Consider the following 111,398-nt stretch of genomic DNA (forward strand, 5'->3'; position numbering starts at 1 on the left):
TCGATGACGAAGGGTTCGAGGTCGCCGTCCGGCCCGACCACGTGGCGATCCCCGACGATCGCCGCGAGACGCTCGATGAAGGCGGCTGCATCGCTCATGGCGACCCTCCCCGCGGCCGGTTTGAGGCGCCGGCCGCAAACTTGTTGTAAAGTTGTTAAGCGGGATACAGCCGATTCGGTCGCGGGGTCAAGCGCCGATTCGTGTCGTCGGCACGCCGGACCGGCCGTCCGTGCAAGCCGCTACAGGGAGAGGTCGAGGAGTCGTCCTTCGAAGAGGCGGTCGCGCGAGGAGCGGATATGCTCGGCCATGCGGGCGCGGGCCGTTTCGGGCTCGCGATCCCGGATCGCGGCGAAGATACCGCTGTGCTCCTCCAGTACCCCGCGCAGACCGGAATTCGGGCCGAGCAGGGCGAGGCCGTGGATCTTCATGCCCACGGCGATGTGAGATTGCAGCGCCCGCATCGAGGCGGCGTAGTAGTGGTTGTTGGCCGCCTCCGCGATCGCGTGGTGGAAGGCGAAGTCGGCGTCGTCACGGTGCTGCTCCTGGCGTGTGGCGACGTTCAGGAGTTCGAGGGCGGCACCGATCCGGCCGAGCGCCACCTCGTCGCGCCGGACGGCCGCGTGGAAGGCTGCCTCGGGCTCGATGGTCAGTCGGAACTCGTAGCAGCGCTGGATGTCGGCGATGCTCTCGACCGGAGCGAAGCCCAGGGCCGGGGCCGCCTCGCGCGGCTTCACGAAGCTGCCCGCACCCTGACGGGAGACGACGGCGCCCTCGCGCCGCAAGCGATCGAGGGCGGAGCGGACGACGGGCCGGGACACCTTGAACCGAACCGCGAGGTCGTTCTCGCTCGGCAGCTTGGCGTTGCCCGCGTAGGTACCGTTGGCGATGCCGGTGAGGATCGCGTGGTAGACGCCGTCGGCGAGCCCCGCCGGCCGGACGGGCGCCTGCGCCTCCGCATGGGCTGGCACGGCTGACGACATCGACGGCTCCTCGAGCTTCCGGTGCGACTCGGCGGGCGGCTACCCGACTTGTCAACGATATGCCAGCCGGGACGCGCTCTTGGCATGACTTGGCGCAAGTTGTAATCCGAAATGAGCCGAACAGGAAAGTCGGCGACAGGGCGGGGTGCGGGCCACGCAGGTGTCGATCAAGCGAAGCGCGCTGGAGCGCGCCCCGGCGGACTGATTATGGCGCCCCTGTTTCTCGGAGTGCTGCTCCCCACACGGTCTTCCCCGAGACGGCGACCTTCTTCGGCGCCCTGTGTCAATGGCGCGCTGTCGGCACGTAGGTGAGATACTGTGGGCGAATTGGTTGTCAGCGGGGGCATGGAGATGTTCGATGAGCCTGCGTCTGAGCCGATTGGCCCGATCCCCACCGAGAACCCCGCGATCTGGCGGCATTGGCCGGCGAGCGGCGAGTCCGTCCGGCTGCCGCAGGACGAGAAGATCGGCTTTGCCGGACCAAGTGCGCTTTCGGCGGTCCCGACCTCTCGACCCTGTACGTGACGACCTGTCTGCGCGGGCGAGATCCGACACTCGATCCGATGGCCGGCCATCTTTGTCAGGTCGAAACGGACTGGCATCCCGATAGATCTTTGGGACGTGTCGCGGACCTGAGATGTACGACTGTTGCTTTCGTTGTGTGCGGCTTCGCACCGCACTACCGTCTGCTGCGACGCAAAGATGAAATCGCGGTTAAGCGGTAAGAATCGGCGGAACTTATCCCCGCTTTTCAAGTTCTTCACATACGGTTGAGCTTTGCTCGTAGGCCGCATGCCTTCGATGAGGGCGGGAGCGGGTCATGCCAGTCTTCGACGGGAAGAATCTGACGACGCAGGACGACGGCGAGGCGCGCCTCGCCATGATCCTTCATCCCGGCCTGGAGGCACAGGAGGAGGCGCGCGAGCGCGGCCGGTTGCGCCTGGAGCGGGCGACCATGCTCGCCGAACTGGCGCTCGCGCTACCGGGAACGACGCTCACGCCGCTCGACGGCCTTTCGGTCGGCTGAGCCCGGTGCTCACCACGGCTGAGGCGTGATCACGCCCTGACGGGTGACGACGATCCATTGCCGGCCCCGGCGCTCGATCGCGTCGACGCGCCCGACACCCGGCACAGCATCCCCCCGAGCGACCTCGACGAGCCGGCGACGGCGGTCTTCGAGGATCGCGACGCCGTCGTAGACGTCGCGCAACGCCCAGCCCTCCAGCGTCTCGGTCTTCGGTTTGTCCGGGAGACTTCCGGTCTGCGTCGGTTCCGGCATCCGCGCCTCCGGTTTCGCTTCGGGCTTTGCCGGTGTCACCGCCGCCGTGGATGGCGGCGACTTCTTTTCCAACTGGGCGATCATGCCGGCGAGGCGCTCGCCCTGCTCGCGCTCGTTCCGCACCACCGTCTCGGACAGGGCCATGAGGCGACGGTCGAGCGCCTGCTCGGAACGGCCGATCCGTTCGGTCAGGCTGCTCCCGAGCGCCTTGGTCTCATGGCGGGCGGCCTCGCTCGCCTCGCGCAGCCCCGTCGTCGTGCGAGCGAGCCGCTCGATCTCCTGCGCCAGCCGAGCGGATTCCGACCGCCCCGCCGCCAGCTCCGTCCGGAGCTGCGCCAGCGCCTCGCCGGCGCGCTCCTGCGGCGCGGCCATCAGACCGATGGAGAGGCCACAGGCCAGTGCGGCCACGCTCGCCGCGGCGAGACGGCCGTTGGCGCCGGGGCGGAAGGGCTTTCGCGCCGGTTCGGCCGAAAGCGACGCGGCGGTCGCCGGGTCGGCCTTCGGGGTGCCGGCGACGGCCTGTTTCAGCATTTCCTCGGGTGAGACCGCCGCGACCGGTTTCTTCGCCGCAGGCTTGTCCGCTTCGACCGTCCCCGACATGGCACAGGCTTCCCGCTGACGAGGTTCGCGAACCTCGAACTGTCATCGATGCGAGGTCCGGTTCGGAAAGCGGCCCGATCTCCCGACATCGCGGCCCGGCCGAAGACGGCTCGGCCGAATGACGCCGCACGACCGCAGTCGAAGTGAGGCAGTCGCTCGGGAAAAGCTTCGGCGGGCATCCGGGATTTCTGTTAACGATGTTTGTTTACCGAAAGGTTACCGCCGCCGCGGCGGTCCGGCAGATCGCTCTACACGGTTCCTCGGCGTGCCATCGCCCGGATGCGGACGGCCAGGATCGTCAGCGAGGGATTGACGCCGCCGACCGTCGGGAAGACCGGGCCGTCGCAGACCCAGAGGTTCGGGATGTCCCAGAGAGCGGCCATCGGCATTCACCACGCTGGTGCGTGGATCATCGCCCATCCGTGCCGTGCCGTCGAGGTGGCAGGTATCGTCGCCCTGGTTCCAGATTTCGCACCCGCCCGCGGCCGACAGGGCTTGGCGCATGTCGTCGAGGGCGTGGCGGTTCAGGGCCTTGTTGTCGCAGCAAGGCGAGACAGGGCGCCACCAAACGCCCACTCCTCATCGGACACATCGGACGGGTAGGCGCGAAGATCGGCCGGCATGAACCACAACGCCAAACCGGTCCGTCAGCTCATAACACGCTCTAGGGGAAGCGGATCTTTGCGCCTCTCAGCACTTGAACTTTGCGCCGGAAACGCTCCGTCCTATAGGGGAGACGAAGCGGATCTTCGAGCCGCAGATCACCATCGTGTTTTCCTTATAGAGGACTGTTCTCATGCTTACACTCACCCGCGCCAGCTTCCTGGCCGGTCTCGTCGCCATCACTCTTGCAAGGACAATCCCTGCGCCGGCAGCGGAAGCACCGACCGTCTTCGCCGCCGCGAGCCTGAAGAATGCCCTCGACGACATCGCCGGAAGCTACGCCAAGGAGGGTAAGCCGGCGCCGAAGATCTCGTACGCCGCTTCGAACACGCTCGCCAAACAGATCGAACAGGGCGCGCCGGCCGACCTGTTCTTCTCGGCCGATCTCGACTGGATGGACTATCTCGCCAAGAAGGATCTCATCCAGCCCGACACGCGGGTGAGCCTTCTGGCCAACAGCATCGTCCTGATCGCCCCGAAGGACGCGAAGGTCGAGGTGAAGATGGGGCCGGGCCTCGATCTCACGACGGCGCTCGGCTCCGGCAGGCTCGCCATGGGCAACGTCGAGGCGGTGCCGGCCGGCAAGTACGGCAAGGCGGCGCTGGAGAAGCTCGGCGGCTGGGCCGGGGTGAAGGACAGGATCGCGCAGGCCGAGAGCGTGCGGGCCGCGCTGCTCCTCGTCTCGCGGGGCGAGGCGCCGCTCGGCATCGTCTACGCCACCGACGCGGCGGCGGACTCCAACGTCAAGATCGTTGCCACCTTCCCCGCCGACAGCCACCCGGCGATCGTCTACCCGGTCGCGATCACCAAGGACTCGCGCAATCCGGACGCGTCCGCCCTGCTGGCCTATCTGCGCGGGCCTACCGCCAAGGCCGCCTTCGAGAAGCAGGGCTTCACCGTGCTGAACCGCTCGGCCACCGCTGCGCAGTGACGGGCTGGCTCACGCCCGAGGAGTGGGCTGCGTTGCGTCTCAGCCTGCTCGTCGCGACCACCGGGACGCTGGCGAGCCTGCTGCCGGGCATCGGGATTGCCTACCTGCTCGCCAGGGGACGATTCTGGGGCAAGGCCGTGCTCGACATGGCCGGCCCGCCGGTCTCTCGGTCAGCCGAGGATGTGCGCTGATGGGCCTGCCGCGCTCGGCCTTCTACGACGAACCGGCGACCGGGGTGCTTCGAGGCCGAGCTTTCGCTCGGCACCTCAGCATGAAGAATGACGAGTTTGTTGAAGTAACACGGTCAAACAGGCTTTCAGATGTCGAGTTCCGAGCCGTCGGCGAAAGCGGCGCGCTCGGTGATGAAGGCGAACCGGGCCTCCGGCTTGTTGCCCATCAGCCGCTCCACCGTGTCGCCGGTCGACTCCCGCGCCTCGTCGAGGACCGCGACGCGCAGCAGCGTGCGCTTCCTCGGGTCCATCGTCGTCTCCTTCAACTGCGCCGGCATCATCTCGCCCAGCCCCTTGAAGCGGCCGATCTCGACTTTTCCGTTCTTGAACAAGGTCTTGACGATCCGCTCCTTGTCCGCGTCGTCGCGGGCGTAAGCCGACTTCGCCCCCTGGCTGATCCGGTAGAGCGGCGGGATCGCCAGATACAGGTGCCCCTTGTCGATCAGCTTCGGCATCTGCCGGTAGAAGAAGGTGATCAGCAGCGAGGCGATGTGGGCGCCGTCCACGTCTGCGTCGGTCATGATGATGACCTTGTCGTAGCGAAGGTCGCCCTCGCGGAAATGGGCGCCGGTGCCGCAGCCGAGCGCCAGGGTCAGGTCCGAGATGAGCTGGTTGGCGCCGAGCTTGTCGCGGCTGGCGGACGCCACGTTGAGGATCTTTCCGCGCAAGGGGAGCACGGCTTGGGTGGCGCGATCCCGCGCCTGCTTGGCGGAGCCCCCGGCCGAGTCGCCCTCGACGATGAAGATCTCCGAGCCCGCGGTGCCGGCAGCCGAGCAATCGGCGAGCTTGCCGGGGAGCCGCAGCTTGCGCGTGGCGGACTTGCGGGCGACCTCCTTCTCCTGGCGGCGGCGCAGGCGCTCTTCCGCCCGGTCGATCACCCAGTCGAGCAGCTTGTTGGCTTGGGCGGGCGAGGCCGCGAGCCAGTGGTCGAACGCGTCGCGCACCGCCGTCTCGACGATGCGGGAAGCCTCGACCGTCGCGAGCTTGTCCTTGGTCTGGCCCTGGAACTCGGGCTCGCGGATGAACACCGAGAGCATCGAGGCGCAGGTCGCCATCACGTCGTCGGTGGTCACCGCCGTCATGCGCTTGGCCTGGTTCACGCGCTCGGCGTGCTCGCGCAGGGCCCGGAGCAGCGCGACGCGCAGGCCCGACTCGTGGGTACCGCCCTCCGGCGTCGGGATCGTGTTGCAGTAGGAATGCGAGACGCCGTCGTCGGCGACCGTCCACGCCACCGCCCATTCGAGCGAGCCGTGGCTCCCCGGCCTCGTCACCTTCCCCGAGAAGATCGCGTCGAGGACCAACTCCTTCCCCTCGATGTCGCGGGCGAGATAGTCGGACAGGCCGCCGGGGAAGCGGTGCACGGCCTCCGCCGGCACGTCCTCCAGGCCTTCGAGCAGGGCCGGCGCGCAGCGCCAGCGGATCTCGACGCCGCCGAACAGGTAGGCCTTGGAGCGGGCCATCTTGAACAGGCGGCGCGGATCGAACTTCAGCGAACCGAAGATCTGCGCGTCGGGATGGAAGCGCACGCGGGTGCCGCGCCGGTTCTGCACCCGGCCGACCGTCTCCAGGCCCCCCTGCGCGTGGCCGCGGGAAAACGTCTGGCGGTAGAGGGTCTGGTTGCGGGCGACCTCGACCTCGAGCACGTCGGACAGCGCGTTGACGACCGAGATGCCGACGCCGTGCAAGCCTCCGCTCGTCTCGTAGACCTTCGAGTCGAACTTGCCGCCCGCGTGCAGCGTGGTCATGATGACTTCGAGCGCCGACTTGCCCGGGAATTTCGGGTGCGGATCGACCGGGATGCCGCGACCGTTGTCGGTCACCACGAGGGCGCCCGATTCCTCCAGTTCCACCTCGATGAAGCTCGCATGGCCCGCGACCGCCTCGTCCATGGAGTTGTCGATCACCTCGGCGAAGAGGTGGTGCAGCGCCCGTTCGTCGGTGCCGCCGATATACATGCCCGGCCGGCGCCGCACCGGCTCCAGCCCCTCCAGCACCTCGATCGCCGACGCGTCGTAGCCGGCCTCCGCCGTCTCCGGCGTGGGCGCGGCGCTCGCCACCGGCGTGAGGCGGCGGCGCCGCTCGGCCTCCGGGGCGGCCGGCTTGGCGCTTGGTCCGAACAGGTCGCGTGCCGAATCGCTCACGCGACGGCTCCTCGAATCGGGCCGGAGACGGGCTGCATGGCTCTTCATACCCTCAATCTAATGGAACAAACAGGAAACAAAAAGCCTCCCATCCGCTTCCGCCGGTCGCAGCATCGCACGCGGCCGGCCGCCATCGTAACCCGGCCGCGCGCACGGACCCGGCGCGGCCCGCGCTCAGTGATGCGGCGGGATGGTTAAAGAGTGGCTTCGCGGGAACTGGGGATGCTCCGCGCACGTTGACTCGGCAAGGTCAGCTTGACCTTAAGGGAGCCATGCCGATGTCCCCCGCTGCCGCCCAAGCGCGTCACCTCTCCCTCATGCGCCTGGAGCAGGCTGCCGGACAGGCCTTCGGCTACGCGGAGGAGCAGGAGCCGACGGTGTCCCGCTCCGCGATGATTCTCTCCTCCTCGGGCTTTGCCATCGCCACCGTCGCGACGGCGCTCGCCGCCACCATCACCTATCTCGTCTGAGGCGCGTCCGGGCGTCGATCACGCCGCCGCCGGCAGGGCGCAGAGGCGGATGTCGCGCGCCAGGGCGTCGACGCGCGCGGGGTCCGAATCCCAGGCGAACATGAAGCGCGCGGCCCCGCCGATGAAGCCGTAGAACTGCCAGCCGCGGGCGCGCAGCCGCTCCTGCGCCGCGGGGGCGATGGTCAGGAACACGCCGTTCGCCTCCACGGGGGCCGCAAGCGAGACCTCCGGCACATCCGCAATGCCCCGGACCAAGCGGAGGGCGCAGTCGTTGGCGTGGCGGGCGTTGTCGAGCCACGCCCCGCTTTCCAGCATCCCGACCCAGGGGGCCGCGAGGAAGCGCATCTTCGAGGCGAGCTGGCCCGCCTGCTTGCAGCGATAGTCGAAATCCTCCGCGAGCCGGCGGTCGAAGAAGATCACCGCCTCGCCCACGGCCATACCGTTCTTGGTGCCGCCGAAACAGAGCACGTCGACGCCGGCCTTCCATGTCAGCGCGGCCGGCGAGGCTTCGAGCGAGGCGCAGGCATTGGCGAAGCGCGCGCCGTCCATGTGCAGGCGCAGGCCCGAAGCCCGGCAGACCTCCGACACGGCGGCGATCTCGTCGGGCGTGTAGACCCGTCCGGTCTCGGTCGATTGCGTCAGCGTCACCGCCCGCGGCTTGGGGAAGTGGATGTCGGCCCGCTTGCCCGCGATGTCGCGCACGAGTTCCGGGGTGAGCTTCCCGTCCGCGGTCGCGGCGGTGAGCAGCTTCGAGCCGTTGGAGAAGAATTCGGGCGCGCCGCACTCGTCGGTCTCGATATGCGCGGAATCGGCGCAGATCACGCTGTGGTAGGACTGGCAGAGCGAGGCCAGCGCCAGCGAGTTGGCGGCGGTGCCGTTGAAGACGAAGAACACCTCGCAATCGGTCTCGAACAGGCGCCGGAAGCCGTCCGCGGCGGCCTGGGTCCAGGAATCGGCGCCGTAGGCCGGCGCGTGGCCCGTATTGGCCGCCTGCATCGCGGCGAGGGCCTCCGGGCAGATCCCGGCATAGTTGTCGCTGGCGAATTGCTGTTCGGCCACGGCGCGCTCCCGTTTCCTGGTGGAAGAAGAAAGGCCGGGCGGTCAGGGATCCGCCCGGCCTCACGACAGGAATGTCGATCGGCAAATCGTTTTCGGCACCCCTGCCACCCGATGATCGGCGCACACGACGCCCCGGGCGATGTCAGGCCGCAGCCAGCGCCATCGACATCGATTCCTTCTTCATCAACTCGCGGTAGAAGCCGTCGAGGTGGGTCAGCTTCTCCGGCGAGCCGTCCTGCACGATGCGCCCGCCTTCCAGCACGACGATCCGGTCGAAGTCCTTCAGCGTCGAGAGCCGGTGGGCGATGGCGATCACCGTGCGGCCCTTCATCAGGTTGGCGAGCGCGGCGCGGATCGCCTCTTCCGATTCGGCGTCGAGGGCCGAGGTCGCCTCGTCGAGGAGCAGGATCGGCGAGTCCTTCAGGATCGCCCGCGCGATGGCGATGCGCTGGCGCTGGCCGCCCGAGAGCTTCACGCCGCGGTTGCCGACGATGGTGTCGAAGCCTTCCGGCAGGGCCTGGATGAAGTCGGTGCAGTGGGCGGCCTCGGCCGCCTTCCAGACCTCCTCGTCCGTCGCCTCGGGCCGACCGTAGCGGATGTTCTCCCGCAAGGAGCGATGGAACATCGACACGTCCTGCGGCACCACCGTGATCGCCTCGCGGAGAGATTCCTGCGTGACCCTGTTGATGTCCTGGCCGTTGATCAGGATGCGCCCGCCCTGCACCTCGTAGAAGCGCTGGATCAGCGAGAACAGGGTCGACTTGCCGCCGCCCGACTTGCCCACCAGCCCCACCGTCTGGCCGGCGGGGATCAGCAGGTCGAAGTCGGAGAACACCGTGCGCCCGTCGGGATAGCCGAAGGCGACGTGATCGAAGTGCATCTCCGCGCCGGTCTGGCCGACGAGCGTTTCCGCCTCCGGATGATCGACGAGTTCGTGCGGCTGGAGCAGGGTGTGCAGCGCCTCGGAGAGGCGGGCGGTGTGCTGGGTCGCGTCCACCAGCGCCACGGCGAGGTCGCGGGTCGCGGCCAGGATGCGGATGCCGAGGGTGCAGACCAGCACGACCTGGCCGGTGGTGGCCTGACCCGCCTCCCACATCCTGATCGACCAGTAGAGCAGGCCGAGGATCGAGACGACGGTGAGGATGGCGTGGGTGATGCGCAGCTTCTCAAGATAGAGGAGCGAGGAGCGGCGCGCCCGCATCTCGGTGCCGATGGTGCCGTCGAAGCGCACGAACTCGCGGTTGAAGGCGGAGAAGGCGCGCACCAGCGGCATGTTGCCGACGAGGTCGACCATCTCGCCGTCGACGCTCGCGGCCTTGGCGGCGAAGTCGTGGTGCAGCGGCTTGCCGGCGGACGCCATCTTGAACATCAGCAGCACGACCGCGGCGAAGATGCCGGCGAGCACGAGCGCCATCGTGATGTTCACGGTGCCGATGTAGACGATCGACAGCGTGGCCGCCACGCAGGGCGGCATCACGTTGAACGTGAACATGTTCTCGACGGTGAAGATCGCGTTCGAGGTCGCCGTGATGCGCGAGGCGAGCGTGCCGGGCTGCCGGTCGGCGAAGAACGAGGGTGCGTGCCCCGTCATGTGGCGGAACAGGTCGCGGCGGATGTCGCCGGTCACGCCGACGAAGGTGAAGGCACCCACCAGCGCGGCGACGCGCCAGAGCATGTTGTCGGCGGCGATGAAGGCGATCAGCACCGCCAGCGCCGACCAGACCTGCCCCGCGCTCGGCCCCTTGCCGAGGGCGTCGACCACGCCCTTCAGCGCGTAGTCGGTCGAGACCGAGAAGGTCACGGCGCCAAGCACGGAGAACAGGATCACGAGATGGGGGATGCTCCGGCGCTTGAGATAGCGCCCGACGAAGGCCCCCGGTCTGTTGGCGTATTGGCAGAGATCTTCCATCGCGATCGTCAGTCCCGATTCGATCAGACCCGCTGGGCGCCGATTGCGGCTGGAGGGCGCACGAGACGCTCGTTAACCGCAACGCGAAGCGTCGCCTTATGTTTCAAAGCGCGCTCAGCTTTCCGCCCCGTAGCGCGGCGAAGATGAACCCTGCTTGAGCGGGTGTGCGGCGCAAACCGACTCCAACCGCGTCGCACGACGCAGGTCAAGCCGGCTCCCGTGCCGCGTCCCCGTCCGCGCGCCGCGTCTCGGGCATGATCAGCAGGACGAGAACGAGGCCGGCGGCGCCGACGACGGCGAGCCCGAGGAACGCCGTCTGGCTGCCGAGCTCGTCCGCCATGAAGCCGGCGAGCGCCGTCGAGAGCGCCGCGCCGATGCCCATGCCGGTCCCGACCGCTCCGAGCGCGGTGTTGAACCGGCCGCTGCCGTGGGTCACGTCGGAGACGATCAGGGGGACCATCACGCCGAGGACGGAGGCCGAGATGCCGTCGAAGACCTGGATCGCCACCATCCAGTAGGGATCGTGCACGAAGGCGAAGAGCAGGCCGCGGATCGGCAGCGCCGCGAAGCCGATCACCAGGAGCGGCTTGCGCCCCCAGCTCTGGGCGAGGCGCCCGACGAAGGGAGCGGTCACCGCCAGCACCGCCTGCGGGACCATGATGCAGGCGGCCACCAGCGCGGTGGCGGTCTCGCTGGCGCGCAGGGTCATGACGCTGCCGACCAGGGGCAGCATCGCGGCGTTGGCGAGGAAGAACAGCACCATGCAGGCGGCGAAGCACAGCAGTGTCCGGTTCCGGACGAGCGCCAGCATGCCGCCGGTCTCGCCCGATCGCGCCTCCCTCGGTCCCGCCTCGCGGGCGAGCGTCCCCCGAGGCTTGCCGGCTTCCGCGTGGCGGCCGGACGGGATGAAGGAGAGCGCGACCAGGGCCGGGATCACCAGAAGGCCGGCGAGGTAGAACACCGCGTCGTTCGAAAGGTAGTAGCCGATCGCGCCCATGCCGGCGGCGCCGAGCGCGTTGCCGATCGCCGAGAAGCTGGCGTTGCGTCCCAGCCGCTCGCCGGCCCGGGCGTGGCCGACGAGGCCGATGGAGATCGCGGCGATGGCCGGGGTCAGCACGCAGCTCGCCGCCGAGTGAATCGCCATGGCGAGCATCACGACGAGGTAGGTCGGCAGCGCGGCCAGCATCACCGCGCTCGCCCCGACCCAGAAGGCCGAGAAGCCGGCGGCGAAGCGCTTCGAGCGCGAGGCGTCGACGAAGGCGCCCCCGGGCATCTGCCCGAGCAGGCTGACGAGGCTGCCGACGGTGAGCGCCAAGCCGATATCCGCCTGCGTCCACTTCTGCTGGGTGAAGTAGACGGCGACGAAGGGCCCGAAGCTTGTCTGCAGGTTGGCGATGAAGAAGGTGAAGGCGTCGAGCCCGTGCGTCGCCCGGCGCGACGGCGGCACTGGCGCGGGTTCGCTCGGGCGGCCGGGCCGGCGACCGGGCCGAGGACCGGCGCGTTCGCGCGGATCGCCCCGCGGGATGTCGCGTTCGCGCGGCAGGATCGCCCGCCTTTCCGTCACCGGGATTGCCGTCATTTGTCCGGCGTCTTCTCCTGCGGCCGGTCGGGGGCCTTGTCAGCGGGGGGCTTGTCGGCATCGGGTTTGTCCGATGGGGCGGCGGTCTTCTCGGCTGCGCCGGCGGACGCCTCTCCTTCCGCCGGCTGGGCGGAGCCGGGGCTGGTGGCGCCGAGCACGACGATGGGCTCGCCGGACTTGTACTCGGGCGAGACGCGGACCTGATTGCGATTGAGCTGGAGCGTGAGGCGCCCGACCTTGCCCTCGGTGGTGAACTTCAGCACGCGCCAATCCACGGCGATCTTGCGGGAGCCGACGCCGAGGAACCCGCCGAAATCGATCACGGCGGCACGGGGGCGCCCCTCGCGATCGATGATCACGTCGATGATCCGGCCGAGGTCGTCGCCGTTCATGGCGCGCACGCTCTTGCCGAGCAGGCTCTCGTAATCCTGCGTGTCGAGCACCACCGCCGGGGTGCCGCCGCCCTGGGACGATTGGACAGGGGGCGCAGGCGGCGGCGCCGGAGCCGGCACCGCGGCCGGAGGCGCGGTCGCCGCGGGCGGGGACGCGGCGTCGCTGCCGGGTGTTCCGTCTGCGGCCATGGCCGCCGTTGCGAGGAGGACGATCGCCGATGTCGCGAGCGGCCGGATCAGTCTGAGCACCCCTATACCTCTCGACAGTCTGGAAGATCCGCGCGCCGGCCCGATGAGCCGGGTGCACCTGGACGGTATGGGGCGGGCGGACGCATCGTCCATGCCCGGCATCCATGCCCGCCAACCGCGGCGAAGTTGTGGATGAAGCCGGCAAGGCCGTTCCGGCCTCGTTCGAACGCATCCGGAGGGCTTGCTTCCGGGCCGCGACATCCCTCGATCGGCACCGGCCCTCGCCCTTGGAACGGGCGGGGTGAACACGGGCAGCCACCGTCTGGTTTTCGCCAAAACCCTGCCTTAGACGGGTGCGGGAAATCTTGAGGTGACCGCTCCCGACAGGGCGGCCGGCACGAGGACGAGACAACCATGCCCCACCCGTCGAGACTGTGCGCCGCGGCGCTCCTTGCGGCGAGCCTCGGCGGCTGCCAGGCGCTGGGCGGCGGGGGCGGCGTGATGCCGGAGACCGATCTCGGCCCTCCGCCCTCCGCTCGCGGCACGCTGCCGGGCCGCCCCCTGCGCAGCGCCGAGACCGACGAGGACGGCGTCGCCCTCGCGACCCGGCCGACGCGCACTCTCGAACTGCCGAAGACCATCCGCGGCGAGACCCACACCGCCGATACCGGCACCCGCCGCATCCGCCGCGAGGAGATCGACGGCGAAACGACGTCCCAGGCCAGCTCCGGCGGCCTCTCGCCCCAGATGTCGTCGGGCGGCAGCGTCGGCCTCGGCGGCAAATTCTAAGAGTGCCTCACAAAACTTCCGGTCACCGGTCGTTTCCCCTTCGGGCGCGTCGGCATAGCGGGCGTTTTGTGAGAGAGCACGAACATCGTCCGGCCGCCACCTCAGGCGGTCGGCGCCTTGCGGCCTCCGTAGTGGTCGTCGAGGCGCCCGCCGAAGCCGGGATCGGCGAAGGGGTCCTCGCCCGGTCCCTGCGTCGGGGCGCCTTCGAGGTCGGCCGGGTCGATATCGACGACGTAGCCGCCGAGTTCGACCGAGTAGGTCAGCGCCTTCCAGGGGAGCGGGTGATAGGCCTCGCCGAAGCCGAGGAACCCGCCGAAGGACAGCACCGCGTAGGCGACCTGCCCCGAGACCTTGTCCACCATGAAGTTGTGGACGCTGCCGAGGTGGCGTCCGGTGCCGTCGTAGACCGGCGTGCCCTCGACCTTGTCCGAGGCGATCAGCCGGGGCGTCTCGCCGGTCGCCACGCCCTCGCCGGAAGTGGGGTCGAGCTCGAGGCTCCCGGGTTTCCGATAGGCCCGTTCCTCGGGCAGATCCGTCGGCATTCACGTCTCCCGCATGTCCCATGCTTGAATGCCCCGAGCCGGAGACGGTTCCCGCGCCGACGCGTCGTCTCCGGGGGGCACGCCTCGCCCCTGCGCGCGGGGCTCCGCTTGCCCTCAGGTGGCGTCTTTCGGTGGATCGGACTGCGGAAAGGTCCGCTGATCTGTGGATGGCGCCGTGCGTGAGGGGGTTCTCCACTTGGAACGGCCGCGGCACCGCTTAGTTGTTGCACTTCAGTGCCCCGAAGCCCCCGGGCTCGTGTCACATGTCTGCCGGACCGCAGGACGGAGGGAATCCATGGCTACCAAGACGACGGAGAAGAAGGCGGCTGCGCCCAAGAGCGCTCCGAAGAAGGAGACCGCCACGAAGGCGGCCTCCGGCACCAAGCCCAATGCCCTTCAGCAGCCCCTGAAGCCGTCTCCCGAACTCGCCGCCATCGTCGGCGACAAGCCCTTGCCGCGCGGCGAGGTCGTCAGCAAGGTGTGGGAGCACATCAAGAAGCACAATCTCCAGAACCCGGAGAACAAGCGCGAGATCGTCGCCGACGACAAGCTCAAGAAGATCTTCGGCAAGGACAAGTGCTCGATGTTCGAGATGAACAAGCACCTCGCCGCGCACCTGAAGTCCTGATCCAGGCCTGAGCCGTTCGCGGACCGGGTTCCGAGGTGTGGCGCCGGTGAGACCGGTCTGCGCCTCGGATGGTCTTGCGCCTGTGCCGATCAGGCGATGTTGCGCAGCACGCCGCCATCGACCCGCAGGGCCGCCCCCGTGGTTGCGCTCGCGGCCGGCGTGCACAGATAGGCCACCATGTTGGCGACTTCCTCCGGCTGCGCCAGACGCCGCAGGAGCGAGGTCGGCCTGTTCTCGGCAATGAAGGCGCGGCCCTTGGCCTCCAAGTCGCCTCCGCTCCCGCCCATCGACTCCAGAAAGTCGGCCACGCCCTCGGTCAGGGTCGGGCCGGGCAGGACGCTGTTGACGGTGACGCCGCTGCCGCCGACCGTCTCGGCGAGGCCGCGGGCCACGGCGAGCTGCGCCGTCTTCGTCATGCCGTAATGGACCATCTCCGGCGGGATGTTGATCGCCGACTCGCTGGCGATGAAGACGACCCGCCCCCAGCCGCGCTGGACCATGCCGGGTCCGTAGGCCCGCGCGAGGCGGATGCCGCTCATCACGTTCATCTCGAAGAAGCGCCGCCACTCGGCATCCGCGATCTCGAAGAACGGTTCGGGCTCGAAGATTCCGGCATTGTTGATCAGGATGTCGACCCGCGGCAGGGCGGCCACGAGGTCGGCTGCGCCCTCCTCCGTGCCGACATCGCCGATGCCGGCGATGAACTCACCCTCCGGCACCTCGCCGCGCAGGCGCGCGATCGCCGCATCGACCCGCTCGGCGGTGCGGCCGTTGACGGCGACGTAGGCGCCGAGCCGGCCGAGTTCCCGGGCGACGGCGTAGCCGATCCCGCCGGTCGCGCCGGTGACGAGGGCGCTGCGCCCCTTCAGATCGATGTCCATCATCCACCCCGTTCGCGCACGGTCACCCCTCGCCGTGACAACGCGCGAGCCGGAATTTGGTGCTCGCTGGGGCGAGCGCTTACGGATCGGTCCGGCGCAGGCCGCTCGCCACGGCTCCGGTGAGCGCCAGGGCGACGGCGCACCACAGCGTCGGGGCGACGGCGCCCGCCGGGCCGCCGGGCACGAGCCCGAACAGGACGGCGACGAGGGCCGCGCCGAGCGACTGGCCGACCAGCCGGGCGCTCGACTGCATGCCGCTGGCGCCGCCGCTGCGCTCGCGCGGGGCGCTGGTGATGATGACCTTGTTGTTGGGCGACTGGAACAGGCCGAAGCCGAGGCCGGAGAGCGTCAGCCGCCAGACCACGTCGAGGGTGGAGGGGGCGTCCGGCAGCAGGGCGAGCGCGCTCAGGCCCGATGCGAGCAAAACGAGACCGAGACTGCCGAGCAGGCCCGGCGGGTAGCGGTCGGCGAGCCGGCCCGAGAGCGGCGCCACGGCGGCGATGGCGAGCGGCCACGGCGTCATCAGGAAGCCGGTGCGCGTCTCCGAAAGCCCGAGCCCGAGCTGGAAATAGAACGGCAGGGCGACGTAGGCGGTCATCTGCGCCGCGAACGAGCAGACCGAGGCCGCCATCGACAGGGCGAAGGCGGGAATCCGCAGGAGGTCGAGCGGCAGCAGGGGCACCGCCAGCCGGACCTGCGAGCGCACGAACGCGAACCCCACCGCGAAGGCGGCGGCGATCTCCGCGAGCGCCAGGGCACGATTGTCCGGATCGGCGAGGCCGTCGACGCCGACGATCAGGAGGCCGATGGTGAGCGCGTTCAGGGCCGCGCTCCCGAGGTCGAAGCGGCGGGCCGAGCGCGGCGTGTGGGGCAAGGTGCGGGCCCCGACCGCCAGCGCCACCAGCCCGACCGGCAGATTGACGAGGAACAGCCAGGGCCAGGTCGCGACCGAGAGGATGGCGGCGGCGAGCGTCGGCCCGGCGGCGGAGGCCACCGCCACGATCAGCGCGACGTTGCCGACCCCGCGCCCGATCAGCCGGTGCGGATAGATGAAGCGCACGAGCGCGATGTTGACGCTCATGATCCCGGCCGCGCCGAGCCCCTGGGCGACCCGTGCGGCCGTGAGACTCGGGAGGTTCGGCGCGACCGCGCAGGCGAACGAGGCCGCGGTGAACACGGCGAGCCCGCCGAGATAGACCCTGCGATAGCCGAGGATCTCGCCCAGCGTGGCGAGCGGCAGCAGGGCGGCCGTGACCGCGATCTGATAGGCGCTGACGACGAAGATCGCCTCCGAGGCCGGCACCGCGAGGTCGCGGGCGATCACCGGCAGCGCGACGTTGACGATCGCCCCGTCGAGCACCGCCATGGTCATCGCGAGCGCGATCGCGGTGAGCGCCAGGAGCCGCTCCCGCGGCGGCAACCCGTCGGCCCCCGCTCCCCCCGTCGTCGCCTGCGCCGTCACACCGTCTTCCTTCCAGAGCTTGCAGGCGGCCCATCCGCCCTATCTGTCGGTCACCGGGCCGGACCGGGCCGCCGAACAGACCGAGACGGAGTTTCACATGCGCGTCCCCCCGATCCTCGCGCTGTGCCTCGCACCCCTGCTCCTGCTGCCGGCCGCTCCGGGCCGCACCGAGGAACAGCCGACGCCGCTCGGTATCGGCCTCGAAGGGTTCGCCTATCCCTTCCCGGTGCGCTTCCTCCCGCTCGGCCGCGACGGCGAGGCTCAGCGCCTCGCCTACATGGACGTGCCGCCCGCCGACAACGCCAACGGCCGCACGGTGCTGCTGCTGCACGGGCGCAACTTCCCTTCGAGCTACTGGGAGCCGGTGATCCGCGCCCTCTCGAACGCGGGCTACCGGGTGGTGGTCCCCGATCAGCTCGGCTTCGGCAAGTCCTCGAAACCGGTCGGCGCCTTCACCTTCGACCGGATGGCCGCCGACACCCTGGCGCTCGCCGACGGCCTGAAGATCCAGCGCTTCGACGTGGTGGCCCATTCCATGGGCGGCATGCTCGCGGTGCGCCTCGCCCGCAACGCCCCGCAGCGGGTCAACAGCCTCGTGCTGGAGGCGCCGATCGGGCTCGAGGATTACCGCTTCACCGTGCCGCCGGTCTCCGACGAGACGCTGATGACGCGCGAGGCGGACCTCGGCGCAGAGGCCTATCGCAAGCAGCTCGTGACGAGCTACGCGCTCTCGATTCCCGCTGCGGCGATCGAGCCGTTCGTGTCGATCCGGGAGCGGGTGAAGGGGTCGGGCGAGTATCCGCGCTGGCTCAGGTCCTTCGTGAATTCCTACCAGATGATCTGGGGCCAGCCGGTGGTCCACGAGATCCCGCTCGTCAGGGCGCCGACCCTGTTCGTCATGGGCGCCAACGACCACAACGCGCCGGGCAAGGGCTTCGCGCCGGCCGAGCTGCGCTCCGGCATGGGCGACAACACCGGCCATGCCCGGGCGCTGGCCGGCCGGATGCCGAACGGACGCGCCGAGGTGATCAACAATGTCGGCCACCTCGTCCACATGGAGGCGACCGAGATGTTCAACACCCTGACGCTGGAATTCCTCAACACGCATTGAGCGGGCGTCGCACCGTTCGGGATCGGGAGGCGGACATGGATGTCGGTTTCATCGGGCTCGGCCGCATGGGCCGGGCGATGGCGGCGCGGCTCGTCGCGGCGGGCCACCGGGTGCGGGTCTGGAACCGCTCGGCCGAAGCGGCGAAGGCGGTCGAGGGCGCCGAGCCCGTGGGCAGCGCGGCCGAGGCCTTTTCCGGGGATGCCGTGATCACCATGCTCGCCGACGATGCGGCCCTGCGCGCCGTCACCGTCGAGGGCGGCCTGCTCGATTCCGGGCAGCGCCCCGGCGTCCATGTCGGCATGTCGACGATCTCGGTGGCGCTCGCCAAGGAACTGGCGGCAATCCACGGGCGGGCCGGCGTGCCATACGTCTCCGCTCCGGTCTTCGGCCGGCCGGACGCCGCGGAAAAGGGGGCGCTCAACATCATCGCCGCGGGCGACGACGGCGCCGTGGCGAAGGTGCAGCCGCTGTTCGACGCCATGGGCAGCAAGACCTGGCGTTTCGGCGCCGAGCCCGAGCGGGCGAACGCCGTCAAGCTCGCGGGCAACTTCATGCTCGTCTCGGCCATCGAGGCCATGGGCGAGGCGGCGGCCTTCGCCGAAGGCCACGGCATTCCCGGGGCCGAGGTGCTGGAGATGCTCACCGGCACCCTGTTCGCCTCGCCGGTCTACAGGAACTACGGCGCGATGATCATGGAGGGGCGCTACGAGCCGCCGGGCTTCACCATGCGGCTCGGCCTGAAGGACGTTCGTCTCGCGCTGGCCGCCAGCGAGGCCGTCAACGTGCCGATGCCGTTCGCCAGCGTCCTGCGCGACAACCTCCTCGACGCCATCGCCCACGGCGACGGCGACAAGGACTTTGCGGGACTCGCCACGGTGGCCGCCCGGCGCAGCGGGCGCTGAGCTTAGGCCCTACCGCCTGGTGTTCGCCGCGGTCTGGCCGAACATCACCTTCTTCGCGTCCTCGCTCATCGGCTGGCCGTGGGTCGGGTTGACCTCGGCGGCGTGGGCATAAGCCGCCTTGGTGGCGGGGCGCGCGGCGATCGCCTCGAACCAGCGCTTCAGGTTCGGATGCTCGTCGAGGCGCTGGCCCTGCTTCTCCCACGGCACGATCCAGGGATAGGCCGCCATGTCGGCGATGGTGTAGTCGGCGCCGGCGACGAAGGCCCGGTCCGCGAGCCGCCGGTCGAGCACGCCGTAGAGGCGGTTCGTCTCCTTGACGTAGCGCTCGATGGCGTAGGGGATCCTCTCCGGCGCGTATTGCGAGAAATGGTGGTTCTGGCCGAGCATCGGCCCGAGCCCGCCCATCTGCCAGAACAGCCATTGCAGGGTCTCGGCCCGGCCGCGCAGGTCGGCGGGCAGGAAACGCCCGGTCTTCTCCGCGAGGTAGAGCAGGATCGCCCCCGACTCGAACAGCGAGACCGGCGCGCCGCCGTCGGCGGGCTCGTGGTCGACGATGGCCGGCATGCGGTTGTTCGGCGCGATCTTCAGGAAGGCGGGGGCGAACTGCGCGCCCTTGCCGATATCCACCGGATGGACCGTGTAGGGCAGGCCTGCCTCTTCCAGAAACAGCGTCACCTTGTGGCCGTTCGGGGTCGGCCAGTAGTGCAGATCGATCATCGCTACGCCTCATCTCCGGGCCCGCGGGGGCCGCAACCGGACAGCGGCGAGGTGGGATGGGCGGCCGGCCCGGTCAAGCCGAGCCGTTCGGTCGATTTGCGCGAGCGATCTGAACCAAGCCTTCACCCCTTCCGTGCAGAGCTGACCGTACGCGGACAGGGAGCGATCGATGGTCTCGGCAATTTCCACGGGTTCGGCGGGCTTGAGCGCCGCCCTCCAGCGCTTCGACGGAGCGGCCGCCCGCGTCGCCTCGCCCGGATCGGCCGCCGAGCCGGTCGCGGCGGTCACGGAGACCGCTTCCGCGAGTTTCGGCGTGGCCGTGAACACGGCCGTGCTGAAATCCTCGATCGAATCCGAGAAGCGCGTCCTCGACATCCTCGTTTGACGGGCGGCGCCCGGTCGGGGCTCCGAATCCGGGTTGACGGCTTTTGACCCGCGCTCGCGGCCCTGGGCGCCCGATCGTATCCCTTGCCGGCCGTGAACTGAGACGGTATCTCCCTCACAGCGTCGGGGTGTAGCGCAGTCTGGTAGCGCATCTGCTTTGGGAGCAGAGGGTCGTAGGTTCGAATCCTATCGCCCCGACCATCTCTTCCCCGGAGACGTCAGCCGTCCGATGTCGAGCGCCCGCATCTACCGTCCCGCCAAGGATCCCTCGCAGTCCGGGCTCGCCCGCACCAAGCAGTGGGTTCTGGAGTTCGACCAGACCGCCCCGCGCGAGACCGACCCGCTGATGGGCTGGACCGGCTCCTCCGACATGCTGCAGCAGGTGCGGCTCGAATTCGACACCGCCGAGGAGGCGGTCGCCTACGCCCGATCCGCCGGCATCGCCTATCGCGTCGAGGAAACACCTCCCCCGATCGCGCGCAAGGGCCTGTCCTACTCCGACAATTTCAAGTTCAACCGCACGGCGCCCTGGACGCATTGAAGGGGCTCGCCGCTGGGACGCCGACCGGATCCGGGCGGCTTCGGGTAAGCCATATCCGAACACCGAGGCCATCGGCGGCGTCGGCCGGGCGCCCCTCGATCGCCGTGCCGGTCCGACCGCCGACGATGCCCGGCGTCACCCCTTCCCCAGGCTCACCACCGGCGTCGCCTCCCGGTCGCCGACGATCATGATCAGCATGTTCTGCGCCATGCTGGCGCGGCCCTGGTCGTCGAAGGCGATGCCGGGATGGCCGTCCTCGGGCCGTTCCAGCCGGGCGATGGTGTCGCGCACGATCGCCACCGCGCCCTCCACGATCTGGCGGCGGGCGGCGATGATGGCGCCGGCCTGCTGGCGCTTGAGCATCGCGCCCGCGATCTCCGGCGCGTAGGCGAGATGGGTGAGCCGCACGTCCTCCACCACCACGCCGGACACCGCGGCCCGCGCGCCCAGTTCGGCGATCAGGTCGCCGTGGATCGCGTCGCGGTCGGCCCGGAGCGAGGCGACGCGGGCGGCCTTCTCGGCCAGCCGTCGCTTGGCGTCGCCCGCCTCCTGGCCGAGATTCTCGGCCTCCTCGTGGTCGTAGGGCCGGGTCGAGGCGATGTTGCGCAGGGCCGCCTCCGCCTGGAGCGCGACGAAGTCGCGGTAGCTGCCGACGTCGAAGGTGGCGCGCGCCGCGTCCTGCACCCGCCAGATCGCGGCCGCCGCGATGGTGATCGGGTTGCCCATCAGGTCGTTGACGGTGATGATCTTGGTCTCCTGCGCTTCCGTGGCGAGGGAAACCTTGGCGACGGCGGTGAGCGGGTTGCGCCACCAGAATCCGTCCCGGGCGATGGTGCCGTGATAGCGCCCGAACAGGGTCAGCACGGCGGCCTGCCGCGGTTTCAGGGTGATCAGCCCGGCGAGCAGCACGATGCCGGCGACGAGCGCCACCGCCGCCGCCAGCAGGAAGGCGGGGCCGACGCTGCCGCGGCCGAGCATCAGCACGCCGCCGCCGAGGAAGGCCAGGGCACCCAGGCCGAGACAGGGGATGGCGAGGCCGAGCGCCAGCCAGCCGTTGAGCGCGCGATAGGGCACGTCCTGCGTCGCCCGCGCTTCGGTTGCCGGTCCCGCCATGCCTGTCCCCGTTCAAGCCGCGCTGTCGCGAGCCTTGTGCGGGCTCGGTGGCCTGTCTTGCAAGCCCGAGGCGCGCGGGATCGACCGCCGTCCCGGTTGTGCCGGGGGAGACGGACGCGGCATATCGGAGCTTCGAGCGCTTGCATCCCGTGGAGGCCGTCGTGAGCGAACCCGCGAAAAAACTCCATCTGGGCGCCTTCATGCGCCCGGTCGGCATCCACACCGCGTGGTGGCGCTATCCCGGCGGCTTCCCGGACGCGAACTTCAACCTCGACCACCTCGTGCGCTTCATTCGGACGCTGGAGGCGGCCAAGTTCGACGCCTTCTTCATGGCCGACCATCTCGCGGTGATGAACATGCCGATGGAAGCGCTGAAGCGCTCGGCCACCGTCACCTCGTTCGACCCGCTGACGCTGCTGCCGGCGCTCGCCATGGTGACCGAGCGGATCGGACTGATCGCCACCGCCTCCACCACCTACAACGAGCCCTACCACGTCGCCCGCAAGTTCGCCTCGCTCGACCACATCTCGAAGGGCCGCGCCGGCTGGAACCTCGTGACCTCCGGCAATCCCGACGAGGCGCTGAACTTCGGCCGCGACGCCCATCTCGACCACGCCACCCGCTACGCACGGGCGCGCGAGTTCTTCGAGGTCGTGACGGGCCTGTGGGATTCCTGGGCCGACGACGCGTTCCTGCGCGATGTCGAAGCCGGGCTGTTCTTCGATCCGGACAGGCTCCGCACCCTGAACCACAAGGGCGAATTCCTGAAGGTGAAGGGGCCGCTCAACGTGGCGCGACCGGTCCAGGGCTGGCCGGCGATCGTGCAGGCGGGCGCCTCCGAGGCCGGCCGCCAGATCGCGGCCGAGACCGCCGAGATGGTGTTCGGCTCGGCCTCCTCGCTGGAGGCCGGCCAAAGGTTCTACGCCGACGTGAAGGGCCGGATGGAGACGGCCGGCCGCCCTCGCGATGCCCTCAAGATCCTGCCCGGGGCCTTCGTCGTGGTCGGCGGCACGGAAGAGGAGGCCAGGACGAAGAAGGCGCGGCTCGACGCGCTGGTGCCGGTGGAGAGCGGGCTCGCCAACCTCTCGGTCCGGCTCGGCACCGACGCTTCCGGCTTCGACCTCGATGCGCCCTTGCCCGAGATCCCGGAATCGAATGCCAGCAAGAGCGGGCAGGCCCAGATCGTCGATTATGCCCGCCGCACCGGCGCCACCGTGCGCGAACTCGCCCGCCGCGTCGGCGGCTATGGCGGGCTCACCTTCGTCGGGACGCCCGAGCAGATCGCCGACCGGATGCAGGAATGGCGGCAGGGCGAGGCGTGCGACGGCTTCAACGTCATGTTCCCCTTCGTGCCCGAGGGGCTGGACGATTTCTGCGGCGGCGTCGTCCCGGAACTGCAGCGCCGCGGCCTGTTCCGCACGGAGTACGAGGGCATCACCCTGCGCGAGCATCTCGGGCTCGCACGGCCGGACAACCGGTTCTTCGCGTGATCCGGAGCACGGTTCATCGCCCGTTCGTCAGCCCGTAGAGCCGTGAAGCCGGCGAGCGCGGCGAGCCCGGATCAGGCGGCCTCCGCTTCGCAGGCGTCGATCCGTACCGTGCCGTCGGCGGTCAGCGAACAGATCACTTCGGTGCCGTCGTCGAGGGCGAAGGCATGAAACAGGCGCCGCTCCAGTTCTTCGAGGCCCTCGCCCGGTAATTCCGCGATTTCGTCCCGCGCCCGCTCTTCGAGAACGGGAAGAGCGCCGCTTCTCTCTGCGATTTCCTGCGCGGATTGCGTGAGAATGATATCGAAAGACATTGCCGCCTCCTCGCAACGACGTGGTTACGACCTCGTCCGATCCGTCGAAGACAGGCCTCCCTTGCGACTTTTTTTGGGCAGCCTGTTCGCGGCGGCGAATTCAGAAGGCCGATCATGGGTTTGGCAGGGCCCGCAGCCTCGTTCCACCTCCCGACTTTCAGGCGGAACGGCCGGAGACGGGTGGGGGGCCGCGAGGCAGGCGGCCGATCGCATCGACCGAGACGCCGGATTCAGCGCCCTCCCCCACCGCCCCGGCTTGCGGGCGCCTGCGCTGCCCCGGCCGGACGGGGCCGAGCCGAACGGGCTGCCGTGACGCATCGGCTCAGGCGAGGCTTTCGGGAGTTTTCCGGTTCCGGCCCGCGACGGTCCCGGTCTACGCTCCTGCGCCGCATCGGCCTGCCGGAGTGTCCGAACGCTCCGCCGTTCGAGGAGTCGGTGACGGCGCAGGGAGCTTGAAAACCCCATGAATCCGATCCTCGTCGTCGCTCTGGTCTGCGCCTCCACCGTGCAGATGCCCGACTGCTCGCGGGAGACCGCTCTCGACGTCATCGTCGGTCCGGCGCACACGTTGCAGGAATGCCTGATCCAGGGGCCGGTGCTGGCCGCGAGCGCGGGCCGCGGCGCGGACGCCGACACCTACGTGAAGACCCGCTGCGAGCAGCGCAAGGAACGATAGGCGACGGCGGAGGGGGATGCGGGCCCGGTCGATCCGGCGCGCGCCGTCGAAATACGGTTGCGCGCCCGGCTCGCGGTGGTCGAGCGCCCGGCGTGGTTCGGGGTCGTGCAGGCGATGCGGGATCGGCCCGAGGCGACGCGAGGCCATGTCGAGTCCGAGCGGGCGCGCTGCCGCGAGGGTTTCGGCGGCGGCTGGGCCAAGGATTCTGGGCCAAGGATCTGACGCCGGCCGAGCGCGCGCTTCCCGGCGCGGAGGTCGATTCCGGTCTCGCCCGACTCGTCGAGGATGCCCGCGCCGAGATCGGCGGCGACGCCTGAGCGGGGGCTTCCCCCGCGCCATCCTTTCGCCTTGCGGTCATGGCGGGAAGGGTTCAGTGTCCCCGCCAAACCGGAGCCGGCCGGAGGAAATCCCGTCCGCCGGTCCCGCGAAGGAGCCGTGACTGGTGCCCATGTTCGGATACGCCGCCCGCCGGAGCGCCACCGCGCTCGCCCTGCTGCTGCTCGCTTCGACCGGCCTCGGTACGCTGCCGGCTGCGGCCGCGCAGCCGCGGGAATCCTCGCCGCTCTCCGAGTACGAGCCGGCGGAATCGCTCGAAGGCAACTTCCTCTCGGCCTACATCGCGGGCGCCTCGAAGGACACGGCCGCCGCCGCGAGCTTCTACCGCGAGGCGGTGAAGGGCGATCCGCGCAACGCCGAACTCCTGGAGCGCGCCTTCGTCTCGCTGCTCGCCGACGGCGCCATGACCGACGCCTTCCGTGCCGCCGAGCGGCTGGCCACCCGCGAAAGCTCGAACGGCCTCGCCCAGCTCGCCCTCGGCGTGCGCCAGCTCAAGGCCGGCCAGTACGGCCCCGCCCGCCAGAGCTTCAGCCGCAGCGGCCGGGGCGCCGCCGCCGACCTCACCGGGACGCTGCTGACCGCCTGGGCCTATGCCGGCGCCGGCGACGGCAAGCGCGCCTACGAGACGCTGAACCGCCTGCGCGGCGAGCGCTACTTCAACGTCTTCCGCGACTACCACGCCGGCCTGATCGCCTCCGTCATCGGCGACCGCGGCGAAGCGGAGCGCAAGCTGAAGGCGGCCTACGACGCCGACCACAACACCCTGCGCATCGTCGACGGCTACGCCCGGTTCGAGGCCGGCATCGGCCGCACCGACCTCGCCATCGACGCCTACAGCGAGTTCGAGAAGGTGATGCCGCGCCATCCCCTGGTGGTGGACGCCCTCGACAAGCTGAAGGCCGGCAAGCCGCTCTCGCCGCTGGTTTCTTCTGCCCAGGAAGGCGCGGCGGAGGTGCTCTACGGGCTCGGCTCGGCGGGCTCGACGCAGGGCGACGAACTGCCGGCGGTCGTCTACCTGCGGCTCGCGCTCTACCTCGCCCCCGAACACGCCGTCGCCCGGCTGACGCTGGCCGACACCCTCGACCGGATGAAGCAGGCCGAGCGCTCGAACGAGGCCTACGCCCAGATCCCGGCCTCCTCCCCGCTCAAGCTCAACGCCGACATCCAGATCGGCCTGAACCTCGAACAGATGGGCCGGGGCGAGGAGGCGCTGCAGCACCTCGACGCGGTGCTCAAGGCGCATCCCGACGACATCGACGTGATCTCGGCGCTCGGCAACGTGCAGCGCTCGCGGAAAAAATTCGCCGAGGCCACCGAGACCTACAGCCGCGCGATCAAGCTGATCGAGTCGGGCAAGGAAGCCAGCAACTGGACGCTGTTCTACTTCCGCGGCACCGCCTACGAGCGGGCCGGCGAGTGGCAGAAGGCCGAGGCCGACCTGAAGAAGGCGCTCACCCTGGTGCCGCCGACCCAGCCGAACGCCAAGGCGCAGGTGCTGAACTACCTCGCCTATTCCTGGGTCGACCGGAACATGAACATCGACGAGAGCTTCACCATGCTGAAGCAGGCCGTCGATCTCTCGCCTCGCGACGGCATGATCATCGACAGCCTCGGCTGGGCCTATTTCCGCCTCGGCCGCTGGGACGATGCGGTGCGCGAACTGGAGAAGGCGGTCGAGCTGAAGCCGGGCGATCCCACCATCAACGACCATCTGGGCGATGCCTACTGGCGCACCGGCCGGCGGCTCGAGGGCAAGTTCCAGTGGCAGCACGCCAAGGACCTGAACCCCGAGCCCGACGATCTCGCCAAGATCAACGCCAAGCTCAAGGACGGCCTGCCCGAGCCGGACAAGCCGACGGCGACCGCCGAGAACCCGCCCGCCCCGGCCGAGGCCGTGCCGGCCCCCGTGGCGGCGCCGCACAATCCGGACAACCCCGAACTGCCGAAGGGCGCGCCCGCCCCGAGCGAGCCGCCGGGGGCTGCGGACAAGAAGCCGAGGAACTAGGCAGGCACGGCGCGGCGTCGCCGCGCGACGGGCCGGTCGCCGGGTGTCGATTGCCGCCTGGATCAGGCAGCGCACTGGATTGCTCGGTTCCGCAACACGGCTGACGAACGGTGTCGTTCCGACCGAATGCTTTCTCCGGTGTCGTCGCGATCCCGGATTGCTTCGCCTGACGGCTCGCAATGACGGAAAAAGGAGACCTACACCGTCATTGCGAGGCGAGGCCGAAGCAATCCGGGATCGCGACGGTCGCCTGCTTCGCACGACCCTTCCGTGATCGCCGGCCGGCGCGGCGAAGCCTCCGGCGCGTCAGCCTTCGATGCGCGAGAAATCCGCCACCTCGCGGGTGGCCGCGCGCAAGGCGTTGAGGAGCAGGAGCCGGTTCTGCCGCAGGGCCGGATCGTCGGCGTTGACGGTCACCTTCTCGAAGAAGGCATCGACCGGCGCCCGCAGCCGCGAGAGCGCCCGCATCGCCCCGGCGAAATCCTCGGCGGCGACGGCGGCGGAGGCTTCCGCCCGCGCGGCGGCCAGCGCTTCGGCGAGCGCCCGCTCCTCCGGCTGGCCGGCGGCCGCGAGCGCGGCATCGGGGGCGGCGTCGTAGGCGCGCCCGTCCTTCTTCTCCTCGATGCGCAGGATGTTGGCCGCGCGCTTGTAGCCGGCGAGCAGGTTCTTGCCGTCATCCGTGCCCAGGAACTCGCCCAGCGCCTCGACGCGGCGGACGACGAGCAGGAGGTCGTCCTGGCTGGGCACTTGGCCGGGCAGGGCGAAGACGGCATCGATCAGGTCGTGGCGGGCGCCCTGGTCGCGGAGATAGCCTTTCAGGCGGTCGGCGAAAAACGAAAGGAGCTCGCGCGCAAGAGCTTCCAGAACCTCGGGCTTCACGGATCGGCGCTTGTGCGCCGAATCATGCTGGATCTCATCGTATAGCCCCAGCGTATCGGCAAGATAGTTCAGTCTTTCGGCGGCAGACCTTATGAGACCCAACAAACGGATGGGACGCTCCCGCTCCGACAAAATGCGGATCACGCCCAATGCCGCCCGCCGCAGCGCATACGGGTCCTTGCTCCCCGTCGGCTTCTCGTCGATCGCCCAGAAACCCACCAGCGTGTCGAGCTTGTCGGCCAGCGCCACGGCGATGGAGACCGGGTCGGTCGGCACGCGGTCGCTCGGGCCGACCGGCTTGTAGTGCTCCTCGATCGCCGCGGCGACGCTCTCGGGCTCGCCCTGGAGCGCGGCATACTTGCGGCCCATCAGGCCCTGGAGCTCGGGGAACTCGCCGACCATCTCGGTGACGAGGTCGGCCTTGGCGAGCCGCGCCGCGCGCTCGGCCAAAGCCGGATCGGCGCCGACCAGCGGCGCGATTTCTTTTGCGAGTGCTGCGATGCGGGCGACGCGCTCGCCCTGCGTCCCGAGCCTTTCGTGGAAGACGATCGTATCGAGTTTCGGGAGCCGGTCCTCCAACTTCGTGGCCTTGTCGGTCTCCCAGAAGAATTTCGCGTCGGAGAGGCGGGCGCGGACCACGCGCTCGTTGCCGGCGGTGATCGCCGTGCCGCCGTCCGAGGCGACGAGGTTCGAGACCAAGAGGAAGGCCGGCGCCAGTTCCTCCGAGCCGCCCTTGCGCAGCACGAAGCACTTCTGGTTGGCACGGATGGTGGCGCGGATCGCCTCCGCCGGAATTTCGAGAAACCGTTCCTCGAACGAGCCCATCAGCACCACGGGCCGCTCCACCAGCCCGGCCACCTCTTCCAGCAGGCTTTCGTCCTCCACGAGGTCGAGGCCGCGGGCGAAGGCGAGGTCCCGCGCGTCGTGCAGGATGATGTCCTTGCGCCGGTCGGCGTCGAGGATCACGTCGGCGCGTTCCAGCGCCTGCACGTAATCGTCGAAGCGGCGCACCTCGAACGTGTCCGGGCTGAGGAAGCGGTGGCCGCGGGTGGTGGTGCCGGCCGCGATCCCGTCGACCGCGAACGGCACCGTCTCCGGCGTCTCGGTCTCGGGGCCGAAGGTGGCCACGATCGATTGCAGCGGGCGCACCCAGCGCAGCGTGTTCTTACCCGGCGCGCCACCCAATGTGTCGCGGTCGAGGATGCCTTCGCCCAGAACCAGCGCCTTGCCGGCAGGTCTGTAATCGCCCCAATGCATCGATTTGGGCCAGGGAAAATTCCTGATGATGTGCGGAATGATCTCGGCCAGCACGTCCAGCGTCTCGCGGCCGGGCCGCTCGATCACCGCGAGGTAGAACGCGCCCTTCTTCGGGTCGGTCACGGTGGTGGCCTGATCGAGGCTGTCGAGTCCCGCGCCCCTCAAAAAACCCTGCACGGCGGCCTCGGGCGCGCCGACCCGGGGCCCGCGCCGCTCCTCGCGCAAAGCCTCGCCGCGGGCCGGCAGCCCGGCCACGTGCAGCGCCAGTCGCCGCGGCGTGGCGAAGGCCTTGGCGCCCTCGTAGAGGAAACCGCGCTCGACCAGCGCGTCGGTGACGAGCCGCTTCAGATCCTCGGCCGCACGCCGCTGCATGCGCGCGGGGATCTCTTCGGAGAGGAGTTCGAGCAGGAGGTCAGGCATTGCGGCCGGGTGTCTGGTTGATGATGTCGCGGATGCCGCGGGCGATGAAGTACTTCGGGTTCGCGGTGCCGACGATCGCTTCGAGAATGCCGACGCGCGCGAGCGCGTCCACGTTGAGCTGCGCGGAGCGGTACTGCACGTCCAGATGCTCCGCGACCTGGGGGATGGTGACGACCTGCCGCCGGAACAGCAGGTCGAGGAGGGCGACGAGATTGGCCGAGCGCCCCGCCTCGCGCAGGCGGGCGTGGTAGTCCGCCTGGAGCGCGAGCAGCGCGTCCGCCGTCTCGATGGTCGCTTCGCAGGCTTCGCACACGACATCAAGGAAGAATGCGATCCAGGCCCCCCACGCGCCGTCGCGCGACACGTCGTACTGCGGTCGATGTACGCGTCCTTACGCCTCTCGAAGGCCGGGCTGAGATAAGGCAGCGGCTCGCGGATCACGCCGCGCATGGAGAGGTGGAGCGTGATGAGCATGTGCCCGACGTGCCCGTTGCCGTCGGAGAAGGGGTGGATCGTCTCGAACTGGTCGTGGATCAGGGCCGCATCCACGATATCGGGGATGGGCCCGCGGTCCTCGCGCTGGATGAGGTCAGGGCCTCCCGCACCTTGAAGCGGACGAATCAGCAGGTAGGGATCGGGCAGCGTCCGGCCGATCCCGTTCAGTTCGCCGAGCCGTTGCGAGGCCCGCGCCATCGGCACGGCCAGGACCGCGAGATCGAAGTCGGGCGGGAAGCCGTGGGGCACGAAGGCCCACTGCCCCCGGTCGGTGGCGACGAGGCGACCGCTGGGGGATGTCTCGAAGTCGGCCCGTTTCATGAAGTGCAATCGGTGCGGTCCGGATGATCACAAACACCCTGTTTGTGATCATCAACGCGGCGTGGATTGTCGGCCATGACAATCCGAGGGCTGCAACCTGTCAGAGCCTGTTTGACTGCGGTGATCCCATCTCGCCCCTCATCCTGAGGTGCCGCGTGAGCGGCCTCGAAGGGTGCTCCAGATCCCGCGCGATTCCTGGAACACCCTTCGAGGCCTCCGCTGCGCTCCGGCACCTCAGGATGAGGGTTCAGGATGGGAGCAGGGCTTTCCTCTCGCCTTGCCGTTGCCTGACGAAGACACGTTGGTCGGTCAAACAGGCTCTCATACGCCATCCGGTCGGTGACCTCGGCCTCTCCACCGTCCTTGCGAGGCGAAGCCGTGGCGATCCAGGGCGCGCCCTTTCCGGACCTGTGGCGCCCTGGATTGCTTCGCGACCGCTCGCGATGACGGCGTGGGGGGAAACCCGAAGCGATCAATCGGAAACGGTATCACCCGATCCGTCCACCCCCTTTCCGCGTCACCGCCACCACGGACGGCCGGGGCGGCAGGTCGGGCGAGAAATCCGGCCAGCGGGTCGAGGGGTTTTCGTAGGAGCCCAGCGCCCCTTCCTCGTCGGGCTCGCCGGGATGCTGGACGGCAACGAAGAAGGTCTCGTCGTTCGGCGTGAAGCAGGGGCCGCACATCTCGGCGCCCACCGGCACCCGCAGGAAGTGGCGCGCGGTGCCCCGGCGCGGCCCTTCCGTCTCCACCGCCCAGATGCCGTCGGCGCGGCCGGTGGCGCGGCGGTTGTTGCCGTCGGTGGCGATCCAGAGGCGGCCGCGCCCGTCGACGGTGCAGTTGTCGGGCATGCCGAACCAGCCGTTCGCGGTGGTGAGCGCGGAAAAGCTCGCCCGCACCTCGGGCTTGGCCGGATCGCCGCAGCGCACCAGCACCTCCCAGCGGAAGGTCTCGGCGCCGTGGTCGGTGCCGTCGGGGGCGATCTCGATGACGTGGCCGAAGGCGTTGGGCCCGCGCGGGTTGGCCGGGTCGGTCTGGTCGGCCGCGCGCTTCACGTTGTTGGTCAGCATCACGTAGACGCGGCCGGTGCGCGGGTTGGCCTCGATGTCCTCGGGCCGGTCCATCGGCGTGGCGCCGAGCCGCTTGGCGGCGCGGCGGGTCTCGATCAGCACGTCGGCCTGGGAAGCGAAGCCGTCGCCCGCGTCGAGCCCGCCGCGGCCGTGGACCAGCGGCAGCCAGAGGCCGGTGCCGTCGGGCTCGAAGCGGGCGACGCTGAGCGTGCCGGCATCGAGCAGGCCGGCGTTCGCCCCGCGCTCGGGCTGCACCCTGTCTCGGCTCACGAAGCGGTAGACGTGCTGGAAGCGCTCGTCGTCGCCGAGATAGACGGCGTAGCGGCCGTCGCGCGTCCGCGTGCCCGCCGCGCCCTCGTGCTTGAACCGGCCGAGCGCCGTGCGCTTCTTCGGGGTCGAGGCGGGATCGAACGGATCGATCTCGACCACCCAGCCGAAGCGGTTCGGCTCGTTCGGCGTCTGCGCGAGATCGAAGCGCGGGTGGAAGCGGCTCCAGACGTATTGCTGGCTGCCCATGCCCATCGCCCTGGCGTTGCCGGCCTCGCCATGCCCTTCGGGAAGAACCCCGGAAAAATAGTAGTTGATGTTCTCCTCGCCCGAGAGCCACGTGCCCCAGGGCGTGACGCCGCCCGAGCAGTTGTTGATCATGCCGAGCACGCGCCGGCCGCTCGGATCGGCCTCCGTCACGAGGCGCGGATGGCCGGCGGCGGGGCCGGTGAGGTCGATGGGCGTCTGCGCCGTGATGCGCCGCGTGTAGGGCGAGCCGATCACCGGGCGCCAGCCCTCGGCCTCCCGCACGATCTCGACCACCGAGCCGCCATGGGCCGCCATCTCCACCGCGACCTGATCGGGGCTCAGCGAGAGGACCACGCTCCTGCGGTCGGCGCCGGAGAGGCCCGGAAACATCAGTTCCGGGTTGGTGTACTCGTGGTTGACCACGAGCAGGCCGCGCCGGCCGGCATCGTCGAGCGGGATGAAGCCGACGAAGTCGTTGTTGTAGCCGAACTGGCGCTCCTGGGCGCGCGCGGACTGCCGGCGAGGGTCGAAGGCGGGCGCGTCGGGAAACAGCGGGTCACCCCAGCGCAGCAGGGGCTGCGCCGCGTAGCCCTCGGCCACGTGCAGGTGCTCGTCGACGCCGGCCGACAGTTCGGGGAAGTCGAAGGCCGGTGTCTCCGCGGCCGAGGCGGGGGACGGGACGAGCTGCGGTCCGACCCCGGTGGCCAAAGCCGCGGCGAGCGAGCCGCGCATCAGGTCGCGCCGGGAGAAGCGGCGCTCGATCACCGCGTCGAGGCTCGGCGCGTGGGGGGTGTCGGACATGCTGCGCGTCTCCCGTCTTGCAATCGGGACGGGCGCTACGCCGGGCAGATGTCGCTTCGATGACGGCCGGAGCCGTGGATCGGGAGCGTCGCTCAGGCTGTCGCGGCGTGTCCGCCGGCTTCCGTCCTCAGCCACGCCGCGCCGCAGGCCTTGGCCAGTTCGCGCACGCGCAGGATGTAGCTCTGCCGCTCGGTGACCGAGATCACGCCGCGGGCGTCGAGCAGGTTGAAGACGTGGCTCGCCTTGATGCACTGGTCGTAGGCCGGCTGCACGATGCGATGGCGCGCGCCCTCCGACTGGGGCGCGCCGGCCTCCAGGTAGGTGCGGCAGGCCTTCTCCGCGTCGGCGAAGTGGCGAAACAGCATCGCCGTGTCCGCGGCCTCGAAGTTGTGGCGCGAATATTCCTGCTCGGCCTGGAGGAACACGTCGCCGTAGGTGACCTTGTCGTCACCCTCGCCGCCGTTGAAGTTGAGGTCGTAGACGTTCTCGACGCCCTGGACGTACATCGCGAGGCGCTCCAGCCCGTAGGTCAGCTCGCCCGCCACCGGCGCGCACTCGAAGCCCGCGACCTGCTGGAAGTAGGTGAACTGGCTCACCTCCATCCCGTCGCACCAGCATTCCCAGCCCAGGCCCCAGGCGCCGAGCGTCGGGCTCTCCCAATCGTCCTCGACGAAGCGGATGTCGTGCAGCTTCAGATCGACGCCGATCGCCTCCAACGAGGCGAGGTAGAGTTCCTGGAGGTTCGGCGGGTTCGGCTTCAGGATGACCTGGAACTGGTAGTAGTGCTGCAGCCGGTTCGGGTTCTCGCCGTAGCGCCCGTCCTTCGGCCGCCGCGAGGGCTGCACGTAGGCCGCCTTCCAGGGCTTGGGCCCGAGCGCCCGCAGGGTGGTGGCCGGGTGGAAGGTGCCGGCGCCCACTTCCATGTCGTAGGGCTGGAGGATGACGCAGCCCCGCGCCGCCCAGAAGCGTTGCAGGGTCAGGATCAGGCCCTGGAACGAGCGTGTGGGCGAGAGGTCGGCGTCGCTCGACATGGATGGTCCGACGAGGAGGAAAGGAAGCCGGACCGTTTAAGAGCGGGCGGCGGGGTGTCAAGCGAACCCGCCGCCCCGTCCAGGGCCATCGCTTCAAGCGATGGCCCTGGTTTTTTCTTGGCCAGCCTCAGTCGCCGGCGCCCGCCTCCGCGGACATCTCGGCCCCTTGGGCTTTCGCTCCGCTCGAAGCTTCTCAGGACCATGGTCCTGAGAAGCCCGCTCCGCGCGGCGCTCTTCGCGCCGCGAAGCCGCTCAGGCGGCTTCGAGCGATGGCCCCGTCCGCCTACGTCCTGGGACCGGACCGGGCGAAGTTGCGCCGGTTCTTGAGATCCTTCTGCGTGACCTGCGTCTCGGGCCTGCCGGCCAGGAGACGCTTCACGCGCTCGTTGAAGTCCGAGGATGAGACGGGGCGTGCGCCCCCTTTGTCCGGAGCATGCGCCATGCTGGCCTCCGCGTGATCGCCCAAGGCACGGGATTGCGCTGAGGGTGCTCGGTATATGGGGCGTCATCCGTCGATTGCGAACCCGGCCGGGTTCCCGGTCGAATGCGGCGGCGCCCCTGCTCCCGTGCGCGGCGGCACATCTTTTTGCCGATCAAGCCTTCAGCGCGGGAACGGCAAAGGTTTCTCCCAAGTTAACGCGGCAAAGGAACAGCCACGCTTCGCCGGTCCGGCGGGCGGAAACAACGGTTTCGAAGATCATGCGCAAGGGATTGACTGTCTTCGCCGCCCTCGTCGCGGCCTCGCTCGCCACCACGACCCTCGTCGTCGGTGCCTCGAACGCGCTCGCCACGCCGGATGGCGCCCAAACCGTCGAGAAGACCGTCGCGGTGACGCCGGTCGAGGTCGCGCCCGTTGCGGCGATGCCGGCCGCCGAGACCTGCGCCCGCAAGGTGCGCGTGGTCTATAGCGGCTACGCCGCCCCTGCCGGCTGCACCCGCTGAACGAGGGCATCAGGAGCGGAGGCAGCGCTCCCGCAGCCCCGACACGATCCGCTCGAACACTTCCGGCCGGTCGAGGGCGCGGGCCAGCACCAGCGCCCCCTGAATGCCGCCGACGGTTTCGTCCGCGAGCGTGCCGGCGATTCCCGGCGGATGACCGGCGCGGGTGAGGGCGTCGGCCAGAGCGTCCACCCAGCGGATGAAATAACCTCGGAGCGCGCCCGCGAACCGGTCGCGGGCGTCGCTCAGGCTGAGGGCGCCGACGAGGCAGACGCGGCGGCCCGATCGGAAGTAATCGCTCACCGTCGTGAACATCGCGGCCACGGCCCGGTCCGGATCGTCCGCTTCGCGCAAGGCGCGGAAGACGTTGGCCTCGAACCAGCCGTCGATCTCGGCGAGCACGGCCTGCGCCATCTCCGCCTTCCCGCCGGGAAAGAAGTGGTAGAGGCTGCCCTTGCCGAGCCCCGTCGCCCGGGCGATCAGCGACAGGCTCGCCCCCTCGTAGCCGTGCTCGCGAAACACCTCCGCGAGCCGCGGCAGCACGTCCGACCGCTCGGCGACGGTGCGCGCCACGCGCTACAGCCCCAGGTCGGTCAGGGACGGATGGTCGTCCGGGCGGCGGCCGAGCGGCCAGCGATACGTCCGGTCCGCTTCCGCGATCGGCAGGTCGTTGATGGAGGCGATCCGGCGGCGCATCAGGCCGGCCTCGTCGAACTCCCAGTTCTCGTTGCCGTATGAGCGGAACCACTGCCCGCTGTCGTCGCGCCACTCGTAGGCGAAGCGCACGGCGATGCGGTTGTCCTGATGGGCCCAGACCTCCTTGATCAGCCGGTACTCCAACTCCCGCGCCCATTTCCGTCGCAGGAACGCGGCGATCTCCTCGCGGCCGCGGATGAACTCGGCGCGGTTCCGCCAGACGCTGTCGGGCGTGTAGGCCTGCGTCACCCGCTCCGGATCGCGGCTGTTCCAGGCATCCTCGGCCATGCGCGCCTTCCGGGCGGCGGTCTCGGCGGTGAAGGGCGGCAGCGGCGGACGTGACATCGCGGACCTCTCTGGACTGTTCGGTCAAGTACGGACCGATCGGTACAGAGTTTTCCGTGCACCGGCAAGCGAGGGCATGCCGCCCGCACAGGCCGGCATGACCGAGACAGGCGAGGCGGCCGACCGGATGGCCGCGATGGCCGATACGCCGGAGCGGCGCGCCGCCACCGAAGCGATCCGTGCGGACATCGACCGCTTCTTCGCGACCCTCGATCGGGTCGACGAGCTCGGGATGAACCAGCAGCCGCGACGAAGCCTTCCGGCTCAAGCTCGACGAGTGGATGCGGAACCGGGCGACGCGGCTACAGGCCGAGCCGCGCCCAGGCGGCGCGCTCCTCGATCGCCGCGATCAGCGCGTCGGGGAGCCCGGCGGTCTGGCCCGGGCCGGCCCGGCGCAACAGGCGAGCGAGCCAGGAGCCGCGGGTCTCGGCGACGAGGCGCAGGTCCACGTCGTCGCCGTAGCGGGCGCGCAGCGTCCCGCGCAGATCGCCCAGTGCGTCGACGAGGCCGAGATCGAACGCCTGCCGCCCGGTCCAGACCGCGCCGGTGAAGAGGTCTCGGCCGGCCTCCAGCTTCGGCCGGCGCTCGCGCACGAGCGCGGTGAACAGGGCCTGCACGTCGGCCTGGATCTCCTTCAGTCGGGCGACGTCCTGCGGGTTCTCGGGGCGGAAGGGATCGAGCATCGCCTTCGCCTCCCCTTGCGTGTGGACGCGCCGCTCGACGCCGATGCGCTCGATCAGCCGGTCGAAGCCGAACCCGGCCGAGACCACCCCGATCGAGCCGACGAGCGAGGCGGGGTCGGCCACGATCTCGTCGGCGGCGCAGGCGATCATGTAGCCGCCCGAGGCCGCGGCATCCTCGACGAAGGCGAAGACCGGCACCTTCTTCTCCGTGGCCAGAGCCCGGATGCGCCGGAAGATCAGGTGCGACTGCACCGGCGAGCCGCCGGGCGAGTTGATGACGAGCGCCACCGCCGCCACGTCCGGCACCGAGAAGGCGCGCTCCAGGCTCGGCGCCACGGTCGCGATGGAGAGGCCCGGCCGGATCGGCGAGACCGCGCCGATCGCCCCGCTCAGCCGCACCACCGCCACCCGCGGGGCGGATTTCCGGAAGCGGCGAGGCAGGAGGAAGCGCATCCAGGTCGGGACGGTCAGCGGCATGGGGGCGTCTTCGCGGGACGCGCAGCGAACGAGCGCGGCGTCGTTGCAGGGAGTATCCTCCGTTAGCAGGAGGCCGCCCTCCGATCCATCGCGGCCAGGCTTCGGGCCGTACTCACGACGCCGCAATCGCAGAACCGAACCAGGGCCATCGCTTGAAGCGATGGCCCTGAGAACTGAACGTGGCCGTATTGCGTTTCCCTCGGACATGTCCGGCGACTTCGCCCGGACATGGAGGGGCGGTGGACCGTCCGCACGGCCCGGAGACGAGCCGGACGGAACGGAAGGAAGCCAGCCCGATGCGTATCCTGCGTCTGCTCATCCTGGCGTTCGGAATGCTCGGCGGTCTCGCCGGCCTGAACGCCACCGCGAATGCCGCCCCGATCCCCGTTGCCCCCGCCGCCGGCCACGCCGCCGAGTCGCCGCTGCTCGATCAGGTCCATTGGTACGGCCGTCGCTACTATCGGTGCGTCTACTGGCGCCCACGTCCCTATTACCGCCGGGTCTATTGGCGCCCGCGGCCGTACTATCGGCGCGCCTACTGGCGTCCGCGTCCCTACTATCGGCGGGCCTACTGGGGCCCGCGTTCCTATCATCGCCGTCACTACTGGCGGACGCACTACTATCACCGTCCGCGCTTCTACCGCCCCTGGTACTGAGGCGCTGGGCGGAGAGCCATCGAGGGGTGCCTGCGGGCACCCCTTTTTCACTCCGGCGGCCAGGGATCGCCCCGGTGCAGCGCCTCGGCCTCCGGCGTGAAGCGACCGGCCGCGTCCTGAAGCACCAGCGGCGGCAGCAGGCGCAGCGGCGCGCGGCTGCCCTTCACGCCGACGATCAGAACGCGGATCGCCGGCCGCTCGGCCCGCGCATGGACGGGGCGGAGGCTGGCGTCGCCGAAGCGTCCGCGCAGGGCGCCGAGGCAGGCCGGCAGGGCATCGGCCCGGTGGATCAGGCCGAGCCGGCCGCCGGGACGCAGCAGATCGGCGCAGACGCGCAGCCAGCCGTCGAGCCCGCCCGCCGCGAAGGCGTGGGCCGAGGCCTTTTCCGGGGCGGGAGAGGGGCGGTGGCCCGCGCCCTCGAAGAAGGGTGGGTTGGTCAGCACCGCGTCGGCGCTGCCGGAAAGAAGCCCCGCCGCCCGACGTTGCGCGCCCGGCGCCAGGAGGTCTGCCTCGATCACGGAGACGCGGCCGTCGAGGCCGTTCTCCCGGATGTTGTCCCGGGCCATCGCCGCGAGCGCCGGTTCGCGCTCGACCAGCACGACGCGCGACCCGTCCGCCCCCCTCGCCACCGCGAGTCCCACCGCGCCGGTGGCGGCACCGAGATCGTAGACCGTGGTCCCCGGCGCGAACGCCATCAGGCGGGCGAGCAGCACCGCGTCGGTGCCGGCGCGGTGGGCGCCGCGGGGCGGCTGGCGCAGGCTGAGGCGCCCGCCGAGGAAGCGATCCGGCTCACCGCTCATCGCGCAGTTCGGCGGCGAGGCCCGCATCGGTGAGGATGCGGCGGGCCTGACGGGCGTCGTCGTCGGGGACCAGCAGGCGCCGGCCGAAGGCGCCGATCGAGCCCTCCAGCGCGCTCATATGCTCGTCGGCGACGAAGTGCGGCACGCCCGCATCTTCCAGGAGCGAGCGGGCGAAGCCGATCAGGACGACGTCGTTGCTGCGGATCAGTTCCTTCACGGGCTCACGCCTCTCCCGGCCGACAGGGCGGCCCGGCCGCTCCCTAGCACCGTCCATCCCTTCGCGCAGCCGTGCGGCACGGCCGCGTGTTGCAGTGCGACCGGCCCCGTGCGACAGGGGCAGCCGCGGGGCAGGGGTTCCGGCAGGGCGCCGGTCGAGAGTTTTCCGGAGGCATCGCGCTTGGGCGTCGTCGTTACCCTCGATGAAGGCCGCTCCGATCCGGAGGCCAGCCTCACCGATCTCGTCGGCCTCGTCGCGGCCGGAATGGAGGGGGTGAACGCGACGATCCTGTCGCGCACGGGTTCCGACGTGGCGATGATCCCCGAGGTCGCCAACCATCTGATCGCGTCCGGCGGCAAGCGCCTGCGCCCGATCCTGACCCTCGCCTGCGCCGATCTGTGCGGCTATGCGGGCGGCGACGGCGCGGTGAAGCTCGCCGCCGCGGTCGAGTTCATGCACACCGCGACCCTCCTCCACGACGACGTGGTGGACGAGAGCGACATGCGCCGCGGCCGGGTCGCCGCCCGGATCAAGTGGGGCAACGAGGCGAGCGTGCTCGTCGGCGACTTCCTGCTCGGCCAAGCCTTCCGCATGATGGTCGAGGTGGGCTCCCTGCGCGCCCTCGACATCCTCTCGGCCGCCGCCACGGTGATCGCCGAGGGCGAGGTGATGCAGCTCACCGCCGCCAAGAACACCGAGACCAGCGAGGACGAGTATCTCGCCGTGATCCGCGGCAAGACCGCCGAGCTGTTCGCGGCGGCCTGCGAGGTCGGCCCGGTCCTGGCCGAGCGGCCGGAGCCCGAGCAGGCGGCCTGCCGCGCCTACGGGATGAACCTCGGCATCGCCTTCCAGCTCATCGACGACGTGCTCGATTACGGCGGCACCAGCGCGGCTTTGGGCAAGAACGTCGGCGACGATTTTCGCGAGGGCAAGATCACCCTGCCGATCGTGCTGGCCCTGCGCCGCGCGACGGACGGCGAGCGCGGCTTCTGGCGCCGCACCCTGGAGCGCGAGGAGTTGGCGGAGGGCGACCTCGAACAGGCGCTCGCGATCCTGCGCCGCCACCACGCCCTCGAGGATACGATCGCGCGCGCCCGCCACTACGGCACGATGGCCCGCGAGGCGCTCGGCGCCTTCCCGAACGGGCCGATGAGGGCCGCGCTGCTTCAGGTCGTGGATTTCTGCATCGCCCGGGCGCACTAAATAGAAACTCGCCATCTGAGCGAGCACAGGGTCACGCATATGCCCGCCGTGGTTTCATTCGCCAGGGTCCGCGCAGCCGGTGGCAACTGATACGGTTTCCGGTTGATCGGCTCGGTTCCTCACCCGTCATCGCGAGCGAATGCGAAGCGATCCAGGCCGCCGCTCTATCCGGAAGTGTCGCGCCCTGGATCGCCACGGCTTCGCCTCGCGATGACGGAGCATGGCAAAGACCGAAGCGATCAACCGGATACCGTATGAGGCGCCCGCTTTGCGCCGATCACGCGAGCCGCGTCGGCTCGACCCACCAGCCCGGCTGCGCCGCGCGGATCGCGCCCGCAGCGGCCTCCGCCGCCCCATCGTCCGAGAAGATCGCGAACACGGTCGCGCCCGAGCCCGACATCCGCGCGAGCCGGCATCCCCCTTGCGCCCGCAGCAGCGCCAACGCCGCGCCGATGACGGGGGCGACGGTGAGTGCCGGCGCCTCCAGATCGTTGCGGGCGGGCGTGATGGCGCCGAGCACGGCGTTCGCGTCGAGGCCGGCGGCGATCGTCGGATGCCCGGCCCCGTCGAGCCGCTGTCCGACGGCGAGGCCGAGCGCCTCGAACACCGGCGCCGTCGCGACCGGCACGCCCGGATTGACCAGCACCGCCGACAGTGGCGCGAGGCCCAGCACCGGGCCGATCTCCTCGCCCGCACCGCGCATCATCCGCGCCCTCGGATCGAGGCAGACCGGCACGTCGGCGCCGGTGGCGCGCGCCGCCGCGACCACGGCCGGATGGTCGAGGGCGAGCCCGTTCCCTTCGGCGAGCAGCCGCAGGGCGGCGGCGGCATCCGAGGAGCCGCCGCCGATCCCGGCCGCGACGGGCAGGTGCTTGTGCAGGCGAAACGCGCCGAGCGTCAGGCCGTCGACGCCCGCGGCGAGGTGGCGGGCAGCGCGCAGGACGAGGTTGTCGTCGAGCGGCCCCGCCGGACCGGCGGTCGGGCCGGCGACGGCCAGGGTCAGGTCGGGACCCGGCACCAGTTCGAGCGTGTCGGCCACTTCGGCGAAGGCCACGAGGCTCTCCAGCGCGTGGTAGCCGTCCCCGGGCCGGCGGCCGAGAACGTGGAGGGTCAGGTTGATCTTGGCCGGAGCGCGGGTGGTGAGGCGGGACACGAAGGCTCTCGGCCGGAGGGTCGGGGAACGCGCCCTGCCATAGGGGGGCAGCCGGGAACGGGCAAGGCGGGAAGGACGCCGCATGGGGCGTTGCGAGGACGCGACGGCTTGATCCGGCTGTCGTCGCGATGGCTTCGAATGACGGCGCGGGCCGACTTTCCCGTCCTTGAGCCGTCAGGCGAAGCAATCCAGAACCGCGACGGTGCCGGAAAGGGCATCCGAGCGGTCCGGCACCGTTCGCCGGCAGGATCGCTTCCGCAGATCTGCAACGATTCGGTCCGAAGTGGCGGAATTGCCCGCAGAACACCTTCATGGAGACTGATTGTTGCTAATTTAGCACAGTCGTCAAGGTCGAAACGTGCTTCAAATCTCGGCGCGTCTCGTCCCGTGCCGGCCGATGTCAGGTTTCGATCCCCTTGCCCTGATCGACACGTGTTACGCTGCGGCCCTCGATCCCGCGGCATGGTCCGAGGCGCTCGACGGCATCGCCGATGCGGTCGGCGCGCGCGGCGCGGTGATCGTCTCGCATGATCCCAAGCGCACGGCGCAGACGCTGGCGTCCGAGCGCATCGCCGACGTGAACCTCGATTACGGCGTCGGCGGCTGGTGGCAGCACGACACGCGCATCCGTCTCGGCCGGGAGCGCGGCATCATGCGGCCGGGCACGGTCACGGTCGACGAGATGTACATCGCGGCCGAGGAGAAGCGCTCCGATCCGTTCTTCCAGCACTTCGTCGACCGGCATCGCCTCGGCAACCTCTGCGCCTATGTCGGCGCCGACCCAATGGACCGGCACACGATGTCGTTCAGCGCCCCGCGCGACCTGCGCAAGGGGCCGTTCGAGGGGTTCGAGGTCGAGCGGCTGGGGCTGATCGGCCCGCACGTCGTCCGCGCCTTCAGGCTGACGACGCTCGTCACCGAGATGCGGCGGGAGGCGCAGGGGCTCGCCTCCGCCCTGGAGCGGATGCGAGCGGGGATCGTCATCCTCGACCGCCGCGGCCGGGTTCGGCTCGTCAGCCCGGCGGCGGAGAGGCTGGCGACCGGCTATCTGTCCCTGCGGACCGGTGCCGAGCCGAACGCGGCCGAGCCCGGCGACGGCGCGCGGTTCGACCGTTTCCTGGCGCACGTTCTGCCGGAGCGATCCTGGCCGCGGCAGGAAACGATCCTCCTGCGCCGCCGGGGCGGCGGGCGTCCGCTCGCCGTCGAGGCGCTTCCGTTGCGTGGTGCGGACCCGTTTCCGGCGGCCGGCGCGGGCCTGGACGGCGGGGTGGTCCTGCTCCTGCGCGACCTGCTCGCGCCGGCGACGCGTCCGATCGAGCCCCTGCTGGAAGAGCTCGGCCTGACCCGGGCGGAGGCGCGGGTCGCGGCCCTGGTCGGCCGGGGATCGGCGCCGCGGGAGGTGGCCGATCGGTTCGCCGTCGGCGAGAGCACGGTGCGCAGCCAGCTCAAGGCGGTGTACGCCAAGCTCGCGATCCGCCGCCAGAGCGAGCTGGCGGTGCTGATCACGCGCCTCGACAGCTTGTAGCTCACTCCGGCTCGTCGCGGCGCTGGCGCAGTTCGGGCACCGATTGCCCCGGTTGCGGCGACGGGAGCACGTCGCTCTCGGACCGGCTCGAATCCACGAACAGCCGCACCTCGCCCTCGCGTACGCCGAGACTGCGCAGGGCATAGGTCATCATGCCGAGCGCCAGTTCCCGTTCGGCCATCAGGACGAGACCGACGCCGTCCTCCTCCAGCCGGCGGCGCTCGGCCTCGCTGTGGGTGCGCACCACGCTGTCGATTTCGGGGTTCACGGCGCGCGCCTTGGCGAGCAGCCGCCGGGCCTGATGCGGGTCGGGGGTGGCCACCACGAACAGCCGCGCCGAGGCGATGTCGGCGGCGTCGAGGATGCCCGGCGCGGTGGCGTCGCCGAACACCGCCGGCACGCCCTGGGCCCGCAACTCCTCGACCCGACGGCGGTCGCGCTCCACCACCACGAAGGGCAGCTTCCAGTCGTGCAGCGCCTTGCCGATGGCGCTGCCGACCCGGCCGTAGCCGACGATGACGGCATGGCCCCGCATCGCCGGCCCGGCGGTGTGCACGGTGAGCGGGGCGGCGGCGCGGCGCTCCAGGCGGCGACGCAGTTCCGGCCGCTCGCCGAGCCAGCGCGACACCCGGTGCGCCAGGATGAAGAACAGCGGATTGAGGGTGATCGAAAGGAGCGCGCCGGCCAGGATCAGGTCGCGCCCCTCCTCCGGCAGCAGCTTCAGCGCGATGCCGAGACCCGCCAGGATGAAGGAGAACTCGCCGATCTGGGCGAGGCTCGCGGCGATGGTGAGCGCGGTGCCGATCGGATGGCCGAAGGCGAGCACGATGGCGATCGCCGCCAGCGACTTGCCGAGCACGATGACGCCGACGACGCCGAGCACCGAGAGCGGCGCGCTCAGGACCACCCCCGGATCGAACAGCATGCCGACGGAGACGAAGAACAGGACCGCGAAGGCGTCCTGCAGCGGCAGCGAATCGGCTGCCGCCTGATGGCTGAGGTCGGATTCGGCGAGCACCATGCCGGCGAAGAAGGCACCCAGCGCGAACGACACGCCGAACAGCTCGGAGGAGGCGTAGGCGATGCCGACCGCGCTCGCCAGCACCGCCAGGGTGAACAGTTCCCGCGAGCCGGTGCGCGCCGCGAGCGCCAGCAGGTAGGGCACGATCCGCCGCCCGCCGACGAGCATCACGGCGACGAACACGCCGACCTTGGCCAGCGTCAGCCCGAACGTGACCCACAGGCCGTGATCCGGCGCGACGTGATGGCCCACCACCCCGGCCGCCTCGCCGCCGAGCGAGGGGGCGAGCGCCGGCAGCAGCACCAGGGCCACCACCATGGCGAGATCCTCGACGATCAGCCAGCCGACGGCGATGCGGCCCTTGTCCGTGTCGAGCAGGCCGCGCCCTTCGAGCGCCCGCAGCAGCACGACGGTGCTCGCCACCGACAGCGCCAGCCCGAACACCAGCCCCGCCCCCGCGCCCCAGCCGAAGGCCCAGGCAAGCCCCGCCCCCATGGCGGTCGCGACCGCGATCTGGACGACGGCACCCGGCAGGGCGATGGCGCGCACGGCCAGGAGGTCGCCGATCGAGAAATGCAGGCCGACGCCGAACATCAGCAGGATCACGCCGAGTTCGGCGAGCTGGCTCGCCAGGGCCGGATCGCCGACGAAGCCGGGGGTGAAGGGCCCGATGGCGATGCCGGCGACGAGGTAGCCGACGAGCGGCGGCAGCCGCACCCGCTGGGCCAGCATGCCGCCGACGAAGGCGCAGACGAGGCCGAGCGCGATGATCGAAATGAGTCCGGTGGTGTGCTGCAACGCGATTCAGCCCTCGCGAGGCGCGAGGACCGCCCCGGGGTTCAGATAAGGCAAATCACGGTCCCGTGTCCGCATCGCGGCTGCAGCGGGGGGCGGTCTTCCCGGTGTTTCGTCAGGATTTCATGCGGACATAGGTGCCCGGCGCCGGTCCGAGCGAGGGCAGGGCGCCCTCGCCGGGGATGCGGGCGGGCACGCGTTCCGGCGCCTGCTCTTCCAGCCACCGGAACCAGTAGGGCCACCACGAGCCCGGGTGCTCGGTCGCCCGCTCGATCCAGTCCGCGAACCGGCCCTTGGCGGGTCCGCCGGTGCGGTAGCCGTACTTGGCCTTTCCGCCGGGCGGGTTGACCACGCCCGCGATGTGGCCCGAGCCCGCCAGCACGTAATCGACCTTGCCGCCGAACTTGCCCGAGCCCTCGAACACCGAGAGCGCCGGGGCGATGTGGTCCTCGCGGGTGGCGAGGTTGAACACCGGCACCTTCACCTTCTTCAGGTCGAGGCGCACGTTGCCGATCACCATCTGTCCCTTGGACAGCGTGTTGTCGAGATAGCAGTTGCGCAGGTAGAACGAGTGGTTGGCCGCCGGCATCCGCGTGGCGTCGGCGTTCCAGTAGAGCAGGTCGAAGGCCGCCGGCGCCTTGCCGCGCACGTAGTTGTTGACGACGTAGGACCAGATCAGGTCGTTGGGCCTGAGCATGTTGAAGGCGTTGGCCATGCGCGCGCCCTCCAGATAGCCGCGCGCGGCCATCCGCTCCTCGATCGCCTTGATCTGCCCCTCGTCGGCGAAGACCTTGAGGTCGCCCGCATGGGTGAAATCGACCTGGGTGGTGAGGAAGGTCGCGCTCCTGATGCGCCGGTTGCCGGTGGCCGCCTGGTAGGCCAGCGTCACGGCGAGCAGGGTGCCGCCGACGCAGTAGCCCGCCGCCGAAACCTCGGTCTCGCCGGTGGCGACGCCGATCATGTCGATGGCGGTCTCGATGCCCTCGCGCATGTAGGATTCGAAATCCTTGTCGCGGTGACGCTCGTCCGGGTTGATCCAGGAGATCACGAACACCGTGATCCCCTGGCCGACCATCCAGCCGATGAGGCTCTTCTGCGGGTTGAGGTCGAGGATGTAGTACTTGTTGATCCAGGGCGGCACGATCAGCAGCGGGCGCTTCAGCACCGTCTCGGTCTTGGGCGCGTACTGGATCAGTTCCATCAGGTCGTTGCGGAAGATGACCTCGCCGGGGGTCACCGCCACGTCCTCGCCGAAGGTGAAGGCGTTGAGGTCGGTCTGGCGCACCCGGAGCTGGCCGCCGCCGGCCTCCAGATCCTCCTGCAGCATCTTCATGCCGCGCATCAGGTTGGCACCGCCCTCCTCCAGCGTCTGGCGCAGGAGTTCGGGGTTGGTCATCACGAAGTTCGAGGGCGAGTAGGCCGAGAGCAACTGGCGCAGGTAGAATTCCGCCTTGTGGCGGGTGTGCTCGTCGATTCCCTCCGCCGTCTCCACCAGTTCCTCCGCCCAGCGGCCGAGGATCAGGTAGCTCTGCTTGATCAGGTCGAAGACCGGGTTCGCGGTCCAGTCGGCGTGGGCGAAGCGCTTGTCCTTCGCCTCGGGCTGGGCGACCGGTGCCGCCGCCGCACCCTGCATCCGGCCGAGCGCCGACATCCAGAGCGAGGCGAACGACTGGTTGAGCCTGGCCTGGGCCTGGAGCGTCCTCTCCGGATCCTTCAGCCAGGTCTCCGCGACCCGGGTGAGGGTGCGGGTCATCTCGTCGATCTCGTCGGCGCCCTGGAGCTTGGCGTCCTGCACCCCCGTCGCCTGGGCGGCCTGCTCGAACGGTTTCAGCGAGGCCGCCGCCGATTGCCGGAACGCTTCGGCGAGCTGGTTCGCGTTCCGCGCGATCATCTCGAAATCCGGCGCTGCCGGGACCGTCCGCTCCGTGGCCACGCGCAATGCCCTCCCAGGATCGACCCGCATTCCGCCCGGCCGGGGCGTACCGAGCCTCGTTTCCGACAAATTAACGCTCCAACTCGCAGATGTCGCCCGCCCCCGGCTCCATTTCCAGACCGTTGTCATGCTCGTGAGGACCGTCCGCGCCGTCGTCCTGGTCCTGCCGGCCCTCGCCGCCGCGGCATCGGTCGGCGGCTGCTCGGGCGACGTCAATCCGCTGAAGGCGGCCATGGTCGGCACAGGGTCCGGCATCAAGCCGGTGGAGGCCCCCGACTTCGTGGCGCAATCCCGCAAGGGCGGCGCGGACTACATGCCGGTGGGCGAGTCGGCGCCGCGGCGTGCCGTCCGCGCCCGCAGCGCCGCGGGCCTGAACACGCTTCAGTCCGAGCTGGAGGGGGCGCGCAGCCGCAACGAGGCGAAGGGGCGCGCGGCGGAAGGGGCGGCCAAGGACGCCGCCAAGGGGCTCACGCCCAACCCGGTCGAGTAGGGTCCGTCGCCTCGCCCTTCGAGCGAAGCGCACGGATCGAAACGCACAGATTTCGAGTCGGCGCGCGGGCGCGTCGATGGTAGACAGACCGCTTCCTCGCCGCCGACGCTTCCATGCGGGAGGATGAGTTCCGCGACACCGGACAGAACGACGCCATGACCGACTTCCACCGCATCAAGCGCTTGCCTCCCTACGTCTTCGAGCAGGTGAACCGGATCAAGGCCGCAGCCCGGGCCCGGGGTGCCGACATCATCGATCTCGGCATGGGCAATCCGGATCTCGACGCGCCGCGCCACGTCATCGAGAAGCTGGTCGAGACCGTCGGCAAGCCGCGCACCGACCGCTACTCCGCCTCCAAGGGCATCGCCGGCCTGCGCCGGGCCCAGGCCGGCTACTACCAGCGCCGCTTCGGCGTCACCCTCAACCCCGAGACCCAGGTCGTGGCGACGTTGGGCTCGAAGGAGGGCTTCGCCAACATGGCCCAGGCGATCACGGCGCCCGGCGACGTGGTGCTGGTGCCCAATCCGAGCTACCCGATCCACGCCTTCGGCTTCCTGATGGCGGGCGGCGTGATCCGCTCGGTGCCGGCCGAGCCGACCCCGGCGATGTTTCCGGCGCTGGAGAAGGCCGTCGTCCACTCGATTCCGAAGCCGGTGGCGCTCGTGGTCTGCTATCCCTCGAACCCGACCGCCTACGTCGCGAGTCTCGACTTCTACCGCGACCTCGTCGCCTTCGCGAAGAAGCACGAGCTGATCCTGCTCTCGGACCTGGCCTACGCCGAGGTCTATTTCGACGACGGCAACCCGCCGCCCTCCGTGCTGCAGGTGCCCGGCGCCGTCGACTGCACCGTGGAGTTCACCTCGCTGTCCAAGACCTTCTCGATGGCCGGCTGGCGCATGGGCTTCGCGGTCGGCAACGAGCGGCTGCTGGCGGCCCTGACCCGGGTGAAGTCGTATCTCGATTACGGCGCCTTCACGCCGATCCAGGTCGCGGCCACCGCCGCGCTCAACGGTCCGGACGACTGCATCAAGGAGATGCGCGCGACCTACAGGAAGCGCCGCGACGCCCTGATCGAGTCCTTCGGCAAGGCCGGCTGGAAGCTGCCGGCGCCCGAGGCCTCGATGTTCGCCTGGGTGCCGATCCCGGAGAAGTTCCGGGAACTCGGCAGCCTGGAATTCTCCAAGCTGCTTCTGGAGAAGTCGGACGTGGCGGTGGCGCCGGGCATCGGCTTCGGCGAGCACGGCGACGATTTCGTGCGCATCGCCCTGGTCGAGAACGAGCAGCGCATCCGGCAGGCGGCGCGCAATGTCCGCCGTTTCTTCGACACCGCCGACCGCACGCTTCACAATTTGATGCCGATGCAGAAGGCCGTCTGATACGGTTTCCGCTTGATCGCTTCGGGTTTGGCCCCCCTCCATCATCGCGAGCGGCCGCGAAGCGATCCAGGGCGCGACGGGTCCGGAAAGGGCGCGCCCTGGATCGCCACGGCTTCGCCTCGCAAGGACGCAGGACAGGCCGAACGCATCGACCGGATGTCGTATGACCACGGTCGGAGCGCCCCGCCCAAGAAGTTGTTGCGGCGGGGCGACAGGGCCGGGCAATCGGCCCTGCCCCACGGGGCATCGGGCGGGGGAAGCTTGTCAGCGCAGCGTTCCGTCCGCAGGGTCGCCTCCCGTTTCGCCGCCGGGCCGTCCCGGCGGATGGACGCGTTTCGAGGAACCGCATGCGCCGCCTGAAGCTCTTCGCCGCCCTGGCGCTCGCCGGCGCCGCCGCCGGAGCCTGCGCGCCCCACCCGATCGTGGCCCGCGACCCCGTGCCCGCCCCCTCCCCCGAGGACGCCTATTCCTGCAGCTCGACCCCGCTCGTGCTGAACGCCTACAAGTCGGACTGCGCGCCGACGGTGCGGGAGCCGCGCCCGGTGCTGCGTTCCAGGGGCTGAATCCGGAAGGTCGGGGGCCGTTCCGCCAACGGTGGGATCGCCGGCCTTCCCGCCCGTCAACCTTTCCTTGTCACGTCCCGGAGCTTGATCGCGGCTTACGAGACGACCGCCAACGACGGAGCAAGCCCTTGGCCCGCGCCCGCCTCCTCCTTCTCACCGCCTGCTTCGGGCTCGCCGCCGTGCAGGGGGCGTCCGCCCAGAACCTTCAGGATCGCCCCTACGGCGCCGCGCGCGGACCGACGGTGCACGAGGTCGATCCCGAGAGCGGCCGCTTCCGGGGCCCGCCGATCGGCACCGACGGCCAGGATCTGCGCGCCATCGGCGCCGTGCCGGTGCCGACCGTGATGAACGGGGGCGGTTTCGGCCCCACCGGGAACGACTATTTCGGCGAGATGCTGATCGCGACGCCGCAAGGGCCGCGCCGTGCCTCGGACGGCTACGCCCTGGCCCCGGCCTATCGGGGGCCGCCCCTGCGCTGAGACGCCGGCCTGCCGCGGATGAGCGCCTTCGGCGGCACGGTTGCGCGTCCCTCCTGATCCCGCATGTTCGGCGGAACGCCGACCGGCATGCGCGAAATCTCCGTAAGCATACAGGCCGGCTGCCGCCAGCCGGAGCGCACATCCGCGGCTTGAGCGGTCGATGCGAGTCCGCTATCTGCCGCTCGGGATCGTCACGGGCGGTGCCGATACCTTCGCGGCGAGGGCGGAAGAGCCCTCGGCTTCAACCAGGCAGGTCATGAACCTCGCACCAGAGCGTCGTTCCGAAAGGTGGTTGCCGGCTTTCGGAAGAAGGCGATGCAAATTCGAAAACCGTGCGAGTTTGTCCGCCCGGACGAAGCGAGGCACGACCCTCGGCCGCCCGGCGTGGTTCGAAGGCTTCGAGGGCGGCCACGGCGAGGTCGGCCATGTATACGCTGCGTGACGATCTGAACGGCTTGCGCCTGGCCGCTCCGGACAGCGCCGACGTCTGGCTCGTCTTCGGGGGCCGGCGGCACCGGGTGGCGAGCCCGGCGGTGTATCAGGCTCTCTTCACCGGCCCCGACGAACTCGTCTTCAGCGAGGATATTCCGTCGATCACGATGGGCCCGGAGCTGAACGACGGCACCTGTCTCGTCCGACCGGGCGGCGCCCACACGATCTTCCTCGTCACCGGGCGTGCCCCGGCGATCCGGAAATACTACATCCCGAGCTACGAGAACTTCACCGACTTCGGCTTCAACCAGGCGGCCGTGATCGAAGTCCCGGCCCTGATGCTGGAGGCCGTCGAGTTCGGTGGTGAACTGACGAGCACTTTCGACCGGACGCGCCGGACGCAAACCCCGGCGGAAGGGGGCTAGGATTGGGCGACCGCAGCGTCACCATCGCCATTCCCGTCCACAACGGTGCGAACTATCTCGGCGAGGCGATCGAGAGCGCCCTCCGGCAACGGCATCCGGAGACCGAGATCGTCGTCGTCGACGACGGCTCGGACGATGACGGGCAAACCTTCGCCGTCGCCCAGGCGTTCGGAGACCGGATTCGCATCCTGCGCCAACCCCAGAGCGGGGTGGCGGCGGCCCTGAACACGGCGCTCGCATGCGCATCCGGCCGATTGTTCTCCTGGCTGTCGCACGACGACCTGTTCGAGCCGGAGAAGACGGCCCTCCAAGTGCGGTTCCTGGAGACCCTGAACCGGGACGACGTCTGCCTGTTCTCCGATCTGTCGTGGATCGACGCGGCCGGTCGCATCACGGGCACGCAGCGGCTCGATCATGCCGGTCTGGCGTGCAACCCGCGCCTCGCCTTCTACGACGGGCTGATCAACGGCTGCACGATCCTCACCTCTCGCGACCTGCTGAGGCGGATCGGCGGTTTCGACGCGCGCTATCCCCATACCCAGGACTACCGGATGTGGTGGACGCTCGCGCGCGAGGCCGGCCTCGTCCACGTTCCCCACTGCCTCGTCCGCTCCCGGCTCCATCCGGAGCAGGGCTCGCATCGCCCCGACGCCCTGGCCGAGAACGGCGCCTTCTGGGACGAGGTGCTCGACCGGACGAGCGATCTGGAGGCGACGCTGGTGCATGGGAGCCGCGAGCGCTTCCTGCGCCGGACCGGCGACTTCCTGCGCTATCGCAGTCCGAATCGGCGGGTCGCCGAGCGTGCCGACCGGATGGCGCGGGCGAGCGCCGCGGCGGCGTCCGTTTCGGCGGTCATCGATGTCGGCCACGATCCGGAGGCCGCGCGCCGAACGCTCGCCAGCGTCGAGGCCCAGACCCGGCCTCCGGACGAGGTCGTTCTGGTCGGCGCTGCGGCGGTCCTCGATGCGATCGGGCGAAGTGAGTCCGGGCGTCGCGACAGGGTGCTGCGCCCGACGGCGGAGGAACGGCCCTCGGCCCGGCTCCGCACCGGCCTCGCCGCGACCCGCGGCACCTACGTCGCGTTGCTGATGAGCCCGGACCGGTTCGCACCGGACAAGATCGCCACCCAGGTCGCGCCTATGTCGGCCACGGGCTGTCTCTTCTCTCACAGCTCCTATCGCATCGGCGACGAGACGGTGGCGACGGGCGGTTTCGGCGGGCGCGTCTATCCCGAGATCGTCGGAGACTGTCACGTGGAGGTTTCCACGGTCGCGGTGCATCGGGCCCTGTTCCTGTCCGGCCTCCTGTTCATGGACGACGACGCACCCCTTTCCGCGAGCTGGATCGAGGTGGCGTCGCGTCACGAACTGCTCGGACTGGAACAGCCGCTGTCCCACGTGGAGGTTGCCCGCGCCGGGACGGAGGCGGCTGCGCTGCTGTCGTGGCTGCGCGCGTCGGCGGCCTATCGCGGCTGTGAGAAGCAGCTTCGCCGCCTCGAGAACCGGCTGGACGAACCGGCGCCGTCGCAGGGCCGCCGGGCGGATGCGCCCGAGGCGTCGAGCGCACGGCACCGGACGACGGGACGGTCCGATGCCACTGCGTGATCTGATCCGGCACGCCCGCGCCCTGCTCGTCGCGAAAACCCGATCCGACGCCGGGACGGATGCCGTCGTGCCGGCTGCCGTGCACGACGCCGCGCGGGCGGCGCTGGTCGAGGTGCAGCGGAAGCTCGCGGTGGCCGAGCACCGACTCGCCGTACTGGAAGGCAGCAACCGGACTGCCGCCCGCGCCCTCCGCCGGTTCCTGCAGGAGCGTGGGCGATTCGCACGGGAGCGCGAGCACCTCGTCGCCGCGCGGGAAGCCGCCGAGGTCGGCCTGTCGGCGGCCGTCAGCGACCGTCAGCGGACGATCGTGCTCAACGACCGCCTCTTGGCGGAACTGCGCGGCAGCGAGGAGGCCCGGCAGCGACTCGAAGCCGACAACCGGCACCTGCATCGGCGGATATCCGGCACGGACGCGGCCGATCCGCTCCCTGCCTTCGAGCCCGATCGCCCTGCGGGCCGCGGCGAACCCTGACAGGCCGGAACATCGATCCGTTTCGTCGCGTCTCTTGCACCGCATCTATTGCATTGCAGCAATCGAGTTCTTGTCAGTATCCTGCATCCGGGCCGTTTCGAAAGGTTCTCAACGGACAGAGCCGTTTGCGCTGGACGCCGAAGTTTGGCAATTAAGTTCCGCCTCTCCGGGGAGGGCACCTGAAAACCGAGCGACCGTCACGATAAACGTCCGATGGCCATCCCGGCCGAGCTCGGCCCATCACGTTCAAAATTCAAGGACGCACGCATGACCGCACTTTTGCTGATCATCGTGGGCGGGCTCTGTGCCGTTGCCTACGGTGTCGTGACCATCCGTGACGTGATGCGACGCGACGCGGGCACCCAGCGCATGCAGGAGATCGCAGGCGCCATCGCGGAAGGGGCGCAGGCCTATCTCCGGCGCCAATACGCCACCATCGGCATCGTCGGCCTCGTGCTGTTCGTCCTTCTGGCATGGTTCCTCGGCATCAAGGTCGCCATCGGCTTCCTGATCGGCGCGGTGCTCTCGGGCGCGGCCGGGTTCATCGGCATGAACGTCTCGGTGCGCGCCAACGTGCGCACGGCGCAGGCCGCCACGACCTCGCTCGGCGGCGGGCTGGAGGTCGCCTTCAAGTCCGGTGCGGTCACCGGCATGCTGGTGGCGGGCCTCGCGCTGCTCGGCGTCGCCCTCTACTATCTGTTCCTCACCCGTGGCGCCGGGCTGGCCCCGGGCAGCCGCGAGGTGATCGACGCGCTCGTGGCCCTCGGCTTCGGTGCCTCGCTGATCTCGATCTTCGCGCGCCTCGGCGGCGGCATCTTCACCAAGGGGGCCGATGTCGGCGGCGATCTCGTCGGCAAGGTCGAGGCCGGCATTCCCGAGGACGATCCGCGCAACCCCGCCACCATCGCCGACAACGTCGGCGACAATGTCGGCGACTGCGCCGGCATGGCCGCGGACCTGTTCGAGACCTACGCGGTGACGGTGGTCGCCACCATGGTGCTCGCCGCGATCTTCTTCGCGGGCAACGCCCCCGTGCTCGAAGCGATGATGCTCTACCCGCTCGCCATCGGTGCGGCCTGCATCGTCACCTCGATCGCCGGCACCTACGCGGTCAAGCTCGGCGCCAACCAATCGATCATGGGCGCGCTCTACAAGGGGCTGATCGCGGCGGGCGTGCTCTCGATCGTGGCGATCGGACTCGTGAACGTCGCCCTGTTCGGCGGCTTCTCGACCCCCTTCACGACGAATACCGGCCTCACCTTCTCTTCGGGCGCCCTGTTCGGGTGCGCGGTGCTCGGCCTCGTCATCACCGCGCTGATCGTCGTCATCACCGAGTACTATACCGGCACGAACTTCCGGCCGGTGAAATCGATCGCCACCGCTTCCGTCACCGGCCACGGCACCAACGTGATCCAGGGGCTGGCGATCTCGCTCGAATCGACGGCGCTCCCGGCCATCGTCATCGTGGCGGGCATCATCGCCACCTACGCGCTGGCCGGCCTGTTCGGCATCGCCATCGCGGTCACCGCCATGCTGGCGCTCGCGGGCTTCATCGTGGCCCTCGACGCCTTCGGCCCGGTCACCGACAACGCCGGCGGCATCGCCGAGATGTCGGGCCTGCCCTCCGACGTGCGCAAGGCGACCGATGCGCTCGATGCGGTCGGCAACACCACCAAGGCCGTCACCAAGGGCTACGCCATCGGCTCGGCGGGCTTGGGCGCGCTGGTGCTGTTTGCCGCCTACACCTCGGACCTGAACTACTTCATCGCCCATGCCAGCCCGACGCAGTACCGCTTCTTCCAGGGCGTCAGCGTCGATTTCTCGCTCTCCAACCCCTACGTCGTGGTCGGCCTGCTGCTCGGCGGCCTGATCCCGTTCCTGTTCGCGGGCATCGCCATGACGGCGGTGGGGCGCGCCGCCGGCGCGGTGGTCGAGGAGGTGCGCCGCCAGTTCCGGGCCAAGCCCGGCATCATGCAGGGCACCGACCGGCCGGACTACGGCCGCGCCGTCGACATGCTGACCCGGGCCGCGATCAAGGAGATGATCGTCCCCTCGCTGCTGCCGGTGCTCACGCCGATCGTGCTGTTCTTCGTGATCCAGGCGATCGCCGGCAAGAGCCAAGCCTTCGCCACGGTGGGCGCCTCGCTGCTCGGCGTGATCCTGACCGGCCTCTACGTCGCGATCTCGATGACGTCCGGCGGCGGCGCCTGGGACAACGCCAAGAAGTACATCGAGGACGGCCACCACGGCGGCAAGGGCTCCGACGCCCACAAGGCGGCGGTGACCGGCGACACCGTCGGCGACCCCTACAAGGACACGGCCGGGCCTGCCGTGAACCCGGCGATCAAGATCACCAACATCATCGCGCTGTTGCTGCTGGCCGTGCTTGCCCACGCCTGAGCGAAGAACGGCGCGCGCAAGAGAAGGACCCGCCGCGGGCGACCGCGGCGGGTCCTTCTCTTTCGGATGCGAAGTCCCGAAGCGATCAGTCGCAGCTTTCCTTCGTGACCGTCTCGCGGTCGCCCATGTCGTTCTCCTTCGTCACGGTCTGGCTGGAGCAGCCGTCCGAATGCTCGCGCCGCTCGACGGTGGTCGAGGAACTGCTCGGCGCCCGGTCCACCGCGACCCGGTCCGGCGCGTCGCGCTCGATCACGGTGGTCTGGGCGGCGGCACCCGAGACGCCCGCGAGCGTCAGGACGACGGCAGCGGCGAGAAGGGACTTGCGCATGATCTCCTCCGATGAGGTCAAAACTGCGCGAGTAACGGTGAGCGAACCTGAACCGTTCCAGGAAACGTCAGGTGAAAAAACGGCGACATTCGCTCTCTGCCGAGAGGGTATTGGCGCTGTCCTGACCGCTGCGCGGGGTGCGCTCAGGCCTGAAACCGGGCCGTGCTCCGCGCCCGAACTTTCGACTGACTCGAAGGTTCGCTCTCTCAGACCTGTCGAGATGCGAGACTTTCCATGACCGCTGCCCCGATCCGCTACCATGACGGCATCGAGACCCCCGCACCCGACGAGAACGAGACGATCGACAAGATCATCGCCTCGATGACGCGCGAGAGCGAGATCACCGCCGAGCGCGACCGGCACGCGGTGCGCGCCTCCCACGCCAAGGTCAGCGGTGTCGCCGTGGGCGAGTTGGAGATTCTGCCGAACCTGCCGCCCGAACTGGCGCAGGGCCTGTTCGCCGAGCCCGGCACGCATCCCGTCGTCGTGCGCTTCGCGCAAGGGCCCGGCGAACTGCTGAAGGACCGGGTCTCGACCCACCGCGGCATGGCGATCAAGGTGCTCGGCGTCGAGGGCGACAAGCTGCCCGGCCACGATGCGCCGACCCAGGACTTCGTGTTCGCCACCGGCCCGGTCTTTCCCGACCCCGATGCCAAGAGTTTCTTGGGCAGCATGAAGCCGTTGGAGGCGGGCACCTCCGCGCCGGAGGGCGTGAAGGCCGCGGTCTCGCAGAGCGCGCGGGCGCTCGACGGCGTGGTGAAATCGGTGAAGGGCGAGAGTTCGCCCCTGCTCGACTTCTTCGGTCACGTGCCGCACCATCCGCTGGCCGAGCCCTATTACTCGCAGGCCGCGTTGCGCTACGGCGACCACATCGCCAAGCTCGCCGCCTTCCCGGCTTCCGCCGCCCAGGAGGCGCTCGCCGACGAGCGGCTCGACACCGGCGACGCGGACGGGAACGTGTTCCGTCGGGCGGTGCTGAGCTATCTCGAAGGCCGCGAGGCGGTGTTCGAGATCCGGGTGCAGCTCTGCCTGAACCTCGACGACATGCCGGTCGAGGACGCCTCGAAGCGCTGGGACGAGGCGCAGAGCCCCTACCGCACCGTCGCCCGCCTCGTGCTGCCGGCCCAGGACGCCTTCAGCGAGGCCCGGCGGCAATACGCCGACGACGTGCTCTCCTTCCGCCCGGCCCACAGCCTCGCGGCGCACCGCCCGCTCGGCTCGCTGATGCGGGCACGGCTGAAGACCTATCAGGCGCTCTCCCGCTTCCGCCACGAGCACAATCGCGTGCCGGAGGCGGAGCCGACCTCGATCGAGCAGGTGCCGGCCTGACGGCACGGTTCAACGGTTCGGTGCCGACGGTTCCGTGAAGGACCCCGGCCGCTCGGGCCGGGGTTGCGCCGCCGGTGCCCGCGCACCGATCAGCCGCGCCCGCAGCGGCTGTGCCCGCCCCGTCAGCGTCAGTTCCTGAAGGTCGCCCGCCGGGAACCCGGCGGCTTCGTAGACCGCCTCCGACACGATCGCGACCTGCCGCATCGGACCGGTGAGGCTCTCCAGCCGGGCGGCGACGTTCACCGTGTCGCCGAGCACGGTGAAGCGGGCCTCCGCCTCGTCGCCCATCTCGCCGACGATGGCGGTGCCCGCGTGCAGGCCGATGCCGTAGCGCAGGCGTTCGCCGAGATCGGCCGCGAGCATCCGGTTGAGCTGATCCACCTCCCCGGCGATGCGGTCCACCGCCGCCAGCGCCGCGCGAGCCGCGTGTTTCGGGTCGCTGTCGAGGCCGAAGATCGCCATCAGCCCGTCGCCGAGATGCTGGTTGACCGAGCCGCCCGCCTCGCGGACAGCCCGGCCGACCGCGCCGAGGAAGCGGCCGATCACGAAGACGGTGTCGTAGGGCAGCCGTTCCTCCGCCAGCCGGGTCGATCCGCGCAGGTCGGCGAACAGCACCACGACGAAGCGCTCCTCGCCGGTCGCGGCACGCTCCCCGTCGCGCACGGAGGCGGCCCGGGCCTGCGGCGTGAACAGCGGTGCGACAGTCAGGTCGCGGTCGGGCCGAAGCTGGCAGGCGAGCCGGATGCCGGGGCTGGCGCCGATGCGGTCGAGCACGAGGCGCTCCGCCCGCTCCGGCTCCGGCAGGTGGCGGCCCCGCTCGATATCGACCACACGGATGCGGCAGGTCGAGCAGCGCCCGCGCCCGCCGCAGACGCTGGCATGCGGGATGCGGCCCCGGCGGCTCGCCTCCAGCACGCTGGCGCCGCGCGGGACCCGGACGATCCGCCCGTCGGGATAGGTGATGCGGACGAAGCCGCCGCGGGTCTCGGCGAAGGTGCGCAGGCCGCGTGCCAGCACCACGAGGCCGAGCGCCGCGGCGTAGGCCGCCATCAGATCCCGGCGCAGCCCCGTGAGCCGCTCGTTCTGCGCCGGCAGGCCGAGATGGCCGGCGCCAAGTTCCGCAGCATGCCACGCCGGGTCGGCGGCGAGGCGTGCGACGCTGCGGCCGCCCTGGACGATGCCGAGCAGCGCCAGGACCGGCACCAGCACGGCGCCCACCAGCAGCCAGGGCGCGGACCGCCGAAAGCCGCGCTTGAGCCGGAGCCAGAAGTACAGCCCGAGGCAGCCGTGCAGCCACGCCGCGACGAGGCCCGCCGCCTGCATTCCGCCGTGGCCCGGCGCCGCCACCCAGGTGGCGTAGAGAACCTGCGGATAGCCGCGGTCGAGCCCTTCCAGGCTCCAGGCGAGGCGGGTGCCGACCACGTGATTCAGGAGCAGCGCGGGCACCGCGAGGCCGAGCAGGAACTGCGCCGCCTCCGCCGGGCGCAGCCGGAAGAAGCGCCGCTCGTAGAAGGCGTGCAGTCCGAGGGCGAGGTGGAGGATCAGCGCCCCGTAGAGCAGCACCAGCGCGGACGGCGTGCGCCACAGCGCGGCCTTGACGGCCAGCCCCGCCTCCATCGCGTCGAGCGAGACGTTGCCGAGCGCGTGGCAGAGGAGATGCGTGAGCACGTAGGCGAACAGCACGAGTCCGCTGCCGAGGCGGAGCTGTCGTATGCGGAGGCCGGCGAGTCGCGGCAGGCGGAAGGAGCGGCCATGGCCCGGACGCGCCGCCTGCTCCAACACCCCCACTCCTTCTCTGACTCTGAAGTCCGTCTCATTCCCTCATAACAGCGGAGTGGGCCCGTGACGAAGCCGCCTGCCCATCGGGATAAGATTTCGCGCCGCATGTCACGGTGGGGGAAGTCGTCTCGTCAGGCATGCGAGGCGTCGGGGTGCGCCGGCTCCGGCCCTTCCACGCCCTGCGACGGAGACCAAGGATGATCGGATCACGTCTGGGCGCGGCCGCGCTCGCGACCGTGCTGGCAGGCGACGCGTCCGGCCATGACGTCAGGAACGAACGGCCCGATCGGATACCAGAGTCATGCACCGTCCTCGTCGAGCCGGACGCGCACCTTGTTGCCGGTTTCGAACCGCCCGATCAGACCGTCGGTGAGCCGGCGCCGACTGACGACGCCCGCTCTCCAGCCCTCATCGCCCACCAGGAACTTCCGCTCGATCTCGCACGGCAAAAGACATGGGCGGTAGACATGGCGGTGGGATCGTTCCCACGCCCTTCGGCCGCCGCCTTACGGCAGGGCCCGGCCGCGTCGTAACGCGTTCCGCGCAGGCACGGCCTGCCCATCGCGGGACGATCGCGGCGGGCTCAGCGCCAGAACGGCTTGGTGTCGACCAGATCCTCGTGCGCCCCGGCCGCCGCCTCCAGAAGCTTGCGGCTGCGCGCCTCGATGTCGGCCGCGGTCATGCCGGCGGCGAACAGGGTTGCGGCGCCGGCGGGGGCATCGGCCAGATCGCGTACGATCTCGTGGCCGGTGGCGATGTCGTTGAGCGCGCCGAGCTCGTCCTGGAGGTTGGAGAGGGCCTTGCCGAAGGCGCTGTGGCGCTTGCCCGCCTTCTTGCCGGGATAGAGCGCGGCGAAGAACTCGGCGCCGTAGCGTAGCTTCTTGGCGGCGATGCGGACCCGGTGGCGCTCCTCCGGGTCGAGGTCGTCGAGGTGGCGGCCGCGCTTCTTCACCTGCCGCCGCCGCCGGTCGAGTTCGCGGGCGGCGAAGACGCGGGCCGGCTCGTCCCGCAGCGACGCCCGGCCGGGACCATCGTCCCGCAGCCAGGGGCCGGCGTTGATCCAGCCGACGAGGTCGAGCAGCAGCATCCGCCACGCATCCGAGCCGATCAGCGCCGAGACGTCGCGATAGGCGCTCAGCCGCTCCTCTTCGAGCTGCCGTTCCAGGCCGAGCAGGCCGGTCTCGTCGGGGTGGCGCGCGCGCTCGGCCGGCAGGACGGTGGCGAGGAAGACGTCGAGGTTGCGTGCGCGGCCCAGCGGCTCGGTCACCTCCTTCAACTCCTGCCGGATCCGCGCGCCGAGCGGATCGTCCACGAGGTCGCCGAACAGGGAGAAGGCCGAGCGCAGGCGGCGGATCGCGACGCGCATCTGGTGCAGGGCATCGGCGTCGCGGCCCCGGAGCAGGATGTCCTCGTTCAGCCGCATGTGGCGCAGGCAGGCATGGGCGACGGCGCGGAAGGAGTCCGCCGCGCTCATGTCCTCGCGCAGGGGCACCGCTTCCGCCTTGCGCACCCGGTCGGTTTCGCCCGCCGCCAGCGCGTAGCCGCGCTCGGCCTTGCTGCGCACCCCGAGCCGCACCGGCACGAGGGCGGCGACGGCATGGGCCAGCGCGAACAGATCGCTCGCCGTGCCCTGCTTCAGTTCGAGCTCGACCTCGCAGATCGGCAGGCTTCGGTCGCCGTCGGCAGGCGCCTCGATCCGGCCGGTATCGAGGGCGACCTCGATGCGCGAACTGCCCTGCTCGATCAGATAGGTCCTGCGGGTGATACGGGTGGTGAACAGCGGCTCCAGCGCCGCGTCCGCATCGATGCGGCGGGCGAAGGGCGTGTCGGCGAGCACCGCCCGGTCGGGCTCCGGCCCCTCGACCGGCCTCTCCCATTCCGGCCGGTCGAACAGGCCGTCGCCGTCGGCCTTCAGGGTCTGGACGAAACGTCCGCCGCTCTCGCGCACCCGCAGACCGAGCCGCGCTTCGAGCAACTGCCGGTCCGGCGTGTCGAAATAGACCGAGGCGAGCTGCGCCTCGCCCTGCACGGCGGCCGCCCGCAGGAGCGGGTGATCCTGCAGGGCGGCGAGGTCGGACGGCTCGCATTCCAGCTTCAGCTCGATCTCGCGCGGGTCGCTCATTCCTTCGGTCCTACTCCTCGTGAGGGCTGCGGTGGAGCCCGAGCCGGCCTCCGACCGCATCGTCCGGGACAGGCACAACGCGGCCGGACGGCCATGGATCACGCAAGCGCGTGACGAACCGGCGACATCTTGGGGGATAACGGCGCGGATGGCGACGGGGACAGGGCCTCCGCCACCTCCGCCATCGCCCGCACATCCGGTTGCCGGCAGGCCCGTTCCAGATCGCGCAGCGCGGCGGGCACGGCCGTCGCGCGGTCGAGCAGCTCCCCGAGCAGGATGCCCCAGGCCCGCGTCTCGATCCGGCCCCATCCCGCGCCGGCCGCGCCCGGCGGCAGCCGGCCGGCGGCGCCGAAATCGCCGAGCACCGCCGCGCCCGCGGCTCCATCCCACAGCGTGTTGTGAGCGTAGAGGTCGCCGTGGAGCAGGCCGCGCCCGTGCAGATGCGCCGCCGCCCGCGCCACGCCGGTCGCGATGCGCAGGGCCGCGTCGAGCGTCAGGCTGAGATCCGGTGCACCATGCGCTCTCTGCGGGTTTCAGGCTCTGTTGTCACTTGATCCAGTCGATTGAGGCAGCGAGGCAGAGAACACCGGCGAAGCTGACAGCGGTCTTCTCGTAGCGAGTCGCGACGGCGCGCCATTCTTTGAGGCGCGCCCACAGCCGCTCAACGATGTTGCGGTTGTCGTGGACCCAGCTTGAGCAAGCCACCGTCGCCTCGTTGCGCTTGGTCGGGATCGCTGGCCGTGCACCGGCGGCCCAGATGTGGTCGCGGAAGCTATGGCTGGAATAGCCGCGGTTGCCGACTACCCACAGCGGCACGCCTGGGAGTTGATCGAGCAAGGGGACGGCGTGGGGCAGTTCGTGAGCTTGGCCTGGCACGATGCGGAAGGCGACGGCACGGCCGCGCCCGTCGGCAATCACGCAGGCCTTGGTGCCATAGCCGCCACGTGAGCGGCCAAGCGCTTCACGAGCGTCTCGCTTGGTCGCAGATCCCCCCTTTTGCGGCGCCCGCCGCCTTCTGGTGAGCCCGCACGTTGCTGCCGTCGAGGAAGACCATGCCCAACGCGACGCCGCGCTCCTGTACGCGGTCGAGTCGCTCCCACACTCCGGCGCGCGCTCAGCGGATAAAGATCTGGGCGGTCTGCCACCAGGGACCCAGTTCCTCGGGGATGGCGCGCCACTTGGCCCCGTTCTGATGCCGCCAGAGGATCGCCGAGATCGTGCGTCGAAGCTCCTGGGCCGGCGTCTTGGCCTTCGGCCAGCACTCCTCGATCAACGGCTCCAACTCACTCCACTGTGCGTCCGACAGCATCACGTCTCCTCGTCCTCGCGCGAAAACCAGAAAACGCCAGAAAACCCAATCTGTTCAGGAAACGGCAGACCCTAGGATGGAATCTTGCCGCCTTTGGTTACAGTTTGACATGCAGCGCAGCCGATGACAGATTCCGTCACAGGTTGATTTTTCCATGGCAGTGTTTGAAGCGCAGGCCGCTGCCACACTCGCATCTTGAATTTCTGCTGGGTTTCACAGGTACAATAGGCTGTTGAGCGTTTGGCCAAGCTGAAATCAATGGTGGCATAAGCCCGATTGCCATGCCGTTTTCATTTAGAGCGACGGCTGTATCGAACCCTCTAAATGAAGTTTTATACGCTGAAAAAATGTTCCCATGCGGCGAAACAATTTCTAAATATCCCCCCTCTTTGCAGTAAATTCTATAAAATTTATGAACCATTTCCATTCGTTCTATCACGATCCTTTTTGGAGGTTCGCTTCTTAGGACGAGATCAATTTTTCTAGGAGCATTTCTTATCGTTATAACTGGTCCCTCAATATTAACATCCCAGTTGCTGGTCTCGCTTCGCCATTCATTGTTGATAATTTTCAGTACGATTTCGCCCCTTGCGCCTCTTAATTCAGCATTGATCCGAAAGGGCAGGCCCTTGCCGAGTGGGGGAGCAATGGAAAAAATCTCATCTCCATCAATAGATATAAGACAGCGAACATCAGTGCACGTCATCTCACCCATGACTATTTCGGGATGCATCGTCCCAATATCAAATGCACCGAATGAAAAACCAGTTCTTTTACAGTACGGGTTTTTCAGATGGGATGTAATGGTTTCTTTCGATATTAAGCCACGACTTTTGAGGCCATGGTGCTCAATGCAGAGTAATATTATCCTATCTACCTCGTGCGACTGAGTATCGGCAAAATCTGGATCGAAATGTTCATAGTCATAAACTGCTTTCCCGCAGATGACACAGCCGAACCCATCCCTTTGTCGTACCGATCTTTTAACGGCTTCCCGTATAGTTCTGGGAAGTTTATATTTATTGACCGTGCGAGCCATGTGGCGACATTGCATCCGTATTGCACGGATCAGCTTATGTCACTTCGCAATCCGTTGTAAAATCATAACATATGTTGCAAGCCCGTTGGAACATGTTTTGGCATCTGTGGACGCCCCGGCAAACGCAAGAGGGATTTTGGGATGGCATTGCGGCGCGTAGTCGGGTGCTGACATCTGTCCGGCCTCTGATGCGACCGTTCAAACGTCGCGGGCCCGTATGGGAGTTCGCGGACCGGAGCCAAAACACAGATGCGCGCTCGAGGCGCTCGCCCAATAACTGGCTGTCCGATCCCGTCTCGTCGACCGTTGCGCCATACCTTCCTTCGACCGTCCTACGTTCTCGACGACCTCCTGCCGCGGACGGCTACGCCGCCACGACCGGAGCCTTGTAGTGACCGCCTCTCGCCATGAGGGCCCAGACGATGCGGGCCATCTTGTTGGCGAGAGCCACGGTCACGAGCATGCGCGGCTTGCGGGCCAGCATGCCCCCGAGCCACGAACCTTCCGGAGCCCCGCGTCGCGCGGCATGGCGCACAACGGCGCTGGCGCCGATGATCAGGAGGCGGCGCAAGGTTCGCTCGCCCATCTTCGATGTCGCGCCGAGCCTCTGCTTTCCTCCAGTCGATCGCTGAAGCGGTGTCAGGCCGAGCCAAGCGGCGAAGTCCCGCCCCTTCGCGAACGCCCCGGCATTCGGCGCCAGAGCGACCAGAGCCGTCGCCGTGATCGGTCCGACGCCGGGGATCGTCCGCAGCCGGCGCACATCCGCGTCCTCGCGAGCTCGACGCGCGATCTCCGCGTCCAGCTGCGCGATCCTGTCCTCGAGCAGGCGCAAGGTGTCGACCAGGATGGCAAGGGTCATTCGAGCGGCCTCGGGCAGGTCGCTTGCGGGATCCTCGATGCGATCGATCAGCTTTGCGACGTGCGAGGGGCCCTGGGCGACGACATACCCATACTCGGCCAGGTGGCCGCGCAGCGCGTTGATCGTCTGGGTCCGCTGGCGAACCAGAAGATCGCGCGCGCGGAACACCACGGCGCTCGCCTGCTGCTCCGCGCCCTTCACGGCCACGAACCGCATCGTCGGCCGCTGCGCCGCCTCGCAGATCGCCTCGGCGTCGGCCGCGTCGTTCTTCTGGCGCTTCACGAACGGCTTCACATAAGCGGCCGGGATCAGGCGAACCGTATGACCGACCCGGGCGATCTCGCGTGCCCAATGATGGGCACCGCCGCAGGCTTCCATCGCAACCGTGCAGGGCGGCAACCCGGCAAAGAACGAAAGCACCTTGTCGCGCCGCAGCTGCCGACGGAACACAACGGCGCCGGACGCATCCGCCCCATGCACCTGATAGACGTTCTTGGCCAAATCCAGACCGATCGTGCTAACTTCCATCGTGGACGCTCCTCTCGTGGTGGCTGTCAAACACCACCATCCTGGCACACCGATGCCGTCGAGGGGCGTCCACCCCATCACAGATAAAGCCCGCCGAGCTGCTGACTAGCTGAGCGAAATTTGTGGTGAGCGCGCTGGGACTCGAACCCAGGACCTACAGATTAAAAGTCCGTTGCTCTACCAACTGAGCTACGCGCTCGCATCCGGTTCGCGCATAGCACCGCGGGGCGGGCCGGTTGCGCTCGGAGCGTGGGGCCCGCAATAGGGGCTCGGGCCGGGAGGGTCAACACGGCGCGGCAGGCCGTGAACCGCGGAGTCGACACGAAGTCCGATGATCAGAGCGAACCCGGCGGGCTCGCCGCCGGAATGGCGGCGCTTCGCCCTGCTGTTCCTGGGCGTGGCGATCCTCGCGGGGGTGGCCGGCATCGGTTTCGTCGCCGCCCTCGACCCCTACGGCCTGCGGGCCGGGCCGGGCCGGGGGCAGGCGCCGCTGATGGATGGCAACCAGCGCTTCATGTACCCGCAGGTCGCCCGCAGCGGGGCCTACGACGCAGCGGCCTTCGGCACCTCGACCGCGCGCCTGCTCGACCCGGCCGATCTCGCCCGCGCCTTCGGCGGACGCTTCGCCAACCTGTCGATGAATGCGGCCACGCCCTACGAGCAGAGCGAACTGGCGCGGCTGTATCTGCGCCACAACCGGCCGAAGGTGCTGCTGTTCGGCCTCGATCCGACGTGGTGCGAGCCCGATGCGGACGAGCGCCGCCTCACCTTCCGCGCCTTCCCCGCGTGGCTCTACGCGCCGGGCATGCCGTGGGGGGTGCTGCGGCAGGTGAACTGGCGTAGTCTCGGCACCGCCTTCGAGGGACTCATGGCCCGGCTCGGCCTGACGCCGGCGCGGCTTGCGGCGAACGGCTACGCCGTGTTCACCCCGCCCGAGGCGCGATACGATGCGGCGCGCGCCGCCGCGCATATCCGCGATGCCCACGCGCTGCAGGTCGCGGCCGAGGCCGACCCGGGCTACCGCCCGACGCCGCCCGACGCGCCGATGCCGGCGCTCGGCTGGCTCGACGGGCTGCTGGCGCAGGCTCCGCCCGAGACGCGCAAGCTCGTGCTCTTCACCCCCGTCCACGTCTCGCAGCAGGGCGCGCCCGGCACCCCGGCGGGGGAGCGCGAGGCCGCGTGCAAGGGGCGGGTGGCGCGGATCGGCGCGGCGCGCGGGGCGACCGTGGTCGATTTCCGCATCCCCTCCCCCATCACGACGCAGGACGCGAATTACTGGGACCCTCTGCACTACCGCCTGCCGGTCGCGGGGCGGATCGTGGCCGGGCTGAAGGCGGCGCAGGCGAGCGGGCAGGACGATCCCGGCGGCGTCTTTCGGGTGCTGGTGCACGCCCCGTGAGGCCGTTTCCGATCGATCGCTTCGGGTTTCGCCCCCCTCCGTCATCGCGAGCGGCCGCGAAGCGATCCAGGGCGCGACAGGTCCGGCAAAGGGCGCGCCCTGGTTTGCCACGGCTTCGCCTCGCAAGGACGCAGGAGAAGCCGAAGTCATCGACCGGATGTCGTATGAGAGTCCGTTCGGCCGGAAATGTCCCACCCTCCCCCTCAGGATGAGGGGGAGGGTGGGACAGTCGTTGTCAGGAGGCGCGAGGCCGGCTTCGGCTCCGACGCGCAAACCCGGGAAAACGTTCGGCAATCGGGCGTTTTATGAGGCGGTTTAATGGCTTGGCCCGCCACGCCCCGGCCGCACTCTCGCCCGATCGGCAGGCTCTACACCGCCGCGGTCCGGCGAGTCCGGGCCTTCGGGCTCCCGTCCCCGTGCGACCGACCGGCGTCGCGGCGGACCGGGAGCGTGGTATCGAAGTCGGGTCAAAGTGTCATGATCGCACGCACAGCCCTCGCCCTGATGATCACCACGAGCGCGGCGCTCGCCGGCCCGGCGGCTGTGCCGGCGGACCGCGATGCCCTGCGGCAGCACTGCACCGGTGATTACCTCAGCTATTGCGGCGAGTTCGCCCCCGACAGCGCCGAGGTGCGTGCCTGCTTCAAGCAGAACCGGGCCAAGCTCTCGCCGGGCTGTCAGGCGGCCATCACCAGCTACAACAAGGCGCAGAAGCGCGCCGATCTCCGCTGAGGTCGACGGGCCGTCAGGCCCGCTCGCCGGTCTCCGCCCGCGCCCAGCCCTCCTTGGTCTCGGCCACGAAGTCGGCGAGCCGCCCGGCCCCGATCGCCGCGCGCATGCCGGCCATCAGGGACTGGTAGTAGGCGAGGTTGTTCCAGGTCAGCAGCATCATCCCCAGGATCTCGTCCGAGCGGACGAGATGGTGGAGATAGGCGCGGGCATAGTCCCGCGCCGCCGGGCAGTCCGAGGCCGCGTCGAGGGGGCGCGTGTCCTCGGCGTGGCGGGCGTTGCGCAGGTTGATCCGGCCGTGCCGCGTATAGGCCAGCCCGTGGCGGCCGGCGCGCGTCGGCATCACGCAATCGAACATGTCGACGCCGCGCATCACCGACTGCATCAGGTCGTCGGGGGTGCCGACGCCCATGAGGTAGCGCGGCCTGGCCCGCGGCAGGTGCGGCTCGACGGTCTCGATCATCGCGAGCATCACCGCCTGCGGCTCGCCGACCGCGAGCCCGCCGATGGCGTAGCCCTTCAGGTCGAGATCGGTCAGCGCCCGTGCGCTCTCGACGCGCAGGTCCGGCACGTCGCCGCCCTGGACGATGCCGAACATCGCCTTGCCCGGCTGGTCGCCGAAGGCGACGCGGCAGCGCTCGGCCCAGCGCAGCGACAGGTGCATCGCCTTCTCGATCGTGGCGCGGTCGGCCGGCAGGCGCACGCACTCGTCGAGCTGCATCTGGATGTCGGAGCCGAGCAGGCCCTGGATCTCGATGGAGCGTTCCGGGCTCATCCGGTGGGCGGTGCCGTCGATATGCGAGCGGAAGGTGACGCCTTCCTCGTCGATCTTCCTGAGCGCGGAGAGCGACATCACCTGGAAGCCGCCGGAATCGGTGAGGATCGGCCCGTCCCAGCGCATGAAGCGGTGGAGGCCGCCGAGCCGGGCCATCCGCTCGGGGCCGGGGCGCAGCATCAGGTGGTAGGTGTTGCCGAGCACCACGTCGGCGCCGAGCGCCCGCACCTGCTCGGGATACATCGCCTTCACCGTCGCCGCCGTCCCCACCGGCATGAAGGCCGGCGTGCGGATTCTTCCACGCGGTGTCGCGATGTGACCGGTGCGGGCAGAACCGTCGGTCGCGGAGACCGTGAAGCGGAAGTCGGCGGGAGGTTCGAGCGGTTCGGTCATCGGTCCGGAGATGTGGGAGGCTCCGGGCCGGTCTGATAGCCCGGAGCGGCGTCGATCAGGAAACGCATCGCGTCGAGGCCGGCCCGCATCGTCGCCTGCGGCACCGGCTCCACGTCGCCGAAGCGGGCCGCGAGCGCGTCCTCCACCGCCGCGTGGTGCGCCTGCGGCAGCAGGGCCGTCGCGCGGCGTCCGCCCTCGGTCTTCGAGACGATCCGGCCCGTGGCGAGGGTGCAGAGGATGCGGGCGATCCCCAGCACGCCCCGTTCGAGGGCCGCCGCGTCGCAGCGCTCGTCCGGAGCCTTGCGGGCGAGCGCCGCCTCGCATCGCGCGATCCAGGGGCGCCAGACCTCTTCGAGGTCGGCGAGGCCGTAGGCGCGCAGCCGCGCGTCGTCGTCGGCGATGTTCAGTGCAGCCGGCGTGGCGCCGAGGATCGGGCGGCTGGAGCGGGCGAGGCAGCGCCACACCGCCGGGTTCGCCTCGCGGCAGGGCTCGCCGATGCGCAACTGCCCATCCACGCTGAAGGGTAGGTTCGCCCCGGGCTCCGGCGGCTGCCGGAGGGCATCGATCGGGAGATACAGGCCGTCGAAATGCGGCCCGCCGGCCCGGGCCAGGGCGGCGTGGACGCGGGCGAGGGTTTGCGTCGCCTCCTCGCTCGGCGCCGCGTCGAGCAGGGCGACGAAGTCGATGTCGCTGCGGCCCGGCCGGAAGTCGCCGAGCGCCACCGAGCCGACGAGGTAGAGCCCGCGCAGCGCCGGCGCCCCCTCGCTGCGCATCAGGCCGAGGAAGCGGTCGACGGTGCGGGCCACGTCGACCCTGAGCGGCGGGCGCCGGCTCACGCGGGGCGCTCCGGAAACAGCAGGCTCGCATCGCCGTAGGAGTAGAAGCGGTAGCCCGAGGCGATCGCGTGGGCGTAGGCCGCGCGCATGGTGTCGAGGCCGGAAAAGGCCGAGACCAGCATGAACAGGGTCGAGCGCGGCAGGTGGAAGTTCGTCACCAGGGCATCCACCGCGCGGAAGCGGTAGCCCGGGGTGATGAAGATGTCGGTGGCCCCCGAGAACGGCCGGATCGTGCCGTCGGGCGCCGCCGCGCTCTCCAGGAGGCGCAGGGCCGTGGTGCCGACCGCGACGATCCGGTTTCCCCGCGCCCGCACCGCGGCGAGCCGCACGGCGGTCGCCGCGTCGAGGAGGCCGATCTCCGCATGCATCCGGTGCGCATCCGTGTCCTCCGCCTTCACCGGCAGGAAGGTGCCGGCGCCGACATGCAGGGTGAGGTGGACCCGCTCGATCCCCGCCGCGTCGATTCCCGCGAGCAGCGCGTCCGAGAAGTGCAGCCCGGCGGTCGGCGCGGCCACCGCGCCGGGCTCGCGGGCGTAGACGGTCTGGTAGTCGCTCGCGTCCCGCGCGTCGGTGGCGCGCTTTCCCGCGATGTAGGGGGGCAGCGGCAGCGCGCCGAGGCCGGCGATGGCCTCGTCGAGCGCGGGCCCCGAGAGGTCGAAGCGGAGCAGGATCTCGCCCGCCTCCCCCTTCTCCTCCACCGTGGCGTCGAGCCCGGCCATGGCGCAGATCTCGCCGGCCCTTTGGCTCCCACCCTCGCCGAAGCGGATGCGGTCGCCGGGGGCGAGGCGCTTGGCCGGGCGGGCGAAGGCGCGCCAGCGATCGGGCGCCTCGCGCAGGTGCAGCATCGCTTCGCAGCGCAGGCCGGTGCCGCCGGGGCGATGGCGGAGGCCGGAGAGGCGCGCCGGGATCACCCGGGTGTCGTTGAAGACGAGGGCGTCGCCGGGCGCGAGCAATGCCGGCAGGTCGCGCACGCCGCGATCCGCCGGTGACTCGCCGGGGCGCACCACGAGCAGGCGGCTCGCGTCGCGGGGGCTCGCCGGCCGCAGCGCGATCGCGGCCTCCGGCAACTCGAAATCGAACAGGTCCACGCGCATGCCGCGCCATCAGCACGGATGGGCGCGCGACGCAAATGGCGGATTGATCCTGGAGGCGGCCCTGCGCAACCTGACGCCGGGAGGCGGCGATGGAAAAGGTGCCGATCGTCGGTGCCGGGCCGCTCGGCCTGCCTCGCGGAGCCCGGCCACCTGCACCTCGCGCGGCCCGACGGCTATCGCGGCTTCGCGGGCGGAGCCTGCGACCGGGACGCGGCGGACACCTCCCTCGCCGCCTTCAGAGCCGTGCAGCCGAGGCCCCCTCTCGCGCGTTGTCCCCACGTTTCGACGGAGGAACACGCCCGCGATGAAATGGTACGCCCTGAGCCCGCGCGACCCCGCCGATCCGCGCTGGCCCCTGCCCGAGACGCCGCGGATCACCCTCAAGGCCGAGGATGCGGACGACGCCCGCCGCCGATTCGAGGAGGCCTATCCGAGCGAACCCTTCGGCACGCCGGGCCATCCGACCGGCGATGTCGGGCCCGGCAGCTTCCGGGGCGATGCGGGCGCGCTGCTGGTCGAGGAGACCGACGCGCCCCCCGCGAAGGCGTGATACCGTTTCCGATTGACCGCTTCGGGTTTCGCCCCCCTCCGTCCTCGCGAGCGGCCGCGAAGCGATCCAGGGCGCGACAGGTCCGGAAAGGGCGCGCCCTGGATCGCCACGGCTTCGCCTCGCGATGACGCAGGAGAGGCCGAAGTCATCAACCGGATATCGTATGACTCGTCGACCGCTGGCCTCAAGGATCCCGTCGCGATGATCGAAACCGGCCGACGACCGCCGCACGAGACGCTCGACGCGCAGCTCGTGCGCTATTGGGAGCGCGAGGCCGCCCGCTTCGACGGCCTCGCGGCTCGCGCGATGTTCGGCTGGGTCGCGCGCGGCTATGCCCGCCGGGCGCAGCGCGCCCGCGCCCAGGCCGAGCGGGCGCGGGCCAGGGAAGTGGCCCGCGGGCGCCTTCCCGCGACCGCCCCGGCCGCCGCCGAACCGGAGGGCGATAGCCCGGGCTAAAACCTTTGCCGTGGCCTTCCGGGGTGGGGGTCCGTAAGGGCGGGGGCCCCTCCCGCGCCGCGATGCCGCATGACTGGTACCGAGAAAGCCGCCCTCGCGAGCGCCGCCGTGGGCGCGTTCGTGACCGCGCTCAAGTTCGCCGCCTACTGGCTCACCGGCAGCCTCGCGCTCTACTCCGATGCGCTGGAGAGCATCATCAACGTGGTGGCCGCGGCCTGCGCCTTCCTGGCCGTGCGGGTCGCCGCGCAGCCGGCCGACGAGGACCACCCCTACGGCCACCACAAGGCCGAGTACTTCTCCGCGGTGATCGAGGGGGCGCTGGTCATCGTGGCCGCCCTGCTGATCCTGCGCGAGGCCTATTTCGGCATCCTCGACCCGAGGCCGCTCGACGCGCCGCTGAGCGGCCTCGCGATCAACGGGCTCGCCACGGTGATCAACGCGGGCTGGGCGACGATGCTGTTCCGGCGCGGCAGGAAACTGCGTTCCCCCGCGCTGCTGGCCGATGCCCGCCACATCTTGGCCGACGTGGTGACCTCGGTCGGCGTGCTCGTCGGGGTCGGGCTCGTACTCGCCACCGGCTCGCTGGTGCTCGATCCGATCGTGGCCGGCCTCGTCGCCCTCAACATCCTGTGGTCGGGCTGGACGATGGTGCGCGATTCCGTCAACGGCCTGATGGATCAGGCCGCCTCGCCCGACATGATCGCCCGCATCCGCGCGCTGATCTCAAGTCACGGCGAGGGGGCGCTGGAGGCGCACGACGTGCGCACCCGCCACGCCGGCAGCGCCACCTTCATCGATTTCCACCTCGTCGTGCCGGGCGAGATGACCGTCGCCGAGTCCCACGCGATCTGCGACCGGCTGGAGGAAGCGATCGAGTCGCAGATCGACGGCGCGGTGGTGGTGATCCACGTCGAGCCGGGCGATCAGGCCAAGGGGCGCGGCGTGCCGGTGATCTGAAGCCCGTCGGTCCATCCGTAGGTCATCGCGAGGGGGGCGAAGCGAACGGGCGCGACCTCACCGGAGAAAGCGGCGCCCTGGATTGCTTCGGCTCCGCCTCGCAATGACGGAAGAAGCAGCCTCACACCGTCATTGCGAGCCGTCAGGCGAAGCAATCCAGCAGCGCGACGGTGCCGGCAGGATCGACGCCGCTGCGCCATGACGGTGGCCCGCGAGGCGGCTATAGGGGCTCCATGAAGCGGGTCTTCCTCACCACCACGCCGAGCCACCGCAACGCCTATGACCTGTTCGAGGGGCGCTGGGCGAGCGACCTCAGCGAACTCGTCCCCGACCTTCCGGTCGGCGGCGGCCTGCCGGGCTTCCGCGCCGATCCGCGCCCGCGTCAGGCGGCGGAAGTCCTCGGTCGCGGTGGACGTTTCGACGGCTACGACATTCTCGAACTCGGGCCGCTCGAAGGCGCCCATACCTGCCAGTTGGAGGCTCTCGGCGCCAACAGCGTCACGGCGGTCGAGTCGAACTCGGAGGCCTTCCTCAAGTCGCTGATCGTCAAGAACATCGCCGGGCTCGCCCGCTCGACCTTCCTGCTCGGCGACGTCAGCCGGCACCTCGCCGTGCCGGGGCCGCGCTACGACCTGATCTTCGCCTGCGGCATCCTCTACCACATGTTCGACCCGCTCGAACTGATCCGGCTCGCTGCCGCCCGCTCCGATCGGCTGTTCCTCTGGACGCATTACTACGCCCCGCAAGAACGCCTGCGCCGGCACGTGCCGCGCCCGGTCGAGCACGAGGGCCTGCGCCTCACCCTGCACGAACTGACCTATCGCGACCGCGGGCTCGCCACCTTCTGGGGCGGCAACCAGGGACAGACCCGCTGGATGGAGCTGCCGGACCTGATCCGGGTGCTCGCCCATCACGGGCTGACCGAGACGACGATCATCGCCGACGCCCCGGACTTCGTGAACGGGCCCGCCGTGACGCTGGCCGCGCAACGCCCCGGAGGCGCTCCATCCGCTTGACCCGTCCCGCACCCGCTCCCTACACACCTCGAAAGGCGCCGATCCGGCGGTGCCGGCACCGAAGTCGAAGAGCATGACCGAGCGCGTCGATCCGAAGAAGCTCATCAAGGGCGGCCTGCACGACTGGGAGGTCGTGATCGGCATGGAGATCCACGCCCAGGTCACCAGCCGCTCCAAGCTGTTCTCCGGCGCCTCGACCGCCTTCGGCGGCGAGCCCAACGACCACGTCTCGCTGGTCGATGCGGCCATGCCCGGCATGCTGCCCGTCATCAACGAGGAATGCGTCGCCCAGGCGGTGCGCACCGGCCTCGGGCTGAAGGCGAGGATCAACCATCGCTCGGTGTTCGACCGGAAGAACTATTTCTACCCGGACCTGCCGCAGGGCTACCAGATCTCGCAATACAAGGATCCGATCGTCGGTGAGGGCGAGGTGCTGGTCGATCTGCCCGAGGGCGAGTCGATCACCGTCGGCATCGAGCGCCTGCATCTCGAACAGGATGCCGGCAAGTCGCTGCACGATCAGGATCCGACCAGGAGCTTCGTCGATCTCAACCGCTCGGGCGTGGCGCTGATGGAGATCGTCTCGCGGCCCGACCTGCGCTCGTCGGAGGAAGCCAAGGCCTACGTGACGAAGCTGCGCACGATCCTGCGCTATCTCGGCACCTGCGACGGCGACATGGAGAAGGGGAATCTCCGCGCCGACGTGAACGTGTCCGTCCGCAGGCCCGGCGAGCCCTTCGGCACCCGCTGCGAGATCAAGAACGTCAACTCGATCCGCTTCATCGGGCAGGCGATCGAGGTCGAGGCGCGCCGCCAGATCGCGATCCTGGAGGACGGCGGCAGGATCGATCAGGAGACCCGCCTGTTCGATCCGGGCAAGGGCGAGACCCGCTCGATGCGCTCGAAGGAGGAGGCGCACGACTACCGCTACTTCCCCGATCCCGACCTGCTGCCGCTCGAGTTCGACCAGGCCTTCGTGGATGCGCTCGCCGCCGGCCTGCCCGAGCTGCCGGACGCCAAGAAGGCGCGCTTCATCAAGGATTTCGGTCTCAGCGCTTACGATGCCGGCGTGCTCGTGGCCGAGCGGTCGTCGGCCGACTACTTCGAGGCGGTCGCGCGCGGGCGCGACGGCAAGGCCGCGGCGAACTGGGTCATCAACGAGCTGTTCGGGCGGCTCAACAAGGAAGGCCGGACCATCGAGGACACGCCGGTCTCCGCCGAGCGGCTCGGCAAGATCATCGACCTGATCGGCGAGGGCGTGATCTCCGGCAAGATCGCCAAGGACCTGTTCGAGATCGTCTGGGCGGAGGGCGGCGATCCGCGCGAGATCGTCGAGGCGCGCGGCATGAAGCAGGTCACCGATACCGGCGCCATCGAGGCGGCGGTGGACGCGATCATCGCCGCCAACCCGGACAAGGTCGAGCAGGCCAAGGCCAAGCCGACGCTGCTCGGCTGGTTCGTCGGCCAGACCATGAAGGCGACCGGCGGCAAGGCCAATCCGGCCGCCGTCAACGCCCTCCTGAAGGACAAGCTCGGCATCGCGTGATACGGCTCCGGTCGATGCGTTCGGCCTGTCCTGCGTCCTTGCGAGGCGAAGCCGTGGCCATCCGGGGCGCGCCCTTTCCGGACCTGTCGCGCCCTGGATCGCCTCGCGGCCGCGCGCGATGACGGCGTGGGGCGAAACCCGAAGCGATCAAGCGGAATAAGCGGAAACGGTATGAGGGGGCGTCCCGCCGGTCGTTCCCGCATCCCCGGCGCGCCGCGTGCCGGCTTCTTCCGTGGGCGTGGTGGTTGGCGGTGTCACCGAAAGTCGGTCGGGGCGAGGCCGTAGCGGGCGATCTTGTCGTAGAGGGTCTTGCGCGGCACGCTCAAGGATTCGGCGGCGAGCCGCACGTCGCCGCCGGCCATGATCAGCTCCTCGCGGATCAGGCCGCGCTCGAACCGCTCGACCTGCTCGGACAGGCTGAGCGCCGCCGTCGGCGCCGCCTCCGGTACGGCCTGGCCGGCGAGGCCCAGCGCGCAGCGCTCGGCGAAATGGTCGAGTTCGCGCACGTTGCCCGGCCAGGAATGGCGCAGGAGATGGTCGCGCACCGCCCCCGTCACCGGGGGCGCCGCGCGCCCGAACCGGGCGGCGGCCCGGGCGAGGAAGTGCTGGAACAGCAGCAAAATGTCCTCGCGCCGCTCCCGCAAGGGCGGGATCGCGACGGTGACGACGTTGAGCCGGTGGTAGAGGTCGTCGCGAAACGTGCCGGCGGCAGCCTCCTGGCCGAGATCGACCTTGGTGGCCGAGACCACCCGCATGTCGACCGGGCGCCGCTCGTTGGTGCCGAGCGGCTCCACCACCCGCTCCTGCAGCACCCGCAGCAGCTTCACCTGCAGCGCCAGCGGCATGCTCTCGATCTCGTCGAGGAACAGCGTGCCCCCTTGCGCGTGCTCGATGCGCCCGACCCGGCGCTTGAGCGCCCCGGTGAAGGCGCCGGCCTCGTGGCCGAACAGCTCGCTCTCGACCACGCTGTCGGGCAGCGCGCCGCAATTCATCGCGACGAAGTTCTTCGCGGCACGCCGGCTCCAGCGGTGAAGGGCGTTGGCCACCACCTCCTTGCCGGAGCCGGTCTCGCCGAGAACCAGCACGTCGACGTCCGCCGAGGCCACGTCGCGCACGAGGCGGCGCAGGCGCACGATCTGCGGCGAGATGCCGAGAAAGGCCGGATCTTCCTCGACCGCCGCATCGAGCCGGGCGTTGAGGCGGCGGTTCTCGACCACGAGGCGGCGATGGTCGAGGGCTCGGCGCACCGAGCCCATCAGCGCGTCGGCCGGATAGGGCTTGGCGAGGAAGTCGTAGGCGCCCGACCGCATCGCCGCGACCGCCATCGAGATGTCGCCGTGCCCGGTGATCAGGATCACCGGCAGGTCCGGGTCGGCGGCGCGGATGCGCTCGAACAGGGCGCGACCGTCGAGGCCGGGCAGGCGCACGTCGGTGACGACCACGCCCGGCGGCTCGGCCCGGATCGCCGCCAGCGCGGTTTCCGCCGCCTCGAAGGTCTCGACCCGGAAACCGTCGAGTTCGAGGCTCTGGCGGTTGGCCCGCCGCACGTCCTCCTCGTCGTCGATGAAGACGACCCGCTCGTCCGCCGGGCAGGGAACGGGGCAAGAAACGGGGCTCGGCTCGCTGCTCATGTCGCCTCCAAATGTCCCTCGCGTCCTTCCCGCACGTCCGCCCGCACCAGCTCGACCCGGAAGCTGGTGCCGTCCGGGCCGGAGCGCAGGTTCAGCGTCCCGCCGCATTCCTCGACGATGCCGCGGGAGATCGCCAGACCGAGCCCGAGGCCCTCGGATTTCGTGGTGAAGAACGGGTCGAACACCTGCGCCCGCACCGCCTCCGGAATGCCCGGTCCGTTGTCGGCGACCTCGACCGCGATCCGTTCGCCGGCCTCCTCGACCCGCAGGGCGACGGATGGGGCGGGCCGGCCGGAGACGGCGTCGAGGGCGTTCTGGAGCAGGTTGACGACGACCTGTTCGAGCCGCGCCCCGTCGCCGAGCACCGCGAGGTCGGCCGGGAGATCCGGCGTCTCCAGGGCGATGCCGGACTGCGCGGCGCGGGCGCCGACCACCTCCAGGCTGCCGCGAACGATGTCGGCGAGCCGCACCGGTTCGCGCCGGCCCGAGGCCCGGCGGGCGAAGCCCTTGAGCTGGCGCGTCAGCGTGCCGATGCGCTCGGTCAGCCGGCCGATGGCCGAGACGTTCTCCGCCGCGTCCTCGATCCGCCCGCGGCGCACGAGGATGGCGGTGTTGTCGGCATAAGACCGGATCGCGGCGAGCGGCTGGTTGATCTCGTGGGCCATGCTGGCGGCGAACTGCCCGAGCGCGGCCAGCCGCCCGGCCTGGGCCAGCTCGCGGCCGAGGCGCTCGCGCTCGGCCTCGGCACGGCGGCGCTCCTCGATCTCGGCGAGGAGCTTCCGGTTGGCCTCGCTCAGCGCGCTCGTGCGCTCGGCCACCCGCGCCTCCAATTCCTCGCGCCGCGCCGCGGCTTCGGCGAGGCGGGACCGCATCCGGCGGCGCCGGCCGATCAGCGTGGCGAGGCCGCCCCAGGCGAGCCCCGTCGCCAACAGGGCGATGACCCGCCCCTGCGCCCGCTCGCGCTGCACGGCGGCGGCGACCGGCGTGAGGGTGTGCAGCCGCCAGTCCGTGCCGGGAATCGGCGCATCCAGCATCAGCGCGAGCCAAGCGGGCTTGGCGCGACCGCCGACCCGCACGAGGTCGGCCTCGTCATCCGCGGAATGGATCGGCAGCAGCGAGAGCGGCGCCTCGCCGAATTCGAGCGCCTCGCGGATGCGCCGCCGCTCGGCCTCGTCGATGCCGCGCAGGGCCTTGAAGCGCCAGCCCGGCTCGCTCGCCACCAGGACGATGCCCCGGGAATCCGTGACGAACACGCTCTCGCGGCCCGCGCGCCATGCCGCCTCGATCGCGTCGAACTCGATCTTCACGACGACCACGCCGGCCGCGCGGGGCAGTTGGCGGGCGAGGTAGAAGCCCGGCCGGCCGCTCACCGTGCCGAGGGCGAATTGCGAGCCGGACCCCGCGGCCATCGCCTGCCTGAAATAGGGCCGGAAGCCGTAGTCGCGGCCGACGAAGCTCTTCTCCGTCCCGGCATTGCTCGCGGCGACCGTCACCCCGTCGGCGCCGATGACGTAGATCACCGCCGCGCCCGTCGCCTCGGCGATCTGGGCGAGCCGTCCGTTCACGCCTTCGACCAAGCCGGGCTCCGGCGCGGGTTCCACGACGCGGGCGATCTCGGGATCGGCGGCGAGCGCCAGCGGCAGCGAACTCTGCGTCTGCATCTCCGCACGCAGGGCCGCGACCTGGAGCCCGCGTGCGGACGTCGCCGTGCGCCGCAGGTCGACGAGCGCCCAGCGCTCCGCCACCCGCCCACCGAGCCAGCCGGACAGCACCAGCGCGGCGAGCCCCGCGAGCACGACGAAGGCGCGCCGGTAACGCTTGGAGGACAGGGCGGGCGTCACGATCACCCTCGGCCGCCCGGTGCGGAATTCCGGAACGGATCGGGGCCGTGCGTGCAGATCATCGCAACGGTCCCCGGAGGCCGCTCGCGAAAGAATGGTGAAATATCATTCATTTCAGGGATTTAACAAAAAGTTTCACGCCTGTTCCGGCTGGCATGCCGGTTGCCATTCTCATGGCGAAACGCAGCCATGATCCAACCGCAGAGCTGTGTGCCGCAAGGCCAAAAGCAAGAGCGGACGTCGCCCGGCCCTCCCCAGGGGCGGACGGAAGATCCGACCGATCCTTCACGCTCCGACAGGGAGAGACGCCCATGGCCGCCGTGCCGTCCCCGCTGACCGCGCCCCACGCGCCGCCCGCACCCAAGCCCTTCTATCGCACGCTCTACTTCCAGGTGCTGGTCGCCGTCGCCATCGGCATCACCCTCGGGCACTTCTACCCGAAGCTCGGCGCCGACATGAAGCCGCTCGGGGACGCCTTCATCAAGCTCGTCAAGATGATCATCGCCCCGGTGATCTTCCTCACCGTCGTCTCCGGCATCGCCGGCATGACGAACCTGGAGAAGGTCGGCCGCGTCGGCGGCAAGGCGCTCGCCTACTTCCTCACCTTCTCGACGCTGGCGCTGGTCGTCGGCCTCATCGTCGCCAACGTGCTCCAGCCCGGTCACGGCCTGCACATCGACCCGAACTCGCTCGATCCGAAGGCGGTCGCGACCTATGCCGGCAAGGCCAAGGAGCAGAACGTCGCCGACTTCCTGATGAACATCATCCCGACGACGGCCGTCGGCGCCTTCGCGGGCGGTGAGATCCTTCAGGTTCTGTTCTTCTCGGTGCTGTTCGGCTTCGGCCTCGCCTTCCTCGGCGAGCGCGGCAAGCCGGTGCTCGACATCATCAAGGTGATGTCCGAGGCGATCTTCGGCGTCGTCAACATCATCATGAAGGTCGCTCCCCTCGGCGCCTTCGGCGCGATGGCCTTCACCATCGGCAAGTACGGCATCTCCTCGCTCGCCAACCTCGCCTATCTCGTCGGCGCCTTCTACCTGACCTCGGCGATCTTCGTGCTCGGCGTGCTCGGTGCGGTCGCCCGCTACAACGGCTTCTCGATCGTCCGGCTCATCCGCTACATCAAGGAAGAGCTGATGCTCGTGCTCGGCACCTCGTCCTCCGAGTCGGCCCTGCCCTCGCTCATCGAGAAGATGGAGAAGGCCGGCTGCTCGCGCCCCGTGGTCGGCCTCGTCGTCCCCACCGGCTATTCGTTCAACCTCGACGGCACCAACATCTACATGACGATGGCGGCGCTCTTCATCGCGCAGGCCACCGACACCCCGATCACCTTCGGCGAGCAGGTTCTGCTGCTGCTGGTCGCCATGCTCTCCTCGAAGGGGGCGGCGGGCGTCACGGGTTCGGGCTTCATCACCCTGGCGGCGACGCTGGCGGTGGTTCCCTCGGTGCCGGTCGTCGGCATGGCGCTGATCCTCGGCATCGACCGCTTCATGTCGGAGTGCCGCGCGCTCACCAACTTCATCGGCAACGCCGTGGCCTGCATCGTGGTGGCCCGCTGGGAAGGCGAGGTCGACGAGGCCAAGCTCCACGCGACGCTCGGCGGCAAGACGACGGTCGCCGAGACGCCCGCCCCCGTCCTCCAGGCGGCGGAGTGAGGCAGCCCGCGGCAATGCCCGCTCGGGCGTTTTCCGCGGGACACAGCGATCCGGCCGGGGGCGCACCGTCCTGCGACCCCGGCCGGTATGGGAGCCGCGGCAGTCGAGCTCGGCTGCCGCGGTTTCTCGCTTTGCGGGGCGCGACGCGGCGCTTAACCTCGCCGCCTCGCGAGACCGATTCTGACGGGGGAAGCCGATGCTCAAGGGGCGCTGCCATTGCGGGGCGATCCGCTACGAGATGCCGTCGGAGGTGGCCCACAGCGCGATCTGCCACTGCTCGGATTGCCGCCGCCATGCCGGCGCGCCGATGGTCGGCTGGGCGATGGTGCCGGCCGAGCGCGTGACGATCTCCGGCGAGGCCGCGGTCTACGCCTCGTCCGAGCACGGCCGGCGCCACTTCTGCGCCCGCTGCGGCACCGGCCTGTTCTACGTCAACGAGCAGACCCTGCCGGGGATGATCGACGTGCAGACGGCCACCCTCGACACGCCGGAGGCGCTGCCGCCGCAGGCGCATATCCAGGTCGCCGAGCGCATCGCCTGGGTGGAGGAGGCGCACCGCCTGCCGAGCTTCGAGCGGTTCCCGCCGGTCTGATACGGTTTCCGCTTGATGAAAGCGGCAACCGTATCGGCAAGCCCGCGCGGCGCTTGAGCGAAGCCGACATCCGCCATCCCGAAGGGATCCATCGGATGTCGTATGACGCCGCTCAGAACGCCGACAGCCTTCGGCGCAGGCGTGCCAGGAAGCGCTCGCGCGTCCGGTCGGTTGCGCTGTCCATGCCGGTGAGCGCGATCCATTCGAGCCGGCAGCGCGGGCCGCAGAGCGGGCGGATGCCGAAGCGGAACAGGCGCCAGTCGGGCCAGCCGACGAGCCAGAGCAGCCAGCGCGGCGAACCGTAGGTCGTCACCACCGCGATCCTGCGGATGTTCGCGAGGCGCGGTTGCAGCACCTTCGCGCCACCGAGCGCGAAGGCGACGCCCGGCAGCCAGACCCGGTCGAACCAGCCCTTCAGCATCGCCGGCGGCCCGAACCACCATGTCGGGTAGACGAAGACCAGCGCCTCGGCCCGCCGCAGGGCGGCGATGTGGCCGGCGAGATCGGGCCGGTCCGCCGCCTCGTCGTAATAGGCGCCGCGCTCCCGCGCGCTCAGCCGCGGGTCGAAATCCTGGCCGTAGAGGTCGAGGATCTCGACTCCGTGGCCTGCTGCCTCCAGCGCCGAGACCGCCGCCGCGCGCAGGGCCGCGCTGAAGCTGTCGGGGCGCGGATGGCAATGGACCAGCAGGACGCGCATCGGGCGCTACCGGCCCGGCTCGGCCGCCCGCACCCGGTCGAGCAGCGCGGCTGCGGCGTAGCCGTCGGGCACGAGGCCGGTCGCCGCCTGGAAGGCGCGGATCGCGGTGCGGGTTTTGGGCCCGATCTTGCCGTCCGCGCCGCCGACCGCGTAGCCGAGGGCGGACAGCCGCGACTGGAGGTCGGTGCGCTCCTCGGTCGTGAGCATGCGGTCCCCCCGCGGCCAGTCCCGGGCGAAGCCGGGCGCGCCGCGCAGCCGGTCGGAGAGATGCGCCACGGTGAGCGCGTAGGCGAGCGCCGTGTTGTAGCGCAGGATCACCCGGAAGTTCGGCTCCAGCAGGAAGGCCGGCCCCTTGGCGCCGGCCGGCAGCAGCAGCGCGGCACGCCGCTCCGCGCCCTCGGGAAAGGCGCCGGCCGCCGGCTCGAGCCCGAGCCTGCGCCACTCCGAGAACGGCCGCTCGGTGGTCTCGTCGGCGAGACGGAGGTCGAAGCCTTCGGGCAGGAGCACTTCCACGCCCCAGCCCTCGTTCGCTCGCCAGCCGGAATCTTTCAGAAAATTCGCGGTCGAGGCGAGGGCGTCGGGCACCGAACGCCAGATGTCGCGCTTGCCGTCGCCGTCGAAATCGACGGCGTGGCGCAGGTAGGCGCTCGGCATGAACTGGGTGTGGCCCATGGCGCCGGCCCAGGAGCCGGTCATGCGCGCCCCATCGGCATCGCCGGCGCCGAGGATCGTCAGGGCCGCGACGAGCTCGTCGCGCCACAGGCCCGGACGGCCGCTGTCGCCGCAGGCCAGCGTCGCCAGCGCCGGGACCACAGGGCGGATGCCGGGACCGTCGAGGGCGGCGCCGTAATTCGATTCGACGCCCCAGAAGCCGACCAGCACGTGCCGGTCGACGCCGTAGGCCGCCTCGATCCGCCCCAGCACCTCGGACCATTCGGCGAGCTTGGCCTGGCCTGCCGCGATCCGCTCGGGCGTCACGCTCGCCTCGATGTACTGCCAGACCGGCTTGACGAACTCGGCCTGGGACCGGGTCGCCGGCACCACCGACGGGTCGGGCGCGATCCCCGACAGGGCCGCCTCGGCCACAGGCCGGGGCACGCCGCGCTCCTGCGCCAGGGCCTTCAGCTCGCCGAGGCAGCGCTCGAAGTCCGGCGGCGGCGGATCGGCCCGAGCCGGGCTGCCAAGAGCGAAGAGGACGAGAAGAAACGATTGGGCTGACGGCCGCATGGTGTGAGCCTTATCATCTCTCCGGCCGATCGCGAGGCCGGAAGCCCGGCTCAGCCGCCGAAGGCGCTCGCCCGCGCGAAGGCCGCCGCGAAGCCGGAGAGCGGGACGGTGATGACCGTGGGCTCCTTGGCGTCCGGCTTGGTCGCCGAGATCGTCAGGCTGGTCGCGGTCTTCATCGTATCGGTGGCGAGCGTCGGCAGGCTGATCGGCACGAGGCAGCCGTCGCTCACGCAGAACGAGAACGGCGCCCCCTTGCCGAGTTGCCGGTCGTCGAGCCTGAAGCTCACGCCCGGCTCGATCTGAAGGCCGAACGGCATCAGGATCAAGCCCTCGCTCTTCCCGTCCCGGGGCGGGCGCAACTCGACGCTGAACAGGCGCTTGCCGGTGCGCCGGTCCCCCTGCGACTGGGTGATGACGCAATCGGTGCGCGCCTCGGCGCGGTTGCAGTTCATGGTCCAGTCGCCGTAGCTCTCGCTGACGGAGGTGGCGCCGGCCGGCCACTGCGCCGGCCCGGAGGCGGCGGCCGCGGGTTCGAGCACCGGTCCGCCCGTGGCGGGGCTGGCCGTCTCCTTGGCCTCGTCCTTTTTCGCTTCCTCCTTCTTGGGCGCCGGCTTGCGCGGGCGCGGCTTCGGCTTGGCGGCCGGTTCCGCGGGGGCCGCCTCGGGCGCGGCCTCCTGTCCCGCGTCCTGTGCGAAGGCGGCGCCCGGCCATGCCAGGGCCATCGATCCGGCAAGCAGAAGCGCCGCGGCGGGCGCGATCCTGCGGGACAGAGGCGGCATGGTCGGGCTCCTGCGAGGTGTCGTCGGGGGCGCCTAGCCCCGCTCGCCGATGGATGCAATCGCGCGAAAGCCGCACTACACCGCAACGGCCGGGTTTCCGGTCAAGCCTGGAATCGTTCCACCACTCTCCGGGTTCACTGCCCGTGTATATGCGGGATTTCTAGGCAATCGGGGGCACCGGGACCGAGCATGAGCGACATCTACGATCACGCCCCGCGCGACGCGCGCGGCGCACCGCATCCGCTGTCGCAGTATCGCGGCAAGGTGCTTCTCGTGGTCAACACCGCCTCCAAATGCGGGTTCACGCCGCAATACCAGGGCTTGGAGACGCTGTGGCGGCGCCATCGCGGACAGGGCCTCGCGGTGCTCGGGCTGCCCTGCAACCAGTTCGGTGCCCAGGAGCCGGGCGATGCCGATGCGATCGAGCGGTTCTGCTCGCTGACCTACGACGTGACCTTCCCGGTCCTCGCCAAGGTCGAGGTCAACGGCCCGGGCGCCGACCCGCTCTACGTCGATCTGAAGCGGGCGAAGCCCGGCCTGCTCGGCACGCAGGGGATCAAGTGGAACTTCACCAAGTTCCTGATCGGCCGGGACGGAAGGGTGATCGCCCGGTTCTCGCCCTCGACCAAGCCCGCGGCGCTGGAAGGCGCGATCGAGCGGGCGCTGGCGGCGCCGGGCGGGTAGGACCAGCCGGCGCTGATCCCGACGCAACGCCGGTCGCCCGCGGGACGCAGGGAAGCCGACCATCGGTCGGCTTCCCTGCAGCTTGGCATAACTCTACCGCCCCGCCCGCGCCGCCGGCCCCGGATCGATCGCCGGCAACTCCCCGGGGGGCAGGCCCGGAGCCGCCGCGGAGGCCTGCGGCGCGTCGAGGCCGCGGGCACGGTTGGCGAGCGCCACGGTCAGCTTCTCGGCCGGCTCCGAGCCCATCAGCGCCAGCACCTCGGCCATCTTGCGCGGGTTCATCGCCATCACGATCGGCACCAGCGTGTCGAGGCTGAGCCGGTCGAACACCCGGGCCGCGTCCTTCGGCTTCATCGTCTCGTACATGGTGACGATGGTCTTCAGGCCGGCCCGCTCGGCCTCGATCCGCCGGGCGCTGCCGAGATCGGCCTTGTCCTCGGCGTCCTTCAGGCCGGCCACGCCGGATTCGAGCTTGCGCTCGGCGTCCTTGAGCATTTGCTCGCGCAGGTCGAGTTCCTCGCCGCGCTGCTTGAGGGTATCGCGGCGGGCGGCGAGCTTTTCCAGGATCGCCCGCTCGCTCTCCGAGACCGGTTCCGGCACCGGCGGCTGGTACACCGGCGGCGGGGCGGGCTCGGCCTTCTTGGGGGGCGCCGAGACGGAGCCGGTCGTGGTCGGGTCGGTCGGCTCGTAGTTGGTGCGGGCTTTCGCCAGGACGCGGGCGAAGTCGGGCAACGGAGCGCCGGGGGCGACCGGCGCCTCCCCTCCCATCAGCGCGGTAAGCTTGAGCACGAGAAGCCCGATCGCCGCCAGGGTCACGGCGTCGATCAGGCGCAGCCGGAAGGGGCGCGCCGGAAGGCTCGCGAGGCGTGCGAGTCGGCGCGTCGGCAGGCTCATGCGGCCCTGGCCCGGAGACGGTCGAGGGCGCGTTCGGACAGGGCCTGCGCGGCGGCGAGCGCCGCGCCGACGCGCTCGCCGTTGCCGCCGGTGGGAGGAAGCACCTCGACGACGCCCGGGCGAGCGGCCGGCGCGGCGGCAGGAGCCTGCGCGGGGGCGGGCGCCGTGGCGGCGGCCCGCGCTTGGCCGACGATGGAGGCGATCCGGCTCAGCACGCTCTCGCCCGCCTGGACGTGGGCCGCGAGGTCGGCGGCATAGCGCTCGGCGGTGCCGAGGCGCTCGGCCAGCGTCCGGTCGCACTCGTCGAGGGTGGCGCGAAGCCCGGCGATGGCGCGCTCGGCGGTGGCGCTCGCCACCACGAGGTCGCCGATGGTCGAGCGCAGGGCCGCCTCGTCCGCCTTGAGCCGGCTGATGCGCCGCGACAGCTTCACCGAGGAGGCGATGGTGGCGACCAGGAGCACGGCGACGAGAACGTCGGCGGCCATCGAGACGAAGAAGGTCATCGCGTTCACCCTAGGGCGCTCTTACGCCGAAATGGCCACCGGTCCGGCGTCGAAGAGCGCGTTGAAGCAGGAGCCTCGACCCGCTCACCCGTCGTTGCGGTTCTGCATCGAGATTTCGTAGGCCTGCAGCGTTGTGCGGGACTGCCGCAGCGGCCGGGCGACCTGCACCGCGATGGCGTCGTCGATCCGGCCGATGCGCCCCTGCGTCAGCGCCCAGTCGCCGCAGCGGACCGTGATGAGGTCGTTCGGTTTGCGGTCGAACATCAGCGTGTCGCCGACCTTGAGATTGAGCACGCGCTTCAAGGGCAGCGTCACCTCGTGCAGCACCGCCTCCATCTCGACGTCGGCCTGCCAGATCTCGGTGGCGAGGTGGCTCTCCCAGACCTGATCGCGCCCGAGCCGCTCGCCCATGAAGCTCTGCATCAGCAGGTCGCGGATCGGCTCGATCGTGGCGTAGGGGAACAGGATCTGCATCCCGCCGCCGCGCCCGTCCATGTCGAGCTTCAGCGTGATCAGGATGGCGGCGTTGCCGGGCCGGGTGATCGTGGCGAAGCGCGGGTTGGTCTCGATGCGGTCGATGCCGAAGCGCACCGGCGAGAGCGGTTGGAACGACAGTTCGAGGTCGGTGAGGATGATCTCGACGAGGCGGCGCACGAGGCTCATCTCGATCGTCGTGAACGGACGCCCGTCGAGGCGGCTCGACGAGCCGCCGCGCTTGCCCCCGAGCAGGAGGTCCATGGTCGAGTAGGCCAGCGTCTGCTCGACGGTGACGAGGCCGGAGCCCTCCCAGGAATCCGCCTTGAACACGCCGAGCAGCGTCGGCAGGGGGATCGCGTTGAGGTAGTCGCCGAACCGGACCGAGGTGATGTTGTCGAGGGTCACCTCGACGTTGTCCTGGAAGAAGTTGCGCAAGCTGGTCGACAGCAGCCGGATCATCCGGTCGAAGACGATCTCCAGCATCGGCAGGCGTTCGTACTGGACGACGCCCGAATCGACGATGGCGCGCACGCCCCCCGCCCCGGAGGCGGAGAGTTCGCGCAGCGAGAAGCCGAGGACGCCGTCGATCTCGTCCTGGTTCAGGATGCGGTCGTTGCCGGCGAGTTCGGGGAGGTTCTCGGTCTCCCCGTCCTCGATCATCGTCGCCCACTCGGCGGCGACGTCGCCCGCGCTCTTGGTCGTGCCCTGCTCGGCGAGCGCCGCGCCCCACTCCTCGGCGAGCGAGGCGTCGCCGCCGCCCTCGCCGCCCTGCTCGGCGAAGGCGGCCGCCCAATCGTCCTCCAGTTCGTCCTCGGGTCCGGTCATTCGTGTCGCGCCGCTCGCGATGTCAGGGATGGAAGGATGATTCGGAAAAAGGGGGTCGTGCCGCTCACTGGATGAGGACGTCCTTGAACAGCACGGCCTCGGCCTTGGCCGGGTGGATCGCGATGTTGACCCGCCGCAGCAGTTCCTCGCGCAGGCGGTACAGGCCGGCGGACCCGGCGAGGTCGCTGGCGCGCAATTCGCGCATGTAGGTCTGGAAGGCGTCCTCCACCCGCGGCATCAGCGGCTTCACCGTGGCCTCGACCTTGGCGTCCTTCAGTTCGAGCGCGATGCGCAGCTTGAGGATGTTGGCCTTGGTCGCACCCGGATCGGGGCTGAGGTTCACCATCATGTCGCGCACGTCGAGGAACACGGCTTGCGCCTTCGGATCGGCCTTCTCCGCGCCGTGCTCGCCCTGGGCGTCGGCATGCGCCGCCCGGCTCTTCATGAAGAAGAAGCCGCCGCCCCCGCCGAGCAGCAGGATCGCGGCGGCCGCGATGACGATGAGCTTCTTCCTGGACTTCGGCGCCTCCGTCGCGCCCTCCTCGCCCTCGGCCTCGGATACCTTCTTCGGCTTCTTGGCCATGGTCTGCTCGTCGAAGGATCGGTTCGGGCCGGGGCGGGCACGCGCGGGAGCGGGAATCCCCTCCGCTGACGTTCTCGGCCGACGTGGTTAACCCTCGGTTAAGCCGGCAGAACTTGCCGGGTCGGACTTGCCGCCGACCCCGGACGGGCCGAGTTCGCCGCCCCGGTGGATTTGGGTCAAGTCACTGGATATCAAAGTAAAAGTTCAAAACAGAGGATTGGCACGGGCCCTGCGGTGTCTGGCGCGAAACCGTCGCCATCCGAGGCACCCCATGCAGAACGCGCTCTTCGTCGGAGTTTCCGCCCAGGCCGCCCTGACGCGCGAACTCGACGTCATCGCCAACAACATGGCCAACGTCTCGACCACCGGCTTCAAGGCGCGCTCGGCCCGCTTCCAGGAATACCTGATGCCGGTGGCCTCCGCCGACAGCTTCCAGCGGACCGACCGGCGCGTCTCCTACGTCATCGACAACGGCACCCCGCTCGACCTCACGCAGGGGCCGGTGGAGCCCGACGGCAACCCGATGCACGTGGCGCTGCGCGGCGACGCCTTCCTCGCCGTCCAGACGCCGCAGGGGGTGCGCTACACCCGCAACGGCGCCTTCGAACTCAACGCACAGGGCAACCTCGTCACCTCGGACGGCTACGCGGTGCAGGGCGACGGCGGCCCGATCGCCATCGGCCAGCAGGAGACGGGCCTCGCCATCGCCCCCGACGGCACGGTCTCGACCAATCTCGGCATCCGCGGACGGCTGCGGCTCGTCACCTTCGCGGCTCCCCAGGCGCTGAAGTCCGAGGGCGCCAACCTGTTCTCGTCCGAGGCGCCCGCCCGGCCCGCCGGCCCCGGCGCGCATCTGGAGCCCAACGCGTTGGAGCGCTCCAACGTGAAGCCGGTGGTCGAGATGACCCGGCTGATGGACGTGAACCGCACCTACACGATGGTCTCGAGCGTGATCTCGCGCCTCGACGACCTGCGCGGCACGGCGATCCGCCGTCTCGCCGACGTCGCCTGATCGCCTGGGAGGTCGAATCCGATGCGCGCCCTCTACGCCGCCGCCACCGGCATGGCGGCCCAGGAACTCAACGTCCAGGTCATCTCGAACAACATCGCCAACCTGCGCACCACCGGCTACAAGCGCCAGCAGGTGCATTTCCAGGATCTGCTCTACCAGAACCTGCGCCGCTCCGGCTCCTCGACCTCGGACCAGAACACCGTTCTCCCCGCGGGCCTCGCCCTGGGTTCGGGCGTGAAGACCACCTCGACGGCCCGCGCCATGACGCAGGGGCCGCTGGCGCAGACGGATAAGGATTACGACGTCGCGATCCGCGGCGAGGGCCTCTTCCGCGTCCGCCTCCCCGACGGCCGCACGGCCTATAGCCGCGACGGCTCGTTCGACCTCGACGCACAGGGCCAGTTCGTGACCCGCGACGGCTACCTGCTCGATCCCGGCGTGACGGTCCCCAACACCGCGACCTCGGTGACGATCTCGGCCACCGGCGCGGTGCAGGCGACCCTGCCGGGCCAGACGGCGCCGCAGGCGCTCGGACAGTTCCAGCTCGCCCGCTTCGTCAACAAGGTCGGCCTCGAATCGATCGGCGACAACCTGTTCGTGGAGACCGCGGCTTCGGGCCCCGCCATCACCGGACTGCCGGGCGCCGAGGGCTTCGGCAACCTCCAGCAGAACTACCTCGAAGAGGCCAACGTCAACGCGGTCACCGAGATCTCCTCGCTGATCGCGGCCCAGCGCGCCTACGAGATGAACTCCAAGGTCGTCACCGCCGCCGACCAGATGCTCTCCACCACCTCGCAGATGTTCCGCGGCTAAAAGACACGCGCCATGACCCACGCCCTCAGGCCGATCCGCCGTACCGCGCCGCCCGCCGTCACCCCGCTCTCCCGCGGCGTGGTCGGCCGAACCGTGTTCGCGCTCGCCGCCTTCATGGCGATGACCCTGTTCGCCCTGCCGCTGATGGCCGCCGGCACTCCGCTGCGCCTGCGCGGCGACGTCACCGCGCGGGGCGACACCCTGAGCCTCGGCGACCTCGTCGAGGGCGTGCCCGCCGACCTTGCGGCCCGGCCGCTGTTCCGCGCGCCGGCTCTCGGCGCGATCGGCACGATCCAGGCCCGCCGCATCGTCGAGGCGGTGATCGCCCTCGGCCTGACCGGCATCGAGACCGGCGGGCGCGTTCAGGTGACGGTGCAGCGCGCCGCCCGCCGGGTCGGGCCGCCGGAGATCGAGGCGGCCCTGCGGCGCGCCCTGGAGACCGGCTACGGCCTCGACGCGAAGGCGCTGTCGGTCCGGCTCGACGGCGATGCCCCGGTGCTGCTGGCGCCGCTCGACCTCGACGGGCAGGCGGCGGCGGTCGACGTGACCTACGATCCCCGCACCCGCCGCGTCGCCGGCCTGATCGTGCTGGGCGAGCGGCAGGCCTCGCTCCGGGTCGCCGGCGTCGCGGTGGAGACCCGCGAGGTGGCGGTGCTGACCCGCAGCCTCGCCCGCGGCGAGGCGGTCGCCGGCGCCGATCTCACCCTCGAGCGCCGGCCGCGCGACGCCGTGCCCCCCGACGTGGAGGGCGCGCCGAGCCTGGTCGCGGGCCAGGTGGCGCAGCGCCCGTTGAGTGCCGGCTCGGTCCTGCGCTCGGGCGACGTGGCGCTGCCCGATCTCGTCGCCCGCGGCGAGAGCGTGGCCATCGTATTCGAGACGCCCGGCGTGTCGCTGTCGCTGCGCGGCACCGCCAACGAGGGCGGCCGGCTCGGCGCCAGCGTCTCGGTGACGAACGGCGCCTCGAAGAAGGTGCTCCAGGCGGTGGTGATCGGACCGGGCCGCGTCTCGGTCAGCCCCGCCCGGCAGCCGCAAGCCGTGCTCCAGGCCAGCGCCGCCCCGTGAGCTGCCCCTTCCACCGCTTCCCCTTCCCGCCAGCGCCGGACCCCTTCCGATGACCGCTCGCCGCCCCCGCCCCGCCCTGCCGCGCCTCGCCGTGATCCTGGCGCTCGCCCCGCTCGGGGCCTGCAACACCGTCGACCGCCTCTCGCAGGTCGGCGCCACGCCGAACCTGTCGGCGATCGAGGACCCGACCAGCCAGCCGGGCTACAAGCCGGTCCGGATGGCGATGCCCGACGTGCAGCCGGTCTCCTACGCGCCGAACTCCCTGTGGCGCACCGGCTCGCGGGCCTTCTTCAAGGACCAGCGCGCCGCCCGGATCGGCGACCTCCTCACCGTCAAGGTCAACGTGACCGACAAGGCCAACCTCAACAACGAGACCAAGCGCTCGCGCACCAACGCGGAAGGCTTCGGCCTGCCCAACGCCTTCGGCCTGGAGAAGAACGCGGGCGTGACCGCCGCCGGGATCAGCGCCGACAAGCTCCTCAACGGCACCTCGACCTCGTCGAGCGACGGCGCGGGATCGGTGCAGCGCGCCGAGACGGTGACGACCAACGTCGCGGCGGTCGTCACGCAGGTGCTGCCGAACGGCAACCTCGTGGTCGAGGGCAAGCAGGAGATCCGCATCAACTTCGAGGTGCGCGAACTGATCGTCGCCGGCGTGGTCCGGCCCGAGGACATCGAGTCGGACAACACCATCGACTCGACCAAGATCGCCCAGGCTCGCATCGCCTATGGCGGCCGCGGCCAGATCACCGACGTGCAGCAGCCGCGCTACGGCCAGCAGCTCGTCGACATCCTGCTGCCGTTCTGACCGGAGGGCGCACGAGAGTCTCCCACACCGGGCGCAAGGTCAGTGATCGGTGCCGGAGCGGTTCGGTCGGGGCGCGTCGCCGTGGGCCTGGGTGAAGGCCGAACGTTGCGGATCGTGCTTCGACTGCGCCACCCGGCCCCGCTGCCAGATCGCGAAGGCCGCCACGAGGACGATGGTGACGATGGCGAGCAACGGAACGAGCACGTCGTTCGACATGGTCATTTCCTTCGATGATTGTGTTCGATGGCAAGGCGCGGCTCGGTGAAAAGGTTCCGCAGGACGAGGTGCAGAATTCGGCGGAAATCCTCGCCAGTTCTCGCAAATGTTTGATCGAATGAAGATCGGCGCGCTTCACGGAGCCGCGAGCGGGCGGACGGGCCAGACCCGCTTCGGCCATCGCGGGTGTCCGGAATGCCCCGCATGCGCGACGGCCTCCGGATCGGGCGCCGACAGCGTGAGAGGATCGCTCGGCTTTCGTCGCGCTCTGGATTGCTTCGGCTTCGCCTCGCAATGACGGTGCGGGCCGCCCTCTCCGTCATCGCGAGCCGTCAGGCGAAGCGATCCAGCACCGCGACGCAAGCCGGATGAGGCACTTGCGCCATCCGAAACCCCTTTGCCGGCCGCATCGCGACGGCATCGTCGAGCAGCCGGATACGGCTCGAACCGCGATCGGCAGATTCCAGTCTGCCGACAGTGCCCAACGGAAGGCGTTTCCGCTGCGGGTGCTGTTTCCTCCGAGAAGCCCTGGCTCCACTTGAAGGAGGCCGAGGCCGGCGGCGCTGCGGCGCAGTCCGGCGAAACCCTCGAACATGGCATCATCGCCACGTTACAAGTTGCGCGACAGCACCAGCGGACCGGCCTGCGCACCGCGGCCGTAGGGCGAGGGCGAGACGGAGGGGCGGCCGTAGACGGTCGGCGTGCGCGTCTTGGCGACTTCCTCGGCAAGCGCCTTGATCAGCCCTTCGGAGACCGTGCGGGCGGTGGCGAGCACCTGCTGGTTGATCTCGACGGCGGCGGCGAAGCGGTGCTGGGCCGCCTTCAGCGCCTCCAGGCCGTCGGGGGCGAAGCGGGCGAGCGCGATGGCGTTGGTCTTGGCCGCCTCCAGGCCGTTCATGTAGGCGGCGGCGAGGTCCGACTTGGGCGCGGATTCGGTGAGCGCCTGGGCGATCTGCCCGGCGCGCACGCCGTCGCTCTCGCGGGCGAGCACCGCTTCCAACGCCGTCATGGTGGCGAGCAGGCCCTGCACGAAGGCCAGCGCCGCGGGGCGGTCGGTCAGGCGCGGAGCCGCCACGGCATCAGCGGCCATGGCCGGCCTCCTGCATCCGCATCATCTCGGAATAGACCTGATTGCTGATGCCGACGCCGCCGCTCTTCACGATGGCGTTGGCGTATTCCTTGGTCATCATCGAGCGCCAGACGCCGCCGCCGGTGCCGTTCTCGCCGAGCGGGCCCTCGGTGCCCTCGCTCTGCGTCAGCCGCTCCAGGCTGTCCTCCAGGAACATCTTCTCGAAGTCATCGGCCGTCTTGCGGGCCTTGGCCGAGGCGGTGGCCTTGGCGGTGTCCATGGTGTCGGTGTCGGTCTTCGCCAGCGTGTCGAGCAGGTTCTTGCCGACGCCGACGGCGGCGGAGGCCGCGAAGGTTGCGAGGGGCAGCATGGATGCGGTCTCCGCTTCGGACAGAAAGTTACATCAGCTCGATATCGGCCTGGAGCGCGCCGGCCGTCTTGATCGCCTGAAGGATCGAGATCAGGTCGCGCGGGCCGACGCCCAGCGCGTTGAGGCCGTCGACCAGCTCGCGCAGGCTGACGCCCTCCTTCACCAGGGCGAGCTTGTTGCCGTCGCCGGTATCGACCTTGACCCCGGTGCGGGGCACCACCGCCGTCTGGCCGTTCGACAGCGGCGCGGGCTGGCTCACCATCGGCTGCTCGGTGATCGTCACCGTGAGGTTGCCCTGCGCGATGGCGACGGTGGAGACGCGCACGTCGCGGCCCATCACGATGATGCCGGAGCGCTCGTCCACCACCACCCGCGCGGTCTGGTCGGGCTCGACCTTGAGCTGCTCCACCTCGGTGACGAGGCGGATCATGTTGCCGCGGTACTTGGCCGGGATCTGCAGCGTGATCGTCGCCGGGTCGGTCGGCTCGGCGGTGTCGGCGCCCATGAAGTCGTTGATCGCCGACGCGATCCGCTTGGAGGTGGTGAAGTCGGGGTTGCGCAGCGACAGGCGCAAGCTGCGCGCTTCGTTCAGCTTGAACGCCATCTCGCGCTCGATCAACGCGCCGTTGGAGATGCGCCCGTTGGTCGGCACGCCGCGGGTGATCCTGGCTGCCTCGCCCTCCGCCGCGAAGCCGGCGATCGCCACCGAGCCCTGCGCCAGCGCGTAGATCTCGCCGTCGGCGCCGAGAAGGGAGGTCGCCACCAGGGTGCCGCCCTGGAGCGACTTGGCGTCGCCCAGCGAGGAGACGGTGACGTCGATATGCGTGCCCTGGGTCGCGAACGGGGGGAGGTTCGCCGTCACCATCACCGCCGCGAGGTTCTGCGTGCGCATGGTCGCGCCGCGGGTGTTGATGCCGAGCCGCTCCAGCATCGCCTGGAGGGACTGCTTGGTGAAGGGGATGTTGTTGAGGGTGTCGCCGGTGCCGTTGAGGCCCACCACGATGCCGTAGCCGACGAGCTGGTTGGTGCGCACGCCTTCGACGCTGGCGAGATCCTTGACCCGCGACAGGGCGTCCGCCCGGCCCGGCAGCAGGACCGCGAGGCAGGCCAGCACCACGATCAGGCGGAGATGGGAGAGGCGAGGCAGGAACATCGTGACATCGGTGACCGGCTTCGGCGTCGAGCGCCGGGCCGAGCCCTGCCAGGGTCGTGCCAGAAGTCATGTTGTTGGCAAATCATGGGATTTTCGGGCGGAGCGCCTTCCGCACCGGGCCGGGCGGCGGTGCGTTTCCTGCCGCCCCGGCAGCTTCTGCCCAGCCGTTTACCCGTGCTTAACCCTGTCGTCCGATTTTTCGGACATCAGCGCCGCCCTGCACCGGTTCCGCGCGGAAAAGGTCTCGAACCACCATGCGCGTCGACACACGCTTCGCCGCCGCCGCCGCGGGCGCGCTCAACGCCACCCGCCGGGCCGCCGCGCCGGGCACCTTCGTCCCCGCCGGAACGGAGGAGGCGCCGCGCAATGCGGCGGCGGGCGCGGGCCAGGCCGCCATGCTGACCGGGCTCGACGCCATCCTCACGCTTCAGGGACAGGACGGGGCCGAGACCCAGCGGGAGCGCCGCCGTCGCTCGGTGCAGCGCGGACACGATCTCCTCGACGGGCTCGACCGGCTGAAGGCGGCGCTGATCGGCGGACGGGTGGCGACGCACGACCTCCAGGCCATCGCCGGACGCCTCGCCGAGCGGATGCCCGACAGCGGCGATCCGCGCCTCGACGGGCTGATGGCCGAGATCGAACTCCGGGCGGCGGTGGAACTCGCCAAGCTCGAGGCGGCGCGGGGCGTCTGATGGGACAAGGCCGGACCTCCCTGGAGATCCGGCCCGTCATCTCATACCAAGCGGCCTGGAAGCCGACCGATGGTTGGCTTCCAGGTGTCCGGCGGACGCCCGCCTGCGCGCGGGCAACCGGCGCTGCGTCGGGATCAGCGCCGGTTGGTCTTACCAGTAATAGGGCCGCGGGCGGTAATAGCCGTAGGGCCGGTAGACCGGCCGCGGGCGGTAGTAGCCGTAGGGGCCGGGGCCGCCCCAGTAGCGCCGCGGGCCCCAGTTCGGGCGGCAGATGCCCCAGGGATTGGGATGGAAGCCCGGGCCGCAGCCGCCGGCCGTGCGCTCCACCAGCGCGTTGTCCGTGGCGGTCGCCAGGGGAGCGGGGCTGAAGGGGGCGGCCTGGGCGCTGCCCACCACGCCGAGGCTGCCGGCGATCACCGCAGCCAATGTGAACGCCTTCGCGTGCATCATCGTACGATCTCTCCGTTCGGGCCGAAGCTTACGGCCGATATCCGAGGTTAGGTCTCGCTCGATGAACCGTAGCTGACTGGATCTTTTCCCTCTCATACTGCTGGCGGAACCGGTCGCGGGAAGCCGGTGATCGTCGCGATCTGGATTGCTTCGGCCGAAGCCTCGCAATGACGGTGCGGGCCACCCGTTTCCACCCCGCTGCCGTACTCGGGTCGACGCTCCGACGGATCCTCTCCGTTCCCTCACCGCCGTCATTCCGGGGCCGCGCGGCGGAACCCGGAACCGACCCGTGATCCGTCGCCGAAGCCCGGCATCGCGGCCGGTCGTGGCTTGCACGCCTCCGGCGTGCCCCTTCGAGTCCGGGTTCGCCTGTCAGCGCCCCAGATTGACGGCTCCGCTTCGATCCCCGACAAGGCGACCCGCGTGAGCGGGCGCGCGCCGGTCTCGCCGGATCGCAAGAGGAATCGTCCGCGCCGCGATGCTGTTCAACTCCTTCGTCTTCCTGCTCGCCTTCCTGCCGGCCGCGCTGCTGCTGCACGTCGCCGCCGAGCGCTACCGGCCGCAGGCGCGGCTGCCGCTGCTGGTCGGGCTCTCCTTCGTCTTCTACGGCTGGTGGGACTGGCGCTTCCTGCCGCTGCTCTTGGCCTCCATCGGCGTGAACTGGCTCCTCGCCCACGCCCTGCCGCGGGACCGCACCGGCTGGCTGTTCCCGGCCGCGCTCGCGGCCAACCTCGCGGTGCTGGGCGCCTTCAAGTATCTCGGCTTCCTCACCGATCTCGCCAACCTGATCCCCGGGCTCGGCCTGCCGCGCTACGAACTCGCCCTGCCGCTCGGGATCTCGTTCTTCACCTTCCACCACATCATGTACCTGACCGACCTGAGGGCGGGCCGCGCGCCGGCCTTCGGGCTGACCCGCTACGCCCTCTACATCGCCTTCTTCCCGCAGGTTCTCGCCGGCCCGCTCGTGCGCTGGAGCGAGATCATGCACCAGTTCGAGGAGCGGCCCTACGCGAGGCCCGATGCGGCCGAGCGGATCGGGCGCGGGCTGATGCTGCTGACGGTCGGCCTCGCCAAGAAGGTGTTTCTCGGCGATCCGCTCTCGGCCTACGTCAACCCGGTGTTCCAGGCGGCCGCCGCGGGCAAGGCCGTGACGGTGGCCGAGGCGTGGCAGGCGACGCTCGGCTTCACCTTCCAGATCTATTTCGACTTCTCCGGCTACACCGACATGGCGCTCGGCCTCGCGCTGCTGTTCGGGATCGTGCTGCCGCAGAACTTCGACGTGCCCTACCGCGCGACCTCGCTGCGCGACTTCTGGCGGCGCTGGCACATGACGCTGTCGCGCTTCCTGCGCGACTACCTCTACATCGCTTTTGGAGGAAACCGCCGCGGCCTCGCGATTCAGGTCGCCGCCCTGTTCGCGACGATGACGCTCGGCGGCCTCTGGCACGGGGCGGGCCTGACCTTCGTGGTCTGGGGCGCCGCCCACGGGATCGGCCTCGGCGCGGGCGTGCTGTGGCGCCGGGCCGGCGGGCGGTTGCCGCCGCTCCTCGGCTGGGTGCTCACGGCCCTGTTCGTGTGCCTGACCTGGGTGTTGTTCCGCGCGACCACGTTCGAGGCGGCGCTCGCGGTCTACAAGGGGCTCGTCGGGTTCGCGCCGACGGGCGGCGGCTTCAAGTGGCGCACCATCGCCATCGCCGCCGCCATCGCCATGGTGGGGCCGAGCGCCTGGGCCGCGGTGCACCGCCTGCCGCCGAGCCGCTGGCTCGCCGCCGCCTTCGCCCTCCTGTTCGTCGTCGTACTCCTCAAGATCGGGGACGATGCGAACTACGAGTTCATCTATTTCCAGTTCTAGATCCGATAAGTGAGTGTAAAGTAAACTTAATCGGTTTTCTCGTTGGCTGGCCGTGGTTTAGGACATATTCGTCCTTGCCACGGTCTTCGTCGTTCAGGGCATCAAAATGTGATAAGTCGGCCGTGTAAACTAAAACGCACTAAATAGCTCTCAGAAAACATTTTTTAAGTTTACACGCTGGTCATGCCTGGAAGTCGTGGAACCGGCCGCGATCGGGGATAGGCGCCGGTTGGGATGCCAACTTTCGCCGCCGGCGCGATTGATCGCCTTCGCCGTCGAGGTGTATGGTCGTGCGCCAAGTAACGGGCACAAGCCATTGACCCTCCAGGACAATAGCCTCTACCGCGTCAAGGAGTGCATCTGGGACACGGGGGAGCGCTTCGCGTTCACCGTGGGCCCGGACGGCCTGGGCTCGTACTGGCCGGTCCTGTACGCCGTCACGCGCCTCCGCTACTCGGGAAAGGCCGTCGGCACGATGATGGGCAGGGCCCGCTCGGTCGCGCTCTTCCATGACTGGGCTGCGTCCCGGGAGATCGACGTACTCCAGCGCCTCCAGGGCCTGTCGTTCTTTTCCCTGGTCGAGATCGAGGGGCTCCGCCGCACGCTCAAGCTGGCTTCCCCGGGCACTCGCCGGGGCGATGCCGAGGTGTCGTCGAAGGTCTGGATCGACCGCTGCAAGAATGTCGCGGCCTACATCGCGTGGCACGCCGAATTCGGTTTCGACAAGCTCGACCGCAAGGATCCCTGGCTGCCCGAGGCGCGCAGGCGCCTCGAAGATTGCTCGGCCTGGCTCGTCGACGACCTGCCCACTCCCATCCAGACCGGCCGGGAGGGCCTGACTGAGGTGGAGCAGGTGGCGCTCCTGCGTGCCATCGTGCCCGGCTCGCCGTCGAACCCGTTCGAGCGCCGCAACCAAGTCCGGAACTTCGCCCTGGTCCTCTCCTACTACGAACTCGGCCTCAGGCTGTCCGAGGCCCTCGCGATGAAGACGGTCGACCTGAGGCTAGAAGGCCCCACCCCGACCGCGATGGTCGTGCGGCGTGCGGATGATCCCGACGATCCCCGTGCCAGGCAGCCCCTGGTCAAGACGAAGGCACGCCCGTTGCCGGTCTCGCGGGCCCTGGCGCTCCTGTTGTCGCAGTGGGTGACCGACCACCGGGCTGACAAGGAACGCTACCCGAAGGTGAGGAAGACACCCTTCCTGTTCGTTTCGCACTTCGGTACCCCGCTCACGAAGGATGCCGTCGGCCTGATCTTCCGGACCTTGCGGTCGTGCCCGGGCGTCCCGTCGAATTTCAGCCCCCACATCCTCCGGCACACCTGGAACGACCGCTTCTCGAAACTGGCGGGCGAGTTGGAGCTCCGCGAGGCGGTCGAGCTCCAGACACGGAACTTCCTCATGGGATGGTCCGACACGTCCATGCAGGGGCTCGCCTATTCCCGGCGTGCCATCAAAGACGAGGCGGACCGGCTCATGCTGCGCATGCAGGAAGCCACCGTGGCGGGAGCCTGACCGGATGCCGCTTTCCAGCATGCCGGCGTCTGCCGGCGAAACCGTCGCCGCGGGGACCGGCTTCCGTCAGGCCAGGGGCACGGTCGTGGACAGGGCCATGCTCGCCGTAGACTGCTCCGGCCCCCTCTGGAGGCTGAACTATCCTGGCAACAACAGCTGCATCATTGACTGGGAGCGACTGGAAGCCGTCCGCGACGATGTGAAGGACGCCACGGCCGACTACGTCGTGTCGCTGATCCGTACGCATTCTCCGACCTACGTGCAGGCCGCGTTCGGCACCCTGATCCGCATGCTCGGGACCGAGGCGTTCCCCCGTGTCGCGACGGAGCCGGGCGTGGTCATCGGCTTCGAGCCCTTCGAGGAGATCCGGGTCGTCCGGCGCTGGGGTTCGACCTACCTCCATCATTACCGCAGATGGTACCGGTGGTGTGCCCGACGCGGTCATCCGGCCTTCGACCGCGAGATTGCCGACCGGCTCGCGGAGGTCCTGGTCGGCAACGACCCCAAGGGGCGCGCCGTCCTGTCGGACGATCCCGAGGAGGGGCCCCTGACCGACATGGAGACGGCGGCCCTGGCCGGCGCGCTCCGGGCCGCGGACATGGTCGGCGGCATCTCCGAGGAGAAGTCAGTCGCGCTGTGGCTGTCCCTGGCGCTCGGGGCGAACTCCTTGAACCTCACGCTCCTTCGCGAGGAGGACTACCGGCAGCATGTCGACGAGGCGACGGGGGCCGTGCTGCACGAGCTGCGCGTCCCGAGGATCAAGAAACGGCATGCCAGATACCGGACCGCGTTCAAGGTCCGGAAGCTAAATCCGGAGATCGGCCAGAAGGTGGCCGCCCTCATCGCGTCGAATCGGGCTCGGGCAGCCCGGGACGGTTGGCCGGGCCCGGCCTACGCCAAGCCCATCTTCGTTCGGAAGACCCCAAAACCGACCGTTGTCGCGACCGGCAACCTCGAATACGCGATGCATCTCGACAGCGTCGAGTTTCGCCTGCTCGTGAGCGGTGCGGTTCGGGAACTGAATGTCCGCTCGCCCCGAACGGGTGAGCGACTGGACGCTTTCCCGCGGCGCTTCCGATACACCTTCATCACGCGGTTCCTGCGTGAGGGAGGGTCGCTCAACGCCGCCGCCGAGGCCGCTGACCATACCGACACCCGGACCGTCCTGACCTACACCAACAAGCGCGGCGACCTCGTCGCGCGCCTCGACGAGGCCGTCGCCCTGGAGATGGCGCCGCGCGCCATGGCCTTCCTCGGCATGGTGGTGCGCTCGGAGGCCGAGGCCGTCCGCGGGGAGGCCGGGGCGGCCAGCCGGGTCTACCACCACGCCCGCGACCGTGGCGCCATCGAGCCGGTCGGGACCTGCGGAAGCTTCGCGTTCTGCGGGCTGACGGCGCCGACGGCCTGTTACGAATGCGTCCGGTTCCAGCCCTGGCTCGACGGTCCGCATGAAGAGGTCCTGCGGGCCTACGTCGGCCGCCGGCAGGACATGATGGACCGCGGGGTCGACGAGGGCCAGGTCCGCATCATGGACCGCACGATCCTGGCCGTCGCCGCGGTCGTGCTGCGCGTCTCCGAGGAGAGGGAGTGGGACAGGCCGTGACGGTCCATACCCTCGTCACCGCGCGCCAGCGCACCGCCGCGGCGAACCTCGAACACGTGATCGAGGAGGCGCGGGCGAGCCTCGGGCTCGGGCCGGATATCGACTTCGAGGCGATGGTCTGGCCGCTGCCGCGCGACCGCGGACGGCATCCGTCGATGAACACCGCGCGCGCCCTCTACTTCAGCCGGAACCCGCCCGGCGGCAAGCGCACCCACGTCCACCATACGAAGCGCGCGGAATCGGACGTGCCCCTGGCGCTGCCCTTCTCGGACTTCCTGAAGGCCTACGTGCGGCTCTCGGATGCCGCGAAGCCCCGCAAGATGCTCGGCGACTACGGCAACATGGTCCGCGCCGGCCGGTACCTCCACGACGTGCTGGAGGCGAAGGGCTTCGATCCATGTCTCCTGACGACGGACGACTTCGTACGCTCGCTGGCGGCCTTCGATGCCGGCAATCCCAAGCCGGCCGCCCGCTACGCGATGGGATCGCACCTCTCGCGCATCGCCGCCTTCGTCGCCCGTCGCGGCATCGCGGTGGCACCCGTCCACTTTCCCAATCCGGTCTCGAACGTGGTTCTGGCCGCCCATCACCGGATGGGGGGCGACGTGCAGGCGGCGCGCGATTCCAAGATGCCGAGCGATGCCGTCCTCGACGCGCTCGCGGACATCGCGACCCAGGTCACGACCGACCAGGACATCGTCCTCATGCGGGCCATCGAGCTCCTCGTCTGCGCGCCATGGCGCATCCACGAGGTGCTGGCGCTCCCGGCGGACTGCGAGGTGACGCAGGACCTGACCGAGAACGGCGAGCCGGTCCTTGATGCCGACGGAAAAAGGGTCGTCGCGTACGGCTTGCGCTACCACGGCGGCAAGGGCCATGGCTGGGACACGAAGTGGATCCCCACCGCCATGGTCGACGTGGCCAAGCGGGCCGTCGCGGACATCCGCCGGATCACCGAGCCCTCGCGCGAGACCGCCCGCTGGCTTGCGTCGCATCCCGGGCGGGCGTGGGTGCCGGCTCCCTGGACGAATGCCGACCCCGACACGGTCCTGGGCACGAACGCCGTCGCGACCATCGCCTTCGGCGAGCCGGACCCCATACGGGGGCGCGATTTCATCGTCCGGAACAAGATCTCCCACTCCCGTGCCGGACGGGGTTACGAGGTGCGGCTCGGCGACGTCGAGGCCGAGCTCCTGTCGCGGATGGGCGAGCTCCCGGAAGGCCACCACGGCATCGAGCGGGAGAAGCACCTCTTCCTCCTGCCGGCCGGCTACTTCAGCGACGCGAGGATCGCGCGGCCGACGGTGGTGCGCTTCCTGGCCTATTACGAAATCCAGAACTTCCTGTCCGGCCGCATGAATGTGCGCTCGGCGTTCGAGCGCTTTGGGCACGTGGATGCCGACGGCGTGGCGTTGCGCATGACCTCGCACCAGTTCCGGCATTGGCTGAACACGCTGGCTCAGCGCCAGGGCATGACGCAGGTCGACATCGCTCGCTGGTCGGGGCGCAAGAACGTCGACCAGAACGTGGCCTACGACCACATGACCGGCGTCGAGCTCGCAGAGCGAGCCCGTGCCATGATGGATGACGGACGGATGAGGGGCGCCATCGCGGACATGGCAGAGCGCCTGCCGCCGGTCGACCGTCGCGACTTCCTGCGGTCCCAGATCGCGACCGCCCATACGACCGACCTCGGCATGTGCGTCAACGACTGGTCTCTGGCTCCTTGCCACCATCACGGGTCCTGCGCCGATTGCTGCGACCACCTCGTGGTCAAGGGCGACGCGGCCCAGCGCGGGCGAACCGAGACCCTGCTCGCGGAGACCGAGTTCGTCCTCGACAAGGCCCGCGAGGAGATGGCCGAGGAGAGCTACGGCGCGTCGAACTGGGTGGCCCACCAAACGCGTATGAGGATCGGCTTGCTGTCGATCCTCAAGGTCCACCAGGATCCGGACCTTCCGGACGGTACCCTGGTGCAGGCGAACCCCACGGGCGCCCTGCGCGCACCGCAGCGGCCGCCCGGTGATCCGAGCACGACTGGACGCGACGCCACCGCGCCGGGCCGGGGTTGAGCGCGAAAAGTTAACCCGACGCCAACGGAGGACGGTCGATGCTGCCGAGGAAGGCGGTTGCCCCCGCGCGAACCCCGCGCGTCGCAGGCGATAAGGACCGCTCGCGGAGGCGAAGGGGCATGGCGCGCGGGAGGGCCGGTGCGGAGCGGGCGGCGCGCGTCCCTGGACGCCGGCGGATCAAGCCGGAGGAGGTCGAGCGCCTCGTGCGTGAGATACGCACCTGGAACCACGAGCACTCCGCCCTGACGTGGCAGGCCGTCATCGACCTCGCCGAGGGCCTTTTCAGACACAAGTGGACCCGGCAGGCCTTCGAGGGTCGCGCCGAGATCAAGGAGGCGTTCCAGACGCGGCAGGCCGAGAGCGCGAGAAGGGCGAGGCGCGCCCCGCGCGAGGCGGCCCTGGCCATGTACGCCAGGCAGGTCGAATCCCTGCGGGAGGAGAACAGGCTGCTCAAGGAGAAGCTGGCCGCCTACGAACAGAAGCTCGCCCGCTACATCGCGAACGCGCTCACGGTGAAGGGGATGACCGAGGCCGTGCTGGACGCAAAGTTGCCGCCCAACGACCGCGGCCAGACCGACCCGAAATTGAGGGGAGGCGTGAAATGACAGCCGGCAAGTCCGGCCGCGAGGTCGGCACGGACAACGTCGAACGGCTCAGGGAGTACCTGGCCGAGCTGGAGGGCAAGGGCATCCCGCTGCCGACGCGAGGCGGTGAGGCGAACCTGACCGCCATCGCGCTCGCGTGCGGCTTCAATCGCCAGGTTCTCTACGTGAACGAGGCGGCCAGGAGGCTGCTCGCCGAGGCGGTCGCAAAGGCAGGCCTCGGCAGGGGCGCCGCCGTTGTCGACGAGGAGACCGACGAGAAGCCCGTCACCCGCACCGACCGCCGGGACCGGCGGATCCACCAGCTGGAGCAAGAGAACGCCTCCCTGAAGGCGGAGAACGCGGGGTTGCGCGAGCGCGTGCGACGCCTGGAGCACGTCGAGTACATCATGATGAGCGGAAGGCGCGTCGCCCCCTAAGCGGAGCCAGCCCGCTGCGTGGGCCAGTGCGGCCAGGGTCATTGCTCGACGTCGATCCGATCGACCTTCTCATGGACGGGTAGCCCCTGCCTGAATTAGGCCAGGCCGACACCTCGCCCGGAGGTTATAGGTGACCATCAAGCAACACAGCCGAGCACGCCAAGTGGAGCTCGGACGCCGCATCATGGACCGCCACAAGGTCTATCTCGATGCCTGCTTCTGGATCGTGCTTCGAGACACCGAACTTGGTGCGCGCACAGGCGCGCCGGAACGGAAGCTGCTGCATTTCCTGAGGCGCGGCGTACGCGACGGCAAACTGCTCTGCCCGGTGAGCGCGGGCATGTTCTTGGAGCTCATGAAGCAGCCGTTCACGGCCACGCGCCGGCGCGCGACGGCCCAGATGATCGACGAACTGAGCCTCGGGGTGACAGCGGTCGCTCCGGAGGTCCTTTGGCGCACGGAGATCCGCCGCTTCCTGCTCAAGGCCAGGGGGGAAACGAGGCTCTACCCAATGCAGGAGCTGATCTGGACCAAGGTCGCCAACGTCCTGGGTGACCACTACCCTGAGTTCCCGGGGATGCCGCCGGAACAGCAGCTGGCTCTCCAGCAGAAGTTCTACGACCATCTATGGGAGCAGCCCCTGGTCGCCATCGTGGACAGGATCGGAAATGCCTCCCCGGCGGGTGACGGGTTTCGCCGACTGAGCGCGGAGACGAATGTCGAGAATCGGAAACATCGCGACGAGCTGAAAAGCTTCGAGGGGACGTACGACATCGAGCTGCGGGGAGCGACCGAGATGGCGGCCGAAGCCGTGGCAGACGTGCTCGTCGAGCTGGCCAGCAAGGATGCAGGGCGACCGCCCCCACGGACTCCCGAGGATCGCGCGGCCGTGGTCAAAATCGGCCAGAGCCTGCTCTACCAGGCGATGAGGAAGCCCGAGCATCGAAGCGAGCTTCGCTCCCTACACGTCGAGGCGGCGATTCATGCCAGCATGCGCTGGGACAAGGAGCGCAAGTTCAAGCCCAACGACTATTTCGACTTCCAGCATGCGGCCGTCGCGCTGAGTTATTGCGATGCCTTCCTCGCGGAGGTCCCGCTGCACGTCCTGGTGACGCGGCCACAGGTCGCCCTGCAGAAGGTCAACGGTTGCGAGGTCATCTCGGATATCGGCGTGGCGGCCGATTACGTTCGCAGGCTGGTTTCCTGAGGGGGGATCGGGCGTGCGCCGTTCGCGACTGGCCATATTCGTGCGGGGTAGCCAGATGCGGCTCCGCAAACCCCGTCGGGTGCCGACCCGCGTCTCGGGACAGGCCTTTGAAGACCGGCAGCATGGCGAAGCGGCCAGGGCATCGTACGGTTGACCCGGACAGGCACGTCCGTTCGCAAGCAACCTGGCGCCGTGGGTTCCAGGCGTCGGGTTCGGCCAACTATGATTGGGCATGCAGGACACATCGGAGCTTCTCCCGCGGGTCTTCCAGGCCAACCTCGACCGCCTCTACACGCGGGTCGTGCGGTCGGCCCTGGACCTCCTGCCGACCCACGCCGACGCGCTGATCGCCGGGCCGGGTCCTGCGGATGAGCTCCTGGCCCGGCTGGCCATGCAGGTCGACAACCACACGGCCCAGGAAGCATGCCGGGCGTTCGCCCTCGTCCTAGCCGCGACGTTCGAACGTCAGTTGCGGCTCTGGAGCCGTATGGTTCTACCCGAGCTTGGAGCTGCACGTGTAGCCCGGTGTAAGGTCGCCGGTCTCCTTGATAGGATAATGGCGGTACGAGGCCTGGAGCTGGCCCCTGACGTTCGTCCCGCCATCGAAGAGATGCTGCTCCTCGCCAACGTAGTCCGGCATGGTGACGGCCCGTCGTGCGACGCGCTCCGCAAGGTAGCACCCGATCTCTGGGGCCCGGGTGTGGGGACGTTCGATCAGGCGATGCCGGCGTCGCCACTCCACAGCGACGGCCTCGGAATCGGTCCGGCCGATCTCCACCGTTACGCCTCGGCGCTGTTCCAGTTCTGGGGAGCGGCGGACGCAATGCCGTTGGCAACGGTCGATGCCCCATATTGACGAAAGTGCATGATTGGCGCCGGAAAAGGCTTAGTTCGGAAAGAAGCCCTTCCTGTCTCCAATGCCCTTTTCGCCAGCGAAGATGGTGATGCGCGAGCCATCGCCCAAAGGGATCGGCGGAGCATCGTTTTCGATGATGACGTACTGCACGTCGATGGAGGTGCGTAGCAGGTAGTCGTAGAAGTGATGGTTGAGCTTCGTCGCGCTGACGAGCCTCTCGTCCTCGGCAAGCTCGCCATGCCTCGACGTGTGCGCATCGCGGTAGCTCAGCAGCGGGCTGTCGAGCGCGATGATCCCGGGGTGGGGAAGACCCCTCCGACGGCAGTAGACCAGCACCCCGATCTTGAAGGCGGCATGCATCAGGGCGCGGACGCCCTTCCCGTTCCCACGGCGGCTTTCGCCGCTGAGGAGGATGTCGTGACTCTTCGTGTCAAACGATATGCGCGGCGGCCCGGGGAAACGCCACTCCTCCAGAATGTCCTGCACGTCGGCGGCGAACTCGTCACCGACGCTTCCGCTGACGCCGGCGACGACGCTTCCGCGTGGCAAGGTGGTCGGCTTGAACGCCTCGATCTCCCTTTTCCTGGCCCGGAGATCCTCGATCCGTCGCTGCACCGCCAAGCCTCGACGAACCTGCTCGCGGGATTGGTCGAGACGCTCGTATGAGGCGCGTACCGAGCTCTCCAGCGGTTGCTCGTCCCTTATGGATGCCTCGATACCCTCGATCTCCTCAGTGCGGTCCTTGATGGAGGCATCCAGGCCGTCGGCCTTGACGGACAACGCCGCAATCGTTCGCCTGAGGTCCGCGAGCTCCAGCCGGATCTTCCTGGTCTCCGCCTCGACTGCCGCATAGGTCTGTTCGATCTCAGCCATGCCATGGCTGTGGCGCTGATGCTCGGGATCCGCACCGCATTGGGGACAGGGGCGCCGGGCACCGGCCAGCAGGGCGGCCCCTCCTTCGGCCAGGGCATCGAGCCGGTCGATGTCGGTGTCGTAGACCTCCCCGAGGAGCCTGAACCGATCGAGCGTCATCGCGACTTCCGTGCGGCGGTCCTCGAAGGTGGCCAGGTCCGCCAGCGCCGTCCGACGCCGCGTCCGCAGTTCGTCGAGCCTGTCCTGGCAGGCCGCTGCCTCGGCGGCCACCGCGGCGAGGGACCCCTCGATGCGTCCCTCCTGTCCCTCCAAGTCGTCGGCTTCGGGCCACCCCGCGTCCAGCTCAGCCTCCGCGGCGGAGAGGAGCTCGTCGATGAGCTCCAGCTTGCCGGCGTTGCCCCGCCGCTGCGTCTCCGAGCTCTCGACCGTTGTAGTCGCAGAGCCATCGATGCCCGTCAGGTGGAACTTGAAGACGTTCTTGTTGAAGGTATCGCCCCCTCGTACGTCGATCACGGTCGGGCTGTGATCGGCCATCATGCTGGTCTCATCCGTCAGGACGTACGGAGCAACATGGCGGAAGGTGAAGGCGGCCTTGTCGCCGTTCAGCGTGCGGTCGATCAGCTTGCCGGCGTTGCTCCGGATGCCGAGCTCGGCCAGCAGCAGCGCCGAAAGGCTGAGGGTCTTGATCGACTTGTGGTCGGCGGAAAGGGACTGGCTTGGCTGCCCCGGGGAGAGGGGGTCGACCTCGCCGTCGTATAGGTCGAAGTGGCCTCCCGCCACCGCCCTGGCGAGGGTCACCCTCCCGCGGTCAGGCAGGTCCAACGTGAGCCAGACGCGCTCGTATCCACGCAGGTACCGGATGTCGGGCAGGGGTGACCCACTGCCGAACATGAAGTCGAGCGCTGCCAGGATGAACGACTTGCCGGCATTGCTGGCGCCCCAAACGACATTGACCCGGGGAACGAAGGCGAGGTCCGCCACGGGACGATCGGGGCCCGTGATCGCTAAGCGACGCAGGATGAAGCGGTGGAGCGACATGCTCAAACTTCCCGCGCGGGTCGCTCGGCCGCGTTGAAGGCCTCAGCCCAGTCGCCGAGGCGGGCCCGCAGTCGGTCCCTGAAACCGTCCTTGGTGTGGAGTTCCACTTCCTCGCGGATCCAAGCGGAGCACCGCTTCAGCCTCTCGGAGTAGGGGGTCTCAAGAAGCTCGACGTAGGCGGCAGCCTCGTCGCTGGCACGGTAGGAGATCCCGTTCGCGTCGTGTGCCTCCGCCACCAGGTGGCACTGCCGCATCAGGCGGAGGCTCTGTTCGACCAGACGGCGCCGGACGAGAAGCTCGCCCTTGCGCTCAGGAACGGCGGTGTGGAGGCTCGGCGGTCCGCCATGGTCACCCGTGTGCACGACGACATGGTCGAACAGGACCATCTCCTGGAGGTCCACGCCCACCGGACGCAGGTGCTCCAGAACGATCACCGCGCGGATGCCCGTCTCCAGAAGCGAGTTGTAGAGGTCGCCGAATCCGTCGGGCCTCATGGCATCCACTTCATGGTTCCTTCGTTCGCGAGGTGATGGCATACGCCCTGGCGAACCGGTACCCGCACCAAGGTGCCCCCGATGGCGGTCGCCATGAGCGAGGCGTGATCCATGACCGCACGGAGGCGGTCAAACCCGTTCGGGTGGTCGCGGCGATGGATGCCTATGACACCAAAATAGACGTCCTTCTGGAAAGCGGCGAGCGCCCGGGCATCGGTGTTATCCCGATGGAAGCGCTTGAAGACCGATGCCTCGAAGAAGCGCGTCCTATGGTCACCCAGATCGGGGCCGTACTCGGCGTCGATCAGGATCGCATCCACGGATTGGAACGAGGAGCCGCGAGCCTCTCCGTAGACCCTGCGCAGCTGGTCGAGGTACCCGATTTCCTCGGCCTGGAGCGTCGCAGGCGCCTCGCCGGCGGGGGCCTCGCCCGGTGGAAGCCTCAACACGCGATTCAGGGCTGCCGCGGCAGAGGGGTGCTTCACGAGATCGGTCGTCGACAGGTAGCTCACCTGGCCGAAATCGTAGGCCTCGATGAGGGCCCTGAGCTTCGGGGTTAGGGGGACCAGGGCGCCTCCGCGCGCGGTTATGCCCGACGCGCAGTAGTCATCCCACCTCGCAAGAAGCTCGGCCCGAAGCTTCGAAGGATTGAGGATCAGATCCCGCAGCGGGCCTGTGATGCCGCGAGGGGCGACGTAGATGTACTTCGCCGGCAGCGTCAGATATGCGCCCTCGGCGTGGTGGTAGAAGACCTTGCCGAGCTCGACGAGCGCCTCCGGCGCACCGAGCGCGCTGCGATACGTCTTCCGCTTGCACTGGTAGAGGTGCCACGGCCCTTCGTGCTTCGCCGTCGTCAGGAAACCGACGACGTCGCGGCCTTTGTCGTTGGCCTGACCCATCCGATGGACCACGACGTAGCCCTCACCGATCCTATCGGCAAAGAGCTCGATGAATTCCTCCAGTTCGTCGTCGCTGGCTTCCTTGAGACGTATGGCGAGACTGGTCACGTTTGAGTCCGGGTGCTCGGCTGCGCTCAACCTGAGATGGCTCATACAGCTAAGGCTGAAACTCGGCTGGCCCGCAACCCTCGCGCGAGATCCGAGAGGTTACGCCGGCCGTCGTGTTGTGACCCCCGCACACGGTAGGTGAACGTTCAGGGGCACGACGCGGTTACGGCGAGTTGTCTGGCCAACGTTCTGTAGATGGTCGGGCGAGAGACCGAGAACAGGTCGGCCAGGTCGCCGACCGAGTGGTCGCCGGCATCGTGCATCCGGCGCACCTCCCGCTGCTGCTTGGGCGACAGCTTGGGCTGCTTGCCGCGCAGCTTGCCCCGGGAGCGGGCGATGGCCATGCCCTCACGGGTGCGCAGCCGGATGAGGTCGCTCTCGAACTCCGCGAAGGTGGCGAGGATGTTGAAGAACATCCGCCCCATGGGGTCTCCCGGATCGTAGACGGACGTCCCGAGGGCGAGGCGGACGCCACGGGCGACGAGGCCATCGGCGATGGCTCTCGCGTCGGGCACGGACCGGGCGAGGCGGTCCAGCTTGGGCACGACCAGGGTGTCGCCGGCACGGGCGGCCGCAAGGGCCTGGTCGAGCCCGGGTCGCGCACGGTTCGTGCCGCTCAACCCATAGTCGGTGTAGATGCGCTCAGGCGCGACGCCGAGCCCTTCCAGCGCGGCGCGCTGGGCAGAGAGGTCTTGCTTGTCGGTCGAGCAGCGGGCGTAGCCGATGAGGATCGTCGTCATGGCAATCAGTGTACGTTTGAGGCTCCCTCATTGAAAGGATCAGCGTACGGGTCTTGTGAGACGACCCGTCCCCTCGGGCCGGCCTGGGCGGAAGGGGTTCGGCAAGCGTGTCCGTTGGACGACCCTCATACGGACAGGCGGGAATGACCGGGTCGGGTGGTTTGCCGTCTGTCGGCTTCCGGGTGACATGGGCTTCAAACCGGACGGAGCAGTTTCCGCCTCCGCAGGTAAGACCCTTCTTGGATCAAGCCGTAGCTGATAGACCCTGAGCATGAACGACGCCCTCGACCACTTGATGATGGGCCACGCCCTCGAAGAGGCGCAACGGGCCTTGGTCAACATGCATTTCCCCGTTGGAGCCGTGTTGGCAACGGGGCAACACGTCATTGCAACCGGTCACAAGGCTATGGGGTCGAACCACCTCGATCATGCCGAAATGGTCGTATTCCGCGCAGCATTCCAAGGTGACTATGGCTTCTCGCGCGAAGATGGTCTGTGCCTCTATACGACGCTTGAACCCTGCATCATGTGTTGGGGAACGCTGCGACACCTGCCCATCATACGACTGGTCTACGCGATGGAGGACGCCTACGGCGGCTGCGCGCATGTTTCTGACGCTGCACTTCCTCCTCGGCATCAAAGCCGCCCGCTGCTCGTAAGTCGGGGGGTTCGTAGGGAAGAGGCGCGGGAACTGTTCCGGCAGTTTCTCGACACGACCCATGAGCCATTCTGGGTGACTGGCGGTGCTGCCGAGTTTGCCGAGTCGGTTCGCGCAACGTCGACCGGCCCCTAATTGCCCTGAACCCACCGTAGCTGCGGTAGTGGTATGGCTGCTTTCGGGAAATCCTGAACGGCCGCCCGCATGGCTGACATGGGTCGGGTGCGGAACGTCCGCTCGCCGATCACCCTGCGGACGTTCTGAGTCGGCCGGACCGCGGCGTTTAGGGTAAGAGACCAAGCGATGGTTCGGTGACGTTCCTGAAACTGGTGGCTGTCAGCGACAACCAGACCATTCAGGCCTTGCCGGAGGGCTTCGACCGCGCCGAGGGCGAGCGGCTACGAACCCGTCGCGACCCGCAACGTTGTCCTGTCCTGCGTCACGGAGCAGCTGAATGAGCGAGACGATCCGTTACTACTACACCTTCCTGACCGAAGCCGGACCCTTGGCGATGTTGCCCACCGGGGCACCGGGATGGCGCCTCTTTCTGGCCAAAGACGATCTCGGGACCTACGACACCCTTGAAAAGGCGTTCACCGCTGCCGTCACTGGCGAGACGAAGAACAGCCATGGGCTTGCCGACTGGAATGAGCTGGGTATCCCGGGCGACATCGACGAATGGCAGAAGAAGGTCTTCATGAGGGTCGCGCACCTGCGTCCCGCCTAAGCCCGTAATGACCTTCCAGCCTTCTGGGGCGCCCTTCCCGGTGCCCCGCTCGGCCCTGACGCCATGGGAGAGCCGGTCGTCTTCGTACCCCTCCGCCCGCCTCGTCAGAGATCGCCGTATTCCCGGAACGTCAGAACGACGAGTGCACCCCCGTCAGCCACGCCGGTCACGGCACAGGAAAGGGGATCTCGCTTGGGTGCTGGTCCCCTGAGCACGATGGTCGAGCTCTGGGACCTGCCCGTCACCGTGTAGGGTGCCGGCTCGCAGCCCGCCTTGAACGCGTAGGCCGTGCCCGTGATCGCACCATTCGCCGCGAAGGTACCGTGGAACAGGAGCGTTCCCCTGGCCGCCACCGTCCGCATCGAGGCCTTCGGGACGTCGTACCGGATCGTGCCGGCGCGCTCGTCGACGAGGACCCGGCTGCCGTTGTGGTCGTACGAGGCGCCCTCGTACCCCTCCGGCCGCGGCGCGAAGCGGCGTGATTCCGATGCCGGCGTCCCGGCTCCCGGCGTCTTCGGCCCGGCCGTTACAGCCCCCGTAGCGAGGTCGACCGCGTAGCGCTGCTTGCCGCTGAGGCAGCATCTCGCGTCGCCGGGCATCAGGGCGTTCATCACGAATGTCGCCTTGCCACCTTGAAAGGACACGATGTCCGGGCCTTCGCCGTAGACGCCGGAGAGGGTGCGGACGAGCGCCCACCCCCGCTCGCCTCGGCGGAACTGCGCGACGACGAGGGAGGTAGCGTTGCCCACCGCTGGCGAGTAGGTCGCGAAGGCCAGGGCTTGCCCCACGCCGGCATCGTACTTCACTTGCATGGCGAGCAAACGCCCAAGGTCGCAGACCGTGTCAGATCCGGTCGCATCGGTGCAGACCGGCCCCCCGCCACGACTGAACCAGCGTTCTATGGCCCCCCTGGCCGGGCCGGGGATGCCGACGCCTGCCTCCGACCGGGCTGATGAGAGCGCCGCCGTGAGGATTCCCACGGCGAGGATCGCGGCGGTGGTGAACACGCGGATCATGTAGCCCCGGCCGCTCAGTTGGTGGACATGACCAGGGTGCCGTCGGCGCCCCGGAAAAAGCGCGCGCGGTCCCGGGTCTCACCCCGGCCGCTCAGGGTGGCCGTGAACTCGCACACATGCCCAAGGCCGATTTCGACGGGCTGACAGCCCAGCTTGCGGAAGGCGGTGACGGTCGGCATCGCCGGTAGATTTCCGCGCCCCGTACCGACGACGAACGCCATCGCCGCGGCCTGCTGCTGGTACAGGGTCGACGTGAACTTGGTGACCGCCTGGAGCATTTCGGACTCGGACGGCTCGCCGGAACAGGCGGCCAGGGACAGGCCGAGGGCGGCCGTGGGTAGGGTCAGCAATCTGGGGAGCACGGAAGGTGGTTCCTGGTTGCGAGGGGCAAAGGGCGGAAGGCGCGAGCGCGTACGCCAGCGTGGCCGGGTGGCGAGCGCGTCCGAGTTGAGCGACACCCGGCGCCGCCGCGCCGGGATGCCCCGTCGAGGGGGGGCTCAGCGGAGGAGCTGGAGGACGCCCTGCTGGGCGGTGTTGGCCAGCGACAGGGCCGAGATGCCCAGCGACTGGCGGGTCGACAGCGCCTGCGAGTTCGCCGCCTCCTCGTTCATGTCCGCGTTGGTGAGGTTCGCCGCGCCGGTGTCGAGCACGTTGATGATGTTTTTGGTGAAGTCCTGGCGGGTCTGCACGACGGACAGGTTCGAGCCCAGGTTCGAGGACAGCGACTGCAGGCTCGACAGGGCGTTGGTCAGCGCGTTCGAGGCGTTGGTCAGGTCGGAATTGTTCTGGACGCCGAAGTTGCCACCGGTCTGAGCCGTCGCGCTGTCCACGAGATGCCCGATGCCGAGGCTGGACGAGGTCAGGGCGTTGCTCTGGACGTTCAGGTTGCTCTGCGCCGTGCCGGTCTTCTCGTTGAAGGCGATCGAGAGCTTGTCGCCGTTCAGGAGGTTGATGCCGTTGTAGCCGGCATCCTGCGCGGCCTGGTCGATCTGGGTCCGCAGGTTCTCGAACTGCGAGACCAGAGCCGAACGCTGCGCCGAGGTGCCGCCGCCGGTCACGCCGCTCGTGCCGCCCGTGGGCGAACCGAGCAGGGCCTGCGTGCCCGCCGAGGAGGCGGCGAACGCCGGCGGCGTGCCGCTGGTGGCGCCCAGGTTCACGGAGAGCGCGTCCGAGCCCGTGCCGACGACGGACAGCAGCCCGTTCGAGTCCACCGAGGCGGTCGCGATGCCGCTCTTGTTGATCGCGTTGACGACGTCGTTGACGGTGTCCGTCGCCTGGATCGTGTAGGTGTAGGTGTTGTTGCCGGCCGAGAGCTGCACCTGGTTGGCGGTGGCGGCGGCCACGCCGAGATTGCCGGTGTGCGTGGCGTCGGCGGCGACGACGGCGCTGCCGAGCACGGTCTTGGCCAGGGCGGTGTCGTGCTGGGACTTCCCGGTGGCGGTCGCCTCACCGCTGCTCGCCAGTGCCTGCGTCCCGACGATCTTCGGAAGGTTCTGCGCGGCATTCGACTGGGCCTGAGAGACCACCGACTGGAGCTGCTTCACCAGGTTGGTGATCGTGTCCACGCCCTTCGAGGCGGCCTGGATGGTCTGGATGCCGTTCGAGATGCCGTCGAGCAGGCTGGAAAGGGCCCCCGAGCGCGTCGAGAGACTCTGCGCCGTGAAGTAGTTCACCGGGCTGTCGAGGGCCGAGTTGACCTTCTTGCCGGTGGCGAGGCGGTTCTGGTTGGTCGCGGCGAGGGCCGCGGTGTCCTGCAGCGATAGCAGGTTCTGCCGCGTCGCAGCGGACAGGGTGATGGACGAGGACATCCGGAGGCTCCGTTCTGTGCCATGTTCCGCCGATCTGGCGACAAGCACATCCTCG

General features: G+C 69.6%; 108 protein-coding genes, 2 tRNA genes and 6 pseudogenes (1 of these 116 only partly in view). 55 read left to right on the forward strand and 61 right to left on the reverse strand.

The features are described from left to right. Together PGN25_03570 and PGN25_03575 are read right to left on the reverse strand one after the other, a co-directional pair. Positions 1–98 carry the beginning of an FAD-binding oxidoreductase gene (locus tag PGN25_03570; protein MEH3116695.1) on the reverse strand. The gene continues 1,345 nt to the left of window position 1, outside the view, so the window shows 98 of its 1,443 coding nt (coding positions 1–98); the start codon lies at positions 96–98; its stop codon lies beyond the left edge, outside the window. Positions 99–239: 141 nt separating this feature from the next. Then, positions 240–980 carry a FadR/GntR family transcriptional regulator gene (locus PGN25_03575; GenBank protein MEH3116696.1) on the reverse strand — a complete coding sequence of 247 codons (741 nt, stop codon included), beginning with the start codon at positions 978–980 and terminating at the stop codon, positions 240–242. Between the two features lie 820 nt (positions 981–1,800). Here PGN25_03575 and PGN25_03580 point away from each other — a divergent pair. Continuing rightward, complete coding sequence (locus tag PGN25_03580) at positions 1,801–2,007, forward strand: hypothetical protein (protein ID MEH3116697.1); 207 nt, start codon at positions 1,801–1,803, stop codon at positions 2,005–2,007. A gap of 9 nt (positions 2,008–2,016) precedes the next feature. Here the strand turns inward: PGN25_03580 and PGN25_03585 are convergent, their stop codons facing one another. Then, entirely contained in the window at positions 2,017–2,859 is an 843-nt protein-coding gene (locus PGN25_03585) for a hypothetical protein (GenBank protein ID MEH3116698.1), read from the reverse strand. Positions 2,860–3,107: 248 nt separating this feature from the next. After that, positions 3,108–3,402, reverse strand: a pseudogene (locus tag PGN25_03590) (GMC family oxidoreductase). 253 nt (positions 3,403–3,655) lie between these two features. Here PGN25_03590 and modA point away from each other — a divergent pair. Further along, complete coding sequence (gene modA / locus PGN25_03595) at positions 3,656–4,453, forward strand: molybdate ABC transporter substrate-binding protein (protein MEH3116699.1); 798 nt, start codon at positions 3,656–3,658, stop codon at positions 4,451–4,453. Beyond that, positions 4,450–4,599, forward strand: a pseudogene (locus PGN25_03600) (molybdate ABC transporter permease subunit). The gene modA and the pseudogene PGN25_03600 overlap by 4 nt, the downstream one beginning before the upstream one ends. Before the next feature lie 170 nt (positions 4,600–4,769). Here PGN25_03600 and parE read toward each other — a convergent pair. Continuing rightward, on the reverse strand, positions 4,770–6,824 hold the full coding sequence (gene parE, locus PGN25_03605) for a DNA topoisomerase IV subunit B (protein ID MEH3116700.1): 2,055 nt from the start codon (positions 6,822–6,824) through the stop codon (positions 4,770–4,772). A gap of 278 nt (positions 6,825–7,102) precedes the next feature. On the opposite strand from parE, the gene PGN25_03610 reads away from it, so the two are divergent. Next, on the forward strand, positions 7,103–7,294 hold the full coding sequence (locus PGN25_03610) for a hypothetical protein (protein MEH3116701.1): 192 nt from the start codon (positions 7,103–7,105) through the stop codon (positions 7,292–7,294). 18 nt (positions 7,295–7,312) lie between these two features. On the opposite strand, the gene PGN25_03615 is transcribed toward PGN25_03610, so the two are convergent. From PGN25_03615 to PGN25_03630, 4 genes are all read right to left on the reverse strand, one after another. Further along, positions 7,313–8,353: a low specificity L-threonine aldolase gene (locus PGN25_03615; GenBank protein MEH3116702.1), complete on the reverse strand. Its 1,041-nt coding sequence runs from the start codon at positions 8,351–8,353 to the stop codon at positions 7,313–7,315. Positions 8,354–8,495: 142 nt separating this feature from the next. Further along, on the reverse strand, positions 8,496–10,262 hold the full coding sequence (locus PGN25_03620; protein ID MEH3116703.1) for an ABC transporter ATP-binding protein: 1,767 nt from the start codon (positions 10,260–10,262) through the stop codon (positions 8,496–8,498). 205 nt (positions 10,263–10,467) lie between these two features. Beyond that, positions 10,468–11,841: an MFS transporter gene (locus PGN25_03625; protein MEH3116704.1), complete on the reverse strand. Its 1,374-nt coding sequence runs from the start codon at positions 11,839–11,841 to the stop codon at positions 10,468–10,470. Continuing rightward, a complete protein-coding gene (locus PGN25_03630) occupies positions 11,838–12,482 on the reverse strand; it encodes a PRC-barrel domain-containing protein (protein ID MEH3116705.1) in 645 nt (214 codons plus the stop codon). The genes PGN25_03625 and PGN25_03630 overlap by 4 nt, the downstream gene beginning before the upstream one ends. Positions 12,483–12,836: 354 nt before the next feature. Between PGN25_03630 and PGN25_03635 the strand changes: the two genes are divergently transcribed. Continuing rightward, positions 12,837–13,211: a hypothetical protein gene (locus tag PGN25_03635; protein ID MEH3116706.1), complete on the forward strand. Its 375-nt coding sequence runs from the start codon at positions 12,837–12,839 to the stop codon at positions 13,209–13,211. A gap of 101 nt (positions 13,212–13,312) precedes the next feature. On the opposite strand, the gene PGN25_03640 is transcribed toward PGN25_03635, so the two are convergent. After that, positions 13,313–13,753 (reverse strand): PRC-barrel domain-containing protein, encoded by a 441-nt coding sequence (locus PGN25_03640; protein MEH3116707.1) that lies wholly within the window; start codon positions 13,751–13,753, stop codon positions 13,313–13,315. A gap of 295 nt (positions 13,754–14,048) precedes the next feature. Between PGN25_03640 and PGN25_03645 the strand changes: the two genes are divergently transcribed. Then, positions 14,049–14,381: an SWIB/MDM2 domain-containing protein gene (locus tag PGN25_03645; protein MEH3116708.1), complete on the forward strand. Its 333-nt coding sequence runs from the start codon at positions 14,049–14,051 to the stop codon at positions 14,379–14,381. 89 nt (positions 14,382–14,470) lie between these two features. Here the strand turns inward: PGN25_03645 and PGN25_03650 are convergent, their stop codons facing one another. Both PGN25_03650 and PGN25_03655 read right to left on the reverse strand, forming a co-directional pair. Next, the gene (locus PGN25_03650; protein MEH3116709.1) at positions 14,471–15,262 is read right to left on the reverse strand and encodes an SDR family oxidoreductase; all 792 of its coding nucleotides are present in this window, start codon (positions 15,260–15,262) and stop codon (positions 14,471–14,473) included. Positions 15,263–15,341: 79 nt separating this feature from the next. After that, positions 15,342–16,724, reverse strand: a complete 1,383-nt coding sequence (locus PGN25_03655) for an MFS transporter (GenBank protein ID MEH3116710.1) — start codon at positions 16,722–16,724, stop codon at positions 15,342–15,344. A gap of 97 nt (positions 16,725–16,821) precedes the next feature. Between PGN25_03655 and PGN25_03660 the strand changes: the two genes are divergently transcribed. Next, complete coding sequence (locus PGN25_03660) at positions 16,822–17,835, forward strand: alpha/beta hydrolase (GenBank protein MEH3116711.1); 1,014 nt, start codon at positions 16,822–16,824, stop codon at positions 17,833–17,835. 35 nt (positions 17,836–17,870) lie between these two features. After that, positions 17,871–18,737, forward strand: a complete 867-nt coding sequence (locus tag PGN25_03665) for an NAD(P)-dependent oxidoreductase (GenBank protein MEH3116712.1) — start codon at positions 17,871–17,873, stop codon at positions 18,735–18,737. A 9-nt stretch (positions 18,738–18,746) separates the two neighbouring features. Here PGN25_03665 and PGN25_03670 read toward each other — a convergent pair whose 3' ends face one another. Beyond that, positions 18,747–19,454 carry a glutathione S-transferase N-terminal domain-containing protein gene (locus PGN25_03670; GenBank protein MEH3116713.1) on the reverse strand — a complete coding sequence of 236 codons (708 nt, stop codon included), beginning with the start codon at positions 19,452–19,454 and terminating at the stop codon, positions 18,747–18,749. Positions 19,455–19,623: 169 nt separating this feature from the next. Between PGN25_03670 and PGN25_03675 the strand changes: the two genes are divergently transcribed. The 3 genes from PGN25_03675 (at position 19,624) to PGN25_03685 (ending at position 20,379) form a co-directional block, all read left to right on the forward strand. After that, positions 19,624–19,839, forward strand: coding sequence for a hypothetical protein (locus tag PGN25_03675; protein ID MEH3116714.1), 216 nt, complete (start codon positions 19,624–19,626; stop codon positions 19,837–19,839). A gap of 123 nt (positions 19,840–19,962) precedes the next feature. Then, a tRNA-Pro gene (locus PGN25_03680) sits at positions 19,963–20,039 on the forward strand. 28 nt (positions 20,040–20,067) lie between these two features. Next, positions 20,068–20,379: an ETC complex I subunit gene (locus PGN25_03685; protein MEH3116715.1), complete on the forward strand. Its 312-nt coding sequence runs from the start codon at positions 20,068–20,070 to the stop codon at positions 20,377–20,379. 135 nt (positions 20,380–20,514) lie between these two features. Here the strand turns inward: PGN25_03685 and PGN25_03690 are convergent, their stop codons facing one another. Then, positions 20,515–21,492 (reverse strand): SPFH domain-containing protein, encoded by a 978-nt coding sequence (locus tag PGN25_03690; GenBank protein MEH3116716.1) that lies wholly within the window; start codon positions 21,490–21,492, stop codon positions 20,515–20,517. Between the two features lie 161 nt (positions 21,493–21,653). Here PGN25_03690 and PGN25_03695 point away from each other — a divergent pair, with 161 nt between their 5' ends. After that, on the forward strand, positions 21,654–22,982 hold the full coding sequence (locus PGN25_03695) for an LLM class flavin-dependent oxidoreductase (GenBank protein ID MEH3116717.1): 1,329 nt from the start codon (positions 21,654–21,656) through the stop codon (positions 22,980–22,982). A gap of 71 nt (positions 22,983–23,053) precedes the next feature. Here the strand turns inward: PGN25_03695 and PGN25_03700 are convergent, their stop codons facing one another. Then, positions 23,054–23,293, reverse strand: coding sequence for a hypothetical protein (locus PGN25_03700; protein ID MEH3116718.1), 240 nt, complete (start codon positions 23,291–23,293; stop codon positions 23,054–23,056). A 463-nt stretch (positions 23,294–23,756) separates the two neighbouring features. Between PGN25_03700 and PGN25_03705 the strand changes: the two genes are divergently transcribed. The 3 genes and pseudogenes from PGN25_03705 to PGN25_03715 all read left to right on the forward strand — a co-directional run bounded on the left by PGN25_03705 (position 23,757) and on the right by PGN25_03715 (position 26,310). Further along, entirely contained in the window at positions 23,757–23,969 is a 213-nt protein-coding gene (locus tag PGN25_03705; protein ID MEH3116719.1) for a hypothetical protein, read from the forward strand. 51 nt (positions 23,970–24,020) lie between these two features. Then, a pseudogene (locus PGN25_03710) lies at positions 24,021–24,286 on the forward strand (hypothetical protein). 131 nt (positions 24,287–24,417) lie between these two features. After that, the gene (locus PGN25_03715; protein MEH3116720.1) at positions 24,418–26,310 is read left to right on the forward strand and encodes a tetratricopeptide repeat protein; all 1,893 of its coding nucleotides are present in this window, start codon (positions 24,418–24,420) and stop codon (positions 26,308–26,310) included. A gap of 306 nt (positions 26,311–26,616) precedes the next feature. Here the strand turns inward: PGN25_03715 and glyS are convergent, their stop codons facing one another. Both glyS and PGN25_03725 read right to left on the reverse strand, forming a co-directional pair. Then, positions 26,617–28,866: a glycine--tRNA ligase subunit beta gene (gene glyS / locus PGN25_03720; protein ID MEH3116721.1), complete on the reverse strand. Its 2,250-nt coding sequence runs from the start codon at positions 28,864–28,866 to the stop codon at positions 26,617–26,619. Further along, positions 28,859–29,179, reverse strand: a complete 321-nt coding sequence (locus PGN25_03725; protein ID MEH3116722.1) for a hypothetical protein — start codon at positions 29,177–29,179, stop codon at positions 28,859–28,861. The genes glyS and PGN25_03725 overlap by 8 nt, the downstream gene beginning before the upstream one ends. 161 nt (positions 29,180–29,340) lie before the next feature. Here PGN25_03725 and PGN25_03730 point away from each other — a divergent pair, with 161 nt between their 5' ends. Beyond that, a complete protein-coding gene (locus PGN25_03730) occupies positions 29,341–29,709 on the forward strand; it encodes a hypothetical protein (GenBank protein MEH3116723.1) in 369 nt (122 codons plus the stop codon). A 461-nt stretch (positions 29,710–30,170) separates the two neighbouring features. Here PGN25_03730 and PGN25_03735 read toward each other — a convergent pair whose 3' ends face one another. The 3 genes from PGN25_03735 to PGN25_03745 all read right to left on the reverse strand — a co-directional run bounded on the left by PGN25_03735 (position 30,171) and on the right by PGN25_03745 (position 33,539). Further along, positions 30,171–32,066 carry a PhoX family phosphatase gene (locus PGN25_03735; GenBank protein ID MEH3116724.1) on the reverse strand — a complete coding sequence of 632 codons (1,896 nt, stop codon included), beginning with the start codon at positions 32,064–32,066 and terminating at the stop codon, positions 30,171–30,173. 92 nt (positions 32,067–32,158) lie between these two features. Next, positions 32,159–33,097 carry a glycine--tRNA ligase subunit alpha gene (locus PGN25_03740; GenBank protein ID MEH3116725.1) on the reverse strand — a complete coding sequence of 313 codons (939 nt, stop codon included), beginning with the start codon at positions 33,095–33,097 and terminating at the stop codon, positions 32,159–32,161. 283 nt (positions 33,098–33,380) lie between these two features. Then, complete coding sequence (locus PGN25_03745; GenBank protein MEH3116726.1) at positions 33,381–33,539, reverse strand: hypothetical protein; 159 nt, start codon at positions 33,537–33,539, stop codon at positions 33,381–33,383. 257 nt (positions 33,540–33,796) lie between these two features. On the opposite strand from PGN25_03745, the gene PGN25_03750 reads away from it, so the two are divergent. Continuing rightward, positions 33,797–34,039 carry a hypothetical protein gene (locus PGN25_03750; protein ID MEH3116727.1) on the forward strand — a complete coding sequence of 81 codons (243 nt, stop codon included), beginning with the start codon at positions 33,797–33,799 and terminating at the stop codon, positions 34,037–34,039. Between the two features lie 9 nt (positions 34,040–34,048). Here PGN25_03750 and PGN25_03755 read toward each other — a convergent pair whose 3' ends face one another. From PGN25_03755 to PGN25_03765, 3 genes are all read right to left on the reverse strand, one after another. Further along, positions 34,049–34,609 (reverse strand): TetR/AcrR family transcriptional regulator, encoded by a 561-nt coding sequence (locus PGN25_03755; protein MEH3116728.1) that lies wholly within the window; start codon positions 34,607–34,609, stop codon positions 34,049–34,051. A 3-nt stretch (positions 34,610–34,612) separates the two neighbouring features. After that, positions 34,613–35,077 carry a nuclear transport factor 2 family protein gene (locus PGN25_03760; GenBank protein ID MEH3116729.1) on the reverse strand — a complete coding sequence of 155 codons (465 nt, stop codon included), beginning with the start codon at positions 35,075–35,077 and terminating at the stop codon, positions 34,613–34,615. Between the two features lie 302 nt (positions 35,078–35,379). Continuing rightward, positions 35,380–36,237, reverse strand: a complete 858-nt coding sequence (locus PGN25_03765; protein MEH3116730.1) for a S49 family peptidase — start codon at positions 36,235–36,237, stop codon at positions 35,380–35,382. Positions 36,238–36,533: 296 nt separating this feature from the next. On the opposite strand from PGN25_03765, the gene PGN25_03770 reads away from it, so the two are divergent. Beyond that, complete coding sequence (locus PGN25_03770) at positions 36,534–36,893, forward strand: hypothetical protein (GenBank protein ID MEH3116731.1); 360 nt, start codon at positions 36,534–36,536, stop codon at positions 36,891–36,893. 47 nt (positions 36,894–36,940) lie between these two features. Here the strand turns inward: PGN25_03770 and PGN25_03775 are convergent, their stop codons facing one another. Further along, positions 36,941–37,693, reverse strand: coding sequence for a methyltransferase (locus tag PGN25_03775; protein ID MEH3116732.1), 753 nt, complete (start codon positions 37,691–37,693; stop codon positions 36,941–36,943). Beyond that, positions 37,683–37,910, reverse strand: a complete 228-nt coding sequence (locus tag PGN25_03780; protein ID MEH3116733.1) for a DUF2007 domain-containing protein — start codon at positions 37,908–37,910, stop codon at positions 37,683–37,685. Before PGN25_03780 ends, PGN25_03775 begins: the two co-directional genes overlap by 11 nt. Positions 37,911–38,090: 180 nt before the next feature. Between PGN25_03780 and PGN25_03785 the strand changes: the two genes are divergently transcribed. Continuing rightward, complete coding sequence (locus tag PGN25_03785; protein ID MEH3116734.1) at positions 38,091–39,113, forward strand: polyprenyl synthetase family protein; 1,023 nt, start codon at positions 38,091–38,093, stop codon at positions 39,111–39,113. Positions 39,114–39,390: 277 nt separating this feature from the next. On the opposite strand, the gene PGN25_03790 is transcribed toward PGN25_03785, so the two are convergent. After that, positions 39,391–40,266 carry a 4-(cytidine 5'-diphospho)-2-C-methyl-D-erythritol kinase gene (locus PGN25_03790; protein ID MEH3116735.1) on the reverse strand — a complete coding sequence of 292 codons (876 nt, stop codon included), beginning with the start codon at positions 40,264–40,266 and terminating at the stop codon, positions 39,391–39,393. A gap of 397 nt (positions 40,267–40,663) precedes the next feature. Here PGN25_03790 and PGN25_03795 point away from each other — a divergent pair, with 397 nt between their 5' ends. Further along, positions 40,664–41,791: a LuxR family transcriptional regulator gene (locus PGN25_03795; protein ID MEH3116736.1), complete on the forward strand. Its 1,128-nt coding sequence runs from the start codon at positions 40,664–40,666 to the stop codon at positions 41,789–41,791. Position 41,792: 1 nt separating this feature from the next. On the opposite strand, the gene ybaL is transcribed toward PGN25_03795, so the two are convergent. Then, positions 41,793–43,610, reverse strand: coding sequence for a YbaL family putative K(+) efflux transporter (gene ybaL, locus PGN25_03800; protein MEH3116737.1), 1,818 nt, complete (start codon positions 43,608–43,610; stop codon positions 41,793–41,795). 112 nt (positions 43,611–43,722) lie between these two features. Continuing rightward, positions 43,723–45,540: a class I poly(R)-hydroxyalkanoic acid synthase gene (gene phaC / locus PGN25_03805; protein MEH3116738.1), complete on the reverse strand. Its 1,818-nt coding sequence runs from the start codon at positions 45,538–45,540 to the stop codon at positions 43,723–43,725. 127 nt (positions 45,541–45,667) lie between these two features. Between phaC and PGN25_03810 the strand changes: the two genes are divergently transcribed. From PGN25_03810 to PGN25_03845, 8 genes are all read left to right on the forward strand, one after another. After that, positions 45,668–46,030 (forward strand): hypothetical protein, encoded by a 363-nt coding sequence (locus tag PGN25_03810; protein ID MEH3116739.1) that lies wholly within the window; start codon positions 45,668–45,670, stop codon positions 46,028–46,030. Positions 46,031–46,185: 155 nt separating this feature from the next. Beyond that, a complete protein-coding gene (locus PGN25_03815) occupies positions 46,186–47,406 on the forward strand; it encodes an LL-diaminopimelate aminotransferase (GenBank protein ID MEH3116740.1) in 1,221 nt (406 codons plus the stop codon). Positions 47,407–47,753: 347 nt separating this feature from the next. Continuing rightward, positions 47,754–47,969, forward strand: coding sequence for a hypothetical protein (locus PGN25_03820; GenBank protein MEH3116741.1), 216 nt, complete (start codon positions 47,754–47,756; stop codon positions 47,967–47,969). A gap of 128 nt (positions 47,970–48,097) precedes the next feature. Beyond that, a complete protein-coding gene (locus PGN25_03825) occupies positions 48,098–48,448 on the forward strand; it encodes a hypothetical protein (protein ID MEH3116742.1) in 351 nt (116 codons plus the stop codon). A gap of 425 nt (positions 48,449–48,873) precedes the next feature. Then, a complete protein-coding gene (locus tag PGN25_03830; GenBank protein MEH3116743.1) occupies positions 48,874–49,305 on the forward strand; it encodes a hypothetical protein in 432 nt (143 codons plus the stop codon). A 2-nt stretch (positions 49,306–49,307) separates the two neighbouring features. Continuing rightward, on the forward strand, positions 49,308–50,909 hold the full coding sequence (locus PGN25_03835) for a glycosyltransferase (protein MEH3116744.1): 1,602 nt from the start codon (positions 49,308–49,310) through the stop codon (positions 50,907–50,909). Further along, positions 50,896–51,381, forward strand: a complete 486-nt coding sequence (locus PGN25_03840) for a hypothetical protein (protein ID MEH3116745.1) — start codon at positions 50,896–50,898, stop codon at positions 51,379–51,381. The genes PGN25_03835 and PGN25_03840 overlap by 14 nt, the downstream gene beginning before the upstream one ends. A gap of 267 nt (positions 51,382–51,648) precedes the next feature. Beyond that, positions 51,649–53,781: a sodium-translocating pyrophosphatase gene (locus PGN25_03845; protein ID MEH3116746.1), complete on the forward strand. Its 2,133-nt coding sequence runs from the start codon at positions 51,649–51,651 to the stop codon at positions 53,779–53,781. A gap of 85 nt (positions 53,782–53,866) precedes the next feature. Here PGN25_03845 and PGN25_03850 read toward each other — a convergent pair whose 3' ends face one another. Beyond that, positions 53,867–54,109, reverse strand: coding sequence for a hypothetical protein (locus PGN25_03850; protein ID MEH3116747.1), 243 nt, complete (start codon positions 54,107–54,109; stop codon positions 53,867–53,869). A 234-nt stretch (positions 54,110–54,343) separates the two neighbouring features. On the opposite strand from PGN25_03850, the gene PGN25_03855 reads away from it, so the two are divergent. Next, on the forward strand, positions 54,344–55,438 hold the full coding sequence (locus tag PGN25_03855; protein ID MEH3116748.1) for a catalase family protein: 1,095 nt from the start codon (positions 54,344–54,346) through the stop codon (positions 55,436–55,438). Positions 55,439–55,447: 9 nt separating this feature from the next. Here PGN25_03855 and PGN25_03860 read toward each other — a convergent pair whose 3' ends face one another. From PGN25_03860 to PGN25_03895, 8 genes and pseudogenes are all read right to left on the reverse strand, one after another. Continuing rightward, complete coding sequence (locus PGN25_03860) at positions 55,448–57,217, reverse strand: adenylate/guanylate cyclase domain-containing protein (GenBank protein MEH3116749.1); 1,770 nt, start codon at positions 57,215–57,217, stop codon at positions 55,448–55,450. A 302-nt stretch (positions 57,218–57,519) separates the two neighbouring features. Continuing rightward, positions 57,520–57,666: pseudogene (locus PGN25_03865) on the reverse strand (adenylate cyclase). Positions 57,667–57,800: 134 nt separating this feature from the next. Further along, a complete protein-coding gene (locus PGN25_03870) occupies positions 57,801–59,339 on the reverse strand; it encodes a CHAD domain-containing protein (GenBank protein ID MEH3116750.1) in 1,539 nt (512 codons plus the stop codon). Positions 59,340–59,437: 98 nt separating this feature from the next. Further along, positions 59,438–59,851, reverse strand: a pseudogene (locus PGN25_03875) (protein kinase). 34 nt (positions 59,852–59,885) lie between these two features. Next, a pseudogene (locus PGN25_03880) lies at positions 59,886–60,648 on the reverse strand (IS5 family transposase). 136 nt (positions 60,649–60,784) lie between these two features. Beyond that, positions 60,785–61,687 (reverse strand): SEC-C domain-containing protein, encoded by a 903-nt coding sequence (locus tag PGN25_03885; GenBank protein ID MEH3116751.1) that lies wholly within the window; start codon positions 61,685–61,687, stop codon positions 60,785–60,787. Positions 61,688–62,051: 364 nt separating this feature from the next. Then, the gene (locus PGN25_03890; GenBank protein ID MEH3116752.1) at positions 62,052–63,074 is read right to left on the reverse strand and encodes an IS110 family transposase; all 1,023 of its coding nucleotides are present in this window, start codon (positions 63,072–63,074) and stop codon (positions 62,052–62,054) included. A 123-nt stretch (positions 63,075–63,197) separates the two neighbouring features. Continuing rightward, positions 63,198–63,273: transfer RNA gene (locus tag PGN25_03895), tRNA-Lys, on the reverse strand. A gap of 132 nt (positions 63,274–63,405) precedes the next feature. Here PGN25_03895 and PGN25_03900 point away from each other — a divergent pair. Both PGN25_03900 and PGN25_03905 read left to right on the forward strand, forming a co-directional pair. Further along, positions 63,406–64,473, forward strand: coding sequence for a hypothetical protein (locus PGN25_03900; GenBank protein ID MEH3116753.1), 1,068 nt, complete (start codon positions 63,406–63,408; stop codon positions 64,471–64,473). 477 nt (positions 64,474–64,950) lie between these two features. After that, a complete protein-coding gene (locus PGN25_03905) occupies positions 64,951–65,205 on the forward strand; it encodes a hypothetical protein (GenBank protein MEH3116754.1) in 255 nt (84 codons plus the stop codon). A 13-nt stretch (positions 65,206–65,218) separates the two neighbouring features. Here PGN25_03905 and tgt read toward each other — a convergent pair whose 3' ends face one another. Genes tgt through queA form a run of 3 tightly spaced genes read right to left on the reverse strand, consistent with a single transcriptional unit; the run spans position 65,219 to position 68,300 of the window. Continuing rightward, positions 65,219–66,370 carry a tRNA guanosine(34) transglycosylase Tgt gene (tgt, locus tag PGN25_03910; protein ID MEH3116755.1) on the reverse strand — a complete coding sequence of 384 codons (1,152 nt, stop codon included), beginning with the start codon at positions 66,368–66,370 and terminating at the stop codon, positions 65,219–65,221. Next, the gene (locus PGN25_03915) at positions 66,367–67,206 is read right to left on the reverse strand and encodes a DUF4111 domain-containing protein (protein MEH3116756.1); all 840 of its coding nucleotides are present in this window, start codon (positions 67,204–67,206) and stop codon (positions 66,367–66,369) included. The genes tgt and PGN25_03915 overlap by 4 nt, the downstream gene beginning before the upstream one ends. Next, positions 67,203–68,300, reverse strand: a complete 1,098-nt coding sequence (queA, locus tag PGN25_03920) for a tRNA preQ1(34) S-adenosylmethionine ribosyltransferase-isomerase QueA (protein ID MEH3116757.1) — start codon at positions 68,298–68,300, stop codon at positions 67,203–67,205. Before queA ends, PGN25_03915 begins: the two co-directional genes overlap by 4 nt. A gap of 304 nt (positions 68,301–68,604) precedes the next feature. Between queA and PGN25_03925 the strand changes: the two genes are divergently transcribed. The 5 genes from PGN25_03925 (at position 68,605) to gatB (ending at position 72,825) form a co-directional block, all read left to right on the forward strand. Then, entirely contained in the window at positions 68,605–68,850 is a 246-nt protein-coding gene (locus PGN25_03925) for a hypothetical protein (GenBank protein MEH3116758.1), read from the forward strand. Between the two features lie 201 nt (positions 68,851–69,051). Next, a complete protein-coding gene (locus PGN25_03930; GenBank protein ID MEH3116759.1) occupies positions 69,052–69,306 on the forward strand; it encodes a hypothetical protein in 255 nt (84 codons plus the stop codon). A 69-nt stretch (positions 69,307–69,375) separates the two neighbouring features. After that, entirely contained in the window at positions 69,376–70,263 is an 888-nt protein-coding gene (locus PGN25_03935) for a cation diffusion facilitator family transporter (protein MEH3116760.1), read from the forward strand. Positions 70,264–70,496: 233 nt separating this feature from the next. Beyond that, entirely contained in the window at positions 70,497–71,279 is a 783-nt protein-coding gene (locus PGN25_03940; protein MEH3116761.1) for a class I SAM-dependent methyltransferase, read from the forward strand. Between the two features lie 73 nt (positions 71,280–71,352). Further along, a complete protein-coding gene (gene gatB / locus PGN25_03945; protein MEH3116762.1) occupies positions 71,353–72,825 on the forward strand; it encodes an Asp-tRNA(Asn)/Glu-tRNA(Gln) amidotransferase subunit GatB in 1,473 nt (490 codons plus the stop codon). Between the two features lie 254 nt (positions 72,826–73,079). On the opposite strand, the gene PGN25_03950 is transcribed toward gatB, so the two are convergent. Both PGN25_03950 and PGN25_03955 read right to left on the reverse strand, forming a co-directional pair. Further along, positions 73,080–74,456 carry a sigma-54 dependent transcriptional regulator gene (locus tag PGN25_03950; protein ID MEH3116763.1) on the reverse strand — a complete coding sequence of 459 codons (1,377 nt, stop codon included), beginning with the start codon at positions 74,454–74,456 and terminating at the stop codon, positions 73,080–73,082. After that, positions 74,453–76,303, reverse strand: coding sequence for an ATP-binding protein (locus PGN25_03955; GenBank protein MEH3116764.1), 1,851 nt, complete (start codon positions 76,301–76,303; stop codon positions 74,453–74,455). Before PGN25_03955 ends, PGN25_03950 begins: the two co-directional genes overlap by 4 nt. Before the next feature lie 305 nt (positions 76,304–76,608). Between PGN25_03955 and PGN25_03960 the strand changes: the two genes are divergently transcribed. Together PGN25_03960 and PGN25_03965 are read left to right on the forward strand one after the other, a co-directional pair. After that, positions 76,609–77,952: a dicarboxylate/amino acid:cation symporter gene (locus tag PGN25_03960; GenBank protein MEH3116765.1), complete on the forward strand. Its 1,344-nt coding sequence runs from the start codon at positions 76,609–76,611 to the stop codon at positions 77,950–77,952. A gap of 196 nt (positions 77,953–78,148) precedes the next feature. Then, positions 78,149–78,544, forward strand: coding sequence for a GFA family protein (locus tag PGN25_03965; protein MEH3116766.1), 396 nt, complete (start codon positions 78,149–78,151; stop codon positions 78,542–78,544). Between the two features lie 112 nt (positions 78,545–78,656). Here PGN25_03965 and PGN25_03970 read toward each other — a convergent pair whose 3' ends face one another. Genes PGN25_03970 through PGN25_03980 form a run of 3 tightly spaced genes read right to left on the reverse strand, consistent with a single transcriptional unit; the run spans position 78,657 to position 81,247 of the window. Beyond that, complete coding sequence (locus tag PGN25_03970; protein MEH3116767.1) at positions 78,657–79,241, reverse strand: NAD(P)H-dependent oxidoreductase; 585 nt, start codon at positions 79,239–79,241, stop codon at positions 78,657–78,659. A gap of 6 nt (positions 79,242–79,247) precedes the next feature. Continuing rightward, a complete protein-coding gene (locus tag PGN25_03975) occupies positions 79,248–80,468 on the reverse strand; it encodes a lytic murein transglycosylase (protein MEH3116768.1) in 1,221 nt (406 codons plus the stop codon). Between the two features lie 50 nt (positions 80,469–80,518). Next, the gene (locus tag PGN25_03980) at positions 80,519–81,247 is read right to left on the reverse strand and encodes an invasion associated locus B family protein (GenBank protein MEH3116769.1); all 729 of its coding nucleotides are present in this window, start codon (positions 81,245–81,247) and stop codon (positions 80,519–80,521) included. 189 nt (positions 81,248–81,436) lie between these two features. Between PGN25_03980 and PGN25_03985 the strand changes: the two genes are divergently transcribed. Further along, entirely contained in the window at positions 81,437–81,931 is a 495-nt protein-coding gene (locus PGN25_03985) for a glutathione peroxidase (GenBank protein ID MEH3116770.1), read from the forward strand. A 93-nt stretch (positions 81,932–82,024) separates the two neighbouring features. On the opposite strand, the gene PGN25_03990 is transcribed toward PGN25_03985, so the two are convergent. The 4 genes from PGN25_03990 to fliL all read right to left on the reverse strand — a co-directional run bounded on the left by PGN25_03990 (position 82,025) and on the right by fliL (position 85,213). Then, complete coding sequence (locus PGN25_03990) at positions 82,025–82,825, reverse strand: hypothetical protein (protein MEH3116771.1); 801 nt, start codon at positions 82,823–82,825, stop codon at positions 82,025–82,027. Next, a complete protein-coding gene (locus PGN25_03995; protein ID MEH3116772.1) occupies positions 82,822–83,328 on the reverse strand; it encodes a DUF6468 domain-containing protein in 507 nt (168 codons plus the stop codon). The genes PGN25_03990 and PGN25_03995 overlap by 4 nt, the downstream gene beginning before the upstream one ends. Positions 83,329–83,412: 84 nt before the next feature. Next, the gene (gene fliM / locus PGN25_04000) at positions 83,413–84,630 is read right to left on the reverse strand and encodes a flagellar motor switch protein FliM (GenBank protein ID MEH3116773.1); all 1,218 of its coding nucleotides are present in this window, start codon (positions 84,628–84,630) and stop codon (positions 83,413–83,415) included. 64 nt (positions 84,631–84,694) lie between these two features. Further along, positions 84,695–85,213, reverse strand: a complete 519-nt coding sequence (fliL, locus tag PGN25_04005; protein MEH3116774.1) for a flagellar basal body-associated protein FliL — start codon at positions 85,211–85,213, stop codon at positions 84,695–84,697. A gap of 271 nt (positions 85,214–85,484) precedes the next feature. Between fliL and flgF the strand changes: the two genes are divergently transcribed. The 4 genes from flgF to flgH are packed head-to-tail and all read left to right on the forward strand — an operon-like array spanning position 85,485 to position 88,908. After that, entirely contained in the window at positions 85,485–86,225 is a 741-nt protein-coding gene (gene flgF, locus PGN25_04010; protein ID MEH3116775.1) for a flagellar basal-body rod protein FlgF, read from the forward strand. A 21-nt stretch (positions 86,226–86,246) separates the two neighbouring features. Continuing rightward, positions 86,247–87,038 carry a flagellar basal-body rod protein FlgG gene (flgG, locus tag PGN25_04015; GenBank protein MEH3116776.1) on the forward strand — a complete coding sequence of 264 codons (792 nt, stop codon included), beginning with the start codon at positions 86,247–86,249 and terminating at the stop codon, positions 87,036–87,038. Between the two features lie 12 nt (positions 87,039–87,050). Then, positions 87,051–88,100 (forward strand): flagellar basal body P-ring formation chaperone FlgA, encoded by a 1,050-nt coding sequence (gene flgA / locus PGN25_04020; GenBank protein MEH3116777.1) that lies wholly within the window; start codon positions 87,051–87,053, stop codon positions 88,098–88,100. A 49-nt stretch (positions 88,101–88,149) separates the two neighbouring features. Then, positions 88,150–88,908, forward strand: a complete 759-nt coding sequence (gene flgH, locus PGN25_04025; GenBank protein ID MEH3116778.1) for a flagellar basal body L-ring protein FlgH — start codon at positions 88,150–88,152, stop codon at positions 88,906–88,908. A 39-nt stretch (positions 88,909–88,947) separates the two neighbouring features. Here the strand turns inward: flgH and PGN25_04030 are convergent, their stop codons facing one another. The 4 genes from PGN25_04030 to PGN25_04045 form a co-directional block, all read right to left on the reverse strand. Further along, positions 88,948–89,124 carry a hypothetical protein gene (locus PGN25_04030; protein ID MEH3116779.1) on the reverse strand — a complete coding sequence of 59 codons (177 nt, stop codon included), beginning with the start codon at positions 89,122–89,124 and terminating at the stop codon, positions 88,948–88,950. 610 nt (positions 89,125–89,734) lie between these two features. Then, positions 89,735–90,214, reverse strand: coding sequence for a hypothetical protein (locus tag PGN25_04035; protein MEH3116780.1), 480 nt, complete (start codon positions 90,212–90,214; stop codon positions 89,735–89,737). Continuing rightward, a complete protein-coding gene (locus PGN25_04040; protein ID MEH3116781.1) occupies positions 90,204–90,563 on the reverse strand; it encodes a rod-binding protein in 360 nt (119 codons plus the stop codon). The genes PGN25_04035 and PGN25_04040 overlap by 11 nt, the downstream gene beginning before the upstream one ends. A gap of 28 nt (positions 90,564–90,591) precedes the next feature. Beyond that, a complete protein-coding gene (locus PGN25_04045; protein ID MEH3116782.1) occupies positions 90,592–91,710 on the reverse strand; it encodes a flagellar basal body P-ring protein FlgI in 1,119 nt (372 codons plus the stop codon). Positions 91,711–91,970: 260 nt separating this feature from the next. On the opposite strand from PGN25_04045, the gene PGN25_04050 reads away from it, so the two are divergent. Then, the gene (locus tag PGN25_04050; GenBank protein MEH3116783.1) at positions 91,971–92,408 is read left to right on the forward strand and encodes a flagellar assembly protein FliX; all 438 of its coding nucleotides are present in this window, start codon (positions 91,971–91,973) and stop codon (positions 92,406–92,408) included. A gap of 150 nt (positions 92,409–92,558) precedes the next feature. On the opposite strand, the gene PGN25_04055 is transcribed toward PGN25_04050, so the two are convergent. Then, the gene (locus tag PGN25_04055) at positions 92,559–92,858 is read right to left on the reverse strand and encodes a hypothetical protein (protein MEH3116784.1); all 300 of its coding nucleotides are present in this window, start codon (positions 92,856–92,858) and stop codon (positions 92,559–92,561) included. A 478-nt stretch (positions 92,859–93,336) separates the two neighbouring features. On the opposite strand from PGN25_04055, the gene PGN25_04060 reads away from it, so the two are divergent. The 8 genes from PGN25_04060 (at position 93,337) to PGN25_04095 (ending at position 102,982) form a co-directional block, all read left to right on the forward strand. Then, positions 93,337–94,710: an MBOAT family protein gene (locus PGN25_04060; protein ID MEH3116785.1), complete on the forward strand. Its 1,374-nt coding sequence runs from the start codon at positions 93,337–93,339 to the stop codon at positions 94,708–94,710. A 259-nt stretch (positions 94,711–94,969) separates the two neighbouring features. Further along, positions 94,970–96,223, forward strand: a complete 1,254-nt coding sequence (locus tag PGN25_04065) for a site-specific integrase (protein ID MEH3116786.1) — start codon at positions 94,970–94,972, stop codon at positions 96,221–96,223. Between the two features lie 4 nt (positions 96,224–96,227). Continuing rightward, the gene (locus PGN25_04070; GenBank protein MEH3116787.1) at positions 96,228–97,826 is read left to right on the forward strand and encodes a hypothetical protein; all 1,599 of its coding nucleotides are present in this window, start codon (positions 96,228–96,230) and stop codon (positions 97,824–97,826) included. Continuing rightward, a complete protein-coding gene (locus PGN25_04075; GenBank protein ID MEH3116788.1) occupies positions 97,811–99,898 on the forward strand; it encodes a hypothetical protein in 2,088 nt (695 codons plus the stop codon). Before PGN25_04070 ends, PGN25_04075 begins: the two co-directional genes overlap by 16 nt. 119 nt (positions 99,899–100,017) lie before the next feature. Next, a complete protein-coding gene (locus PGN25_04080; protein ID MEH3116789.1) occupies positions 100,018–100,503 on the forward strand; it encodes a hypothetical protein in 486 nt (161 codons plus the stop codon). Beyond that, positions 100,500–100,919, forward strand: a complete 420-nt coding sequence (locus PGN25_04085; protein MEH3116790.1) for a hypothetical protein — start codon at positions 100,500–100,502, stop codon at positions 100,917–100,919. Before PGN25_04080 ends, PGN25_04085 begins: the two co-directional genes overlap by 4 nt. A gap of 130 nt (positions 100,920–101,049) precedes the next feature. Continuing rightward, a complete protein-coding gene (locus PGN25_04090) occupies positions 101,050–102,126 on the forward strand; it encodes a hypothetical protein (GenBank protein MEH3116791.1) in 1,077 nt (358 codons plus the stop codon). 232 nt (positions 102,127–102,358) lie between these two features. Continuing rightward, positions 102,359–102,982: a hypothetical protein gene (locus PGN25_04095; protein MEH3116792.1), complete on the forward strand. Its 624-nt coding sequence runs from the start codon at positions 102,359–102,361 to the stop codon at positions 102,980–102,982. Positions 102,983–103,012: 30 nt separating this feature from the next. On the opposite strand, the gene PGN25_04100 is transcribed toward PGN25_04095, so the two are convergent. From PGN25_04100 to PGN25_04115, 4 genes are all read right to left on the reverse strand, one after another. Further along, positions 103,013–104,893, reverse strand: a complete 1,881-nt coding sequence (locus PGN25_04100) for a hypothetical protein (protein MEH3116793.1) — start codon at positions 104,891–104,893, stop codon at positions 103,013–103,015. Positions 104,894–104,895: 2 nt separating this feature from the next. After that, entirely contained in the window at positions 104,896–105,387 is a 492-nt protein-coding gene (locus PGN25_04105) for a threonine efflux protein (GenBank protein MEH3116794.1), read from the reverse strand. Then, positions 105,384–106,394, reverse strand: a complete 1,011-nt coding sequence (locus PGN25_04110; protein ID MEH3116795.1) for a hypothetical protein — start codon at positions 106,392–106,394, stop codon at positions 105,384–105,386. The genes PGN25_04105 and PGN25_04110 overlap by 4 nt, the downstream gene beginning before the upstream one ends. A gap of 146 nt (positions 106,395–106,540) precedes the next feature. After that, the gene (locus tag PGN25_04115) at positions 106,541–107,134 is read right to left on the reverse strand and encodes a recombinase family protein (protein MEH3116796.1); all 594 of its coding nucleotides are present in this window, start codon (positions 107,132–107,134) and stop codon (positions 106,541–106,543) included. A gap of 271 nt (positions 107,135–107,405) precedes the next feature. Here PGN25_04115 and PGN25_04120 point away from each other — a divergent pair, with 271 nt between their 5' ends. The 3 genes from PGN25_04120 (at position 107,406) to PGN25_04130 (ending at position 108,519) form a co-directional block, all read left to right on the forward strand. Next, the gene (locus PGN25_04120; GenBank protein MEH3116797.1) at positions 107,406–107,927 is read left to right on the forward strand and encodes a deaminase; all 522 of its coding nucleotides are present in this window, start codon (positions 107,406–107,408) and stop codon (positions 107,925–107,927) included. Between the two features lie 176 nt (positions 107,928–108,103). Further along, positions 108,104–108,250 (forward strand): hypothetical protein, encoded by a 147-nt coding sequence (locus tag PGN25_04125; protein ID MEH3116798.1) that lies wholly within the window; start codon positions 108,104–108,106, stop codon positions 108,248–108,250. Continuing rightward, positions 108,247–108,519, forward strand: coding sequence for a hypothetical protein (locus PGN25_04130; protein ID MEH3116799.1), 273 nt, complete (start codon positions 108,247–108,249; stop codon positions 108,517–108,519). The genes PGN25_04125 and PGN25_04130 overlap by 4 nt, the downstream gene beginning before the upstream one ends. Before the next feature lie 104 nt (positions 108,520–108,623). Here PGN25_04130 and PGN25_04135 read toward each other — a convergent pair whose 3' ends face one another. The 3 genes from PGN25_04135 to PGN25_04145 form a co-directional block, all read right to left on the reverse strand. After that, on the reverse strand, positions 108,624–109,535 hold the full coding sequence (locus tag PGN25_04135; protein MEH3116800.1) for a hypothetical protein: 912 nt from the start codon (positions 109,533–109,535) through the stop codon (positions 108,624–108,626). A gap of 14 nt (positions 109,536–109,549) precedes the next feature. Continuing rightward, entirely contained in the window at positions 109,550–109,897 is a 348-nt protein-coding gene (locus PGN25_04140) for a hypothetical protein (protein ID MEH3116801.1), read from the reverse strand. A gap of 135 nt (positions 109,898–110,032) precedes the next feature. Then, entirely contained in the window at positions 110,033–111,343 is a 1,311-nt protein-coding gene (locus tag PGN25_04145; GenBank protein ID MEH3116802.1) for a flagellin, read from the reverse strand. Between the last annotated feature and the right edge of the window lie 55 nt (positions 111,344–111,398).

The sequence above is a fragment of the Methylorubrum populi genome (genome assembly GCA_036946625.1).
Classification (GTDB): Bacteria; Pseudomonadota; Alphaproteobacteria; order Rhizobiales; family Beijerinckiaceae; genus Methylobacterium; species Methylobacterium populi_C.

Bases quoted from the DNA above. Each gene is read 5' to 3' on its own strand.
- PGN25_03685 (MEH3116715.1), top strand. From the start codon at position 20,068: ATGTCGAGCGCCCGCATCTACCGTCCCGCCAAGGATCCCTCGCAGTCC.
- PGN25_03770 (MEH3116731.1), top strand. From the start codon at position 36,534: ATGCGTATCCTGCGTCTGCTCATCCTGGCGTTCGGAATGCTCGGCGGT.
- PGN25_03995 (MEH3116772.1), bottom strand. From the start codon at position 83,328: ATGACCTTCTTCGTCTCGATGGCCGCCGACGTTCTCGTCGCCGTGCTC.
- flgG (MEH3116776.1), top strand. From the start codon at position 86,247: ATGCGCGCCCTCTACGCCGCCGCCACCGGCATGGCGGCCCAGGAACTC.
- flgA (MEH3116777.1), top strand. From the start codon at position 87,051: ATGACCCACGCCCTCAGGCCGATCCGCCGTACCGCGCCGCCCGCCGTC.
- PGN25_03650 (MEH3116709.1), bottom strand. From the start codon at position 15,262: ATGGACATCGATCTGAAGGGGCGCAGCGCCCTCGTCACCGGCGCGACC.
- PGN25_04035 (MEH3116780.1), bottom strand. From the start codon at position 90,214: ATGGCCGCTGATGCCGTGGCGGCTCCGCGCCTGACCGACCGCCCCGCG.
- PGN25_03810 (MEH3116739.1), top strand. From the start codon at position 45,668: ATGCTCGTGAGGACCGTCCGCGCCGTCGTCCTGGTCCTGCCGGCCCTC.
- fliM (MEH3116773.1), bottom strand. From the start codon at position 84,630: ATGACCGGACCCGAGGACGAACTGGAGGACGATTGGGCGGCCGCCTTC.
- PGN25_03640 (MEH3116707.1), bottom strand. From the start codon at position 13,753: ATGCCGACGGATCTGCCCGAGGAACGGGCCTATCGGAAACCCGGGAGC.
- PGN25_03735 (MEH3116724.1), bottom strand. From the start codon at position 32,066: ATGTCCGACACCCCCCACGCGCCGAGCCTCGACGCGGTGATCGAGCGC.
- PGN25_03635 (MEH3116706.1), top strand. From the start codon at position 12,837: ATGCCCCACCCGTCGAGACTGTGCGCCGCGGCGCTCCTTGCGGCGAGC.
- PGN25_03965 (MEH3116766.1), top strand. From the start codon at position 78,149: ATGCTCAAGGGGCGCTGCCATTGCGGGGCGATCCGCTACGAGATGCCG.
- PGN25_03820 (MEH3116741.1), top strand. From the start codon at position 47,754: ATGCGCCGCCTGAAGCTCTTCGCCGCCCTGGCGCTCGCCGGCGCCGCC.
- PGN25_04135 (MEH3116800.1), bottom strand. From the start codon at position 109,535: ATGATCCGCGTGTTCACCACCGCCGCGATCCTCGCCGTGGGAATCCTC.
- PGN25_03900 (MEH3116753.1), top strand. From the start codon at position 63,406: ATGATCAGAGCGAACCCGGCGGGCTCGCCGCCGGAATGGCGGCGCTTC.
- modA (MEH3116699.1), top strand. From the start codon at position 3,656: ATGCTTACACTCACCCGCGCCAGCTTCCTGGCCGGTCTCGTCGCCATC.
- PGN25_03815 (MEH3116740.1), top strand. From the start codon at position 46,186: ATGACCGACTTCCACCGCATCAAGCGCTTGCCTCCCTACGTCTTCGAG.
- PGN25_03885 (MEH3116751.1), bottom strand. From the start codon at position 61,687: ATGGCTCGCACGGTCAATAAATATAAACTTCCCAGAACTATACGGGAA.
- PGN25_03830 (MEH3116743.1), top strand. From the start codon at position 48,874: ATGTATACGCTGCGTGACGATCTGAACGGCTTGCGCCTGGCCGCTCCG.
- PGN25_03870 (MEH3116750.1), bottom strand. From the start codon at position 59,339: ATGAGCGACCCGCGCGAGATCGAGCTGAAGCTGGAATGCGAGCCGTCC.
- PGN25_03645 (MEH3116708.1), top strand. From the start codon at position 14,049: ATGGCTACCAAGACGACGGAGAAGAAGGCGGCTGCGCCCAAGAGCGCT.
- PGN25_03950 (MEH3116763.1), bottom strand. From the start codon at position 74,456: ATGAGCAGCGAGCCGAGCCCCGTTTCTTGCCCCGTTCCCTGCCCGGCG.
- PGN25_03745 (MEH3116726.1), bottom strand. From the start codon at position 33,539: ATGGCGCATGCTCCGGACAAAGGGGGCGCACGCCCCGTCTCATCCTCG.
- PGN25_04050 (MEH3116783.1), top strand. From the start codon at position 91,971: ATGCGCGTCGACACACGCTTCGCCGCCGCCGCCGCGGGCGCGCTCAAC.
- PGN25_04095 (MEH3116792.1), top strand. From the start codon at position 102,359: ATGCAGGACACATCGGAGCTTCTCCCGCGGGTCTTCCAGGCCAACCTC.
- PGN25_03760 (MEH3116729.1), bottom strand. From the start codon at position 35,077: ATGTCACGTCCGCCGCTGCCGCCCTTCACCGCCGAGACCGCCGCCCGG.
- PGN25_04030 (MEH3116779.1), bottom strand. From the start codon at position 89,124: ATGTCGAACGACGTGCTCGTTCCGTTGCTCGCCATCGTCACCATCGTC.
- PGN25_03795 (MEH3116736.1), top strand. From the start codon at position 40,664: ATGTCAGGTTTCGATCCCCTTGCCCTGATCGACACGTGTTACGCTGCG.
- PGN25_03985 (MEH3116770.1), top strand. From the start codon at position 81,437: ATGAGCGACATCTACGATCACGCCCCGCGCGACGCGCGCGGCGCACCG.
- PGN25_03675 (MEH3116714.1), top strand. From the start codon at position 19,624: ATGGTCTCGGCAATTTCCACGGGTTCGGCGGGCTTGAGCGCCGCCCTC.
- PGN25_03575 (MEH3116696.1), bottom strand. From the start codon at position 980: ATGTCGTCAGCCGTGCCAGCCCATGCGGAGGCGCAGGCGCCCGTCCGG.
- PGN25_04120 (MEH3116797.1), top strand. From the start codon at position 107,406: ATGAACGACGCCCTCGACCACTTGATGATGGGCCACGCCCTCGAAGAG.
- PGN25_04115 (MEH3116796.1), bottom strand. From the start codon at position 107,134: ATGACGACGATCCTCATCGGCTACGCCCGCTGCTCGACCGACAAGCAA.
- PGN25_03845 (MEH3116746.1), top strand. From the start codon at position 51,649: ATGACCGCACTTTTGCTGATCATCGTGGGCGGGCTCTGTGCCGTTGCC.
- PGN25_04055 (MEH3116784.1), bottom strand. From the start codon at position 92,858: ATGATGCACGCGAAGGCGTTCACATTGGCTGCGGTGATCGCCGGCAGC.
- gatB (MEH3116762.1), top strand. From the start codon at position 71,353: ATGACCGAGCGCGTCGATCCGAAGAAGCTCATCAAGGGCGGCCTGCAC.
- PGN25_04040 (MEH3116781.1), bottom strand. From the start codon at position 90,563: ATGCTGCCCCTCGCAACCTTCGCGGCCTCCGCCGCCGTCGGCGTCGGC.
- PGN25_03905 (MEH3116754.1), top strand. From the start codon at position 64,951: ATGATCGCACGCACAGCCCTCGCCCTGATGATCACCACGAGCGCGGCG.
- PGN25_03960 (MEH3116765.1), top strand. From the start codon at position 76,609: ATGGCCGCCGTGCCGTCCCCGCTGACCGCGCCCCACGCGCCGCCCGCA.
- PGN25_03940 (MEH3116761.1), top strand. From the start codon at position 70,497: ATGAAGCGGGTCTTCCTCACCACCACGCCGAGCCACCGCAACGCCTAT.
- PGN25_03890 (MEH3116752.1), bottom strand. From the start codon at position 63,074: ATGGAAGTTAGCACGATCGGTCTGGATTTGGCCAAGAACGTCTATCAG.
- PGN25_03620 (MEH3116703.1), bottom strand. From the start codon at position 10,262: ATGGAAGATCTCTGCCAATACGCCAACAGACCGGGGGCCTTCGTCGGG.
- glyS (MEH3116721.1), bottom strand. From the start codon at position 28,866: ATGCCTGACCTCCTGCTCGAACTCCTCTCCGAAGAGATCCCCGCGCGC.
- flgF (MEH3116775.1), top strand. From the start codon at position 85,485: ATGCAGAACGCGCTCTTCGTCGGAGTTTCCGCCCAGGCCGCCCTGACG.
- PGN25_03840 (MEH3116745.1), top strand. From the start codon at position 50,896: ATGCCACTGCGTGATCTGATCCGGCACGCCCGCGCCCTGCTCGTCGCG.
- fliL (MEH3116774.1), bottom strand. From the start codon at position 85,213: ATGGCCAAGAAGCCGAAGAAGGTATCCGAGGCCGAGGGCGAGGAGGGC.
- PGN25_03925 (MEH3116758.1), top strand. From the start codon at position 68,605: ATGAAATGGTACGCCCTGAGCCCGCGCGACCCCGCCGATCCGCGCTGG.
- PGN25_03580 (MEH3116697.1), top strand. From the start codon at position 1,801: ATGCCAGTCTTCGACGGGAAGAATCTGACGACGCAGGACGACGGCGAG.
- PGN25_04085 (MEH3116790.1), top strand. From the start codon at position 100,500: ATGACAGCCGGCAAGTCCGGCCGCGAGGTCGGCACGGACAACGTCGAA.
- PGN25_04070 (MEH3116787.1), top strand. From the start codon at position 96,228: ATGCCGCTTTCCAGCATGCCGGCGTCTGCCGGCGAAACCGTCGCCGCG.
- PGN25_03665 (MEH3116712.1), top strand. From the start codon at position 17,871: ATGGATGTCGGTTTCATCGGGCTCGGCCGCATGGGCCGGGCGATGGCG.
- PGN25_04130 (MEH3116799.1), top strand. From the start codon at position 108,247: ATGAGCGAGACGATCCGTTACTACTACACCTTCCTGACCGAAGCCGGA.
- PGN25_04105 (MEH3116794.1), bottom strand. From the start codon at position 105,387: ATGAGGCCCGACGGATTCGGCGACCTCTACAACTCGCTTCTGGAGACG.
- PGN25_03585 (MEH3116698.1), bottom strand. From the start codon at position 2,859: ATGTCGGGGACGGTCGAAGCGGACAAGCCTGCGGCGAAGAAACCGGTC.
- PGN25_03855 (MEH3116748.1), top strand. From the start codon at position 54,344: ATGACCGCTGCCCCGATCCGCTACCATGACGGCATCGAGACCCCCGCA.
- PGN25_03705 (MEH3116719.1), top strand. From the start codon at position 23,757: ATGAATCCGATCCTCGTCGTCGCTCTGGTCTGCGCCTCCACCGTGCAG.
- PGN25_03690 (MEH3116716.1), bottom strand. From the start codon at position 21,492: ATGGCGGGACCGGCAACCGAAGCGCGGGCGACGCAGGACGTGCCCTAT.
- PGN25_03610 (MEH3116701.1), top strand. From the start codon at position 7,103: ATGTCCCCCGCTGCCGCCCAAGCGCGTCACCTCTCCCTCATGCGCCTG.
- PGN25_03715 (MEH3116720.1), top strand. From the start codon at position 24,418: ATGTTCGGATACGCCGCCCGCCGGAGCGCCACCGCGCTCGCCCTGCTG.
- PGN25_03700 (MEH3116718.1), bottom strand. From the start codon at position 23,293: ATGTCTTTCGATATCATTCTCACGCAATCCGCGCAGGAAATCGCAGAG.
- PGN25_03930 (MEH3116759.1), top strand. From the start codon at position 69,052: ATGATCGAAACCGGCCGACGACCGCCGCACGAGACGCTCGACGCGCAG.
- PGN25_03980 (MEH3116769.1), bottom strand. From the start codon at position 81,247: ATGCCGCCTCTGTCCCGCAGGATCGCGCCCGCCGCGGCGCTTCTGCTT.
- PGN25_04145 (MEH3116802.1), bottom strand. From the start codon at position 111,343: ATGTCCTCGTCCATCACCCTGTCCGCTGCGACGCGGCAGAACCTGCTA.
- PGN25_03740 (MEH3116725.1), bottom strand. From the start codon at position 33,097: ATGTCGAGCGACGCCGACCTCTCGCCCACACGCTCGTTCCAGGGCCTG.
- PGN25_04100 (MEH3116793.1), bottom strand. From the start codon at position 104,893: ATGTCGCTCCACCGCTTCATCCTGCGTCGCTTAGCGATCACGGGCCCC.
- PGN25_03775 (MEH3116732.1), bottom strand. From the start codon at position 37,693: ATGAGCGGTGAGCCGGATCGCTTCCTCGGCGGGCGCCTCAGCCTGCGC.
- flgH (MEH3116778.1), top strand. From the start codon at position 88,150: ATGACCGCTCGCCGCCCCCGCCCCGCCCTGCCGCGCCTCGCCGTGATC.
- PGN25_03990 (MEH3116771.1), bottom strand. From the start codon at position 82,825: ATGAGCCTGCCGACGCGCCGACTCGCACGCCTCGCGAGCCTTCCGGCG.
- PGN25_03670 (MEH3116713.1), bottom strand. From the start codon at position 19,454: ATGATCGATCTGCACTACTGGCCGACCCCGAACGGCCACAAGGTGACG.
- PGN25_03850 (MEH3116747.1), bottom strand. From the start codon at position 54,109: ATGCGCAAGTCCCTTCTCGCCGCTGCCGTCGTCCTGACGCTCGCGGGC.
- PGN25_04080 (MEH3116789.1), top strand. From the start codon at position 100,018: ATGGCGCGCGGGAGGGCCGGTGCGGAGCGGGCGGCGCGCGTCCCTGGA.
- PGN25_04060 (MEH3116785.1), top strand. From the start codon at position 93,337: ATGCTGTTCAACTCCTTCGTCTTCCTGCTCGCCTTCCTGCCGGCCGCG.
- PGN25_03970 (MEH3116767.1), bottom strand. From the start codon at position 79,241: ATGCGCGTCCTGCTGGTCCATTGCCATCCGCGCCCCGACAGCTTCAGC.
- PGN25_03750 (MEH3116727.1), top strand. From the start codon at position 33,797: ATGCGCAAGGGATTGACTGTCTTCGCCGCCCTCGTCGCGGCCTCGCTC.
- tgt (MEH3116755.1), bottom strand. From the start codon at position 66,370: ATGACCGAACCGCTCGAACCTCCCGCCGACTTCCGCTTCACGGTCTCC.
- queA (MEH3116757.1), bottom strand. From the start codon at position 68,300: ATGCGCGTGGACCTGTTCGATTTCGAGTTGCCGGAGGCCGCGATCGCG.
- PGN25_03660 (MEH3116711.1), top strand. From the start codon at position 16,822: ATGCGCGTCCCCCCGATCCTCGCGCTGTGCCTCGCACCCCTGCTCCTG.
- PGN25_03935 (MEH3116760.1), top strand. From the start codon at position 69,376: ATGACTGGTACCGAGAAAGCCGCCCTCGCGAGCGCCGCCGTGGGCGCG.
- PGN25_03625 (MEH3116704.1), bottom strand. From the start codon at position 11,841: ATGACGGCAATCCCGGTGACGGAAAGGCGGGCGATCCTGCCGCGCGAA.
- PGN25_03975 (MEH3116768.1), bottom strand. From the start codon at position 80,468: ATGCGGCCGTCAGCCCAATCGTTTCTTCTCGTCCTCTTCGCTCTTGGC.
- PGN25_03765 (MEH3116730.1), bottom strand. From the start codon at position 36,237: ATGCCGCTGACCGTCCCGACCTGGATGCGCTTCCTCCTGCCTCGCCGC.